Here is a 115,055-nt window from a genome sequence, read left to right on the forward strand (position 1 = left end):
AATCAGTTCATCGAAACCCAGATCAAGGCCGGCGTGTTCCAGAAACTCGACAAGTCGAAATTGCCGAACTGGCAGCACCAGGATCCGGCCCTGCTCAAATTGCTCGACGCCAACGACCCCGGCAACCAGTACGGCGTGCCATACATGTACGGCACCGTGCTGATCGGCTTCAACCCGGCCAAGGTCAAGGCCGCCCTGGGCGAAAATGCGCCGGTGGACAGTTGGGATCTGGTGTTCAAGCCCGAGAACATGGAAAAGCTCAAGGCCTGTGGCGTGGCGATGCTCGATTCGCCGTCGGAGATCCTGCCGCTGGCCCTGCATTACCTCGGCCTCGACCCGAACAGCCAGAACCCGGCGGACTATGAAAAGGCCAAGGCCTTGATGATGAAGATTCGCCCTTACGTGACCTACTTCAACTCGGCCAAGTACATGACCGACATCGCCAACGGCGACATCTGTGTGGCGATCGGTTATTCCGGCAGCTTCTACCAATTCGGCAATCGCGCCAAAGAGGCGGGCAACGGCGTGGTGGTCGACTGGCGTTTGCCGAAGGAGGGCGCGCCGATCTGGTTCGACACGTTCGCCATTCCGAAGAGCGCTAAGAACGTCGCCGAGGCCCACGAATTCCTCAACCACTTGCTAGATCCGAAAGTGATCGCACCGATCAGCGATTTCCTCGGTTACCCGAATGCCAACAAGGACTCGATGCCGCTGGTCAACAAGGACATCACCGACAACCCCAACCTGACCCCGACCAGCGAAGCGCTGAAAACCCTGTATGTGGTGCAACCGTTGCCGCAGAAAATGGAACGGGTGCGCACGCGGGTGTGGACCAGTATCAAATCCGATAAATAAGAGCATCGCACTTCAAATGTGGGAGCGAGCCTGCTCGCGAAAGCGGTGTGTCATTCAACTCCTATGTTGAATGAACCGGCGTAATCGCGAGCAGGCTCGCTCCCACAGGTGGGTTGTGTTGTGTCATTCGGTGCGGCGTTCTGCCTCGCGGCTGGTCGCCAGACTCAACAACACCGACCCCAGAATCACCGACCCGACTATTGCCAGCGACCATTCCACCGGCATGTGGAACCACGGCATCAGCACCATCTTGCCGCCAATGAACACCAGCACGATCGCCAGCCCATATTTGAGCAGATGAAAACGGTCAGCCATGTCCGCCAGCAAGAAGTACAGCGCGCGCAGGCCCATGATCGCGAAGATGTTCGAGGTGAAAACAATGAACGGGTCGGTGGTGACGGCGAAGATCGCCGGGATGCTGTCGACCGCGAACATCAGGTCGCTGGCCTCGATCAGCACCAGCACCAGGAACATCGGTGTTGCCCAGCGCACGCCGTTCTGCAGGATGAAAAACTTCTCGCCGTGAAAGCCACTGGTGATGCGCATATGCCCGCGAACCCAGCGCAATATCGGATTCTTTTCCAGATCCGGTTGATGATCAGCGAACACCAGCATCTTGATCCCGGTGATGATCAGGAACACACCGAAGGCATACAGCAGCCATTCGAACTGCGACACCAGCCACACACCGGCGAAAATCATTATCGCGCGCATGACAATCGCGCCGAGCACGCCGTACAGCAGCACTCGTCGTTGCAATTCCGGCGGCACGGCGAAGTAGCTGAAGATCATCACGAAGATGAACATGTTGTCGATCGACAGCGACTGCTCGATCAGGTAACCGGTGAGGAATTCCAGGGTTTTCTGCCGGGCGATTTCACCGCCGAATTCACCGTGCAGATACCACCAGAGCAACCCGGCGAAGCTCAGCGCCAACAGGCACCAGGCAACCACCCAGGCCGATGCTTCACGCACCGATACCCGGTGCGCCTTGCGCCCGCCGAAGACAAACAAGTCCAGGGCCAGCATGGCCAGAACGAAGACGATGAAGGCGCCCCACATCCAGGGTTCGCCGATGTTGATGTTCGTGGCAGGCATGGCACGCTCCCTGTCTTTTTATTTGCAGCAAGCGCATCCCCTGTGGGAGCGAGCCTGCTCGCGAATGCGATGGAACAGTGAAGTTGAGGTTGCTGACCCACCGCGTTCGCGAGCAGGCTCGCTCCCACAGGGATCATCTTCTCTTCTCGATCAAAGTCAGACGGGGCCATGCTAGCGACGGATCTGGAGCAAAGAAAAATCGTTTATTTCTGACTGACAGTTCGGCAAAAACGAAGTGTCAGCGGAAAAACTCTCCCGGCGTTTCGCCGAACTGCTGACGAAACGCGGCGATAAACGCCGAGGTCGAGTCGTATCCACAAGCCAGTGCAACGTCGGTCACACGCTCACCTTTCTCCAGCGGCGTTAGAGCTCCGAGCAAGCGCAGGCGCTGGCGCCAGGCGCGGAAGGTCAGGCCGGTGTCGCGCAGAAACAGGCGCGTCAGAGTCTTTTCGGTGATGCCGAATTTTTCGCTCCAGTGGCTCAGGGTGGTCTGCTGCTCCGGGTGTTGCTCAAGGCTCTGGTAGATCTGCTTCAGGCGCGCGTCTTGCGGCAGCGGCAGCATCAAGTCGATGGTCGGCGCGTCGGCCAATTGATCAAGGATTACCTGGGCCAGGCGTCCGTCAGGGCCGCTCTCGTCGTATTCCACCGGGACCTGACTGAAGGCGCGAATTAATTCCCTGAGCAGCGCGCTGACGCCGAGCACATGGCAATGCTCGGCGGCCCAACCGGTGACGCTGCTGTCGATGTACAGGCTGCGCATTTCCGTATGCGGTGCGCTGAACACCCGGTGCGGCACGCCGGCCGGAATCCACACCGCACGCTCCGGCGGCGCGACGAAACGGCCAGCGCTGGTCTGCACTTCGAGGACGCCCTGGATCGCGTAGGACAACTGCACCCACGGATGGCTATGACGGCGGGTGAGGGCGCGATTGGGCAGCGATTCGGTGCGTCCGTAAACGGGGCGCGGCAGGCTGGGCAGCCCGGGAACACTGCGGCGAACGCTCTTGGAATGTCCTTTAGGCGGCATCTGGCGGCTCTTCGGCGTTAGTCGGTAATTGCCAGTCACGTTAGAGTCGTCGGCACGCACTGGCAACCTTCGGATGAACCGCATGACTCGCCCACGTTTTCTGCCCGATAACTTCACCCTGACCTTGATCGGCGTCGTCTTGCTGGCGAGCTTCCTGCCCGCCAGCGGCCAGGTCGCAGTCGGCTTCGGCTGGCTGACCAACATCGCCATCGCCCTGCTGTTCTTCCTGCACGGCGCCAAGCTGTCGCGCGAATCGATCATCGCCGGCGCTGGCCACTGGCGTCTGCATCTGCTGGTGTTCGGGCTTACCTTCGTGCTCTTCCCGATTCTCGGTCTGGCGCTCAAACCACTGTTGTCACCGCTGATCGGTGATCAGCTGTACATGGGCATGCTCTATCTGTGCGCATTACCGGCCACCGTGCAGTCGGCGATCGCGTTCACTTCGCTGGCGCGAGGCAATATTCCGGCGGCGATCTGCAGTGCGGCGGCGTCCAGTCTGTTCGGGATTTTTCTGACGCCGCTGCTGGTGACGCTGCTGCTCAACGTTCACGGTGACGGCGGTTCGACCCTCGATGCGATCGTGAAAATCAGCGTGCAATTGCTGCTGCCGTTCATTGCCGGGCAGATCGCCCGCCGCTGGATCGGCGCGTGGGTAGGGCGCAACAAGAACTGGCTGAAATTCGTTGATCAGGGTTCGATTCTGCTGGTGGTGTACGGCGCATTCAGCGAAGCCGTCAACGAAGGCATCTGGCAGCAGATTCCGTTGTTCGAGTTGCTCGGCCTGGTGGTGGTCTGCTGCATCCTGCTGACGTTGGTTCTGGTGGCATCAATTCTGTTGAGCAAAGCCTTCGGCTTCAATCAGGAAGACCGCATCACCATCCTGTTCTGCGGCTCGAAAAAGAGCCTGGCCACCGGCGTGCCGATGGCGCAGGTGTTGTTCGCCGGCAGCACCATCGGCGTGCTGATTCTGCCGCTGATGCTGTTCCACCAGATTCAGCTGATGGTCTGCGCGGTGCTGGCGCAGCGCTATGCGAAACGGCCGGAGTCGGTGCCGGATCTGATGGCGCAGGTTGATCCATAAAAGGGTTCACAGACCCGAATACTTGACCGCCGCTGCCGCCCGCGTCGGCACGTCCAGCGTGCGCAACAACGAAGACACATGGATCCTCACCGTGAACGGCGAAATATCCAGCTCACGGGCAATTTCCTTGTTGGTCTTGCCTTGCGCGATCAACCGCAGCACGTCCTGCTGACGCGGCGTCAGCGTCGTCGCGGTTTCCAGCGGCAACAAGCCGGACGGCGCCGACTTCACCAGCACCTCGCCTTCACGGATCGCCAGAATCGCCTGGCCAATTTCATCCGGCGCAATGTTCTTGCCGATAAAACCGTCGATGCCCGCCGCCATGACTTCACTGATCAGCGTCTGATCGTCAACCATCGACACCACGATCAGCGTGGTGCGCGGCAATCGTTGGCGCAAGTCGGCGAGTTGAGTGATGCAGGTCAGTCCGGGAAAACGCAGATCGAGCATCAGCGTGTCCGGCTCGTCGCCCTGTGGCAGCAGCTTGAGCACCGCGTCGAAGTCGCCAGCCTCGCAGGTATCGGCATCGGGCAGCAAGCGCTGCACTGTGCGCAGCATCGCCTCGCGAAACAGCGGGTGATCGTCGGCTATGATGATCCGGCACGTCATGACGCGACCCTCCCTGGGTCAGGCGTGATTCAAGGCCTGCACCTTAGCACTGGACGCGAAGGTTGCCTGTAGGCTGCTTCCGAAACTGACGATTGCTGCACAAGGACGTTTACCATGAAGTTCGAAAAAAATACCGAACTCGACCAAGCCAACCTGCGCATTATCATCGCTGCAATTGCGGTGGTTTACATGGTCGTGCTGGGTTTTCTGCCGGGCCATCGCTTCGATACCTACCTGCCGGTCATCACTTACATTGTCTTGTTTCTGCTGGCTTCGATCACGTTCCGCCAAGCCATTGCGCGTTGGCCCGGGCATTATCCGGCGCGGCGGATTTTTGCCATGGTCCACGATTACACCGGCACCTGTTTTGGACTGGTGATCGGCGGCGAAGCGGCGCTGCCGTTGTATGCGGTGATGGTCTGGGTCAATCTCGGCAACGGCATGCGCTACGGCTCGCGCTATCTGGCAATCGCCACCGGCCTTGCATTGGTGGCGCTGCTGGTGGTCTATCGCCTGACGCCGCATTGGCAGGCGCAGCCGTTCATGGTGCTGATGCTGCTGATCACCAGCACGGTGATTCCGTTTTATGCGCACTTGCTGCTTGAGCGTACGCGCAAGGCGTCGGAAGAAGCGCTGGCGGCTAACCTGGAAAAGTCGCGGTTTCTGGCGCAGGCCAGTCATGACTTGCGTCAGCCGATTCATTCCATCGGTCTGTTTACCGCGTGTCTGCGAGAGTCGCGCCTGGGCGACGACGAGCGGCGGCTGGTCGATAACATCGACCGCTCGCTGCTCAACGTTTCGCAATTGTTCCGCTCGATTCTCGACCTCTACACCCTCGATAACGGTCGGATCGAAGCGAAAATGCAAACGCTGAATCTTGGTGAATGGCTTGCGGATCTGATACGCCAACACCAGGAAGCGGCCCGTTGGGCAGGCGTCGAGCTGCGGCTGCGACCGTGCAACCACTGGGTCAGAACCGACCCGGCGCTGCTCGCGACCATGGTGCAGAACGTGCTCTCCAACTGCTTCAAATACGGCGCGCAACGACCCGTGCTGATCGGCGTGCGTAGACGTGGGGCAGGGCTGGCCATCGTCATCCATGACCGTGGCAACGGCATTGCCGAAGAGCATCTGCACAAGGTCTTCGAGGAGTTTTATCGGGTACGGCAAGTGCGCGACAAAGATGTCGAGGGCGTCGGGCTGGGCCTGTCGATCATCAAGCGTCTTGGTGAACTGATCGATGTGCACGTTGCTCTGCGTTCACAGTTGGGGCGCGGCACAGCTGTGACGCTTGCGGGGTTGCCGATCGTGGCCGCGCCGCAGTCACTGGTGGTTCGCAGTGAAGCGCGGCAGATGGGTTTGTTGACCGGACTGAAGGTGTGTCTGGTCGAGGATGACCGCAACGTGTTGCTCGCGACTTCGGCGTTGCTCGAACGCTGGGGCTGTGTGGTGCAGGCCGAGTGGTCGGCTGAAGGCCTGGTCACCGACTGCGACATCATCGTCGCCGACTATGACCTCGGCACCCACGCCACTGGCATCGAATGCATTGACGAAGTGCGCAGGCGGCGCGGTTGGGCGGTGCCGGCAATGATCATCACCGGGCATGACGTCGAGAAAATTCAGGCTGCCTTGCATGACCGCCAGATTGCGATTCTGTCGAAACCTGTGCGCCCGGCCGAGTTACGCGCGACGTTGCGCGCCCTGCGTGATCGACAAGGCGCAGCGGTTGAACAGATGCTGTAAAGGCCAATGTAAACGGGCGGCTCAGGAGCTCGCCCGTTATTTCGCGGCGATTATTGTGGGCTGTTGAACTGGTCGGAATAGCTGCCGGTCATCAGCGCCGATGCCACGCGATCAGAACCGACTCCGACCCGGGAGTAGGCCACTCGGTTGACGCCGGTGCGGTCGGCCCCATCCGCTGCCAATGCTCCGGCACCGACACGATCAGCGCCATCGGCAGCCACCGCGCCTGCGCCGACACGATCAGCGCCATCGGCAGCCACTGCACCGGCGCCGACACGATCAGCACCATCGGCAGCCACCGCGCCCGCGCCGACACGATCAGCGCCATCGGCAGCCACTGCGCCCGCGCCGACACGATCAGCGCCATCGGCAGCCACTGCGCCAGCGCCGACACGATCAGCGCCATCGGCAGCCACAGCGCCGGCACCGACACGATCAGCGCCATCGGCAGCCACCGCGCCGGCACCGACACGATCAGCGCCATCGGCAGCCACCGCGCCGGCACCGACACGATCAGCGCCATCGGCAGCCACCGCGCCGGCACCGACACGATCAGCGCCATCGGCAGCCACCGCGCCGGCACCGACACGATCGGCGCCATCGGCAGCCACTGCGCCGGCGCCAACATGATCAGCCCCATCCGAAGCCAACGCCTGCGGTTGCGCCGCCAAGACATTCGGCACCACAACGCTGGCCGCTACCGCAAGAAGCACGCCTGACAACAACTTGTATTTCATGGTTTTCTCCACGACCCGTTGCCAAACAGCGATCAATCGCGCGCGATGCATACAGACGCCACGACTCACTGGCTTGGGTTCTACCTGGTTGGCGAAAGGCACGGGCACACCGAACGGCGTGCGGGTGTCGAGATAATTTTGATCGAGCCGATTGAGTATAGGATCGGCCTCGGGAACTGCCACGGCGGGGAGATCGACGGACAAAAAAGACGAAGCCCGCATCGTGCGGGCTTCGTTGTGTGGAGCTGTTTACATTTTTGCCAGCGCCTGAGCCAGGTCGGCGCGCAGGTCTTCAACGTCCTCAACCCCAACTGACAACCGCACTGATCAGAGCCTTCAGCCACGACGTAGTTGAGCAATTCGCCAATCAACCACAGGCGTTCGACTCACTGGCTCGGCTCAAGCTAATTGGTGAGTGCAGGCCGAAGGCCGGAAAAGTTTGGGATTGAAGCCCGAAAGGGTGAAACGGGCCGGCTGTTTGGCCTGGCTCAACGCGCACCGCGAAAGTCCGGCCCGCAGGGAACGTCAGATGGCAGGATCGGCAGTAAGCCATCACTGATCGCATGCGACCATTGCAACGATGGCCTCAGCGACTTGAAGCACGAAGCTTGACACCTGTTTCCGGTCCCGCTGGCCGCTGAGATTAAACGCCTTCAATCGGGTGAGTGACCTTCCATTTTTCGGCAAAAGCTTTGCCTTGCTCGATTTGTTCGGGTGTCATTTTTTTAGAATATTCTTCTAATCTTTCCCGATCATACTCTTTATCAGACTCATCATTATCTAAGCCTGCTAAAAGCAACGTAAGGCCGTAAGCCTTCACCATATCAAATGGAAAGCCATAGTAATTTGGATTACTCGCATACTCTCGAGCAAGCAAACCGATACCATTGCTGTCACCCACCTTCGCAGATTCCTCTAGCCAATATCGGGAAATTGATAGATCTCCGTTATATTCATAAATAGAGGCTGCATAGGCAATCATTGCTTTTGGATAGCCATTTTCAGCCGCTCGCTTATACCACTTGTTGATTTCCTTGCGGCGCTGCCCAAACCACCAAAAAATCCATCTCCAGCTGAATAGCTCTCGGCAAGTTGATATTGTGCGAGCGGGTAGCCTCCCTCTGCTGATTTAATCAACATATTAAAATCAGAATTTCCTACATATAATAAATATGCAGCTTTCATGTCACCGGAAGCAATTTTTTCTCGCGCAATCTTCTCAAATTCTGATTTCCACTCGCGCTGAGTTTTATCTCCCTTCGGGCAGTTCTCAACGATGGTGCATAATTTATCTCCATCATCAAGAGCCAGACGAAGCAGGGAGTTAAAATTTCCTTGATTAGCAGAATGTACGAGCCATTCGCGCGTATCTTCCACACTGTGGTTTTTTGCATAACGAAGCTCATCCTGTAGATGAAACCACTCTCCTACAACATCCGACTTGGCTACCCAATCATTTAGTTCGCCTAGTTGTTGCAAATCATTTGAGGCAAATTTCTCCATTAAAGTTTTTCTGTACTCTTGATCCCATTCACCTCGGCTTTTTCCCCTTCGGGACAAAATGCAGCAATAACACACAGCTTGACGTTGTGAGACAACTGATATAGGGAGAATAAATTGCCTTGATTAGCAGAAGCCACGAACCACTTTACAGATTCTTTCGAGTCTAGCGCTTTATTAAGTTCCAGTTGGCGAAGTTGTTGCGCCAGATAAAATTGTGCTTCTGCATCGCCAGCCTCAGCGGCAATGCGCAATTCACGCTCTGCATTTTTCTCTTGTTTATATAGTGAAATGCCGCGATCCTTGGCTGCCTGCTGTTCCTGTGAAAGCACTGCCGATGCGGTGACTGAGTTAAATAAAAAAGTAAACTTAAAATCGATTTAATTAGATTTTTATAATGATTCATTTTCTTCCCTGTGTAATTAACAAGCGAGCGCCGTATTCCATATGCTGTTTGACACCAAGAAGCGAAATGAGGTGGGCGAATGTTGCGACACTTGTGTTGTCGAGTTTGCGCAGCAGCACGGAGCTCTTCATTCGGCAGACTTAATGCCATTTTCAAAAAGACTTGTATGACAATAAAATCGAGAGATCGAAAGGCCACAGGGGGTTCCCCGTGTGGCGAGGGTATTTATCCCCGTTGGGCTGCGATGCAGCCCCTTCAAAGAGTCACATCTTAGCCAAAGCCTGCGCCAAATCTTCCCGCAGATCCTCAACATCCTCAACCCCCACCGACAACCGCACCAGCCCATCGCCAATACCAAGCTTGGCGCGCGTCTCCGGTGGAATCGTCGCGTGGGTCATGATCGCCGGATGCTCGATCAGGCTTTCCACGCCACCGAGGCTTTCGGCCAACGCAAAGATCTTCACGTTTTCCAGAAAGCGCCGCGCACCGGCCAGGTCGCTGTTCAGATCGACGGAAATCATCCCGCCAAAGCCACGCATCTGCCGCTTGGCCAGTTCGTGCTGCGGGTGCGACTCAAGGCCCGGATAGTAGACGCGCTTGACCTGCGGTTGCTGCTCGAGCCACTGCGCCAGATCAAGGGCGTTGCTGCAATGGCGTTCCATGCGCAGCGCCAAAGTCTTCACCCCGCGCAGGGTGAGGAATGCATCGAACGGCCCGGAAATCGCGCCGACGGCGTTCTGCAGGAAGCCGAGTTTTTCCGCCAGTTCGGCGTTCTGTCCGACCACGGCAATGCCGCCGATCACGTCGGAGTGGCCGTTGAGGTATTTGGTGGTCGAGTGCAGGACGATGTCGAAGCCCAACTCCAGCGGGCGCTGGATGTACGGGCTGGCAAAGGTATTGTCGGCGACGCAGATGATCCCCCGCGCGCGGCAGATGCGCGCAATGGCGGCCAGATCCGACAGGCTCAGCAGCGGGTTGGTCGGAGTTTCGACCATGACCATGCGCGTGTCGTCCTGCAGCGAGGCTTCGAACGCCGACAGATCGGTCAGGTCGACGAAGCTGAAACGGTGCCCGGCGCTGCGCTGGCGAACCTTGTCGAACAGGCGGAAGGTGCCGCCGTACAAGTCATTGCCGGAAACGATGTGCGAGCCTGCGTCGAGCAGTTCCAACACCGTGGAAATCGCCGCCAGCCCCGAGGCGAAGGCGAACGCGCGGGTGCCGCCTTCGAGGTCGGCGACGCAGCGCTCCAGCGCGAAGCGCGTCGGGTTGTGCGAGCGGCCGTAGTCGAACCCCTTGTGCACGCCGGGGCTGTCTTGCAGGTAGGTGGAGTTGGCATAGATCGGCGGCATCAGCGCGCCGGTGGTCGGGTCGGGCTCTTGTCCGGCGTGGATCACCCGGGTGGCAAAGCCTTGGGATTTATCGTCGTGCTGACTCATGCAAGGGATCTCCGTAATTGGTTGAGCATGTCGGTGCGGGTAATCAGGCCATGGAAGCCGGAACCGTCAGCGATGATCGCGACGAGGCCACGGCTGAGCACCGCTTCCAGCTCGGCCAGGGTCGCAGCCGGGGCGAGGGTTTGCAGTTTGTCGGTCATCACGCTGGACACTGACTGGCTGAAGCGCGCGGCATCTTCGTGGACGCCGAGGAGGATGTCGGACTCGTCGATCACGCCCACCAGTTGCTTGCCTTCGACCAGCACCGGCAGTTGCGAAACATCCGCCAGACGCATGCGCTGAAACGCAGTGAGCAGGGTGTCGTCAGGGCCGACGCTGATCACCCGGCCGTCCTCGAAACGCCGTGCGATCAAGTCGCGCAAGTCGCCGTAGCCTTTGCGTTGCAACAGGCCTTGATCGGTCATCCACTGGTCGTTGTAGACCTTCGACAGGTACCGCGTGCCGGTGTCGCAGACGAAGCTGACCACGCGTTTCGGCTCGGTCTGTTCGCGGCAATAACGCAGCGCGGCAGCGAACAGTGTGCCGGTCGATGAGCCGCCGAGAATGCCCTCGGCCTTGAGCAACTGGCGCGCGTGATCGAAGCTTTCCGCGTCGCTGATCGAGTAGGCGTGACGCACGCTGGAGAGGTCGGTGATCGACGGAATGAAGTCTTCGCCGATACCCTCGACCGCCCACGAACCGGGCGTCGGCAAGGTACCGTCGCGGCTGTATTGCGCCATCACCGAGCCGATCGGATCGGCGAGGACCATTTCCAGATCCGGTTGCACGCGCTTGAAGAAACGACTCAGCCCGGTCAGCGTGCCGGCCGAACCGACGCCGACGACAATGGCGTCCAGATCATGTTCGGTCTGCGCCCAGATCTCTGGCGCGGTGCTGCATTCATGGGCCAGCGGGTTGGCGGGATTGTTGAATTGGTCGGCAAAAAACGCGCCGGGAATGTCCTTGGCCAAGCGGGCGGCGACGTCCTGGTAATACTCGGGATGGCCCTTGCCGACATCGGAGCGGGTGATGTGCACTTCGGCGCCCATGGCCTTCAAGTGCAGGACTTTTTCGGTGGACATCTTGTCCGGGACCACAAGCACCACACGATAGCCTTTGGCGCGGCCGACCAGCGCCAGACCCAGACCGGTATTGCCGGCAGTGGCCTCGACAATCGTCCCGCCCGGTTGCAGGCGACCGTCACGTTCGGCAGCGTCGATCATCGCCAGACCGATACGGTCCTTGATCGAGCCGCCAGGGTTCTGCGATTCGAGTTTGAGAAACAGCGTGCACGGTCCGGTATCGAAGCGGGTGACCTGCACCAGCGGAGTATTGCCTATCAGCCCAAGCACGGCAGGGCGTGATTCCTTTGACATTTCTTCACCTCTTTATGGTGTTGATCGCGTTCCAATCGCGGGGAAAAGACTCGCGTGCAACTTAGGCGCAGACATCCTCTCTCGCAACCTCTAATCCTTGGAAAATCCAGCCATTTGGATCTAACGATAGAACGAAAACTTGCATGTTGCCCTGACGTGTTCTGATCGTTCCCACGCTCCGCGTGGGAATGCAGCCTTGGAAGCTCTGAGTCCCTACGGCCAGAAGATCCCAGCCTTCGACAGCTCCTACGGGGCGCCTGTGCATGAGTAGAACTTGTGATGATCTAGAATTTATTGAGTTTGTTTCATCAAGTCCGGTTCCCGACAATACCCGCCATCGAATAAGCATCTGGAGTTGTTTGTCATGGCACTGGCCCATTCCTTGGGATTTCCGCGCATCGGTCGCGACCGCGAACTGAAGAAAGCGCAAGAGGCGTTCTGGAAAGGAGAACTGAACGAGGCGGGCCTGCGTGACGTCGGGCGTGAGCTGCGCAAGGTCCATTGGGACTTGCAGAAAAACGCCGGCATCGACTTGCTGCCGGTTGGCGATTTCGCCTGGTACGACCAAGTGCTGACCCACTCGCTGATGTTCGGCGTGATCCCCGAGCGCTTCCGCCCCCATGACGGCAAAGCCACGCTGCAGACCCTGTTCAGCATGGCCCGTGGCGTCAGCAATACTTGCTGCGGCGAAGGCCACGCTCAGGAAATGACCAAGTGGTTCGACACCAACTATCACTACCTGGTACCGGAATTCAGCGCCGATCAGCAATTCCAGCTCGGTTGGGAGCAGTTGTTTGAGGAAACCGAAGAGGCCCGTGTGCTGGGGCACAACGTCAAACCGGTGATCATCGGTCCGCTGACCTATCTGTGGCTGGGCAAAACCAAAGGCGTCGACTTCGACAAACTCGATTTGCTTGATCGCCTGCTGCCGCTGTACGGCCAGATCTTCGCGCGGCTGGCGGCGTTGGGTGTGGAGTGGGTGCAGATCGACGAGCCGATTCTGGTGCTCGATTTGCCGCAGGACTGGAAGAATGCCTTCGAGCGCGCCTACAACCAGATCCAGCGCGATCCGCTGAAAAAACTGCTCGCCACGTACTTCGGTGGTCTGGAAGAAAACCTCGGTCTGGCGGCGAACCTGCCTGTCGATGGCTTGCACATCGATCTGGTGCGCGCGCCGGATCAGTACCCGACCATTCTGGATCGTCTGCCGGCTTATAAGGTGCTGTCGTTGGGTGTGGTCAACGGTCGGAGCGTCTGGCGCTGCGATCTGCAAAACGCGCTGGCGACGCTGCGCCATGCTCATGAGCGTCTGGGTGATCGATTGTGGGTAGCACCGTCCTGTTCATTGCTGCACAGCCCGGTTGATCTGGGCCGCGAAGACCAGCTCGATGCCGAACTGAAAAGCTGGCTGGCGTTCGCCGTGCAGAAGTGCGAAGAGGTCGCCGTGCTCGCTCAAGCGGTCAGCGAACCGGAAGCGCCGAAGGTACTGCGTGCCCTCGCGCAAAGCCGTTCGGTGCAGACCAGCCGCGCTGCCTCGCCGCGTATTCACAAACCGGCGGTGCAAGCGCGGGTCGCGGCGATCACTGCCAGGGATGCGCAACGGCAATCGCCGTTTGCCCAGCGTATTGCCAAACAGCGCGGCAAGCTCGACCTGCCGTTATTCCCGACCACCACCATTGGCTCGTTTCCGCAAACGTCGGCGATCCGTCTGGCGCGTCAGGCCTACAAGCAAGGCAAGCTCAGCGCGGCCGATTACACCGATGCGATGCACACGGAGATTCGCCACGCGGTGGAAATTCAAGAACGCCTCGGCCTGGATGTGCTGGTGCACGGTGAGGCCGAGCGCAACGACATGGTCGAATACTTCGCCGAACAGCTCGACGGCTATGCCTTCACCCGCTTTGGCTGGGTGCAGAGCTATGGTTCGCGCTGCGTCAAACCGGCGGTGATTTTCGGCGACCTCAGCCGCCCGCAGGCGATGACGGTCGAGTGGATCCGCTACGCCCAAGGCCTAACCGACAAGGTCTTGAAAGGCATGCTGACCGGCCCGGTGACCATGCTGATGTGGTCGTTCCCGCGCGAAGACGTCAGCCGCGAGGTGCAGGCTCAACAACTGGCGCTGGCCATTCGTGACGAGGTGAATGATCTGGAGGCGGCGGGAATCAAAATCGTCCAGATCGACGAAGCGGCGTTCCGTGAAGGCTTGCCGTTACGCCGGGCGCAGTGGCCGGCGTATCTGCACTGGGCGAGCGAAGCATTCCGCCTGTGCGCCTCCGGCGTGCGCGACGAAACGCAGATCCACACGCACATGTGCTACAGCGAGTTCAACGATGTGATCGAGTCGATCGCGGCGATGGACGCCGATGTCATCACCATCGAAACCTCGCGTTCGGACATGGAACTGCTCGAAGCGTTTGAAGCGTTTGCCTACCCGAACGACATCGGCCCCGGCGTGTACGACATTCACTCGCCACGGATTCCCGATGTGACGGAAATGGTCGGTTTACTGCGCAAAGCGGCGCAGCGTATTCCGGTGGAGCGGCTGTGGGTCAATCCGGATTGCGGGTTGAAGACCCGAGGCTGGCCAGAGACCGAAGCGGCGCTGGTGCACATGGTCAGCGCCGCGCGGCAACTGCGCAAAGAGTGGGCCTGATCCTCTACCGCCCGGGAATACATAACCTTTGTGGGAGCGAGCCTGCTCGCGAAAGCGGTGTGTCAATCGACATCAATGTTGGATGACCTGACGCCTTCGCGAGCAGGCTCGCTCCCACAGAATTCGCGTTCTCCCCGTCATTCACGGCAACACACAAATCCTTTGTGGGAGCGAGCCTGCTCGCGAAAGCGGTGTGTCAGCTACACATGCATCAAGCAAGGAAGCGCAATATCGGCGCACCATCGAACGGGTCCGTCAGATAGTGCGCCCTGACCCCGAAAGTCGTCTGTAACCGCTCCGGCGTCAGCACTTGCAGCGGCTCGCCAAGCGCGACCAGACGCCCGCGCTCCAGCACCGCCAGGCGATCGCACTTGAGCGCCTGATTGAGATCGTGCAGGGCGATCAGCGTAGTCACCGGCAGTGCGCGCACCACGTGCAGAATGCTCATCTGATGCTGGATGTCGAGGTGGTTGGCCGGCTCGTCGAGCAGCAGGATCTGCGGGCGCTGCGCCAGTGCGCGGGCGATGTGCACGCGTTGGCGTTCCCCGCCGGAGAGGCTGCGCCAGAGGCGGTTGCGCAGGTGCACGGCGTCGACGTCGACCAGCGCTTGCTCGACGATGGCGTCATCGGCCGGCGACCACGGTTGCAGCGCCGACAACCACGGCGTCCGCCCCAGCGCCACCGCGTCGAACACGCGAATGCCATCGTCGGTATCGGCCTGTTGCTCAACCACCGCCAGCGTCTGCGCGATGCTGCGCCGCGACATCTTGCGCAGCGTCCGACCGTCGAGCTGCACCCGACCCGCGCTCGGTTCGCGCAGGCCGGCGAGCAGTTTCAGCAGCGTGGATTTACCCGAACCGTTCGGCCCGACAATGCCCAGGGTCTCGCCGCGCTCAACGTCGAGGCTGACACCGTTGAGCAACTCGGCACCGCGCACTTTGAAGCCCACATCAGCACAACTCAAAACCGTGTTCATCGCGCCGATCTCCGGCCCACCAGAATCAGCGCGAACACCGGCGCGCCGACCAGCGCAGTGATCACGCCGACCGGGATCACCTGACCCTTGATCAGGGTGCGTGACAGCACATCGGCGGCGATCAGAAACACTGCGCCGCCCAACGCACTGGCCGGCAGCAGACGGGCATGGCCGGTGCCGAGCAACAACCGCGCGGCATGGGGAATCACCAGACCGACAAAGCCGATCGAGCCGACAATCGACACCATCACCGCCGTCACCAGCGCGGCGCAGCCAATCAACAGAATCTGCACACGTCGCACTGGAATGCCGAGAGACGCCGCCGAGTCCGCACCAAAGGTGAACGCATCCAGCGCTCGGCGATGCCACAGACAAACAACCAACCCCAACACAGCCACCGGCACCGCCAGCCACACCGACGGCCAGCGCACGCCGCCGAGATTGCCGAGCAGCCAGAACATGATCCCGCGCGCCTGTTCCGAGCTGGCCGAGCGGGTGATCAGAAAAGCGGTGAGGGCGTTGAACAGCTGCGAGCCGGCAATCCCGGCCAGAATGATCTGCCCGGTGCCGCTGGCCGAGCCGCTGACTCGCGCCAACAGGATCACCAGTGCGAAAGCGGTCACCGCGCCGGCAAAAGCACCGACCGACAATGAAATCGCCCCGGCACCGACGCCGAGCAGGGCGACCATCACCGCGCCGGTCGAGGCGCCAGCAGAAATTCCCAGCAGATACGGATCGGCCAACGGATTGCGCAGCAGCGATTGCAGGATTACGCCACAGGTCGCCAGACCGGCGCCGCAGGCCGCCGCGACCAGCGCGCGGGTCAGGCGATAGTTCCAGACAATGCCTTCGTCGATCGGGTCGAGCACATAACCGGCGCCCCACAGCTTGTTCGCCAGCACCTGCAACACCACGCTCGGCTCGATCGAAGTCTCACCAATGGCCACGCCGCCAATCAGCGCGACCGACAGCGTCAACAGCACCAGCAGCAAACGGATCAGGCGTCTGCTCATGGCGACAGGTCGTAGCCGTTGATGGCGCTGGCCAGTTGTTCGAGGCCGTCGAAGGTGCGCAGGCTGGCCTGCATGGCCATGGCGTCAAGGATGATGATGCGGTTGTGCTTGACCGCGTCCATGTTGCGCGTCACCGGATCACTGCGCAGGAAGGCGAGTTTCTTCTGATAGTCGTCCGCCGGGAAACGTCGACGATCCATGCGCGCGATCACCAGAAACGTCGGGTTGGCCTTGGCGATGGTTTCCCAGCCGACGGTTGGCCATTCTTCATCCGACTCGACGACGTTGCGCACGCCGAGGGTGCTGAGCATGAAATCGGGCACACCTTTGTGCCCGGCCACGAAAGGCTCGATGTCCATCTCGGCGCTGGAGAACCACACCAGGGCGCTGACGTCTTTGCGCTGCTGCTTTTTCGCGGTGGCGATCGACTGCGCGAGGCTGGCTTTGAGCTGCTCATTGAGCTGCTCGCCACGCGCCTGCACATCGAAAATCGCCGCCAGTTGGCTCACGCTTTTGTAGATGCTGTCGATGCGAAACGGCGCCAGCCGCGTGCCGTCCGAACCGACGAGGTTGTCCTTGGCTTCGCAATCGGAGGGCAGCAGATAGGTCGGAATCTTCAGTTCATGAAACTGCTCGCGGGTGCCGACCGCGCCTTGCGGGCCGACCATCCATTCCAGCTCGACGGCAACCAGCTCCGGGCGTTTAGCGATCACCGCTTCGAAACTCGGCTCGTTATCGGCGAGGCGCTCGATCGTGTCGTTCTGCGCTTTGTATGTGCTCAGCACGTCGTTGAACCACAGCGAAGTGCCAACGACTTTGTCGCCCAGACCCAAGGCATAGAGCATTTCCGTGCCGGCCTGGCCGATGGTCACCGTGCGCGCAGGCGCGTGCTGAAAGGTCAGGCTGCTGCCACAGTTTTCGACGGTCAGCGGATACGCAGTCGGCGCCGCTTGCGCCAGGGCGCAAAGGCTCAGAGCGGTGAGCAGGGTGGCAACGCGGGGCAGCAGCATGGGGCAGTCTCCAAGGGAACCGTACGGGAGCGGGCGGGTACGGTTTGGAAACACACCTCGGGCGCGGTCGTGGAAACTGCGCAAGGCCGGCACGGGGAAAATGCGCACGGCACGATGTCCTTCCCGGACACCCCGCCGGTTGGTCAGTCACTGTGCCGGCAGGTCTCCTGACTGATGCGTCATCGCCACGCTCCGGCCTTCCCGGGAGTCACCCAGTGGCAGTCAAGGAGCAGGCTCGGCACCTACAGTTGCGGGGGCAGTTCCGATTGATGCTGTGCAAGCATTTCGGATTCCCTATTAATTCCGTGTGGAAACCGGCGCGGGCATGGTAGTCGATCAGGCCGCTGATGGGGAGCCGATTCTGCTTCGGCAGCTCCTGCACGGGTGCGTGTTTGCGTGGCGGAGCGTTTGCAATCCGAGGGTAAGCTTGGCTAGTATACGATCCATATACATTTCGTATCGGATATAGACATGGGCATCGTAAAGATTTCAGAGGACATGCACGAGAACCTGCGTATCTCCAGCAACGCCCTCAGCCGCTCGATCAACGCGCAGGCTGAGCACTGGATGCGCATCGGCATGCTCGCCGAGCTGCATCCCAATCTCGACCACAGCGCCATTTGCCGCCTGCTGATCCGCGCCGAACAGAATGGTGGGCTGGATCTGCAACAACTGACTCAGGAAGCCGTCAGCGCATGAGAAACCAGATCAAGATCAACACCCCGGCCGACATCGAAAAATCCCGCGCCGCCGGCAAACTCGCCGCTGAAGTGCTGGCAATGCTGGTGCCGCATGTGAAGGCTGGCGTGACCACCGATGAGCTGGATCGACTGTGCAACGATTACATCGTCAATGTGCAGAAGGCGGTGCCAGCCAACGTCGGTTATCACGGCTTTCCGAAAACCGTCTGCGCGTCGGTCAACGACGTGGTGTGTCACGGCATTCCATCGGGTACGCCATTGAAGGATGGCGACATCGTCAATCTCGACATCGCCGTGATCAAGGATGGCTGGTTCGGCGATACCAGTCGCATGTATGTCGTGGGTGAGGCAAGCCCCGAGGCGCAGCACCTGATCAAGACCACTTACGATGCGATGTGCGCAGGCATCCGTGCAGTGAAGCCGGGCGCAACGCTGGGCGATATCGGTCATGCGATCCAGAGCCTGGCGGAGGCGGAGGGCTTCAGCGTGGTGCGCGAGTACTGCGGCCATGGCATCGGCAAGGTCTATCACGACGAACCGCAAATCCTGCATTACGGCTTTCCCAATCAAGGGCTGAAGCTTAAGGCCGGGATGATTTTCACCGTGGAACCGATGCTCAATGCCGGCAAACGCCATGTGAAGAACATGCCGGATGGCTGGACGGTGCTGACCAAGGATGGCTCCTTGTCGGCGCAGTGGGAGCATATGGTCGCGGTGACGGAGAGCGGGTTCGAAGTGCTGACGGCTTGGCCGGATGAGATTGAAGGGTACCGGGCCATTGGCTAATACCGTGTCGCCTGCTTGCCCTCACCCTAGCCCTCTCCCAATGGGAGAGGGGACTGACCGAGGTGTTGTTGCGAGATACGCCGACGTGCGATACCGAGTCGAACTTACATTTTGAACAGCATGAAGATCGGCTCCCTTTCCCCCTCGCCCCCCGTGGGGGAGAGGGCTGGGGTGAGGGGGTAGATCCAACTGACTCAGCGCAATCAGTGAGCCCCGGCAGCCTTGTTCAAATCGCTCTCGGTCCACTCGGTATAAACACAAGCATCCGCCGTCGCCCAGCGCACTCGTACCGGATCGCCGGCCTTGAGCGGCATGCCCGCTGCCGATAGCGCTTTCACCGTCATCGACGTCCCGCCCGCAGTCACCACGCTGCACGTCTGGCTTTCACCGAGAAACAGCACCTCCACAACGTTCGCCGACACCTCATTCCAGCCCGCTGCCAGCGGCTCATCCAGCGCCTGCTGCGTGCTCAGCGCCAAGGCCTTTTCCGGACGCACCATCAGCAGCACATCCTGATCAGTGTGCAACCCGGACGTCAGCCGAATCGACAACGACTGGCCCTCGAAACTCGCTGCTGCATTGCCTTGCGCCTTGAGCTTGAGGAAGTTCGAATTGCCCAGAAACGACGCGACAAATGCATTGGGCGGATTCTGGTAAAGGTCATAACCACTGCCCAGACCAACGATTTTGCCGTGGCTGAAAATCGCGATGCGTTGCGACAGACGCATGGCTTCTTCCTGGTCGTGGGTCACGTAGACGATGGTGATGCCCAGGCGCCGGTGCAGCTGGCGCAGTTCATCCTGCAAGTCCTCGCGCAGCTTCTTGTCCAGCGCGCCCAACGGTTCATCCATCAGCAGAATGCGCGGCTCGTAAACCAAGGCGCGAGCGATGGCAACCCGTTGTTGCTGGCCGCCAGACAGTTGCGAAGGGCGGCGATGGGCGAACTGTTCGAGCTGCACCAGTTTGAGCATCGCATCGACGCGCTTTTCGCGCTCGGCGGCAGCCAGTTTACGGATCGCCAAAGGGAAGGCGATGTTGTCGCGCACCGACAGATGCGGGAACAGCGAGTAACGCTGAAAAACCATGCCGATGTCGCGCTTGTGCGGCGGCACGTTGACCAGCGACTGGCCGTTGACGAGGATCTCGCCGCTGCTCGGTGTTTCAAAACCGGCGAGCATCGACAGCGTGGTGCTTTTGCCCGAGCCGCTGGAGCCCAGGAACGTGAGGAATTCACCGTCCTTGATGTCCAGCGAGATGTTATCGACTGCAGCAAAATCGCCGTAGTGCTTGTTCAGGTTGCGCAGGCTGACCAGGGGTTTGTCGCTCTGCTGGGATGCGTCTTTGATCACGGCACTCATGTCGTACTCCTGGGCGCTCAGGCGCTGATTTCGTTGCGCCGGCGCAGGGCGGCGGCGATCACCATGACCAACACTGACAGGCCGATCAGCAGCGTCGAAGCGACGGCGATCACCGGGGTCAGGTCCTGGCGCAGGGTGGTCCACATTTTCACGGGAAGGGTTTGCAGAGTCGGGCTTGCCATCATCACGCTGAGCACCACTTCGTCCCACGAAACGAGGAAGGCGAAGAGGGCGCCGGCGACCATGCCCGGACGAATCGCCGGGAACGTCACCTTGAACACCGCTTGCAAGCGCGAGGCACCGCAGATCACCGCCGCGTCTTCAATCGACTGATCGAACAGCTTCAGCGAGTTGATGATCGAGATGATGGTGAACGGCAGCGCGACGATCACATGGCTGACGACGAAGGCGAACATCGTCCCGGTGTAGCCGAGCTTGAGAAACAGCGCGTACACCGCCACGGCAATGATCACCAGCGGCACGATCATCGGCAGGGTGAACAGGCCGTAGAGCATCTCGCGGCCGGGGAAGCGTCCGCGCACCAGCGCAAACGCGGTCGGCAAACCGAGCGCCACAGCGCAGATGGTGGTCAGCACGGCAACTTTTAGGCTGGCGGCGGCGGCGTTCATCCAGTCGGGATTGGAGAAGAACTGGCCGTACCATTTCAGCGTCCAGCCCGGTGGCGGGAACACCAGCCACTGCGAGGAGCCGAACGACAGCAGCACGATGAACACGATCGGCAACAGCAGGAACAGACCGATCAGCCCGGTAGTGGCGTAGAGGCCGAAACGCATGCGCCGGCTCATGGCATTGGGGGTCAGGAGCATGTCGGCTTACCTCGCGTTACTGGCGCCAACCGGGGATTCCGGTTGAAGCTTCAGGTAGAAGTAGAACAGCACCAGGGTGATTGCGATCAGCAATGCGGCGCCGGCACTGGCCAGGCCCCAGTTGAGGAACGATTGCACCTGCTGAATGATGAACTCCGGCAGCATCATGTTCTGCGCCCCGCCGAGCAGCGCGGGGGTGACGTAGTAACCGAGCGACATTACGAACACCATCAAACCGCCGGACGCCAGACCCGGCCGGCACAGCGGCAGGAACACCCGGAAGAAGTTGGTCCACGGACTGGCGCCACAGATCGAGCCGGCCTGCAGGATCATCGGGTCGATGGCCTGCATGGTCGCCTGCAACGGCAGTACGATGAACGGGATCATGATGTAGCTCATGCCGATCACCACGCCGGTGAGGTTGTGCACCATCTCCAGCGGTTGATCGATGATGCCCATGGCCATCAAGGTCTTGTTGATTACGCCCGAGGCTTGCAGCAACACCAGCCACGAATAGGTGCGGGCGAGCAGGCTGGTCCACATCGACAGCAGCACGATGTTGAGGATCCAGCGCCCCCAGCCGCGCGGCACCAGGGTGATCGCCCAGGCCAGCGGAAAGCCCAAGAGCAGGCTGAACAGCGTCACCAGCCCGGCCACCGAAAAGGTGTTGAGCAGCACTCGCGCATAGGCCGAGTTGGCGAACAACTGTTCGTAGTTGCCGAGACCAGGCACAGGTTCCAGCACACCGCGCAACAGCAGGCCAATCAAAGGCGCGAGAAAGAACAGGCCGAGGAACAGCAGCGCCGGGACGAGGTTGCCGGCGCCGCGCCAGCGTTGCTTGAAGGCCGAACCGGCAGCGCCGGCGGCGCTCCCGGTGGCAGTGGAAGGACGAGGCGCAGTGGCCGCGATTTTCATTTGACCAGCCATTCGTTCCACCGTGTCGCGATAGCCGGACCGTTCTTGGCCCAGTAAGCGAAATCAAGGGTGATCTGATCCTTGGCGTAAGCCGTCGGCAGGTTGGGGGCCAGCGTCGAATCCAGACGCTCCACACTGTCGAGGTTGACCGGCGCGTAGGCGGTCAGGTTGGAGAAGTCGGCCTGGCCTTTGGCGCTGCTGGCATTGGCGAGGAACTTCATCGCCGCGTCCTTGTTTTTCGAGCCTTTGGGGATGACCAGAATGTCGGCCATGACCAGGTTCTGCTTCCAGCTCACGCCGACCGGTGCGCCGTCTTCCTGCAGGGCGTGCACCCGACCGTTCCAGAACTGGCCCATGCTCGCTTCGCCGGACGCCAGCAGTTGCTGCGACTGCGCGCCGCCGCCCCACCAGACGATGTCTTTCTTGATGGTGTCGAGTTTCTTGAAGGCGCGATCCAGATCCAGCGGGTAGAGCTTGTCAGCCGCAACGCCGTCGGCCAGCAGCGCCAGTTCGAGCACGCCGGGGCTTGGCCATTTGTACAGGGCGCGCTTGCCCGGGTAGGTCTTGGTGTCGAACAGCGCGCTCCAGTCCTGCGGCTTGTTGGCGCCGAGCTTGCCTTCGTTGTAGCCGAGGACAAAGGAGAAGAAGAACGAACCGACGCCGTGATCGCTGACAAAGCGCGGGTCGATCCTGTCGCGCTGGATCACTTTGAAATCGAGGGGTTCGAGCAGGCCTTCGGCAGCGGCGCGCAGAGCGAAGTCGGCTTCGACATCGACTACGTCCCACTGCACGTTGCCGCTTTCGACCATGGCTTTGAGTTTGCCGTAGTCGGTGGGGCCGTCCTGGACGACGGTGATGCCGCTGGCCTTGCTGAACGGATCGGCCCAGGCCTGTTTCTGCGCATCCTGGGTGCTACCGCCCCAGCTGACAAAATTCACACTTTCGGCAGCCATTGCAGCCTGGCCGGTAACGCTGAGCAGTCCCGCGAAAAAGATCGCGGTTGCAGCTTTGTTCAACACCATGTTCACGCCCTCATTGTTGTGTTTTTGAGCGGGCCTTGCGTTGTTGCCCGCCTGTCGGGAGCAGTAGCTGGACGCTTTTTCACGTCGTCCGGTCTATGGAATATCATATTATGGTATTCCAAACTTTGTGCAAGCACTTTGCCTTACCGGTTATCTGGCCGGTTGGTTTTTTTGAGCCGTTCGGCCTGAGATATTTTGTGAATGTGAGATCCAGCCCCTCACCCCAGCCCTCTCCCAAGGGGAGAGGGGGAAAGGAGCCGATCTTCATGCTGTTCAAAACCGAGCCCGATTCGCTAATGGGAAAGGAGTGGATCCGTATGCTGCTCAAAGCTGAGTTCGACTCGGTATCCCAGGTCGATGTATAGCGACCGGTCAACGCGGTCGGCTCCCTCTCCCTCTGAGAGAGGGCTGGGGTGAGGGCGGCGTCATTCAGTGAACGGAATGCTCTCAACCACCTCAAGGTCATACCCGGTCAACCCCGCATACTTCAGCGGTGGCCCGAGGTGGCGCAGCTTGCCCACCCCGAGGTTCTGCAGAATCTGCGCCCCAGTCCCGACCTCGGAATAAATCCGCGATTGCGAACGGCTGAACTGCCGTGGCGGCTGGGTCAACTGCGGCACGCGCTCGAGCAACGCCTGTGACGATTCATGATTGGCCAGCACCACCACAACCCCATGACCTTCCGCCGCGACCCGTTGCAACGCTGCCCAGAGGGTCCAGTTCGTCGGCCCGCTGTACTCGGCGCCGACCAGATCGCGCAGCGGATCGATCACATGCACGCGCACCAGCGTCGGTTCTTCACGGCGCAGATCGCCCATGACCATCGCCATGTGCACACCGCCTTCGATGCGATCCTCGAAGGTGATCAAACGGAAGGTGCCATGCACCGTCGGCAGCTCACGTTCGCCGATGCGTTCGATGGTGTGCTCGGTGCTCAGGCGATAGTGGATCAGGTCGGCGATGGTGCCGATCTTGATCCCGTGCTTGCGTGCGAACTGCTCCAGGTCCGGGCGGCGGGCCATGGTGCCGTCGTCGTTCATCACTTCGACAATCACCGAGGCGGGGGTGAACCCGGCCAGGCGCGCCAGATCGCAACCGGCCTCGGTGTGCCCGGCGCGGGTGAGCACGCCACCTTCCTTGGCGCGCAGCGGGAAGATGTGGCCGGGCTGCACCAGGTCTTCGGCGCGGGCATTTGGCGCGACGGCGGCGGCCACGGTGCACGCGCGATCTGCTGCGGAAATGCCGGTCGTCACGCCGACCGCCGCTTCGATCGACACGGTAAATGCAGTGCTGAACACACTGCCGTTGGCGGGTACCATTTGCTCCAGGCCCAGACGCTGACAATGTTCGTCGGTGAGGGTCAGGCAGATCAGCCCGCGTGCTTCGCGGGCCATGAAGCTGATAGCCTCCGGCGTGCAACGGTCGGCGGCCAGCAGCAGGTCGCCTTCGTTCTCGCGGTCTTCGTCATCGACCAGCAGGACCATTTTGCCGAGGCGATAATCTTCGATGATTTCTTCGATGCTGTTGAAGGCCATGCTGGACTCTCAGGGTTCGTTGGAAATATATTGGTATACCATAATACAAAATCAACAAAGAGGTCACTATGAAGGCGTACTGGATTGCACATGTGGATATAGCCGATGCCGAGCACTACAGCCAATACACCCAGCGCACCCCGCAGGCGATTGCCGCATTCGGCGGCAAGTTTCTCGCCAGAGGCGGGCGCAGCGAAGCGCTGGAAGGCCGGCAGACGCCACAGCGCACCGTGATCATCGAGTTCGACAGCTACGAACAGGCCGTGGCGTGCTATCGCTCGGCGGCGTATCAGGAGGCGAAGAGCTACCGCGAAGAATGGGCGAGGGCGGAGATCATCATCGTAGAAGGCATCGCCCCGAACTGAGCCACACCACCAAACTATGTGGGAGCGAGCCTGCTCGCGAATGCGTTCGATCATTCAACATTTGTATCGACTGACACGACGCCTTCGCGAGCAGGCTCGCTCCCACAGGGTATAGGTGGTGATCAGCGCATGAAATGGATTTTGCCGCTGTCATCATTACCCATGTAGATCCCGTAAACCCCAGCCTGGCGCTCTTCGATATAGCGCTCGAGAATCTGCCGGATCGCCGGGTAATAGATCTGCTCCCAAGGAATGTCTTCAGGGGCGAAGAACTTGTAATCCATGGTCTCCGGTCCGTACTGCCCGGTGATCTCCAGGGCGATGGCGCGGAAGATGATGTACACCTCGCTGATCTTCGGCACGCTGAAGATCGAATACGGCGAGACGATTTCCGCGCGCACGCCGCTTTCTTCCCAGACTTCGCGCAGCGCCGCCTGCTCGGTGGTTTCACCGCTTTCCATGAAACCGGCCGGCAGCGTCCAGGTGCCCGGGCGCGGGGGATCGCCCGTTGGCACAGGAGGTATTTGCCGTCCTGCTCAATGATGCAGCCGGCAATGATCTTCGGATTGACGTAGTGGATATAGCCGCAGCCGCGGCACATCAGGCGCTCGTGCGTATCGCCCGGCGGCGTCTGCTGACCGAGGTCAGGGCCACCGCATTTCGGGCAAAAGCTCGGGCTGAACATGTCATTGACCTATGCGGGGTTCTTTCAGCGCGATCGGCAGGGTGATCGCCGGGGTACCTTTGACGGCGACGCCGGTTTCTTCCTGTTTGCGCTTGAGGTAATCGAGGGCCACGGCAGCCGCCGCGCGGACGTGATCGACACACGCCTGATGCGCCGCCAGCGGATCGCCGCTCTTGATCGCCTCGACCATTTTTTCCATCTCGTGATTACTTGCGCCGCGTCGGTTTTCCTGGGAGACCGAGGTCGCGCGCAGATAGCTGATGCGCGCCTGCAACTGGCGCAATTGCGTGGCGGCGACATGGTTGCCCGAGCCTTCGAGCAGCACGTCGTAGAAGCCCTGCACCGAGTCGATCACCTGTTGCAGCTCGCCATCCTTGAGCGCCTTGCGGTTGTCGTCGAGGGCTTTTTCCAGCGCCTTGATGTCCTTGGCTTTGGCACGCAGGGTGAACAACTGCACGATCAAGCCTTCGAGCACGCAACGCAATTCGTAGATATCGACGGCATCGGCGAGGGTGATGATGGCCACGCGCGGGCCTTTGGCATCGGCGAATTCGACGAGACCTTCTGATTCGAGGTGACGCAAGGCTTCGCGCACCGAAGTGCGGCTGACGCCGAGGCGATCACAGAGGTCGCGTTCGACCAGGCGATCGCCTGGCATGAGCTGGAAATTCATGATCGCGCTACGCAGTTTGTCCAGCACGATTTCGCGCAGGGTAACGGGGTTGCGATTGACCTTGAAGCTGTCGTCGAGTGGCTGGCGTTTCATGGGGTCCGCTCTTGAGCTTGGCTGTCCATGCCAGACGGGCATCAAAACAGCCGAGGGTTAACTGGAGGCCTCGGCGTCGGCTTCGGCAAAGGCTTCACGGGCCAGCCGGAAACTGTCCACGGCCGCCGGAACGCCGCAATAAATGCCGACCTGAAGCAGAATTTCGCGTATTTGCTCACGACTCAGGCCGTTACGCAAGGCGCCACGCACATGCAGCTTGAGTTCATGCGGGCGGTTGAGCGCCGAGATCATCGCCAGGTTGATCATGCTGCGCTCCTTGAGCGACAGACCCTCACGCCCCCAGACATGGCCCCAGCAGTATTCGGTGACCATTTCCTGCAGCGGACGGGTGAAATCGTCGGCGTTCTCGATCGAGCGTTGCACGTAGGCTTCGCCCAATACCTGCGTACGGATCTGCAGACCTTTTTCATACTTTTCGTTACTCATCATTCCTCCAGTCACCACAGATCCCTCGTGTAGGAGCTGCCGAAGGCTGCGATCTTTTGACTTTGACTTTTGAAAACAAGATCAAAAGATCGCAGCCTTCGGCAGCTCCTACAGGGATTTGTGTGAATTCGTCAGGCCAGAGTCGGCAACGGGCCGAGCTTGCCTTTGTGATAAATCATCGGCGTCACCGGTTGCTCGGGCAGGATCAGGTTCTTCACTGCGCCGACAATGATCGCGTGATCACCACCATCGTACTCACGCCACAACTCGCACTCGATGATCGCCGTCGCCTTGGCCAGAATCGGGTTGCCCAGATCGCTCAAATGCCACTCGATGTCCTTGGCCTTGTCCTTGCCTTTACTGGCGAACGCATAGGCCTCAGCCGTCTGGTCAGCCGACAGCAAGTGAATCGCGAACTTCTTGCTGTCGCGCAGCACCGGATAAGTGTCGGAGGCGTAGTTAGGGCAGAACAGCACCAGCGCCGGGTCGATCGACAGCGCGCTGAACGCGCTGGCGGTGATACCGACGATGCCGCCGTCCGGGTCGAGGGTGGTGACCACCGTGACGCCGGACGGGAACGAGCTCATGACGTCTTTGTAAATGCCGGGTTCGATCATTTCGCAGGACTCCTAGCGCATCACAAACGGATCAGGCATTGGCGCCTGGGAGAGGTTGATCCACACCGTTTTCAGTTCGGTGTAGGCCAGCACCGAATCGATGCCGCTTTCGCGTCCATAGCCACTGTTCTTGAAGCCGCCGATCGGCGCCATCGCCGACACCGCGCGGTAAGTGTTGACCCAGATGATCCCCGAGCGCACATCGCGTGCCAGACGATGGGCGCGGCCGAGGTCACGGGTCCAGATGCCGGCGGCGAGGCCGAACTGTGAGTCATTGGCGATCGCCAGCGCTTCGGCTTCGTCTTTGAAACGAATCACCGAGGCGACCGGGCCGAAGACTTCTTCCTGCATGATCTTCATCGAATTGCGGTCGCACTCGAATAGCGTCGGCTCGTAGAACCAGCCTTCACCGAGATCCGCCGGACGCTTGCCACCGGTGCGCAAACGCGCGCCTTCGGCGATCGCATCGGCGACCAGACCTTCGACCACCGCCAGTTGCTGCGCGGTGGCCATCGGCCCCATTTCACTGTTGTCTTCCTGTGGGTTGCCGATGCGGATGCGCTGGGCGCGCTCGACCAGACGATTGACGAATTCGTCGTAGATTTCGTCCTGCACCAGCAAGCGCGAACCGGACACGCAACTCTGCCCGGACGCCGCGTAGATGCCGGCAATCGCACCGTTAATTGCACTGTCCAGATCGGCGTCGGCGAAAATGATGTTCGGCGACTTGCCGCCGAGCTCCAGTGACAGCTTGGCGAAGTTTTCGGCGCTGCTGCGCACCACATGCCGTGCCGTCGCCGCGCCGCCGGTGAAGGCGATCTTGCGGATCAGTGGATGGCGGGTGAGGGCGGCGCCAGTGCTCGGACCGTAACCGGTGACGACGTTGACCACGCCCGGCGGAATCCCGGCTTCAAGGGCCAGACGCGCCAGCTCGAGAATGGTCGCCGAAGCGTGCTCGGACGGCTTGATCACAATCGTGTTGCCGGCGGCGAGGGCCGGGGCCAGTTTGATCGCCGTCAGGTACAGCGGGCTGTTCCATGGAATGATCGCGGCAACCACACCCATGGCTTCGTGCACGGTGTAGGCAAACAGATCGGGCTTGTCCAGCGGCAGGGTGCCGCCTTCAAGCTTGTCGGCGAGGCCTGCGGTGTAGTGGAAGAACTCCGGCAGATAGCTGACCTGGCCACGGGTTTCGCGGATCAGCTTGCCGTTGTCGCGGCTTTCAAGCTGCGCCAGGTGTTCCTTGTTTTCTGCGATCAGATCACCGAGGCGGCGCAGCAGTTTGCCGCGCGCAGTGGCGGTCAGACCGCGCCACGCCGGGCTGTCAAAAGCAGTTTGCGCTGCTTGCACGGCGCGTTCGACGTCCGCTTCATCGGCGTCGGGCAGTTCCGCCCAGGCCTGCGCCGAGGCCGGGTTGAGGCTTTCGAAGGTCTTGCCGGAGAGGGCGTCGACCCAGTCTCCGCCGATGCACATCTGGAAGCGTGCGAGTGTCATGCAACGATCCCCTTTATATGGTTTTGTCGGGCGTGTGCGAATTGGAGAAATTCCAGCAGCATCTGATTGACCAGACGCGGCGACTCTACCGGCATCATATGCCGTTGCTCGGGCAGCACGGCAACCTTCGCGCCGGGGATGCGTCGGGCCAGTTGCTCGGCCATTTCCGGCGTCGAGCCAGGGTCGAGTTCGCCGGTGGCGATCAGTGTCGGCGCCTGAATGCTGCTCAGGTCTTCGGCGCGATACATGTCCTGGGTGGCGAACAATTCGTAGGTGGTCAGGTAACCCTGCGGATCGTTGTTGGCCAGGGTCTGGCGCAACGCGGCGATCTGCGCCGGGTTGGCCGCCTGATATTCACGGCTGAACCAGCGTGACAGGGCGGCTTCGGCGTTGGCGTCCGGGCCATGTTCGGCAGCCTGCGCAGTGCGCGCGATGACACCGGCACGCTGTTCTTCGCTACGGTTGAAGACGCTGTTCAACACCACCAGGCTTTGCAGGCGCTCCGGGTAGTGCAGGGCGAAGGCCCGCGCGACCAGACCGCCCATGGAGAAACCGATCACCGCTGCCTGGGGCAGATTCAGGTGATCGAGCAGCTCGAGCAACTGATCGGCGTAACCGAGCAGGTCGGTGCCGCTGGCCGGGCGCGGGCTGGCGCCGTGGCCGAGCATGTCGTAGGCGATCACCTGGTACTGGCTGGCGAGGCCGACAATCTGCCCGCCCCACATTTCTTTGTTCAGGCCCACGCCGTGGATCAAGACCACGGGCTGGCCTTGGCCGGTCGCCAGGTAACTGGTGCCAGCCGGGGTGAGTTCAGCGGTGAGCCGAATCATGGAGCGCTCCTGCAATGCCTTTCTTGTTGTGATTACTGGGCTTTTTCGGCGGCCAGTTCTTCCAGATCGATGTAGCGGTTGCCGATGCGCGGGTGCAGGCGGCCACCGTCGGCGCAACCCAGCACCACCACGATTTCGTCGGCACGCGGCGCGTCTTCAATCTGCATTTCCAGGGTGATGTAGTGCGAACGCAGGCCTTCGTCGTCCTTGTGCATCATCGGGATCTGAATCGACGTGCCCGGACCGCCGCGCTTGTTGGTGAAGCTCAGGTAGCTCTTGGCTTTCACCGCTTCGCGATAGTGGTTGCCGAAGCGCAGGGTGTGGATCACCGCGGAGGCGTGTTCGATCTCGCCATCAGCGCCGACCACCGCCGCTTTGCCATAAGCCTCGATCTTCTCGGCGCCACCAATGATGCCTACCAGACGCTCGACCATCATTGCGCCGAGGTCGGAGCAGTTGGCGCGGATCTGCGGCTTGAGGTCTTCGACAAAACCGTGGCCCACCCACGGGTTCTTCATCACCACGGCGAGGCCGACCATGGTCACCGGCTTGTCAGTAGCCTTGCCGCCTTCAATGAAGGTTTCTTCGACATAGCTGACGATCTTGCGAATTTCGAAACTCATGAGCTGCTCCGTTGGGGGATTGAGAGTGTCTGTGCGTCTGATGGTATACCATAATACCGATCCTGCAAGTCCCCTCCGCAACAATTGCGTCATCCATCCTACGAATGGCTGCGCATTCACCCTTTGTCGCAAAACCAACCATCACTACAAACCCTGTGGGAGCGAGCCTGCTCGCGAAAGCGGTGGGTCAGCCAATAAACAGGGTGACTGATACACCGCATTCGCGAGCAGGCTCGCTCCCACAGGGAAAATGATGGGTTACAGAGAGCCGCTTTCGGTTAACAAAAGATAACGCGGCGCCGATTGTCAGACATTTGCAAAGCCCGATAGGATGAGCCAGCTTCCGAAGGGGCTCTGGATTGCGGGTTTCAGGACTATGCTTCTGATCTGCCACTAGCCGAGCACCCTTGCGGCGCCCTTGAAGGCCCGATGGCCCAACAATAATAAATAGGGGAAGGTCTATGAGTCGTTGCCGCCCGCCGGCGTTACGCAACACCGCGTTGCTGGCCACAGCACTCTCGCTGCTGGGCTTTGCCACGTTATCGGCACCTGTGATTGCCGCCGAGGCCCCGGCTGACGTGGTCTATGCCACGGAATCGGCCAAGGCCGCGAAAAGCCTGATTCTTGATGTCGTCCATGCTGGCGCGCGTCTGGTCGCGGTCGGCGATCGCGGGCACATCGTCTATTCCGATGACCAGGGCAAAACCTGGACACAGGCCAAGGTGCCGACGCGGCAACTGCTCACTGCCGTGTATTTCGTCGACGACAAAAACGGCTGGGCCGTGGGCCACGACGCGCAGATTCTCGCCAGTGCAGACGGCGGTCTGACCTGGACCAAACAATTCGAAGACCTCGCACGCGAATCGCCGCTGCTCGACGTCTGGTTCAAGGACGCCAGCAGCGGCTTTGCCGTGGGCGCCTACGGCACGCTGCTGGAAACCACCGACGGCGGCAAACACTGGGAAGACGTCAGCGACCGCCTCGACAACGAAGACCAGTTCCACCTCAACGCCATCGCCGCCGTGAAAGACGCCGGGCTGTTCATCGTCGGCGAGTCCGGCAGCATGTTTCGCTCCGCCGATGACGGCCAGACCTGGGAAAAACTCGAAGGCCCATACGAAGGTTCGCTGTTCGGCGTGCTCGCTACGGCGCAGCCGCAGACCCTGCTGGCTTACGGCTTGCGCGGCAACCTTTATCGCTCCACTGATTTCGGCAGCAACTGGGAGCAGGTCGAACTCAAAGCTGCACGTGGTGCGCTGGAGTTCGGTCTGTCTGGCGGCACGCTGCTGGAAGATGGCTCGATCGTCATCGTCGGTAACGGTGGTTCGGTGATCAGCAGCAGTGACAACGGCGAAACCTTCAGCGTGTTCAACCGCCCGGATCGCATTTCGCTGTCGTCGGTCACCGCCGCTGGCAACGGCAACCTGATTCTGACGGGGCAGGGTGGTTTGCACATCACCCAGCCAAACGGTGCCGAGACCAATAACAAGAAGGCGGGGCTATGACTTCCTTGATCACTCCTCAGCAGGAAAAGGCGACGGTTCTCGAGCGCCTGATCTTCAACAACCGTCCGGCCGTGATCCTGATCTGCCTGGTGGTGAGCATTTTCCTGTTCTGGCAGGCCACGCTGATCCGGCCGTCGACCAGTTTTGAAAAAATGATCCCGCTGCAGCATCCCTTCATCGAAAAGATGATGGAGCACCGCAACGATCTGGCGAACCTTGGCAACACCGTGCGTATTTCGGTGGAAGCCACCGACGGTGACATCTTCTCCAAGGAGTACATGGAGACCCTGCGCCAGATCAACGACGAAGTGTTCTACATTTCCGGCGTCGACCGTTCCGGCCTCAAATCGCTGTGGAGCCCGAGCGTACGCTGGACCGAAGTGACCGAAGAGGGTTTCGCCGGCGGTGAAGTGATTCCGCAGAGCTACAACGGCTCCCAGGACAGCCTCGATCTGCTGCGCAACAACGTGCTCAAGTCCGGCCAGGTCGGGCGTCTGGTGGCCAACGATTTCAAGTCGAGCATCGTCGACATCCCACTGCTGGAGGCCTATCCGGACCCGCAGGACCAAGGCAAGTTGCTGGCGCTGGACTATCGCCAGTTCTCCCATGAGCTCGAAGACAAGATCCGCAACAAGTTCGAAGCGCAGAACCCCAACATCAAGATCCACATCGTCGGTTTCGCCAAGAAGGTCGGCGACCTGATCGACGGTCTGGTGATGGTGGTGCTGTTCTTCGGTGTCGCCTTCGTCATCACCCTGATCCTGCTGCTGTGGTTCACCAACTGCCTGCGCAGCACCATCGCGGTGTTGAGCACGACGCTGGTGGCGGTGGTCTGGCAGCTCGGGTTGATGCACTTCTTCGGCTTCGGGCTCGACCCGTATTCGATGCTGGTGCCGTTCCTGATTTTCGCCATCGGCATTTCCCACGGCGTGCAGAAGATCAACGGTATCGCCCTGCAATCCAGCGAGGCTGACAACGCCCTGACCGCCGCGCGGCGCACCTTCCGGCAACTGTTCCTGCCGGGGATGATCGCGATTCTGGCCGATGCGGTGGGTTTCATCACCCTGTTGATCATCGACATCGGCGTGATCCGTGAACTGGCGATCGGCGCGTCCATCGGCGTTGCGGTGATCGTGTTCACCAACCTGATCCTGCTGCCGGTGGCGATTTCCTATGTCGGCATCAGCAAGCGCGCGATTGCCAAGAGCAAGAAGGACGCCAACCGCGAGCACCCGTTCTGGCGCCTGCTCTCGAACTTCGCCAGCCCGAAAGTCGCGCCGATTTCGGTAGCGCTGGCGCTGATCGCCTTCGGCGGCGGCCTCTGGTACAGCCAGAACCTGAAGATCGGCGACCTCGACCAGGGCGCGCCGGAACTGCGTCCGGACTCGCGCTACAACAAGGACAACAACTTCATCATCAGCAACTACTCGACCAGCTCCGACGTGCTGGTGGTGATGGTCAAGACCAAAGCTGAAGGCTGCTCGCGCTACGAAGCCATGGCGCCGATCGATCAGCTGATGTGGAAGATGCAGAACACCGAGGGCGTGCAGTCGGCGATCTCGCTGGTGACCGTGTCCAAGCAGATGATCAAGGGCATGAACGAGGGCAACCTGAAATGGGAAACCCTGTCGCGCAACCCGGACGTACTGAACAACTCGATCGCCCGCGCCGATGGCCTGTACAACAACAGCTGCTCGCTGGCGCCAGTGCTGGTGTTCCTCAACGATCACAAAGCTGAGACCCTCGATCGTGCGGTCAACGCGGTGCAGGAGTTCGCCAAGGAAAACAACAAGGACGGTCTGGAATTCATCCTCGCTGCCGGTAACGCCGGGATCGAAGCGGCCACCAACGAAGTCATCAAACAGGCTGAGCTGACCATCCTGATCCTGGTGTACATCTGCGTGGCGGTGATGTGCATGATCACCTTCCGCTCATGGGCGGCAACCCTGTGCATCGTCCTGCCGCTGGTGCTGACCTCGGTACTCGGCAACGCGCTGATGGCGTTCATGGGCATCGGCGTGAAAGTCGCGACGCTGCCGGTGGTGGCGTTGGGCGTGGGGATCGGCGTGGACTACGGCATCTACATCTACAGCCGCCTGGAAAGTTTCCTGCGTGCCGGGCTGCCGTTGCAGGAAGCCTATTACCAGACGCTGAAGTCCACCGGTAAAGCGGTGCTGTTCACCGGCCTGTGCCTGGCGATCGGCGTGTGCACCTGGATCTTCTCGGCGATCAAGTTCCAGGCCGACATGGGCCTGATGCTGACCTTCATGCTGCTGTGGAACATGTTCGGCGCGCTGTGGCTGCTGCCGGCGCTGGCCAAGTTCCTGATCAAGCCGGAGAAGCTGGCGGGGCAGAAGGGCAATTCGCTGTTTGCCCACTGATCTGACAGGCTGAAACGACAAAGCCGCAACCTTGAGGGGTTGCGGCTTTTTTTGTGAATCAAGATCAAGAGCCCCTCACCCTAGCCCTCTCCCGGAGGGAGAGGGACTGACCGAGGGGTGCGGCTAGATATATCGGCCTGAGATACCGAGTCGGTTATGGATTCACAGCAGAACGTTCAAGTCGGCGTAAATCTCAAATATTCCCCAATCGGTCCCCTCTACCTCTGGGAGAGGGCTAGGGTGAGGGCAAGCGGTCTCAAGCCCTAAGAAAGCTCAGCGCCAAGCACCACACTCAACGCACTGCGCGCATCATCCAGCTGCACCAGCGTCGCATGCCGGGCGCCCAGGGCATCACGATTCTCGATCGCCGTCAGAATCGCCTTGTGTCGCGGCAACGCCAGTTCATGCAGATTCGGCCGTTGATTGGAATGCTTCAACGCCTCGGCAATCGCTACCGCCAACATATTGCACAGGTTCGCCAGCAGGTCGTTGTGCGTCGCATCGGCGATGCGGCTGTGGAAGTCCAGGTCCGGCTGCAACAGCGCTTCCGGGGTCGGCGCGGCTTCCATACGTTGGTACGCTTCGTTGATCGCGGCGATGTCGGCATCGGTTGCATGCTGAGCGGCGAGGGCGGCCGCTGCCGGCTCGATGATGCTGCGCACGCTGGTCAGCACGTTGAAGAATTCATTCTGCGGGCTGCTTTGCATCAGCCAGTGCAGCACGTCCGGGTCGAGCATGTGCCATTCGCGGCGAGCCTTGACCACGGTGCCGACGCGCGGTTTGGAATACACCAGACCCTTGGCCACCAGCACCCGCGTGGCTTCGCGCAATACCGGGCGACTGACCGCGTACTCCTCGCAAAGCAGGGCTTCGGCGGGCAGTTTGTCGTCGGGCAAAAAGCGTCCGGAGACGATCTGCATGCCCAGTTCCTGGACGATGCGCGAGTGCATGCTTTTACGGTCGGAAGGTTTGCGGTAATCCATGGGGAGTGGCGCGATCCTGAGCGATGGAGATGCCGCGCATCATAGCAGGCACGGCACAGATTTGAGGCGATACGCAAAAGCAACTGTGGGAGCGAGCCTGCTCGCGAAGGCGGCATATCAGTCAAATAGATGTCGACTGACACTCCCTCTTCGCGAGCAGGCTCGCTCCCACAGGGGAATTGCGCTGTTAGTGAGAGTGGCGCGGAACCTCGGCACCTCGGCAACCAACCAGGAAGTCAAAGTCGCAACCCTGATCCGCCTGCAGGACGTGATCGATGTACAGTTGACGATAACCGCCCACCAGCAACTGCTGCGGTGCTTGCAGATCGGCCATGCGTGCCGCCAGTTCAGCATCCGGAATGTCCAGATGCAGACGGCCGCTGGCGCAATCGAGTTCGATCCAGTCGCCTTCCTTTACTGCCGCCAAAGGCCCGCCCGCTGCCGCTTCCGGCGCGACGTGCAGAACCACCGTGCCGTAAGCGGTGCCGCTCATCCGTGCATCGGAAATGCGCACCATGTCCGTCACGCCTTGCGCCAACAGCTTGGCCGGCAGGCCCATGTTGCCGACTTCAGCCATGCCCGGATAACCCTTCGGCCCGCAGTTCTTCATCACCAGAATCGAATCCTTATCGACGTCCAGCTCCGGATCGTTGATCCGCGCCTTGTACATGTCGAAGTTCTCGAACACCACCGCGCGACCGCGATGCTGCATCAGTTCAGCGCTAGCGGCGGACGGCTTGAGTACCGCGCCCAGCGGCGCCAGATTGCCGCGCAACACGCAGATGCCACCGTCAGCGCGAATCGGATTGTCGAGGGTGCGGATCACTTGGTCTTCGCCATAGATCGGCGCGTCCTTGGTGTTCTCGCCGATGGACTTGCCGTTGACGGTCAGTGCGTTCGGGTTGGGGATCAGATTGGCTTCACCGAGGCGACGCAGTACCGCTGGCAGGCCACCGGCGTAGTAGAACTCTTCCATCAGGAAACGCCCGGACGGTTGCAGGTCGACGATGGTCGGCATGCCGCGACCGATGCGGGTCCAGTCGTCCAGGTCCAGCTCGACGCCGATGCGCCCGGCAATGGCTTTCAAGTGGATCACGGCATTGGTCGAACCACCGATGGCGGCGTTGACGCGAATGGCGTTTTCAAAGGCTTCCTTGGTGAGGATCTTCGACAGTTTCAAATCTTCGCGAACCATCTCCACCGCACGCATGCCGGACATGTGCGCCAGCACATAACGCCGTGCATCTACGGCCGGAATCGCGGCGTTGTGCGGCAGCGAAGTGCCCAGCGCTTCAGCCATGCACGCCATGGTCGACGCGGTGCCCATGGTGTTGCAGGTGCCCGCCGAACGCGACATGCCGCCCTCGGCTGCGAGGAAGTCATCGATGGTGATGGTGCCGGCCTTGACCTGTTCGCTGAGCTGCCAGACCACGGTGCCGGAGCCGATATCCTTTCCTTTGTGCTTGCCGTTGAGCATCGGCCCGCCGGTGACGACGATGGCCGGCACGTCGCAACTGGCCGCGCCCATCAGCAGTGCTGGAGTGGTTTTGTCGCAACCGGTGAGCAGCACTACGCCGTCGATCGGGTTGCCGCGAATCGCTTCTTCAACGTCCATGCTCGCCAGGTTGCGGGTGAGCATGGCGGTCGGGCGCAGGTTCGATTCGCCGTTGGAGAACACCGGAAACTCCACCGGAAAACCACCAGCCTCGATCACCCCGCGTTTGACGTGCTCCGCGATCTGGCGGAAGTGCGCGTTGCATGGGGTCAGTTCCGACCAGGTATTGCAGATGCCGATGATCGGCTTGCCGTGGAACTGATGGTCGGCGATGCCCTGATTCTTCATCCAGCTGCGGTACATGAAGCCGTTCTTGTCGGCCGTGCCAAACCATTGGGCGGAGCGCAGGGTGGGTTTCTTATCAGACATGATCGATTCTCTTATTGTAAGACTATTGTTTGCGAGCTGACGCTTAATCTAAGCTCAAAATCCGCGCTTTGGAAGTGTTGTTGGGTAATTAGTATTACTATATAGTCGTTTTCGACGGAGGGATGGCCCTGGCTGTTTTGGCGAGAGGCGTCCCCCGAGGTTCTATAAAAACAACAATCGGAGACCGATCTCATGAGCCAGGAATTGCGGCTTGTCCGGCGCATCACACTGAAACTGATTCCCTTCCTGATCCTGCTGTACCTGATCGCCTATGTGGATCGCTCCGCCGTCGGCTTTGCCAAGCTGCACATGGGCGCTGACATCGGTATCGGCGACGCCGCCTATGGCCTCGGTGCCGGGCTGTTCTTCATCGGCTATTTTCTTCTCGAGATTCCCAGCAACCTGATGCTCGAACGCTTCGGTGCGCGGCGCTGGTTCGCGCGGATCATGATCACCTGGGGCGCGATCACCATCGGCATGGCCTTCGTGCAAGGGCCGCACAGCTTTTACGTGATGCGCTTTCTGCTCGGCGCGGCCGAGGCGGGCTTCTTCCCCGGTGTGCTGTACTACATCACCCAATGGTTCCCGGTGCGCCATCGCGGCAAGATCCTCGGCCTGTTCATCCTCTCGCAACCCATCGCGATGATGATCACCGGTCCCGTGTCCGGCGGTTTGCTGGGCATGGACGGCATCCTCGGCCTGCACGGCTGGCAGTGGCTGTTCATCGTCATCGGCACCCCGGCGATCCTGCTGACCTGGCCGGTCCTGCGCTGGCTGCCGGACGGCCCGCAGCAAGTGAAGTGGATGGATCAGGCGGAGAAAGACTGGCTGACCGGCGAACTGAAAAAGGATTTGCAGGAGTACGGCCAGACCCGTCACGGCAATCCGCTGCATGCGCTGAAAGACAAACGTGTGTTGTTGCTGGCGCTGTTCTATCTGCCGGTGACCCTGAGCATTTATGGTCTGGGCCTGTGGCTGCCGACGTTGATCAAACAGTTCGGCGGCAGCGATCTGGTCACCGGTTTCGTCTCTTCGGTGCCATACATTTTCGGGATCATCGGCCTGCTGATCATTCCGCGCAGTTCCGACCGTTTGAATGATCGCTACGGCCACTTGGCGGTGCTCTATGTGCTCGGTGCGCTGGGCCTGTTCCTCAGCGCCTGGCTGTCGCTGCCGGTGGCGCAACTGGCGGCGCTGTGTCTGGTGGCGTTCGCGCTGTTCTCATGCACCGCAGTGTTCTGGACCTTGCCGGGGCGTTTCTTTGCTGGCGCGAGTGCGGCGGCGGGGATTGCCTTGATCAACTCGGTGGGCAATCTGGGCGGGTATATCGGGCCGTTCGTGATCGGCGCGTTGAAGGAATACACCGGCAATCTGGCTTCGGGGTTGTACTTCCTCTCGGGCGTGATGGTGTTCGGGCTGATTCTGACCGGCATCGTCTACCGCGTACTGGAACGCAAGCATGTGCTGCCCGTCGACCAGTTCGCCGCCAGCGCCCGTGGCGCGACCCGAACTTGACTGACCAACACTGGCCCCTGTGGGAGCGAGCCTGCTCGCGAAGAGGCCATCACATTCAACACTGTTGGTGACTGATACACCGCTTTCGCGAGCAGGCTCGCTCCCACAGGGGATAGCGGCGTTTTTGATGGAACAGGAGAAAATCATGCATCTGGTTCAATTCGAATTACCCAACGGCGAGCGCCGTGTCGGCGTGGTCGACAACGGTCAGGTCCGCGAAGTCGAGGACGCCCGCAGTGTCCGTGATCTGGCCCTGGCGGCAATCGAGGCTGGCAGCTCCCTTGAGCAGCAAGTACAAAGCCTCGGCCTCGGCGCCAGTCACGACTATGGGCAGTTGCTCAAAGACCTGCGCATCCTGCCGCCACTCGATCACCCGGACCCGGCGCACATGCTGGTCAGCGGTACCGGCCTGACCCATCTGGGCAGCGCTTCGGCCCGCGACAAAATGCACCAGCAGGCCGGCGATGAAGCGGCGATGACCGACACCATGCGCATTTTCAAATGGGGCGTGGAGGGTGGCAAACCGGCGGCGGGGCAGGCCGGCGTGCAACCAGAGTGGTTCTACAAGGGCGACGGCAGCATTGTCGTGCGTCCGGGGCAGGCGTTCCCGCTGCCGCCGTTCGCCGAAGACGCCGGCGAAGAGCCGGAGATGGCCGGCCTGTACGTCATCGGCAACGATGGCAAGCCGTATCGCCTCGGTTTCGCGGTGGGCAACGAGTTCTCCGACCACGTCATGGAGCGCAAGAATTACCTGTACCTGGCGCACTCGAAATTGCGCAGTTGCAGTTATGGCCCGGAACTTCGCACCGGTGAATTGCCTCAACACCTTGCCGGCACCAGCCGAATCCTGCGTGACGGCGAAGTGCTCTGGCAGAACGAGTTCCTCAGTGGCGAGGCCAACATGTGCCACAGCCTGGCGAACCTCGAGTACCACCACTTCAAATACAGTCAGTTCCTGCGTCCGGGCGACGTGCATATTCACTTTTTCGGCACTGCGACCCTGTCGTTTGCCGACGGCATCCGCACCCAGCCGGGCGACACGTTCGAGATCAGCCAGGCCGACTTCGGCGCACCGCTGGTCAACGGTATCGCACCGGTTCAGGCGGCTTTTGAACCGGACAGCATCGGCACCCTTTAAGGAGATCCCATGACTCAGATTCTCGGTCACAACTACATCGGCGGTCAGCGCAGCGCCGCCGGCAGCGTCAAACTGCACTCGGTCGACGCCAGCACTGGCGAGGCCTTGCCGCATGATTTCATTCAGGCCACGGCCGAAGAAGTCGACGCCGCCGCCAAGGCCGCCGCTGCGGCTTACCCGACCTATCGCAGCCTCAGCGCCGAACGTCGCGCGCAGTTCCTCGACGCAGTCGCCGATGAACTCGATGCGCTTGGCGACGATTTCGTCGCCGTGGTCTGCCGCGAAACCGCGCTGCCGGCCGGACGCATTCAGGGCGAGCGTGGTCGCACCAGCGGGCAGATGCGTCTGTTCGCCAAAGTCCTGCGTCGCGGTGATTTCTACGGCGCACGGATCGATCTGGCACTGCCGGATCGTCAGCCGCTGCCACGTCCGGATCTGCGTCAATACCGCATCGGCCTCGGCCCGGTTGCGGTGTTTGGTGCGAGCAACTTCCCGCTGGCATTCTCCACTGCCGGTGGCGATACCGCAGCAGCACTGGCCGCCGGTTGCCCGGTGGTATTCAAGGCCCACAGCGGCCACATGGCCACCGCTGAACTGGTCGCCGACGCGATCATTCGTGCCGCAGAAAAAACCGGTATGCCCGCTGGCGTGTTCAACATGATTTACGGTGGCGGCGTCGGCGAATGGCTGGTCAAGCACCCGGCGATTCAGGCCGTTGGTTTCACTGGCTCGCTGAAGGGCGGTCGCGCTTTGTGCGACATGGCTGCCGCACGTCCGCAACCGATCCCGGTGTTCGCCGAGATGTCCAGCATCAACCCGGTGATCGTCTTGCCGCAGGCCCTGGCCACGCGTGCGGAAACCGTCGCGCGCGACCTCACCGCTTCGGTAGTGCAGGGTTGCGGTCAGTTCTGCACCAACCCGGGTCTGGTCATCGGTATTCGCTCACCGCAGTTCAGCGCGTTTGTAGAGCAAGTCGCCGCTGCGATCGGTGATCAACCGGCGCAAACCATGCTCAACGCCGGCACCCTCGGCAGCTATGGCAAAGGTCTGGAAAAGCTCCTGGCGCACAGCGGCATTGATCATCTGGCCGGCAATCCGCAGCAGGGCAATCAGGCGCAGCCGCAGTTGTTCAAGGCCGATGTCAGCCTGTTGATCAGCGGCGACGAAGTGCTACAGGAAGAAGTGTTCGGTCCGACCACAGTAATCGTCGAAGTGGCCGATCAGGCACAACTGAGCGCAGCGCTGCACGGCCTGCACGGTCAACTGACCGCGACGATCATTGGTGAGCCGTCTGACTTCGAGCAATTCGCCGAACTGACGCCGCTGCTGGAACAGAAAGTCGGGCGCATCCTGCTCAATGGTTATCCGACTGGTGTCGAAGTGTGCGATTCGATGGTGCATGGCGGCCCGTACCCGGCGACGTCCGATGCGCGCGGCACGTCAGTGGGCACGCTGGCGATCGATCGCTTCCTGCGCCCGGTGTGCTTCCAGAACTACCCGGACAGCTTGCTGCCCGAACCACTGAAAAACGCCAACCCGCTGCGGATTCAGCGCTTGGTGGATGGCAAGCCATCGCGTGAGGCGATCTAAAGCCAAGCCGATGTCCCCTGTGGGAGCGAGCCTGCTCGCGAATGCATTCTTTCAGTCAGCCTTTCATGGCCTGACACACCGCATTCGCGAGCAGGCTCGCTCCCACAAGTGTTCCCATAAGGCCTCTGGATCACATTGGGCTATCATTGGCCCTTTCCCCCCAAAGAAAGACTGTTTGCCATGACTGCCCAAACCCTTCTCAACGCCCTCGAACACTGCGATATGGTCGAAATCGATGGCCTGCACGCCTTCGAATTCGCCCTCGACGAGGACGATAACCTGCACATCGAATGCATTGATGGCCGTGCAGCCAAGCACTGGGAATTCACCCCGGCTCAGGTTGCGGCTGCGACGTTCGATGAGACGCTGCAGAGCTGGCTGATCGTCGGTTACGCCAGCGACACCAAGACCACGGGCGAGCATCGTCTGGTGTGCCTCGGCGACGTAGTCAGCAGCAGCGACGATGAGGATGACAATAATGAAGATGCGTAATTTCTGGCCTTTGCTGATGGCCGGCAGCGTCGGCGCGATGGGGCTTTCCAGCGCCTCTGCCGACACCTTGCAGTTGCTGGTCGGCTCGTACACCGCCGGTTCCAGCCAGGGCATCTACCGCATGCAGTTCGACAGCGCCACCGGCCAGATCGACGCCAAGCCACTGCAAGTGGTCAAGACCGAAAACCCTTCGTGGCTGACCCTCTCGAAAGACCAGAAGCGTTTGTTCGTGGTCAACGAAAACGGCCCGGGCCAGACCGATCCGGTCGGCCGCGTCAGCAGCTTCGCCATCGACCCGAAGACCCATGCGCTGAGCCTGATCAATCAGGTGCAGAGCCTCGGTAACGAGCCGACCCATTCCAGCCTCAGCGCTGATGCCAGACACCTGTTCGTCAGCAACTACTCGGTGATGGAAGATCCGGGCGGCACCCTGGCGGTATTGCCGGTCGATGCCGACGGCCAGTTGAAACCGGTGGTGCAGATGAGCGGCCACCCGGCCAGTCGGGTCAACCCTGAGCGTCAGGCTTCCAATCATGTGCACTCGACGGTGTCGTCGCCGGACGGGCGCTATGTGTTCTCCAATGATTTGGGCGCGGACAAGGTTTTCATCTATCAGTACGACCCGAAGGCCAATCCACACCTGCCGCTGACCCCGGCAAAAACCGCCTCGGTAGCCTTGCCGGCCGGCAGTGGCCCGCGTCATCTGCTGTTCAGCGCTGACGGCAAACACGCCTGGCTGACCATGGAGATGAGTGCACAGGTCGCGGTGTTCGACTACAAGGACGGCGTACTGACCCAGACGCAACTGGTCGATCTGGCGGCGGGCCAGCCAACCTCGGACAAGGCCGGCGCGGCGCTGCATGCCTCGGCTGACGGCAAGTTTCTCTACGTGAGCAATCGCGGCACGGCCAATCAGCTCGTAGTGTTCGGCATTGATTCTGCGACCGGTCAGCTCAAAGAGCTGCAAAAGCGCTCGGTCGAGGGTGATCACCCGCGCGAGTTTGCTCTCGATCCGAGCGGTAAATTCGTCTTGATCGCCAACCAGAAGAGCAACCAGATTGTCGTCGTCGAGCGCGATGCCAAGACGGGTCTGCTCGGTAAAACCGTGCAAAAACTGCCGATGGACGCGCCAAGCGATCTGAAGTTTGTAGTGCGACAATAAGCCACAGGCCCCGGTCTGCGGGGCCTGCATCGTTGTATTAATTGCACTGATATCGGCTAATGCTACAAAAGATTTCAAGCGAGCAACCCTCGAGCGTTACGTTTGTTTCACAGCCCGCCGGGCAAACCAAGCAAACGAACACGAGGGTTACCGCCATGAATTTCAATCTCTTCTCTGTCATCGCCGCTTCCGCCATTTCTGCCACCGTGGTATTGCCAGCCGGTGCCAACGTCGAAATCGCCAGCAAAAAATCCCACACCCAGAGCTACACCCAGAAATACCTGCAACAAAGCGCCAACTTCTACGCCGCGCTGGATCACAAAACCCAAGCCTGAGCGCACCGTTCTCCTGTAGGAGCTGCCGAAGGCTGCGATCTTGATCGTTCCCATGCTCTGCGTGGGAACGATCAAACAAGAGATCGCAGCCTTCGGCAGCTCCTACGCGCGCGCGTAACCTGATCGTTCCCCCGCTCTGCGTGGGAACGCAGCCCGGGACGCTCTGCGTCCCATTGGAACGCGGAGCGTCCCTTGAGGCATTCCCACGCGGAGCGTGGGAACGATCAATCACAAGATCGCAGCCTTCGGCAGCTCCTGTGCGCGTACGCGTTCTCCACTCATAGGTTTTCTCTCGCGGGCAAATAGAGCCGCTAAATAATCAACGAAGCTGATATTCACCATTGCAAACCCTGAGTGGTTGCTTCGGCTTTTTTGATTGATTCTGTGGCCATCGAAACCTTTGCCCACGGAGAACACCATGGCCAGCGCAATCCTCACTTCCGCCAAACGCGGCGCCTACCTGGCCATCGGTCTGTACCTGGCCGTGGTGCTGTTTGTCAGCATCGGCGCGCAAATGGAACACAGCTTCGACGCCCCGATCGACGTCGCCCACCCCGGCATCCAGTTCGAACTGCGCTCGCAAAGCGCAATGGTCGACAGGGCCGAACTCGCAGGAGTCGGCGGCGCATGAAAGGCTACAGACTCTGGGTCATCGCCAGCCTCGCGCTGATGACCAACGGCGCCTCACTCTTGGGGTTTGGCCAAGGCTCGGTGGGCGGTTTGGCCCGGGCCATAGAGGCCAACCACAACATCGCGCACAACATTGAACGAGCCAACACGCTGGGCCTGATGGCCGGCAATCCACCGGTCAAGGTCGCGCTGGATTTTCTCGGGCCGTTTGAAGTGGATTGCATGGCGCTGGGCATGTGCAATGCCCTGGCCTGACGAAGATCGTTCCCACGCTCTGCGTGGGAATGCCTCAAGGGACGCTCCGCGTTCCAATGGGACGCAGAGCGTCCCCGGCTGCATTCCCACGCGGAGCGTGGGAACGATCAAGAGAGAGAGTTACTTCTTCATGATCGAGGTGAACAGTTCGGATTCGAGCAAGCGCTGCAACCAGGCTTGCAAGCGAACATAAGGCGTCTGCGCGAACCACTCTCGATCAACGTGAGCGAACTGCCGGACGAAGGGCAGCAGGGCGATGTCGGCGAGGCTCGGATGATCGGCCAGCAAGTACTCACGTCCTTCAAGCAGCTCATCCAGTTTCTGCAGAAATAACGCACCTTCAGCCCGATAAGCTTCCATCGGCTGCTCAGGGTAACGCTCGGCGTACTTGTAGCGATTCAAAGCCGATTTGAAAATCTGATCATTGCCTTCAATCAGTTTCTCCATCCACAGTGCCGCGAACGAATCACCGCCCAGCAACCAATCATCCGGATCATTCTGCGCCAACGCCCAGCGCATGATCTGCAGACTCTCATCGATCACCACGCCATCGGCATTCAGCACCGGCACGGTGCCCTTGGGCGAGAGCGCCAGCATCTGCGCCGGTTTGTCCTTGAGACTGACTTCGACAATCTCCACCGGCACGCCCGCATAACGCAGCGCCATTCGCGCACGCATGGCGTAAGGGCAGCGGCGGAAGGAATACAGCGTGTTCATTTCACCTCCAGCGTGCTCAAACCATTGCCTTGGCGCCGCACCTGAATCTGCACAGGAATCCGTTCGTGCATTTCCTGCACGTGGGAAATCACCGCCACCTTGCGTCCCTGCGCCTGCAAGCCATCGAGCGCGTCCATGGCCAGTTGCAAGGATTCCGGATCAAGGCTGCCAAAGCCTTCATCGATAAACAGCGATTCGATTTTCAGCGTGCTCGACGCCATCGAAGCCAGACCCAGCGCCAACGCCAGTGATACGAGGAACGTCTCGCCGCCGGAAAGCGAATGCACCGAGCGCAGTTCGTCGCCCATTTCCGTGTCCATCACCAGCAGGCCGAGCATGCTGCCGCCACGTTTGAGGCGATAGCGTTTGACCAGTTGGCGCAGCTGCGCGTTGGCGTGATGCACCAGCAGGTCGAGGTTGTAGGCCTGGGCGATCTTGCGGAAGGTGTCGCCGGTGGCCGAGCCAATCAAGGCACTGAGCCGCGCCCAGCGCTGGTACTCGGCATAGGCGTCGGCGATCTGCTGGGCCAGCGCCTGATTGGCGTTCTGTCGGCGCTGGTCTTCAACCTGCTCGGCGCGCAGTTCGGCGCATTGCTGCTCGCCGACGGCAAACCGGGTTTGCAGCTCGGCGAGAGCGCTGTCCAGCTGTTCGGCGTCAAGATTGCCGTCCTGCCGGGCCTGGTGATCCAGCAGACGCTGATCGCGCTCCTGCAACAGGACCTGGGCTTGTTCGATGGCTTTTTCGTTGTGCTGAAGGGTCTGGCGCAGTCCGGCGACTTGCGCGTCGTCGAAGCGCAGCAAGTCTTCCAGGCCGCTGTCATCCAGTTCCGGGTGGCTGGCGCGCCAATCGGCGATCTTGCGGGCGAGTGCCTGTTCTTCAGCCTCCAATGCTTGCAGGCGATCCTGCTGTGACTTGAGTTCGGCTGCGATCTGCACCAGCTGCGTGCGCACGCTTTGCAGCTCTTCAGCCGTACTGGTTTCGGCGACGCGCGCCTGTTCCACCGCATGTTCCAGCTGCTGCTGCCAATGCTCGGCGCTGCTGTGCTCGCCAAGTAACTGCGCGAGCTTTTCCTGACAGCTTTGCTGCTGCTCGGTCAGCGCGGTGAATTGTTGCTCGGCGCTGTGCAGTTGCTGAGTGCGCAGCTGTTGGCGATCCTGTTCTTTCTCCAACGTCTGCTGGCGTTGCTGCTGTTCGCTCAGCTCTTCCTTTTGCTGTTCGAGCTGGGCCAGACGCTCGGCGATCTGCCGATCCAACTGCATGAATGTTGCCGCCGGCTCCAGGCGCAGTGCTTCGAGGGTGTCAGCCGGCAGCAGCGGACCGAACGCGCTGAGTTCTTCTTCAAGGCGCTGACGGTCGCTGTTGAGTTCATGCTGCTGATGGCTCAGCTGTTGCGCCGCTTGCTGATACGCCACCTCGGCCTGACGCAATTGTTGCGACAAGCGCGCCGCGTCCTGTTGCAAGGTGAGCAGGGCGCTTTGCCGTTGCTCGTCTTGAGTGATGCTCTGGTTCAACTGCTCGGTCTGGCGGCTGAGCCAGGCGTCGCGTTTGTCGGCGTCCTGATTGAACAGTTGCGCGGCCAGCGGATGCGCGTCGAGGCTCGGCGCCAGGGCTTGTTGTTGCGCCGCCAGTTGTTCCTGTTGCTGGAGCAATTCTTTCTGTTGCGCGATCACGCCACCGACTTCGCCGCGCAGCTCGATCAGTTTTTCCTTGAGCTGATCGACCACTTGCTGGGCGTTGGCCTGTTCGCTTTCATCGTGACGGCCAAGGCTTTGCAACAGCGCTTCGGGCTGGTGATAGGGATGCTCGTTGCTGCCGCAGACCGGGCAGGGCTGATCGTCCTGCAACTGCGCGCGCAACTCTTCGACACTGGCACTGCGCGCCAGCCGCTGACGCTCTAGCAGCTCGCGAGTGACATTGAGGGTCTGCTCGGCGACGGTCAGTTCGGCCTTGGTTTTCACACCGTCCTGGGTCATACGTTCGCGTTGCTGCTGCGCGTCGAGCTGACGTTGTTGCAACTCGGCGCTGCGCTTGTCGAGATCCTGCTGAGTCGCCCACAAACGCGACAGGTCTTCGATTGCGCGCAGCTGTTTGCGGTTGTCCTGCAGCAAGGTGCCGAGCAGGCCGATCTGTTCGGCCACCGCATCGGGCTCGGCGCCAGCCTCTTTGAACAACACTTCCAGTTGTTGCTTGTGCGAGGCCAGTTGCTCAGCACTGCGCGCGGCGTTCTGTTCGAGGGACGCCAGTTCGCTCTGGCCTTTGTTCAAGCGGTTGCCGATCAGCATCAACTGTTGCAGACGGTCGCGATAGGCGCTCCAGGCATCGCTCAAGGGCGCCAGATGGGCGCTCTGCTCAAGGTCGGTGGCGATGCGTTGCAAGCGTGCGGCGACTTCAGCCTGTTTTTCCTGCAAGGCCTGAATCGCGCTCTGGCCATCCTTGAACGCTTGCTCGGCGGTTTGTCGGGCTTCGGCGCTGCTGGCAGTGTCCTTGATCAGACGGGCGAGGGTGCTTTGCTCTTCGAATGCCTGACGCAGCAACGGTGCGTTTTCGCTCTGGCGCTGTTGCGCTTCGCTCAGGGCGACTTTTGCTGCATCGAGGTTTTGCGCCAGTTGCGTCTGGCGCTCGCCCAACGCAGCGTGTTGTTGGGTGTGCGCGGCAATCTGCGTCGCCAGTGGCGTCAGCAGCGCATCAAGCTCGGCCTTGCGCGCGAACTGATGGCGTTGCGGGCCAAGCTGTTCCAGACGCGTCAGTTTTACCCGCTCGCCGGCCAGTGCCTGCCATTGCTGTTGCGCGGCTTGCAGTTGTTCGCTGGCGGCCTTTTGCGCGTCTTGCAACTGACGCAAATCCTTCAGCCAACCGTGTTGTTGCTCAAGCTGTTTGAGCTGCGCCTGTTGCGCCTTCATCTGTTGCTGCGCGGTGTTGAAACGCTCGTCGAGTTCGGCGCGGGCTTCCGGCGCCAAAGGCGTCACTCCGGTAGCCTGATCCTGCAGCAGCTTGTGCGCTTCGCGGGCCTCTTTGGTCTTGTCGAAGGCGCGGCGGCCGAGACGGGTGTACAGCGCGGTGTCGGTGAGTTTTTCCAGCAGTTCACTGCGGTCGTTGTCGTCGGCCTTGAGGAACGCGCTGAACTCGCTCTGCGCCAGCAGCACCGCGCGGGTGAACTGTTCAAAGTTAAGGCCCAGCGCGGCTTCCAGCTGGGTTTTGTATTCGCCTTTCTGGCTGGCGAGCAGTTGATCCTGATCGATGTCGCGCAGGCTCTGCCGACTGGCCTGGAGCTTGCCGCCAGCCTTCTCGCGAGCACGATTGGCTTCCCAGCGCGCGCGATAGCGGCGGCCATCGACGCCGACAAAATCCACTTCGGCATAGCCTTCACCCGTGCCACGCCGCAGCAAGGTGCGCGGGTCACCAGTGGCGATTTCACCGTCAGCGTCGGGGACTTTGGCATCGCGACCGGTGTTGTTCAGGCGCGGCACGGCGCCGAACAGCGCCAGACACAACGCATCAAGCAGCGTGCTCTTGCCAGCGCCGGTCGGGCCGGTGATCGCAAACAGACCAGCGCTGGCCAGCGGTTCAGCGGTGAAATCAATCTCGAAAGGACCGGCCAGCGAGGCCAGGTTCTTCAAACGAATGGCGAGAATCTTCATGGCTGCTCGCCCTCCAGTTGCACGTCCTGCAGCAGTTCGGCGAAGTCCTTGAGCGTCTGCTCGTCGACCTCGCTGCCGTAATTGTCGAGCCAGGCGCGGCTGAACAGTTCCTGCGGAGTGAGCTGGTCGAGTTCGATCAACGTGCTGCCGTCATCGCTGCCATCGGCGCCACGATTACCAGCGTATTCAGCGGCGATGCGCACCAGTCGCACGGCTTTGCCTTGCAGTGCGGTTTCCACTTGATGGCGCAGATCCGGCTGCGGCTCATCCAGACGCACGCGCACTTCGAGCCAGGGCTGGCGCTGGGTTTCGGCGAGCAGATCGATGTTCGGCAGGTCGGCCAGTTGCAGCAGAATCTCGGCCAGCGGCGCCGGGCCGATGCGTTGCAGATTGACCGAGCGCGGGATCAATTTCGGCTCGACGCCGACCAGGGTTTCACCCTCGAGGACCACATCGAGAATCTGATGCTGATAACCGATTTCGGAGAACGACAGCGGAATCGGCGAGCCGCTGTAGCGAATACGCTCCTCGCCGTTGACCTTCTGCGGCTTGTGTAAATGGCCGAGGGCGACGTAACTGATGCTTTCGCCGAACAGGCTGGCGGGTAGCGCTTCGGCATTGCCGATGATCAGGCTGCGCTCGGAATCCTCCGATACCGAGCCCCCGGCCATGTGCGCGTGGCTGATAGCGATCAACGCCTGCCCGGGCTGACGCTTGGCATTCGCCGCCGCGATCAGCCATTCATGCACCTGACCGATGCCGCGCAGATAGTTGTCACCCAGATGCGCGCCAGTGACTTCCGCCGGGCGCAAAAACGGCAGCGCCAGACACCACGCGGCGATTTCTCCCTGCGCATTCGGCAACGGCAGCAACAAACGTTCGGCGTCGAGCTGCCCGTCATCCAGCCACAGCACCCGACCCAATGCGTGAGTGCGCAAACGCCGCATCAACGGCGCCGGCAGCTCGATCCGCGAGCCGGAATCATGGTTGCCGGCGATCATCACGATGGTCAGCAACGGCTGCTGTTCGTGAGCGCTGACGATGAAGTCGTAAAGGCGTTCCTGAGCTTTGACCGGCGGATTGACCGTATCGAAGATATCGCCGGCAATCAGCAGCACATCCGGCTGCGCCAAGTGCAACTGGCGCAGCAGCCATTCGAGAAAACACGCGTGCTCGAAATCGCGCTCCTGGCCGTGCAGGTTTTGCCCAAGGTGCCAGTCGGAGGTGTGGAACAGACGCAAGGTGGACTCCGCATTTTGATCAAGAGGGTGGCCGCGAAGAAGAACGGGCGGCGAGAGGAGGGGAGTTTACTGGCAAATCACGCCCCTTGCCTTGTCGCGTGTCTGCTTGCACCGGCAGCGGCGAATATTTCGGTAATCGGCCGATGCGGGTGGCGTCTGTGCATCTGCCGCACCAGCTCGCTCATCCGCAACAACTCTTCGCTCGGCTTGGCCCATTGCTCTTTCGGCAATGGCTCGGACCATGCGCGCATGACTTCCGGCACCGCCTGCTTGCCGATTCTTTCCAGCCGACGAATTTCCCATTCGAGCAGACGGTTGGGAATCGTCCATAAGGTCATGACGTGATACAGGTACCAGTAGAACCCCGACAGCCGCGAGCGGCGGCCTTCACGGATCTGCTGATGCATCCGCGCGCGGGCATTGTGGAATGTATGCAGGCCTTCGTGGGGTGGGTCGTCCGGGCCTTGCAGATCCTGCAAATCCTGAATCGATTTGAGGTCGTTGACCTCGTACTCCATGTAGCCGCGAATCGCTTCCCAGTGGCTGATCGCGAGCTCCAGGCCGGCGCATTGGAATTCCTGGCTTATGAGGGTTTCACCTTGGTAGAAACCGATGCCCATACCGTATTGGCGATGGATCCCGAACTGGGTGGCGCCCTTGGCTTCGATGATCCACGCGCAGAGCGACTCCCACGGGACAAAAACCGGCTCGGTGGCGCCTTCGGGCATGAAGCAGACTTCGCGGCGTTGGCGGTTGAAGCGGGTTGGGATGAGGGAGAGGCGTTTTTTGTGGACGTGGTGCCAGACGCCCAGGCCGATACCCAAGGCCATAAAACCCGTTAATAACGCCAATTTGTAAAGGGCAAGAAAAACACCCTCAATAATTTCCTGAATAAAATCCCAGTTATCTCCAAACATGAGCCCAATAAAGCCTCCCACCAGTGGATATAGAAACGCGATCATGAATGTGCCACTGAACGGTCCTCCTAAAGTCATCTGCCACATAAATACCTGCGGGTTTCCCAACCCGAAGTCCATGTAAACACTGTTTAGTACCCCTATATGAGGCCGGTAGGGTGGCGTTTGTGTTGGTAATGGCAAGGGCGCGAGATAGGTAATTTTTCCACTCGGAAACGGCTCTACATCGCCCGCTTTTCTGATCACCTCACATTGCGCATCAACAAGAGGCTCATTGTGATTATTCAGCATGGTCAGCCCTTTCGAGGTATTGATTTTCAACCAGCAGAACCATCGGGTTTTCCTTGAACGAGCCGGGAGCAACAACTGCGAAATGGCCGTCACCCCGAGGGTCTCTCGCCTCGGCCAACATCAACCGAAACATCCGCATCCAACGCGGTCCTCTGTGGGAGCGAGCCTGCTCGCGAAGGCGCTCAAACAGGCAAAAACCTCCCACCCTCTGGCCACAAAACTGCTCAACATCAGCACTCAGCTCGCCTGCAAACCTCAGCGAAAATCTGCGTAATCGGCCGATGCGGCTGGCGCTTGTGCATCCGCCGCACTTGTTCACTCAGTCGCAACAACTCTTCACTGGGCTTGGCCCATTGCTCTTTCGGCAGCGGCTCGGACCAGGCACGCATGACTTCCGGCAGCGCCTGCTTGCCGATTCTTTCCAGACGGCGCACTTCCCATTCGACCAAACGGTTGGGAATCGTCCATAAAGTCATGACGTGATACAGGTACCAGAAGAACCCCGACAGCCGCGAGCGGTGGCCTTCACGGATCTGCTGATGCATCCGCGCGCGGGCATTGCGGAAAGTGTGCAGGCCTTCGTGGGGCGGGTCGTCCGGGCCTTGCAGGTCTTGCAAGTCCTGAATCGATTTGAGGTCGTTGACTTCGTACTCCATGTAACCGCGAATCGCCTCCCAATGGCTGATCGCGAGCTGCTGGCCGGCGCATTGGAATTCCTGGCTGGTGAGAGTTTCGCCGTGATGAAAACCGATGCCCATGCCGTATTGGCGATGGACGCCGAACTGGGTGACGCCCTTGGCTTCGATGATCCACGCGCTGAGCGATTCCCATGGAACGAAGACTGGTTCGGACGCCCCTTCGGGCATGAAGCAGACTTCGCGGCGTTGGCGGTTGAAGCGGGTTGGGATGAGGTAGAGGCGTTTTTTGTGGTGGTGGTGCCAGACGCCTAGACTGATTGTTAGAGTGAGAAATAAAACCTCTAAGCCAAGTATTTTGGACTCTCGAAAAATCTCTTGTACGTAGGTCCAACTTTCCCACCCGTCTCCGGATGCCAGCCCAAGAATGCCTCCTGCCACAGGTGTCAGACAGACGAACCAGAAAGCAAGACTGAAAGGACCGCCCAAGGTCATCTGCCAAGAAAATATCTGTGGTGAGCCTGTGCCAAGATCCATGTAGACCTGACTGAGTTCGCCTATATGAGGCCCATAGGGGGGATGGAAGTTGGTAATGGAAGTGGTGCGAGATAAGTGGTTTTTCCACTCGAAAATGGTTCGATGCTTCCAGCTTTTCTGGCTTGCTCACAGATCGTCGTGTTAATCGGCTTGTGGGGTTTAATCTGCATGGTCAACCCGCTCAAGAAACTGGACTTCGACCAGCAGTATTGGTGGTTTCGTTTTTATTTGCTTGGCTCCTACCACCGGAAAGTGGCCCTTTCCCCGTGGATCAAGGTGAATGACACGAGTTCGCGATATCCCCTCACCTTTTTCATTCGTTGACTCAATGCAAACTGCCAACTCAAGGGTTTCTTTCGCGGGCGTGTATTCAGAATCGAGATTGACGGGATACTTAAGACACAGCACTAATCCATCGGAATCAGACTTAGCGATACTTAGACTGGCTAAAATCTCGTCGCTGATAATTTCTCGCTCTTCCCGTGGCACTCCTCGGCTATGTAGCGGAACGGAAATACGATGCGCTCCTATACCTAAACGATGCTTGGATTTCCCGCCAAAGGGTGGCAGCAATTCACTTAGTGTCAGGCTGGGTATGACTAGATGGATATCGCCGGGTTTGGGTGTGAGCAACAGTTTTCTCAACCATGACACGTCCTGATTCGAACCGATCTGAACATAGGGAGCGTTGATCAGAAAGGCTAAATAACTTTGATAGTCGTGAAGTGTATGATCGCCACGCATCTCGGCATCTCTACCCCATGGTGTGATCCGTAACCATTTGTCATGAGCACTGATGTTGTAGCGGTTGAACAGCCAGGCCCCGCTCAACTCAAGCAAGGTGAACAACGCGCCGGCAAGATTAAACCGGAAAAAGACTGTAGAGAGACGGGTTCCGGCGGCGGCCCATGCAGCTGTTCTCGCAGCGCTGTTTGATGCAGTGAGTACCTTGTAGCTTGCAGACAAAGTTTGTCCCAGACCATAGGCATTAGCCGACGTCATTCCACTTGCGCCTAAAACTGCGAGCGCAGCGGCCCTCTGTGCCGACGGATTACCACTGCGAATTGACTGTTGCCAATTTTCGAGTTGTTTTGCGAGATTGACTGCTGAGGTTACCAACCCCAGACCGTAGGTAAGAAAGCCCAGTCCGATGTGCAACTTGCCCATTTGTATGTGTACGCTTTGCAATGCCTCGTGCTGAACCCTGGCAATCAGCGCATCGCTACGAGCCTGCAACGCAGTATTGGCGAGGCTCTGCCCTGCAGTGAATCCAGCAGCCCCCGTAGCAGCGAGCGCATTGGCGAAAGGCCCCCACACCCTTTTATTCGCTGTTTGCCTACGCAACTCATGGAAAACTGCTGCCAAATTCACCACCTGCACCAACACCACCAACAACCCCATCCCCTCCGTCCGCACCAGACTCGCCTTCGAAACCCCCGCCACCCCCGCGCGAATATTCTCCAGCAACCCTCGCAATTCCCCGTGCTGCGCCGGCGGAAACACCACCGTCACGCCCGCTTTCGCCGGGGTGGCGCCGTACAGCCGTGCCGAGCGATCCGGCAGTTCATCAATCGGGCTCAACGCCGCCGCGAGGCGGCCTTCGAACAGCGCCAATTGCGTGCGCACGCGAACGATTTGTTCCTGCAATTCCACCGCCCGGGCGGTTTTGTGGCCTTGGCGGTTTTTATTGTGGGTGAGCTGGTTGCGTTCGCGGTTGAGGGTTTTCAGGTAGTCGCGCTCGCGCAGCACTTCCTTGATCGCGGCTTGCAGCGCCGCTTGTTCCGCCGGGGTGGATACGGTGAAGGTCACGCCGCTGGTTCGCGCGGCGTCGAAGACGCGCAGGCGCAGGGCTTTGGGCAGGCGCTGGAACAGTTCGTCGAGGTCGGGGATTTTCTCGCCGGCGAGATCAAAGCCTTCCAGCGCCCGGCTCAGGCCGAGGTTCAGCGCCGGGCTGTAGGTGTCTTGCACGGCATCGGCGAGGACGCGGCTGTGTGCCGGCAGATCGTCGAGGGCTGGAAGCTGTGGCTGCTCGATGCTCTGCAATTTGGCCAGCCAGTCCGGCAGGTTGTTGAACATCGCCATGCCGGCGTTGAACAGCGTTGAATATTGCCCGGCCTGTTCGGTCTGCATGCGCAGCGGCAAGGTGTAGAACAGCGGGCGGGTCAGTTGCGGGTGTTGTTCGAGGTAACCGAGCATTTGCTCATTGGCCGCGTCGCCACGGCCGATGTCCTTGAGGCAAGCGTATTCGCTGGCGAAAGCCTGATCGATCTGCACTTGCCCGTCGAAATACCACGCCGAGCGATGGAAACGCCCGGCGCACAGCAGTTGCGCGCGGTCGGCGGTGATGCGTTCGAGCAGGCGATTCCAGCGTCCGAGGTTGTCGCGATGACTGTTCAGCACCTCGTCCATGGCCGGGCGGTCGATCAGATCGTTGATGCCGCGCTTGCCGCTGAGCAATGGGCCGTCGAGCACGTCTTTCATGCGCCGGCTCTGGTCCTTGCCGAGGTCGACCAGTGTGCTCAGATGGCGCTCGACGAAGTCGGCCGGGGCGACTTCGAGAAAATATTCACGGGTATAAAAGCGTCGATCCGCCTCGGCGGTGACGCGAGCATGTGCGGTGAAATCCGGGGCGACGCCGTCGAAACGGTTCAGCGCCAGTGACTCGTCCAGTGCCTTTTCGCGCTGTTGCTGCAGTTCAGGTCGAGCCTGGGTATCGGTCGGGACAACCTCACCACCTTTGTTCAAATACTCGAGCAGCGCCTGCCGGGTATTTTCCCGATCCGGTTCGGGCAATTGCTCAAGCTCAGCAAACAATGCCTGGGCGCGCGGATCGTCGCTGGCCTTGGCCAGGGTGTCGAAATCCTGAGCGCCGAGCTGGCTCAGCGACTCGATGTAACTGGCCAGCAGATAGTCGCGCTCGTTGTTGTCGGTGTTGCTCCACTGCTCGATCCAGCCGACTACCAGGTCCTGATAATCGGCCAGGTCGCGCATCACCCCAAGGTCGTCGTTGACCAGCAGAAACAGCGTGTCGTCCTGATAAGGTCCGCGCACCCGACCAAGAAATTCGCCGATATGCGCCTCGCGAAAACGTCGCGGGTTTTCCCACAGATAGGGTTCGCGTTCGTGCTCCGGCGCGTCGCTGACCTGCACCGTCGGCATCCGCGTGGCGTCGGCCTCGGCCAGCGGTTTCGCTGTGCAGGCCACTTCCGCCAGCCACTGTTTCGCCTGGGCCACGGTGAGCAAATGCTCGCCGCCGATCAGACAATGCACCGGGCCGAGATCGACGGCCTGCATGAAGTGCTCGCGTTCCTCCGCGCTGTCCAGCACCTGTCGGCATTTCGCCGCGCTCAACTGCACATCGGCGAAGGTCACGTAAAGGGTGCTTTTGCGCGAGAAGATCAACGCCGGACGTTCTTCGATGGCGCTGCGCTGATCCTCGCCGACGCTTTTGCCGCGATGCAGCAATGCGCTGATGACGCCTTCAAGCACGCGGTATTCGTAGAGCTCGCCGCTGAGACTTTCGACGATGTACAGCCAGCCGTCGCGCAGGCGGCGGATGCCCATGGGGCGCGTGGTCAGAGTGTACGGCAGCGTGATTTCGGTGCTGGGGTCGAAGGGTTTTTCCACCAGGCCGTAAGCGAGGGGCAGCAGTTGCACGTGGGTGTTGCGCAAGGGGCAGGCGGCGGGGCCGATGATCGGGGCTTTGGACGCTGCGGCTGCCGCGAGGTTGGCGGGGTGCATCATTGAGCACATTTCCCTGTATCTGTTTGTGACAGAGAAATGTGCGTGTATCTGGAAAACGACAGCAGTCAGATCTTTCTGTGTTTTGCGTAGGAATCGAACACTCGGGATGAAACTTACGAGGGATCGACTGAAATCTTACAGAGGTTGCTTCGGATGAATCGTGAGTAGCTCGAAATGCGTACCCGCGGTCGCCAACCGACGCAGGGCAAACAGAGCCTTTAACAGGCGCATTGCCCGAGGATACGGGCTGTACCGCTCATCGAAACCGATTGTTCAACCCATCCATTGATTGACGCCAAAATAGTGGCCACTTAATATCATGCCGGATGATGCGCCATTGTAGAGACGCCAGCGACTCTTTGCGCTCATCCGCGCCGCTGTCCGGCCGAGCATGGCACCTGATCAGATCGATTATTGCCCGTTACAGGATCTTCTACATGGACGTTCGTCGTACGTATTCCTCGCGCACCAGTCTCCTGCCCCTGTGGGCGAACTCATCAGTTCATTGGCATGCCCAAGCGCGGACAAACGTTCCTGCTGGCAAACATCATGGTCTTGCAGCCACTATGAGCGCAGGCCGATGGCCTCGTCGTTGCCAATCCCAGTATCTCGCTGGATCGTGCGGGTAATGGAGCAGAACCAGGGACAAACCAAGTTCTGATAAACAGAGATCTGTCCCCCAGGTCCCCTACGGCGGAAAATCGTGTCTGGAGCCCATGCAATGCATCTGATCAACTCTTTACCCTTCGTCATCGACACTGAACCCTATGACGCGTGGAAGCAGCAATGGGCAAATCAGGAAGGCCTGGATATTCATTCGTATATCAACGACCAATGCCACCCGGAACAGATATTGATGTTTTCCACGTTGCTGTTCCCGACGTTCATCGTGTCTGAGGGAGGCGTCTTCCTCGAGCGAAATTTTTCACACGAAGCGTTCGCGCGCTGCGTGAACCTGGCCGCTGGCGACATGGCGGAGGTTGAGCTGCTTATGAATTGTGTGAAGATTTATGATGTTTTTGGCCAATACGGAAATGGTGTATCGCCCAGAATATTTCTTCAGCTGTGCGAGATGATCGGGTTTGCCTGGCGAATGGTGCTGAAGGAGAAATTCCCGGACACATTATTCACTGTCGAGGTGTCGAACTCGGATGAGGATTACGGCCCGGTGGTTACGTTTTATCAGGTGAAACAATGATTGATCCCATTCCCAACGCTCGCTGATAAAAGATTTTTTGTCTTGATGTGCCCGTCTCAAGACCGTGTGCGAGCAGTTACTTTTCTTGAGCTGAGCCACCAATACAATGCCTAAATTTTCCTGTGTGTGCGGTCAGATAATCAATTTGTCTCATGGTACGTCCGAGTCAGAATATTCGATGGTTGCCGAGCGAAAGATAGATGAGCTGGGTGCTGCCTTGGCAGATCGTTGGTTGTCAGAGGAAGAGTTCTATCAGCAGATAGGAGCGGGTGCTACTACTGTTTATCGATGCAATAAATGCGAACGACTACATATTGATCAAGGTGGCGGTAAATTTTCTTCCTATACCAAGGAAGTACGTTAGGGCGCGCCCACATGCGTTGCGGGGAAAGAGTAGAAACTGGATTGTTCGCCAGCAAGAGGCTTCAAATGGACTTTTCAATTGCGGAACACGGATTGGTCGGCCCCCTGAATGGAAAACTGTCCAGAGCTCAAGTGCGCGAAATTCTGGGAGCCGGTTTCGAAGTGTTCTGGAAAACAGCTGACTCCTTGAATACTACGGATGCTTATTTTCAGCTCGACCTTCATGTCTACTACGACGCGCGCGATATGGTTAAAGGGGTAGAGTTTTTCGAAAGAAGCACGGTGTCCTGGAACGGCCACAAGCTGGTAGGCGAAACATCCACGGACGTGTTGGCTTTGTTTCGTCGCCATGGTATTGACCCCGTCATTGACGATGACGGATTTGAAGTCGGTGAGTTGGGGATGGGGTTTTACGTTGACGATGACGACGACTTGATCACCACTTTATATATCAATCTGCGCCGCGAAAATTCATTCAACGGCATCGTGCTCTAACAGGAGCCAGAGATGATCATCTGCCCAAGATGTCAGCAGGATTACATTGTCTGTGCCCATGTCAAGGCCACTGGGAAAGAGTTATTCATGTGCCCAGAGTGCGACGCTACCTGGTTTTCAGTTGAGGCGATCGGCGTTGCGCCTTTTCTGGACTTTGGGACTTATATGGAAAGCATAGGCTTGTCGATGCTGTGGGACGAGTTGGACATTGTTTCCGATTCAGAAGACTCAAGAAATGACAGTGTATGATCCGGCAATGAAGTGAGGTTGTTATGAAGGAGTTGTTCGGTCAGCCATACCGCCAGTCAGACCCTTATTGGATTGTCAAAGGGTATTTTGACCGGATGTATGATGATGGCCGTTTCATCGAGGCTGCGGGCTATATTGCGAGGCGTTGGGGGTTCAGTGTTGATGGAGCATACTGTAACTTTCCTGATGTAAATAGCTCATTTGAAGAGGGCCATTTCGAAGGAGTGGAGTTTTCTTATGGGTATCCCTCTAGCGATGCAGACACAATTATTATCAGTGAAGAGGTCTGCATGGAATACCTTCGGCTAGCTTGTGATAAGTACCTACAGCGTCATCCTGAATATAAGGCGAAAGTCGATGTTCTCTTGAGTGAGAGCCATGTCTGATAAGTAAAAAGTGTGCCATTTGTTCAGCGCAGCCAAAAGTTATCCGATCAAGAGAAAGTTGAAAGATGAAAGATTTCGAGTCAGTAAAGAAACTGATTATCCAATTGGTGAAAGATAAAGCCGGTGATTTTGATGGTGGCAGTTGGGAAGCTGATTACAAGCTGAACTGGGAAGACGAGTTAGCGGAAAGGCTAGCAAACGCTTTCTACAATATGTCCAGAGCGGCATCCGCCAAAGAAAATACAGATGATGTCATGTTGAAAGCCGCGTTGCTGAATTCACGAACGGACTTCATGGATCTCGCCAATTTTTTCAGGGATATTTTCGAAGATTTGGATGCACTGCTGCGCAAGCCAGTCTGGCCGGATATTCCATAAGGATTTGATTATCAGGGCTACCACCAGTGAGTTATCCATAGGTGCAGAATGCGACGACATCGGGTCTTTAGTAAGGGGCGCGGGCGTCAAGCGTGACCATCTTGGAAGGACTCGCGCATCTTTCTTGGTTCAGGAGAACCCGGAAAAGATGACAATGGTATTTAGTTTTTTAAGTCGCGGTGATCTCGGATTGATTCACGCTGGCATGTCCCGAGAAGAATCAAGGAAGGCGCTTGGTGATCGGTTTGAGGCGTTTTACAAAGCCGAATATTCGACAGTACCGACCGACGCTTACGATGATTTAGGCGTGCACGTTTACTTTGATGAGCGCTACCGGGTCTTTGGCGTTGAGTTTTTGAAATGGAGTGAGCTTGTTTGGGACAACCAGAAACTGGTCGGTGAGAATGCGCTTGTGGTTCGACAGTTTTTGGCCAAGCGAGGAGAGGTTCTGGTTTTCAATAATTCAGGCTTCAGTGTCACTGGCGTGGGTTTAAGGTTTTATGTGCCTGATTTCGGGGAAAACGACGCCATCGTTGAGGCTGTCTATGTAGAAGTTGGTGGCGCATGAGGAGAGGCGCGGGAAACAAATAGCTTATGGATTGGACATCTCAGAGGAACTCAGCTTCAGTCGCAATCTGGAGGTTTTACAGTGATTACCGAAGACATAAAGATCGTCCAAGAGATCTTTCAGGTGGTCGAAGCCGGCATCGTCCATGGCTATGACGCGTTCCGTTATGGCGTGGAGTTGGGGGAGGGCTACATCGAGACGGAGCTGTGCGTTGAGAAAGATGGCGTCGAGGACTGGAACGCTGAAACTGATATTAACGGGGCGATTATCCTTCGTTTGGTCGACCAGCTTCAGGAAAACGCAGTCAAGCGTGGCGAGCCATGGAAGTCATTCGTCCTCTCCTATCGAGAAGGCGAACAAGTCAAAACGAAATTCGAGTATTGATTCCGGACTTTCCGATCAAAAGATCGCAGCCTTCGGCAGCTCCTACACACAATCCGTAGGGATCTGCCAAAGGCTGCGATCTTTTGCTTTTCACTTCGGATAAAGCGGCGGCAATCCACTCTCACTCACCGGATCCTGCACGCGCTCGGCGGCGGGAATAGTACGAATCGCCCGCCACAAATCCTCACCCTGCCAATGCTGCCCGGTCTCGCTGTACAGCGCGCCGTTCAGCCCATCCAACGCGTCCGACAACGGCACAAACCGCGCGGCCATGTCTGCCAGCGTCTCCGGCTGCTGCCGCGCCCAGGCGTCCAGTGCCTGGCGGGTGGCGTGGGGGTCGTTGGCTTGGCTGGCGCGTTTGATGTCGTCGAGCAGGGTGCGTGGGCTAGGGCCGGTCTGGGCGGCGCGGTGGATTGCCGGTTGCCAGCGGGCGCGCCACCAGAGGCCGAAGCCGAGCAGGGTGGTGCAGGCGAGGATCAGGGTGCTGAGTTTCCACCACCACAGGGTGTCGTTGTCGGGCGTGCTCGGTTGCAGGGTGCCGGCCGGGGTGTCGATTTGCAGGCTGGGGTTGTTCGCCACTTGCAGGGTGCGCGCGGGCAGGCTGCTGTGTTCGAGGTGGTCTTCGAAGGTGTTCCACCAGACCACGTCGACGGTTGGCAGGTCGATCGCGCCGCTGCGGCTTGGCACCAGTGCTTCGCGCTCTTCGCGGCTGCCGATGATGCCGCGGTCGCTGCTCTGGTTGCTCAGCACCGGTTGGTCGGGGTAGCGGCGCAGGCCGTTGACGTCGGTGGCGGGCAGGGCTGGCAGTTGCGAGCTGGCGAGGCCTTCGACTTTCAGGGTCAGGCTGCGGGTCAGGGAATCGCCGACCTGAGTGTGATCCGGTTCCGGGCTCCAGCTTTCGCTGAGGCTGAGGTTGCGCGCCGGCAACCATGGCGCATCGACCGGGTAGGTCAGCGGTTTCGGTTTGACCGTCAGCGGAATCGACGCCGAGCTGACGCGCATCAGTTTGCCGGGTTTCGGCCCCGAGGCGTCTGCCGATGGCGCGGTATCCACCAGCGTGGCGCTGAACGTCTGCGGGGCGATCGTCAGCAGGCCGCTGTGTTGCGGATAGATCGCGTAGCGCATCTCGATCACGCCGTGGCGCAGACCGTTGATGTCTTTCTCGTAGGTGCGCGTGTCGCCGAGCTGTTCGATGCGCGCGTCTGCAATTTGCAGCGGGCTCAGGCTGCTGTCGTCGTACAGCGAAACCGAGTGATAAATGCGCAGGGTCAGGATGGCCTGGGCCTGCACGTAGACGCTGGTCTGGTCGAGGCTGGCTTCGATGAACACCGGATCGAGGCTGTTGTTGTCTTCGCGGTTGTCGCTGGCGATCACCTGCACGGTGATCGGCTGGCTCTGTGCTTCGCCCAGTTGCAGCGGCGGAATCACTACGCTGCCATTTTCTTTTGGCAGCAGGGTGATGATCCAGCGTGTGGTCGCGCGGTTGTCGCCGTTGAGGGTGTTGAGCTGGTTGACCTGGCGCGTGCCGCGCACTTCGAACAGCGTTTCTAGCGCCGACAGATCGGGCTTGCCGAACTGGGTGACGTCGTCAGTTTCGAGGGTGAGCTCGACCGTCTCGCCGGAGTTCAGGCGACTGCGATCCACGCTGGCGGTCAGCTCGGCCGCCTGAGCGGTGGCCGTGCAGATCAGCAGGGGCAGCAAGAGAGCGGTGAAGCGGGTCATCGATTGTTTTCCTGATCCTGATGTTGTTGCTGTTCGTACCAGAATTTGCGCCTGAGCAGTTCGCCCGGGTCGTCCGGGATCTTGCCCAGCCATTGCTCGAGCGCCTGACGCTGCTCGCCTTCGAGGTTGTTCTCGCTCGGGCGCAGGGTCGGCACCGTGTCGGTTTCCTCTTCCTCGTTGCTGCCGGGGATTTCATTGGGGCCTGGCAGCGGCGGGGCGGTCGGCGGCGGTTCGCTGGCCGACTCGGCCGGTTGCGCCTCGCTCTGGGTTTCGCTGCTCACCGCCGGAGGGGGCGCGGTGGTGGGCGAAGGCTCATCGCCGGGCAGACTTTGTTCGTTCGGCTGGTTGTCCGGCTCGGGCGGCGGCGGAGCGTTTTTCTGCTTCAGCAGGTTTTCCACCAGCGCCTTGTTGGTCTGCGCCGGACGCAGATCCGGTTGCAGCTCGAGCGCCTGTTCGTAGGCATCGATCGCCGCTTCCAGCTCGCCGCTTTTCGCCAAAGCGTTGCCACGATTGTAGTGGGCGCGGGCATCGCTGCCCTCGGCAAAACGCTGAGCGGCGCCACTGTAGTCGCCGGCCTCGTACAACGCCACCCCTTGCCATTGATGATCGTCAAAATGCTGCGCGGCTTCGGCCGGACGTTTCTGCTTGAGCAGGTGCAAACCCTGTTGATCGGGGCGCAGCCACAAGTCTTCGAAGTCGAAAGCGTAGCTCGGTTGCGGCAGGCACCACAGCAGCGGCAGGCAGAAGAGCCAGCCGCGACGCCCGGCACAGGCGGCGAGCAACAGCAGCGGCAACAGCAGCCAGTAACCCTGATCGGCCCACGTGTCGAGGCGCACGGTCTGGCCATCGTCGCGCAGGCTGCGCGGGCCGTTGAGCAGGCCAAGTGCGCCAAGATCAGCCTCGTCGAGTCGCGCCGGGTGATACTCACCGCCCACGCTGTTGAGGAAAGTCGCCAGGCCCGGGCTGTCGAGTTGCGGCACGCGGATCGCGCCTTGCTCGTCCTTGAGGAAACTGCCGTCTTCCTGGGCAATCGGCGCACCTTCGGCGGTGCCGATGCCGAGCATCAGCAGTTGCGTCGACTCGCCATTCAGAGCACGACGAATGCCTCGCCGTTCTTCTTCATTGAGCGACGAACCGATCAGCAGAATCCGCCCCTGTCCCAGCGCACCTTGCTTGAGCAAGGCCAATGCTTTGCCCACGGCCAGATCGGCGCGGTGGCCGGCTTCCGGCATCAGCGACGGCTTCAGCGCGTCGAGCAGATTGCGACTGGTGGCCAGATCATCCGACAGCGGCACCAGCGTGTGCGCGCTGCCGGCATAAACGACGATGGCGGTCTGCGCATCGCTGCGCGCCTGCAACAGGTCGAACAGCTTGCGCCGCGCCTGTTCCAGACGCGTCGGTGGAGAGTCGGTGGCGAGCATCTCCGGGGTCAGTTCGAGCACGACTACCAGCGGGTCGGCGGGTTTCTGGCTGGTCTGTTCGACGCGCTCCCAGCTCGGCCCGAGCAAGGCCAGAATGGTCAGCAACCACGCCACGCCTAGGGCGATCCACGGCAGTTTGCTCTGGCGACCGCTGCCGCCACTGAGCAGCACAGCGTGAAATGCCGGCGGCAGAATCATCTGCCAGCGACCGGCGCGTTTCTGTCGGTGCCAGAGTTGCCAGAGCAGCCAGCCGAGCAGCGGCAACAGCAACAGCCACCAAGGGCGGAACCAGTGCGGCCAGAGCGCGATCATCGGCGCCTCCGCAGGCGCAAACGCTGCAAGCGCTCACGCCAGTCCGGCAGCGGACTTTGCAAATACAGTTGCTTGGTAAACAGGCGTTGCAGCGGATTGTCCGGCCACAGTTCGCGGACGACCAGCAACAGACTCAACCACAGCGCCAACGCCAGCGGCCAGTGATACAAGGCTTGCGCCGGACGTGCCTGAGTCGGTTGCTGAGTCACCGGTTCGAGCTGATCGAGGGTGTCCTTGATCGCTTGCAGCTCCAAGCCGTCATGGGCGCGGAAATACTGGCCGCCGGTGATTTCGGCGATGGCCTTGAGCGCCGGTTCGTCCAGATCAAGGCTCGGATTGACCCCGAGCAGGCCGGTCGAGCCGCTGTCCTCGGGATTGGCGCCGATGCCGATTGGATAGATTCTGACGCCTTCGCTGGCGGCCAGTTTTGCGGCGGTCAGCGGATTGATTTCGCCGCCGTTGTTGGCGCCGTCGGTGACCAGAATCAGCACGCGACTTTGCGCCGGGCGCAGGCGCAGGCGTTTCAGGGCCAGACCGATGGCATCGCCGATCGCGGTGTTTTTGCCAGCGATACCGATCCGCGCTTCGTCGAGCCAGATGCGAACGGTGCGCCGGTCAAAGGTCAGTGGTGCTTGCAGGTAGGCCTGGCTGCCGAACAGGATCAGACCGACGCGATCGCCGTCGCGGCTTTCGAGGAAATCGCCGAGCAAGTGCTGCACCAGCGACAGGCGACTGACTTCTTCGTCCTGCCACTGCATGTCGGGAAAATCCATCGAACCGGACACGTCCACCGCCACCAGCAGATCACGGCCACTGGCGGCAATTGGCAGTGGCTCGCCAAGCCATTGCGGGCGCGCGGCGGCGATCAGCAAGATCAGCCACAGCAAGATAAACGGCGCCTGCTGCCGCCACGCCGGCAAGTTGGCGCGGGCGCGGCGGCGGGCGAGGCCTTCGAGGTCGGCGAGGAAACTGACTTTCAATGCCGGCTCGCCGCTGTCGGCCACCGGCAGGATCAGACGCATCAGCCACGGCAGCGGCAACAGCACAAAGATCCAAGGCCAGGCGAACTCAAACATGTTTGCGAATCCACGTGTCGACCGCTTGGGTCAGGCCGGCGATGGCTTTGTCGTCGAGTTTGCATTCCGGTTTGTACGCGCCTTCAACCAGCACCATCCAGCGCGTCAGGCCGGCAGCGGGGCAGCGGTTATCGAGGAAGGCCAGCCATTTGCGCCCGTTGAGGGTGTGGCTCTGGCTGTACGGATAGTGGTTGCGGCACAGGCGTTTGAGCAGGCCGTTGAGTTGTTGCAGCCAAGCGCCGGCCGGAGCGCCGTCGTAAGGCTTGGGCATTTGCGCCAGTTCGGCGAGCGCGGCGATGCGTACCGGGTCCAGCGGCTGCTCGGCGCGCACCACCGGGCGTTTCTTCATCGGAATGAAACGTCGCAACTTCCACACGGCAAAACCCAGCAGCGGCAACAGCAGAAGCAGCAGCCACCAGCCCGGCGCCGGCGGCCAGAAGGCGATCGGCGGCGGTGAGATCAGCGGCTGCAGTTGGTCGAGGCCGTTCATCGACCTTTCCCCGGACGCTGCGGGTTCAGGAACTCGCGCATCTGCTCGACCATTTCACTTTGCGTGCTCAACGGCATCAGCAGCACCCGCAGCTTTTGTGCGAGCAATTCCCAGCGAGCGATGCGCGCTTCGGCCTGGGCGCGGTAGGTCTGGCGCAGGTCGAAGTTCAGCGTGTCGATTTCCAGCTGCGCGCCACGCTCGGCAAAGCGCAGCAGGCCGGCGGCGGGCAGAGCATGATCCAGCGGATCGGACAGCGGCAACATCAGCAGATCACAATGCCGCGCCAGCAAACTCAGTTGTTGTTCGGCGCTGTCGGACAACGCGCGTTCGTCGCAAATGACGATGGCCAGACTGCCCGGCCGCAGCACTTCCCGCGCGCGGCGAAGGGCCACGCCGAAGGCATCGCGATCCGGCTCGCGCTCGCTGTGCAGCGACTGATTGACCTTGACCAGCCGGTTGAGCAATTGCAGCAGGCTCTGCTTGCTCCGGCGAGGCTTGATTTCGTAGTGCTCGTTGTCGCCGAACACCAATCCGCCGACGCGGTCGTTGTGCCCCAGCGCGGCCCAGCCGATCAACGCCGCGACCTGCGCCGCCAGCACCGACTTGAACATCAGCCCCGAGCCGAAAAACAACCGCGTGCTTTGCTCGACCATGATGAAAATCGGTCGCTCGCGCTCTTCGTGGAACAGCTTGGTATGCGGCTCCTGCGTGCGCGCGGTGACGCGCCAGTCGATGGTGCGCACGTCGTCACCGGCCTGATAGACCCGCACCTGATCGAAGTCGACGCCACGGCCACGGAATTTCGAATGATGCAGGCCGATCAGCGGGCTGCGCTGACTCGGCGTAGAAAACAGTTGCACCTCGCGCACGCGGTGACGCATCTCGATCAGCTCGGCGAGGCTGATGCGGATACCGGGTTCGGAGGGCAGGGCGGCGTTCATGGGGGTCAAGCGACGGCGACGACGTCGAGAATCCGCTGCACCACGCGATCCTGATCAATGCCAGCGGCTTCGGCTTCGAACGACAGAATGATGCGGTGGCGCAACACGTCGAACAGCACGGCCTGAATGTCTTCCGGGCTGACGAAGTCGCGACCGGCCAGCCAAGCGTGGGCGCGGGCGCAGCGATCGAGGGCAATCGAACCGCGCGGACTGGCGCCATAGGCGATCCACTCGGCCATTTCCGGGTCGAACTTGGCCGGGTTACGCGTGGCCATGACCAGTTGCACCAGGTATTCCTCCACGGCGTCGGCCATGTACAAACCGAGGATTTCCTTGCGCGCGGCGAAGATCGCCTGCTGGCTGACCCGACGCTCGGGCTTGGTCTCGCCGTTCAACGCCTCGCCGCGCGCCTGTTGCAGGATGCGCCGTTCGACGGCGGCGTCAGGGAAGCCGATCTTGACGTGCATGAGGAAACGGTCGAGCTGGGCTTCCGGCAGCGGATAGGTGCCTTCCTGTTCGATCGGGTTCTGCGTGGCCATTACCAGAAACAGCGGCGACAGCTCATAGGTGCTGCGCCCGACGCTGACCTGACGCTCGGCCATCGCTTCGAGCAAAGCCGATTGCACCTTGGCCGGCGCACGGTTGATTTCGTCCGCCAGCACAAGGTTGTGAAAGATCGGCCCTTGCTGGAACACGAAGCTGCCGGTTTCCGGACGGTAGATTTCGGTGCCGGTGATGTCAGCCGGCAGCAGGTCGGGGGTGAACTGAATACGATGGAACTGGGCTTCGATGCCCTCGGCGAGTTCTTTGATCGCTTTGGTCTTGGCCAGACCGGGAGCGCCCTCGACCAGCATATGGCCGTCGGCGAGCAGGGCGATGAGCAAGCGCTCGATGAGTTTTTCCTGGCCGAGAATCTGCGTTGAAAGAAAGGTTCGCAGCGCCAGCAGCGCTTCACGATGTTCCATCGGTGACTGTTCCTGGAAAGGGGTGGCCGGGGCGTTCGGATAACGCCGGGGCTGGGGGCGTTACTTTAATCCATCGTGGGGGGCGGCGACTAACGGCATTTGCGCGATTTGTCAGTATCGGCCCTCGTTTGCACTGCGTGGGGCCGTTTCTGGACGTTTTTGCGATTCAGGTCTGCGTGTGCAAGCTGTGCAATATGACCTTGATGGCGGGGCGCTCAAGTAGTTCGAACCATTTGCCTTCATCAACGATGGCGCCTTGCTGCATGACGAGCACGCGGTCAAAACGATGGAGATGTTCAACATCATGGGTGACACATATAAGGCCCTGTCCAGCGAATGTCTTGAATAGCAAATCCCACACTGGTGTAGCGAGTTTCGGTTCAATCGAAGCACTCGGCTCATCAAACAGATTGAATTTGCCCGGTCGATTCAGAAGTCGCAGCAACGAAAGCCGCTTCGCTTCACCTCCGGAGATATTGGTGGCGTTTTCAGCGATGTGACCTCGGCCAATGATTTCATCAAGCTGGAGGCATTGAATTGCCTCGTTCAATGTTTTCGACTGCTCAACACCGAAAAGTACGGACTGTTCAAAACTTCCTTCCAGGAACTGCGGAGACTGGGGGCTGTAACGCACCGTTTCCAGATGAACGCGAGCATTTAAGCGATCTATGCACAGCTCGTCGATGAACAGCCGGGGCCGCACCGAAAAATCCAGTCCTGCCAGCGCTTCGAGTAACGTCGATTTGCCAGCGCCGCTGGGCCCGATGATCGCAAAGGATTGGCCCTGTCGGAAGCTGATCTGGCTGGCAATTGATAGCTGCGCAACACCGTTATGGGTGATCTCGCAGGGCTCGAGGCGTAATGTTGATAGGTTATGCAACGCATCAGAGTCATTGCGGCGATCGTTGTCGAAGTCAGCAGTTGCAAGTAATTCTTTGAGTCGCCGTTGATCAGCCGAAAATTGATCCAGCACCCGATAGCCTTCGGTCAGCGCCGATACATTCAACAGGAACGTACCAGCAATAGAGGAAATGGCCACCAACTGACCGACGCTGATACTTGCTTGTCCGGACGTCTGATCCATGACTCCCCAAGCCAACAAACCGCCGGTGGACAGGCTGATAAACAAAATCTTCGCCGCGCTCAACAGTCCGCCCGAGCCTGCTACGGTTACAGCAGCGTTGGCGTAGCGCTCAAACGCTCGGTTCAAGGGTTGCAGGGCCGTGCGTTCGGCGCGTTCCAGTTTTATCGATTTACCAGCTCTCAAAGTATTGACCAAGGTTGCACTTAGCTCATCCTCCTGGTCATTAACAGCATCGATGTGTTTTCGGCGCCATCGAATGATCCGGTGAGTTGCGTAGAGATAACAGCCACCGAGGCCAGCTAGCGCGCAGAAAACCCAGGCTCCGCCCATATACCAGAATGCGCCGGCCACAATAAGAAATTCCAGGCACAGGGGAAAACCCGTAGTGACGAAGAACATCAGCAACTGTTCGTGGGCAGTGATTCCGCGCTCGACCGACTTGATGAAGTGTCCTACTCGCCACGTGCCAAACTGGGAAAAATCCTTGCCCATCAACCGCGCCATCCAATTGATGGAAGTATCCATGACAATTCGCTGGACGAGCTTTGAGAGCAGCAGCGTTTGCAGGGGGTGGTCATCGACTGAATGCAACCGGCCAGCGTAAAAGCTGCGGTGAAAAAAGCAGCGTACGCAGCGTTGTGTGATCGGCATCGTTTAGTGAATCGACGATCTTGCCCAATAACAAAGGAGGGGCCAGGGCCAGGATTTTCAGGGTGATGGTCGCGCCTATTGTCATCACCAGCAGGAGTCGATGTTTCTCGCAGGCTGTTCTTATAAATGTCTGCATGAGTATGGGCCTGTGGTCGTTTTGGATCACGCCGTTGGCGTGCTCCTGGTGCCGAGCAAAATGTGCTGAGGAGCTACGGGTTGGCCATTTCTGATTATGTTGAATCGGTCGAGACCCGGGATATAAGTCTGGGTAACTACGTTGGTCCCCGGGTACTCCATGACTGTTCTGGAAAATAGGACTTTGTTCATACCGCTCAGGTTTTTTCGGAGCAAGGCAAGTTGTTCAGGAACAGAGAGTGCAAGCAGGCTTTTTGGCGGCGCCAGGGTATTGAGTTTCAAGTTTTTAACGGGTGCAAAGTCTATCAGCTGTTTCAGTTTCTCGGATTGACAAAGCACATCAAGTACCTTTCGGTCCGCGATTTCATCGTTGGCGTCGTATAAGGCGTTTGATTGGAATTGCTCCGTTACCGCTCTTTGGATGGCGATAAATATGTCCAAAGAACAGCCGGAGCCGATTGCGGATATATGTCGGTCGCCGGGGCCGGTTCGTGGGAATGCAACCGCCAGATAAACTTCTGACTCGTCTTTGATAATGATGATCTGCAAAGCTTCGGCAGCCCGTAGCGCGTATGAGTTGTTGAACAGGGCTTGCGCAAGCAGGGGCGCCGACGGTGAGTAGAGATCTATCGCAGGTATCAGTCTGCAGATGGCCATGAAAAACCGGGACAACAGGTGTCGCTCAATCAGTTCTAGGGTACCGTGCAGCAGTGCTTCTGATTTCGTGCAGCCGAAAGCAGTTCCTGAGTTAGAGGCGTAGCGATTTAAAAAGCGCGTCGGTTGACTCGTTGTTTTACGTTCATCTTTGACCGGATACAGCAGGGCGCATGGCACAAAAAGCCCGGCGCAGCCGTCGAGTGCTGCAAGCTGCAGACACTGTAGAGGCTCGATGTTTTTTCGCAGACTTGTGAAAATGCCGTCCGACTCGACCCCGTTCTGCGAAGCGATGTCACTGCAACCAAGCGTTGTGCAAAATGGCGGCTCGGCGTGAAACATCGCGTAGTGCTCAAGGCTTTCAGCAAGTGCACCTACAAGCGCGTCGGGACCTTTGCCTGCGCCTGATTCAATCAGCGTGTCGTATTCGTTATAGAGTTCGGCAGTAGCGACCAGATTACCGTCATCGACATAGCGCACTCGCGCTTTCAAACCCAGTGTCTGAATAACATTGTTTATTCGGACAAACGCTTCGCTGGATGAAATCTCACGCTCTGACATGGTGAGCCTCGTAGGCTTGAATGCCGAAAGATCGACTTTCGGCATTTTCAGGATTGGCTGATCGGGAGGCCGAGTCAGCGGGTCAGTGAGGCGAAGAAGTCCAGTTCCGTCGCCAGGAAACCTTCAAAGTGGCCCGAGCCATAAGGCAAATCCTCGAAGGTGTTTATTTCAGAACTTTTTCTACCCATTACATATGACTCCATTGAATATCACGTTGTCGGCACTTTTTTGTGCGCCGAGCTTGCATGTTTTTTTGCAAGCGCAACGAGTAATAACAAGGGAGGGGTGGGCCCGCAATCAGACGGCTTCCGATGATTGCGTAGGGCACTTCTTGAGGAGTAGTAGGATCGAGCTCCGTGCTGTTAAACACAGCGGCGTTCTATGCGGAAAATTAGCGCGAATTATGGTTTTCAGGTGTTTAGAGCTTGTAGAGGTATCGATCAGCGTGGAATTAATGACGATGGCATAAGGGCGATCAAATGCCGTCGTCATTTATCTTGTCATGCGAGCCGAACTGGTTATTCCAGATTAATTACAAAAGTTCCTGTCCCATCGAGAATATTCTTCAAAGTCTCAACCACCTCATCCATATCCACCATATCCGGATTGAAACTGATCTCCAGCACATCATCCCCATTCAACGCATCGGCATCCGCCGCAGCAATCTCGATCTTCAGCAGTTCCGACGTCAGCGTGACCTTCACGCCGTCAAGCGTCGAAGGCTCGCCATCCAGGGTGATCTCCAGCTCATCCTCATCCGGATAACGGCTCATCAGGAACATCTCGCCCTTGTCGCTGTGGCAGCAGAGCATGGCCATGTTGTCTTCTTCGTCGTCGCACGGGTTGACGATCAGTAGGGCGGTGGTCATTTGCATGGGGAAATCCTGGGCAGTGGCGGCGGTGAATCTGTTCGAAGGCGCGATTTTGCCAGTCTCTGCTCGTTCGCGCTGCCTGCATCGGCAAAAAGTCGCAAAGCAGGACATTTCCGTCGCCCGGTTCCGAGTAGCGAGAAGGGAAAATCCGACGCCAGCGTAAGGCAATTACCGGATGCGCAGAATCCACCCGAAATTGCGATATTTCGCTTGTGATCGCCACCGTTTTGCCGTTAGTTTCGCCGCTCTTGCGCAACGGAGTGCGTTACCAAAACCCCAAAAAAGGACCTTTGCCATGACCCAATATTTCGAACGCGCCGAAGAAATTCGCCACCTGTCTGACGAACAGATCGAGGAGATCTACAAGCGCTATCTGGAAGGTGAGAAAACTTCGCAGCTGATGGAGCAATTCCAGATTCCTTCCAGGGTGCGCAGTCTGCTCAAGGTTCTGCCACCGATTGTCAGTGCAGACCTTACCTGTCCTTACTGTGAACTTCCGATGTGGGTGCGCCGATACGCCAGAGGTACTCCGCTCTCACTGCGGGGTCAGTTCAAATGCGTACGCTGTGAACACCAGCACAGTGTCCCCGGCGCCAATGGCCGCCACACAGCGTGCAACTGCACAGAATGTTTCAAGGTTCGCCAGCAGCAACTGGCCGCCCGGGCAGCGCGGGACCGTCTGGAGTTGCAGGCCAGATATGGCGCGCAACTCCCTGCAGTGCCTTACGCCAATCTGGGCTTTGTGCAAAAGTTGACGTTGCTCGCCTTGCTTGATGATGGCTACGGCGCAAACGTTGAATGGATTGCGCCGTTGAACGCGCCATCCCGAGAAGAGCTGCTTGCCCTGACGTTCGAGGCGCGGGAAGAGTTGCTCAAAAGCCTGCACGAAGCCGGGGTGCTGGCGGTTTCCACCGATTCCGACATCAACGCCTTCGATCGCAGCGAGGGCTGCAATATCCGCGAGTACAGCGCGGTGCGCTGGCTGCCCAGCGTCACGCTCGACGGCGTAACGCGCTGTGCCCGCGAGAATTTGTATCAGGTGCTGTATCAGGAGTTGTCGGGCAGCGTCAAAGCCGCCTGGAAGAGCGAAATCTATTCGCTGGTCTTCAGTCTCGCCCGCGAAGAGTCGCTTCAATACATTCGTGTGCTGGCCAGTGAGGTGGATTTCGCCTTCACGGCCGAGGCCCGTGCCGAGGAGGTGGTCGGGCAGTTGCTGCAGGACTTCTCGGTCAGTCAGCTGTATTACTTTGCCCGGCTGGCCGTGAGAAACGCCGCGCATTTCTATGCCACCGGCAATTCCAAGGGGCGCAGTCACGCCTCCAACACCATTCCGCGCAACATGCTGGGCACGGCGCAGGACGCGCTCGCCCGTAACTGGCGCAAGAACGGCCATCGCGATTCGCGAGTACCGCAAACGGCCTTGCAGCGCTTGCTCTACGACGTGGTGCTCAAGGACAGCGGCGCCGGATTCTCCAAATCGCCGGGCATGTACTGGCGCGACGAACTGGTTCCGCAATTCTTCAGCGCCGTAGCGTTCGACAGCGACTTGCTGGGCAATCTGCGCCTGTTCTGCCGCGAATGCGATTCGAGCAACATTGACGCCAGCATGGACAAGCAGATCCTGCAGACGATGTGCTACGACTGCGCCACGGTGAGCAAATTCAGAGCCTTTGAGGAACTGCCGGACTGATCCGCGTCAACCGCCAGCGCTGAACCGGATCCCACGCTCAGGGTCGATAACAGGGCCTTGGGCGTTTTCGTTTCCGGATATGTAATGTCCTCGGCGACCGACCTGGCACGAAAGTCCCGTGAAACCGGGGTTTCGAACCTGCATTTCGGCGCACGCCTGCTAGTGTTGAAGCAGGCGAAACCCTGCATTTACGTGCCAATGACCGAATATGTCGCAGCACCGCAAGCAGACACATTGTCGCACCCATTAAGCTGCGCAACGGATGAGCACCCGTAAAGGCATTGTCGGCAGTGCTGGCAGTCGCTTTTGCAGATGCTCATTCATGGAAGGTGAATGTGACCTGAGTGTCCCGTCCAGCTTCACCCACCTGTCTCCCTGTTTCCTCTGCCCGAGAATCAGGAACAGGGCGACACCAGCCCCGAAAGGGGTGTTGCACGCGACGCTTTCCATCAATAACAAGCTTAAGCGGAGTACCACAGATGGCGTTCTTCACCGCAGCCAGCAAAGCCGACTTCCAGCACCAACTGCAAGCGGCACTGGCGCAGCACATCAGTGAACAGGCACTGCCACAAGTGGCGCTGTTCGCTGAACAATTCTTCGGCATCATTTCCCTGGACGAGCTGACTCAACGTCGTCTCTCCGACCTCGCTGGCTGTACTCTCTCTGCGTGGCGCCTGCTTGAGCGCTTCGATCACGCGCAACCGCAAGTGCGTGTCTACAATCCCGATTACGAACGCCACGGCTGGCAGTCGACCCACACCGCGGTCGAAGTGCTGCATCACGACCTGCCATTTCTGGTCGACTCGGTGCGTACCGAGCTGAACCGTCGCGGCTACAGCATTCACACCCTGCAGACCACCGTGCTCAGCGTGCGTCGTGGCAGCAAGGGCGAATTGCTGGAAGTCCTGCCAAAAGGCAGCACCGGCGAAGGCGTGCTGCACGAATCGCTGATGTACCTGGAAATCGACCGTTGCGCCAACGCGGCCGAGCTGAACGTGCTGAGCAAAGAGCTTGAGCAGGTGCTCGGTGAAGTGCGCGTCGCCGTCGCTGACTTCGAGCCGATGAAAGCCAAGGTGCAGGACATCCTCACCCAGCTCGACAACAGCGCCTATCCGGTCGATGCCGACGAAAAGAACGAAATCAAGAGCTTCCTGGAATGGCTGGTGGGCAACCACTTCACCTTCCTCGGCTACGAAGAGTTCGTGGTCACCGATCAGGCCGATGGCGGCCACATCGAGTACGACCAGAGCTCCTTCCTCGGCCTGACCAAACTGCTGCGCACCGGCCTGACCTACGAAGACCTGCGCATCGAAGACTACGCCGTGTCCTACCTGCGCGAACCGACCCTGCTGTCGTTCGCCAAGGCTGCGCACCCGAGCCGCGTACACCGTCCGGCTTACCCGGACTACGTGTCGATCCGCGAAATCGACGCCGATGGCAAAGTCATCAAGGAACACCGCTTCATGGGCCTGTACACCTCGTCGGTGTACGGCGAGAGCGTGCGGGTCATCCCGTTCATCCGCCGCAAGGTCGAAGAAATCGAGCGCCGCTCCGGCTTCCAGTCCAAGGCTCACCTGGGCAAGGAACTGGCACAGGTCCTCGAAGTGCTACCGCGTGACGACCTGTTCCAGACCCCGGTCGACGAACTGTTCACCACCGTGATGTCGATCGTGCAGATCCAGGAACGCAACAAGATCCGCGTGTTCCTGCGCAAAGACCCGTACGGTCGCTTCTGCTACTGCCTGGCCTACGTGCCGCGCGACATCTATTCCACCGAAGTGCGCCAGAAGATCCAGCAAGTGCTGATGGAGCGCCTGAAGGCGTCCGATTGCGAATTCTGGACCTTCTTCTCGGAATCCGTGCTGGCCCGTGTGCAGCTGATCCTGCGCGTCGATCCGAAGAACCGTCTCGACATCGACCCGCTGCTGCTGGAAAAAGAAGTGGTTCAGGCCTGCCGCAGCTGGCAGGACGATTACGCCGCACTGACCGTCGAAAGCTTCGGCGAAGCCCACGGCACCAACGTGCTGGCCGACTTCCCGAAAGGCTTTCCGGCCGGTTACCGCGAGCGTTTTGCCGCGCATTCGGCCGTGGTCGACATGCAGCACCTGCTGAGCCTCAACGAAAAAAATCCGCTGGTGATGAGCTTCTATCAGCCGCTCGGTCAGGTCTCCGGCCAGCGCGAGCTGCATTGCAAGCTGTATCACGCCGACACGCCGCTGGCGCTGTCCGACGTCCTGCCGATTCTGGAAAACCTCGGCCTGCGCGTACTGGGTGAATTCCCGTATCGCCTGCGCCACACCAACGGCCGCGAATTCTGGATTCACGATTTCGCCTTCACCGCCGCTGAAGGTCTGGACCTCGACATCCAGCAACTCAACGACACGCTGCAGGACGCGTTCGTGCACATCGTGCGCGGCGATGCCGAGAACGATGCGTTCAACCGTCTGGTGCTGACCGCCGGTCTGCCATGGCGCGACGTGGCGCTGCTGCGTGCTTACGCCCGTTACCTGAAGCAGATTCGTCTGGGCTTCGACCTGGGTTACATCGCCAGCACCCTGAACAACCACACCGACATCGCTCGCGAGCTGACCCGGTTGTTCAAGACCCGTTTCTACCTGGCACGCAAGCTCGGCAGCGACGATCTGGAAGACAAGCAACTGCGTCTGGAACAAGCGATTCTGACTGCACTGGACGATGTTCAGGTGCTCAACGAAGACCGCATCCTGCGTCGTTACCTCGACCTGATCAAAGCCACCCTGCGCACCAACTTCTATCAGACTGACGCCAACGGCCAGAACAAGTCGTACTTCAGCTTCAAGTTCAACCCGCATGCGATCCCTGAGCTGCCCAAGCCAGTGCCGAAGTTTGAAATCTTCGTCTACTCGCCACGCGTCGAAGGCGTGCACCTGCGCTTCGGCAACGTTGCTCGTGGTGGCCTGCGCTGGTCCGACCGTGAAGAAGACTTCCGTACCGAAGTGCTCGGCCTGGTAAAAGCCCAGCAAGTGAAGAACTCGGTCATCGTGCCAGTGGGCGCGAAGGGCGGCTTCCTGCCGCGTCGCCTGCCACTGGGCGGCAGCCGAGACGAAATCGCGGCCGAGGGCATCGCCTGCTACCGCATCTTCATTTCCGGTCTGTTGGACATCACCGACAACCTGAAGGACGGCGCCCTGGTGCCGCCGGTCAACGTCGTGCGTCATGACGATGATGACCCGTACCTGGTGGTCGCGGCGGACAAGGGCACTGCAACCTTCTCCGACATCGCCAACGGCATCGCCATCGACTACGGCTTCTGGCTGGGTGACGCGTTCGCCTCCGGTGGTTCGGCCGGTTACGACCACAAGAAAATGGGCATCACCGCCAAGGGCGCGTGGGTCGGCGTACAGCGCCACTTCCGCGAGCGCGGCATCAATGTCCAGGAAGACAGCATCACCGTGGTTGGTGTCGGCGACATGGCCGGCGACGTGTTCGGTAACGGCCTGTTGATGTCCGACAAGCTGCAACTGGTCGCTGCGTTCAACCACATGCACATCTTCATCGACCCTAACCCGAACCCGGCGACCAGTTTCGTCGAGCGTCAGCGTCTGTTCGACCTGCCGCGTTCGGCCTGGACCGACTACGACACCAGCATCATGTCCGAAGGTGGCGGTATCTTCTCGCGCAGCGCGAAGAGCATCGCGATCTCGCCGCAGATGAAAGAACGCTTCGACATCCAGGCTGACAAGCTGACCCCGACCGAACTGCTCAATGCCTTGCTCAAGGCGCCGGTGGATCTGTTGTGGAACGGCGGTATCGGCACCTACGTCAAGGCCAGCACCGAAAGCCACGCCGATGTCGGCGACAAGGCCAACGATGCACTGCGCGTCAACGGCAACGAGCTGCGCTGCAAAGTCGTGGGCGAGGGCGGTAACCTCGGCATGACCCAACTGGGTCGTGTGGAATTCGGTCTCAATGGCGGCGGTTCCAACACCGACTTCATCGACAACGCCGGTGGCGTGGACTGCTCCGACCACGAAGTGAACATCAAGATCCTGCTGAACGAAGTGGTTCAGGCCGGTGACATGACCGACAAGCAACGCAACCAGTTGCTGGCGAGCATGACCGACGAAGTCGGCAATCTGGTGCTGGGCAACAACTACAAGCAGACTCAGGCCCTGTCCCTGGCGGCGCGCCGTGCTTACGCGCGCATCGCTGAGTACAAGCGTCTGATGAGCGATCTGGAAGGCCGTGGCAAGCTGGACCGTGCCATCGAGTTCCTGCCGACCGAAGAGCAACTGACCGAGCGCGTCGCTGAGGGCCACGGCCTGACCCGTCCTGAGCTGTCGGTGCTGATTTCCTACAGCAAGATCGACCTGAAAGAGCAACTGCTGGGCTCGCTGGTGCCGGACGACGACTACCTGACCCGCGACATGGAAACGGCGTTCCCGCCGACCCTGGTCAGCAAGTTCTCCGAAGCCATGCGTCGCCACCGTCTGAAGCGCGAGATCGTCAGCACCCAGATCGCCAACGATCTGGTCAACCACATGGGCATCACTTTCGTGCAGCGACTCAAAGAGTCGACCGGCATGAGCCCGGCAAACGTGGCTGGCGCTTATGTGATCGTGCGCGACATCTTCCACCTCCCGCACTGGTTCCGTCAGATCGAAGCGCTGGACTACCAGGTTTCCGCTGACGTGCAGCTGGAGCTGATGGACGAGCTGATGCGTCTGGGCCGTCGCGCCACGCGCTGGTTCCTGCGTGCCCGCCGCAACGAGCAGAACGCTGCCCGTGACGTCGCGCATTTCGGTCCGCACCTGAAAGAACTGGGCCTGAAACTCGACGAACTGCTCAGCGGCGAAATCCGCGAGAACTGGCAGTCGCGCTATCAGGCGTACGTCGAAGCCGGTGTGCCGGAATTGCTGGCGCGTATGGTTGCGGGTACTTCGCACCTGTACACGCTGCTGCCGATCATCGAAGCCGCAGACGTCACCGGGCAGAACCCGGCCGAAGTGGCCAAGGCCTACTTCGCCGTCGGCTCTGCACTGGACATCACCTGGTACCTGCAACAGATCAGCGCGCTGCCGGTGGAAAACAACTGGCAGGCTCTGGCCCGTGAAGCGTTCCGTGATGACGTCGACTGGCAGCAACGGGCGATCACCATCTCCGTCCTGCAACAGGGCGACGGCTCCCAGGACGTTGAAGCACGCCTGGCGCTGTGGATGGCCCAGCACGAAAGCATGATCGAACGCTGGCGCGCCATGCTGGTGGAAATCCGTGCTGCGAGCGGTACGGACTACGCCATGTACGCGGTGGCCAACCGTGAACTGCTGGATCTGGCGTTGAGCGGGCAAGCAATCGTGCCTGCGGTGACTGCGAATGCCGAGCTTGAACTGGCGTAAGTAGTGGCTGAATGAAGAAGCCCCGCTCTCGAAAGAGGCGGGGCTTTTTCTTGTCTGTCATTCAGAACGTATCGGCGCAGCGAAAGGCGAAGCTACCGACGCCGTCCGTACGGGGCAGGGATGTTCCGGCTACGACAATCTGATTGTCCTGAATGGCAAGGCCTCCCGCCATGTCGAGCACGCCGGTCAGATTGATGACCAGCACACCGTCGTCGGCAAAATCGCGATCTGGATAGCCGTCCGATTTGAACTGGGCAATGACGATTTCCGAGTCTTGTTCGCCGTGGGTGCTGGAAAGCACGACGATGTGTCCGTCCCTCAGCGTGCCAGCAGTCCATTGGATGCCGAAAAGGGCTTTTGGATAGGACGTCAGGACTGGCCTCCCTTCATTGAAGTCGATGGCGTATTTCCCGTTCCTGTCGACACAAATCAGGACGCCCTGGTGAACAAAATCCTTCGAGGTGGCGCTACCGATGCCAAGGATGTTGCCACCAGGCATTTCGACCAGTTGGTTGATCTGACTGAGCTTGTCCAGGCGGTCGAACAGGGCAAAACCGTTATCGCCAAAGCTGCTGACAGGCTTACCTGTGGCGTCGAAGAGGGCGATCATTGCGCGGTAGCGGTTTTCACGTGAAACGTAACCTGCGATGGCGAATTTGCCGTCCTGGAGCCGGATCAGTGAGCCAGCCCACGTGAAGTTGGCCAGGTATCGAATCACGACGTAACCCTTTCCCTGGCCAAACGCAGTGTCCAGAGCCCCGTTGCTTTGCAGTCTGATCAAAAGACCGCATTGGTCATTGGGGGAATATCGATGGTTGCTCAACACCATCAGTTTTCCGTCGTCCAGTTCAATGGCATGGCCACTGTAATCGGATGCCGTAGTGCGTTTTTGCCCAAGTTCGATGTCGGACGACGTGAGGGCGGGCGACGGAATCGGATCAACGAAGACTACGCCGTTGACGCCAAATGCGGTCTCGGGCGTTCCGTCATTGCGAAACATTGCCAGGCAGCGTTGTGGCTGTGCGTATTCGTGTAGATAAAAGGCACCCTGAAGCAACAGATTTCCGTTCTTGAGGATGCTGATGATGCCACCCGTGGATTTATAGCCCGGAGCGAAAACCCCGCTGGCTACGCCATCCCGGGCAAACGAAGTGTCCTGTGTGCCATCAGGCTTCAATCGCACAATGGCGAACTTGTTGCCCGGACTTGCGGCGATCAGCAGCTTGCCGTCCGCCGCGACGGCAACTGCGTTGGCGAAGCCGTTTTCCTGATCGGGATATTTAAACCAGGTGAGGCCATTTTTATCGGGGCCGAAAGTGGGGTCCAGATTATGCACAGCGGTGTCTTTTACTTCAGTCATGGTCTGCTCCTCGAATACGCTGTTTTTGCGTAAAGCGATCAGTCGATAGGGACCGGCAAATCAACGCAGTGCTGGTATTTGGGGAGCTTTCGGTCGCGCTGTCCACTGTCAGACCTGACAGTGGACAGCGGCGGATGATTGTGGATTTGGAAGACGGGATGGCCTGTCTTGCCGGGGATTTAATGTCTGAGGGATTTTGTGGTCTCTGGTCTGGCGCCTTCGCGAGCAGGCTCGCTCCCACGGTTGATCGCATTCCAAATGTGATCAGGCAGCCATCAGTTTTCCAGCGGGATCAGCACCTGCTCGTTCGGGGCCATCACCATGAACACCAGCAACCTGGCAGGCTTGGTTGAGCTGGCGTTTTTCGACACCAGATGCTCGGAGCCGGCCGGCTCGTACCAGAACTGGCCCTTTTTGTAAGTGATCGCCTGTTCGCCCTTGACTTGGGAAATCACTTCGCCGTCGAGCACGTAAGCCATCGCCGTGCCTTCGTGTTTATGGGCGATCGAGGATTGCCCCGGCTGGTAGTCGACTTCGATCATCATGGCTTTCTTGCCGGGGGCGTTTTTCAGCAGTTGTTCCTGCAGGACGGTGATTTTTTCGGATGGATCGTGGGCCATTGCCGAAGCGGAGAAGGTGAAGGCGAGGGCTGCGGCGACGAGGTGCAGGGCTTTCATGGCGGGTTACCTGTGATGGTGGGGGTGTGCTCACAGTAGGCCGCAATGTGGCCGGTTCAAACGGCCAATATTCGCGAAGATCAGGTGACCAATTCTGGTTCAAAAGCAAAGATCGCAGCCTTCGGCAGCTCCTACAGGGGAGCGCATTCCAGAGTAGGAGCTGCCGAAGGCTGCGATCTTTTGATCTTGCTTTTAGACGATAGGGAAGCTGTTGAAATCGACGCTATTGGCCAGGCGGCTATCGATCAGGTCGATAAACCCCTGTGCCTCGGGCCGGTTGAAATGCGCCTGCATCGCCGCTTCCGACTGCCAGCGCGCGCTGACCGTCCAGCGGTGGCTGTCCTCGGGGCAGCGGTCGACCAGGTAGGAATCGCAGCCCGGAGTTTCGCGCAGGGTGTCGACGATCTTCTGCAATTGCTTGCCGAGCTCTTCCGAGCGGCCCGCAACAGCCTTCACTTCAACCGTGTTGATCACTTCGTTGGACATTGCTCACACTCCTGAATCAGGCCGGACGAATCCTGCTCACTGAGGGATAACGCCTGTGCAGAATAGGCCTGCCGCCGTGAATCACCAATAACCAATCGGCGGTAAAAGCCTTATACCAACGGCTCATGACAGCTGTTCGAGGATGTCGCGCAGGCGATCGAGGGCGATGTCGATGTCCAGGGTTTCGATGGCGCCGAAGCCGAAATACAGGCCTTCTTTCGCCGGCTGCTGGTAGTAGAAACCACTGATCGCATACAGGCCGACCTCGACCTTTTTTGCCAGCTCGATGACCAACGGCAAATCGATCGGCACCTTGCAGAACACCGCCATGTGAAACCCGGCACTGGCCGGCACGGCTTGCAACCATGGCGCAAGGTCGGTCGCCATGCGCGCCAGGATCCGTTCGCGGCGTTGCGCGTAGATCGTGTGGCAGCGGCGGATGTGCTTGAGCAGGCAACCTTCGGCGATGAACTTGGCCAGCGCCCATTGTGGCAGAGTCGAGGCGTGCAGATCGGTAAGCTGTTTGGCGCGGATCACCGCCTCGATGATCGACGGCGGCAGGATCGCGTAGCCCAGGCGCAACTCCGGCAACAGGGTTTTCGAGAACGTGCCGACGTAGGCGACGATGCCACGCTGATCGAGGTTGTACAGCGAATCGGTGGGTCGGCCCTCGTAGCGGAATTCGCTGTCGTAGTCGTCCTCAATGATGATCGCGCCGAGCTCGTGGGCACGGGCGAGCAGGGCCTCGCGGCGCGCCTGACTCATCGCCATGCCCAGCGGAAACTGATGCGATGGCGTCACATAGATGAGCCGGGTGCCATCGGGAATGTGCTCGACCTGAATGCCCTCGGCATCCACCGGCACCCCGACCACTTCGGCGCCGTGCGTACCAAACAGCAAGCGCGCGGGCGGGTAGCCGGGATCCTCCATAGCCACCGTCCTGCCAGGACGGGTCAATACGCGGGCAATCAGGTCCAGCGCCTGCTGCGCGCCGTTGCACACGACGATGTCCTCGTCCTGACAGTTGATGCCACGGGAAAACGCGATGTGCCGGGCGATCGCATTGCGCAGCGCCGGCAAGCCTTCGGCGACGCTGTAGAAACCTTTCGACTGCGCCATCTGCCGCATCGCGTGGGCGACGCAGCGGCGCCAGTCGTCGTGGGGGAACTGGCCTTTGCTGGTGGCGCCACCGATAAAGTCGTAGCGCAGCGAACCTTGCAGCGTCGGGTGACGGAGGAACACCGGCAGATTGCGCCAGCTCTCGATCACCTCGGCACTGGCCAGCTCGGTGTGGCTCTGCTTGCGCTGCACCTGCGCCGGGCGGGCGTTGACGTAGGTGCCTTTGCCGATCACGCCGGTGAGGAAGTTTTCGTAGGTCAGCTGCGCATAAGTGTCGGAAATGGTCTTGCGCGAAATGCCCAATTGCTCGGCCAGCAAGCGGCTCGGCGGTAACTGCGTACCCGCCGCCAACCGCCCGGATTCAATCGCCGCGCGCAGCTGCTGATACAACTGACCGGCAAGATCCTTGCGGCCGTTGATCACGACATGAAGTTCCATACCGACGAGGCTCCCGGGTGTTGAGTGAAGTGTCGGTCAGATTAGCGTTGTTGGGCTTTTGGCAGTAGTTGCGTGGAGTAAAAACCGCAAATTGGCGCAAGTCCCTGTGGGAGCGAGCCTGCTCGCGAAGGCGGTGTGTCATTGAACAGATTCGTTGTCTGACACTCCGCTATCGCTGGCAAGCCAGCTCCCACAAGTTTTTGCGGCGTGCACAAATCTTGTGAACGACGTTAAACCTTGTGGGAGCTGGCTTGCCAGCGATGGCGGTGGTGCAGTGGATGAATATTTGTCTGGGAAACCGCTTTCGCGAGCAGGCTCGCTCCCACAGGTATTGCGTTTGGCCGAGGTTCATTGGTGTAGCCGGAATTCATGGAATTGGGGCTGTAACACAGCCCGCACAGCCCTTACCGTGAAACTCATCATTCCGCCTGCCGAGAGCCGCGCCATGTCCCTGCGTCTGGATTACTACAACGCTTCGCCCAAGGCGATGAAAGCGATGCTTGCCATGGAGGCGCTGACCAGCAACCTGAGTATCGAAGCGCCGCTGCTGCAACTGATCAGAATCCGCGCTTCGCAACTCAACGGCTGCGCCTTCTGCACTGACATGCATTCGGTGGACGCGCGGCGGGCCGGGGAGAGCGATCGGCGCCTGTATGCGGTCGCGGTGTGGCGCGACAGCAACTTCTTCAACCCTCGCGAACGGGCGGCGCTGGCCTGGGCCGAGGCGGTGACGCTGTTGGCCGAAAGCCACGTGCCGGATAACGTCTACCAGCAGGCGCGCGAGCAGTTCGATGAAGGCGAACTGGTGGACCTGACCGTAGCGGTGAGCACCATCAACAGCTGGAATCGTTTGGCTGTCAGCTTCCGTCAGACCCCGAGTGACTGAAGATCAAAAGATCGCAGCCTTCGGCAGCTCCTACATGGAAACGCGCATCTGATCGTTCCCACGCTCCGCGTGGGAATGCAGCCCGGGAGGCTCTGCGTCCCATTGGAACGCGGAGCGTCCCTTGAGGCATTCCCACGCGGAGCGTGGGAACGATCGAAAGATCTTGCCTAATTCGCCGGCCGCTGCGGTTTCACTGATGTGCCAAAGGTGTTACCCATCCGCGTACTGGTCGCCGCCGGTGTCGCCAGCCCGACCTGATTCGGCGCGCGCTTGTGCACCGGCACATTCAACGCTTCCATATTCTTCTGCGCCGCCGCCGCGCCGTCGGGATTGTTGCCCATCTGCTGGCTCAGGCAATCGTAATTCGGCGCCTTGTAACCGCCGACCGTGACCTCGACACAGCCCAGCGGCTCTTCCGCCTGCGCCGCGCCCACTGTCATCAGCAAGACCCACATCCACCGCGTTTTCATGTCCGCCTCCTGGCCCGCCCGAATGGGCCGCTCTGGGGTTTGAGTCTAGTGCAAGCGCGGCGCAAAACCCGTGATGGTTTTTTGCACCGCCCGTCATACCAGAGTCATAAATGCCCCGCAGGATAGCGATTTTCAGGGGTGCGCCAGTCGTGCAGCGAGGCAGTTCGCGGATCAGTCTTCAGCGCTCGGCGACGCTTGTGCGCCGCGCGGGTCTGGGGTGGCTGCTCGGTCTGCTGGCCAACGCGGCCAATGCAGATCCAGCAGCGGCGGATATGCGCCTGACCTTGCACATCCCGGCGCAGGAACTCGCTCGGGCGCTGGATCAATACAGCCGCGCCACGGGCGTCGCGGTGCTGGTCGACAGCCAGTTGAGCCGGGGCCGCCGCTCCCTCGCCGTGGATGGCGAATTCACCGCCGCCGATGCCTTGCGCCATTTGCTCGGCGGCACCGGGTTGATGGCGCGCTATGCCCGCGCCGACGCGTTCACCTTGCAAGTGGCGCAGGTGGAAGATCTGCCGGTGCCGACGGACAAACCCACGCCGGCCGCTGTCGCGGTCAACCGCAGTTACGCGACGGCGGTACAAGCGGCGATCGAGCGCAAGCTGTGCCGCTCGCCGCTGACACGGCCGGGCAGTTATCGCGCGGTGTTGCATGTGTGGGTCGGGCGCGACGGCGTGGTGCAGCACAACCGGTTGGTCACTTCGACCGGCGATGTACGGCGCGATAACGCGCTGGTGGAAAGTTTTCGCAACCTCACAATCGATCGGCCGACGCCCAGCGCCTTGCGCCAGCCGGTCACGTTGCTGTTGTTACCGGAGTCGTCAGGGAAGCGCATGGAATGCACGAGATGGGAAGGAGTTTCCGGGGGATGAAAGACGCCGGACAAAGCGTGATGGGCCAGCTGTTCCTCAGCTCCTACGAGGATTTTCGCGTGCGCCTGCGCCGCCGCCTCGGCTCCGAGGACCTGGCCAATGACGTGCTGCACGAGACCTGGCTGCGGGTCGATCGCATGGAGACCCCGCCGAACCTGCTCAAGCCCAACGCCTACCTGTATCGCATGGCCCTGAACATCGCCGCCGACCGCCGTCAGGCCGATGCGCGCCTGCTCACCGGCACCGAAGTCGAGGAACTGCTGCAACTGGGCGACGAAGCCCTCGACCCGGAGCGGGTGGTCGGTGGGCAAAAGGAGATGCAGGCCCTGCTTAGCGCCTTGTACGAACTGCCCGCACGGCGTCGGCGGATCTTCATCGCCGCGCGGCTGGAAGAGGCGCCACACCTGGAAATCTCCCAGCGTTTCGGCATTTCCACGCGCATGGTCGAGAAGGAAATCAAAGCCGCGCTGGGCTTCTGCGCAGCAAAACTGGAAAGAAAAGTGTTTCAGCGGTTCGGTCGCGGGGCCGGAAAACCGTCTAGCGAATAGTGACCCGATTAATCCGTTGAGAATTTGCGCGTTTGAACATCTTTCGACTGAAACCCGCCGAGCCTTCGGCCACCGAGTTGCTGCACAGCGAAGCCCGCGACTGGCTGATCCTGCTGACCTCGGGCCGCGCCACCGTCGCCGACGCCCGCGCCCTGCGCGAATGGTGCGCGCAGAGTGGCGAACACGCCCGGGTCTTCGAAGAGGCCAAGCGGCTGTGGCATCACCTGCAACCGGCCGCCGAAGCCGTGCAGGGCCGACGCAGCTTCGGTCGACGGGCATTTCTCGGTGGCGCGATTGCCGCATCCGCCGCATTCCTGCTGGTGCGCGGGACGATTCCCGGCGGCTTCGAAGGCTTGGGCGCCGACTACATCACCGAAGTCGGCCAACAGCGCCGAGTCGAACCGGCACAAGGTGTCAGCCTCGAGCTCAACACCCAGACCCGCATCAACCAGCGCAGCGTCGAAAACGGCGTGCAGGGCTTTGAACTGGTCAGCGGCGAAGTCGAAGTACAAACCGCACGCCTGCCACTGGCGATGCAGGCCGGAGCAGGGTGGTTACGCGCCAGCCAGGCCCGCTTCAACCTGCGCAACACCGACCAGCAAGTCTGCGTGACCTGCCTCGACGGCGCGGTCGACGTCGCCATCGACGGCCGCAACCTGCGCCTCGAAGCGGGCCAGCAAGTCACCTACGACGCACGGCAAATCGGCAACGTACAAACCGTCGACACCGCCGCCGTGATGAACTGGCGCCAACAAGTGCTGGTGTTCAACGGCGCGACCCTCAGCCAGATGATCGACGAAATCAACCGCTACCGCCCCGGCATGCTCCTGCTACTCAACCGCGAACTCGGCCAACGCCGCGTCCAGGCCCGCTTCAACCTCGACCAACTCGCCGGCGTCGCCTTGCTGATCCGTGATGCGTACGGCGTCAAATGCACCGAACTGCCCGGCGGCGTGGTCGTCCTCAGCTGACTGCCTGCCACACACAGATCCCCTGTGGGAGCGAGCCTGCTCGCGAAAGCGGTGTACCACCCAACCCACTCTAACTGCCTAAATCCAGTCCCATTGTAGGAGTGAGCCTGCTCGCGATGACGGCCTAACAGCCAACCAACCTGCAACTGACCGCCCCCGATTCAATTGTGGGAGCGAGCCTGCTCGCGAAAGCGGTCTACCAGCTGACCAATATCTTCCGGTCGCACTCGAACCCTGTGGGAGCTGGCTTGCCAGCGATGACGGCCTAACAGCCAACCAAGCTAAACCTGACTGCCCCTAATTCAATTGTGGGAGCGAGCCTGCTCGCGAAAGCGGTCTACCAGTGGCAACAACATTGACTGACCCACCGCAATCGCGAGCAGGCTCACTCCTACAAAAAAGCCGCGGTGATCCCGGCTATTGCAACAACCCAATCACCTGCCGATACCGCTCAACCCCCTGCGCCGTCTGCCGACTCAAACTAATCTCCAACCCCAACGGGTCCTCCCGCCGATTCCCGCTCAACTGCCGCCACCCCTTATCCACCTCCCAAACCCGCACTTGCACATCACTCACCTCGTTCAACACCGCCACCCCATTCCCAGGCGCCGGCAACGGATAGCGACTGCGCGCTTCAGCCACCGCCCGATACAACGTATCCCCCTTGACCCACCACCGAACCCGCTGCAACGCCCCCGGCTGATCCGCCGCGCTACGAACAATGTCCAGCCGAAACCCCTTGCTGTCACTACTGCGCACCGTCACCGCCGGCGGCGCGGTCGGCGCCTCATCCTCAGCCCCAACCTTGCGCGGCTCGCTCAACTCCACCCCCGCGCGCAGGTCCACATCCCGCTGCAACTGATTCAACACCCGCAACAACCCATCGCTCTGCTCACTGCTCGCCTGCAAATGACTGTCCGCCCGCGTGACACTGTCCAGCCCGCGCCAGGCAATCAGACTCACCACCGCCATCAGCAGAATCGCGACCATCACCTCAATCAGAGTGAACCCTTGCTGAGTCTTCATTGAATACTGATCCGCCCACTGCCATCGCGCAGCACACTCAGCCGATTGGCCCCATCCGACAAAATCAGCCGCAACGGCGGATTGATCCACTCGGCATTCAGCACCACCGTCTGCCGAGGCTCCACACGCACCTCCACCTTCGGGCTCTGCCATGCACGCGGGCGCAACTGCGCATCCTCCTTGAACGACTCAAATCCCACGCCATCATTCCCACGCCGCCCAAAGCGAAACCCCTTGGCATCGGCGACCCACACAATCGGCCGCCCATCCGCGCGAGCCTCGGCCTGCGCCACCTGCAACAACTGCGCAACCCGCTCGGCATCCTTGCGCAACAACTGCAACGGATCAGGCCTGATACTCAAACTGATCGCCGCACTGGCAATGCCAATAATCACCAGCACCACCATCAACTCGATCAACGTAAAACCCTGCTGCCTGCTCATCACCCACGCGCTCCTTGGCGTCCCACCCCATCGTGCCGGGTGAACATGTAAGGCATGTGAAATAAAACGGAGAGAATTGCCGCGTAGGCTGGCAACAGGGACAACAAGGAGCGACAACCCATGAAATTCACCGCACGGATTACCCCAGCGCAAACCGTCCAGGCCCTGGCACTGCTCGCCGCCCTGGTGGGCGTCGCGACATGGTCGTCGCTGCTGCTGACCACGGCGGAATCCCACACACCCGCAGCCACCCCGCAAGTGCTCGCGGCGAGGAGCGATAGCCCGGCGTTGCAGTGGTTTTCCAATGAGATCGCACCGGTGGATATCAAAGTGAGCGGGGTGATCGCGGGCGGGAGTGGGACGGTGGCGATATTGAGTTTGAATGATGGCGCGCCGAGGAGTTTTTTGGTGGGGGAGAAGGTTGGGGTAGGGGTGAAGTTGGTGGGGGTTGAGGGGGATGGGGTGGTGATTGAGCGGGGTGGGGAGAGCGTGCGGTTGGGGGTTGAGAGGTTGGGGGAGGGGGTGGAGATGCCGAGGCTGATCCGGCCTTAACTGTAGGGAAGGAGAAGAATGGAGAATGAAGCCGCCAGCGAACAATCAGGCTAAGAAAGCTAGCGGAATTCACGCTATGAGCTATTGTCTGTGCCAGCATATTGGAATCATGATCTGAAGCGCAGATTGATTCCAATCCAACAAGGACGAGCTGCGGTGTTTCAAAAAGCTGATGGCTCGGCACAACCGCTGCTTAGTTATTGCTCGGGCAAGCAGCTACAACTGGAAGGTTCACGACATGTCTAGATGCACAGCACCGGTACACGGTCATCGTTCGGCAAGTGCAAGAGCAGCGTGTCCCGCATGTGGCAGCGGATATAGCGGATATAGTGGATACGGATCGCGATCGTATTCATCCTCTTCCTATTCATCCCCGTCAAATGGCGGGAGTGGTGGCAGTAGTGGCGGTTCATCCAGCAGCCCAAGGCCACGCTGGTCTAAACCCGGATCCTCTGTCGCCTACACCAACGCCGAGGTAAGGACGCTGACACCGGTACGCGAAAATTTCGAGAGGCGCGCGACAGTACCTGATCTACGTGACGTCTTTCTTTGTCACGCCTGGGACGATCGGAAAGGATCCGCGAAGGAGTTGCATGATGTGCTGGAGTCGCTCGGTGTCTCCGTCTGGTTCAGCGAGAAAGATGTCCTGTTAGGCTCTTCCCTATTGCGCGAAATTGATAAAGGCTTGGCAAAATCTCGAGTAGGAATTGTGCTGGTGACTCCGGCCTTGCTTCGGCGCCTGGCAGCCGAAGGCATCGCCGACAAAGAGCTATCCGCTCTCCTCGCAAGGGATCTGCTGGTTCCGATCATTCACGACACCACCTACGAATCGCTGCGCGAAGTCAGTCCTCTACTCGGTTCGAGAAGCGGCTTGAGCACTACTGAAGACACATTTGCCGATATCGCGGCCAAGCTGGCCGAGTTGGTCGCCCCGTAGCTTCACTGTCCATTCGTGCAACACTGCTTACAGACACGTTATCAATCGAAGGAATTAAACAAATGAGTATTAAACCAGGCCCCAAACCGATCGCTGAATCCACCGGCAAAAAAGACCAGCGCCGTCGCGTTACTGAGGAAAACAAACCCAAGCATCCTGATCTGGAAGTACACAAACACAAAAAGGGTGACTGATCATAAAAATGGTGGGAGCAGGGTGATCATGTAGGTTAGACCCGTTCTGGTCTTATTCCGCCTATCGGGTCCGACTGAAAACAGCCCAAAGTTCGCGCTAGCGACAGGCATAATCCGGCAAATGCAGTCACTCGACATTCCTTTGGCGGTCGGCAGTTGATGCACAACACTACTTGCAGCCTCGAATGCCTTACCCACCTTGCGGGCCAACCAGGTAGAACAATGGGTCCTCGCGAAAGGATGACAGGCGGAGATTCGGTTTTCACGTCTTCGATGTATGATCTTTTTCGGGGGGTAGCCGACCACCGCAAGCCCCGCACCTTATGGGGTTGCGACCCTATTCGCGACGACTCTGACCAGCCATGTCGATGGGTGCACGGTCTTAGTTGGTGTATAAGTGAATCTCCGATGTCCAGTACCCCCATCCGGTCGATAGCACTCGTTCACAATCCCATGAAAATCACGTTCTCAGGTCCGTTTGCGCCAAGTATAAAACTCAAAATCGGTACTTCTAAAAGTAAATGATCAGACTGATAGTCTATGCTCAGGTTTGAGTTTATGATATTGGTTCGATCACGCAGCTGATAATAAATACTTAGAAAACTCGACAGCAAGGGTAACAAGGATGACTCAAAGCAATGATGTTTCTAATGCGCCCGTTATAGCAGTCCTGAATATGAAGGGAGGGGTGGGAAAAACCACTATCAGCGCTCACCTATTTAGACATATGTTGGAAGTCTTACGGAAATCTATTCTCATTATAGATTTTGATCCGCAATTTAACTTAACGCAAACCTTGATGACTCAAGCTGAATATCAAACTTTCCAAAAAAATAACAAAACTATATTTTCTGTCATGGAGCCGCCCTCAGCTCCTACGTTATTCAAGATTGCGAAAAATTTGGGGCCCCCGCCCTTAGTTAGCGAAGTAACCAAGCAGCTTCGATATTGGACTGCAACTAAGAAAACGGCATTAGGACTTGTGCCTGGTGACTTCAGGATGACCAAGTACACGCTAGTAGATGACCCTAAGTCCTTGCAGCCAGTCCAAAAAAGATTTATGGAGTTTGTGGAGAATGCAAGAAAAGAATATGATTTAATAGTGATAGACTGTAATCCGAGTAGCTCCTTTATGAGTCTTTGTGCACTAACTGCTTCAAGTCATTTACTGATTCCCGTGAGGTCGGACTTGTACTCGATTTTAGGTTTGGAATTGTTGGATGAGTTTGTGAGCGGTCTGCCAGCGATCGTTAATAAGCCAAAACAAATTGTTCTAATAAATGGCGGGCCTGGAAGTGCTGTAAATGCCGAATTTGAAAGCACTTTGCGAGCAAACTCAAAATTTGGCCCTATAACGCTTCCTACCATCCTCAAATCATCCACCTTGCTGAGTGCAAAAGAGGGGAGAGTTGGTTGCGCAACGGATAAAAAACTTCCTCATGTAAATGCGCTTAAGCGAAATCTTACAAAAATCGTGAATGAGTTAAAAGTACCTCTAGGGTGGGGATTATGAATGCAGACATTAAAAAACTGTGCATGCTTCTTGCGGCAGCAGGATTTGATCGATATGGTGCTGAAGATGTCATTCAGGCCATAAAAAGTGCCGATACGAAAAAAATTCTATCGGAGTTTGATCGTTTTAATAGAGTGCTATTGGCTGGCGGGGAAGTTAGAGAGAAAACATTTAATAAGAAATATCAGGATGATTATTATAAGGATCGTAGTGTTGCTGAAAAAGTATATGATTTGTTGGTTGTGGAATCTAGGCTATCTGCGAAACAATCGTTTGCTGCGCTTGAGGGGATGCTTCAGGAGACTTATCCCAACAGAATGGTAATCGCACCAAACCCTAAAAGTGGTTTTACTGCTTGGGTTCGCTTATTGAGCAAAGACTTTAGTGATTCAGAATTGCTGCATGTTGCGAGTCGAATTCGCAATCAAATAGTACACGGACTAAACGAGAAAGATGACTGGGTTCTGAAGGAGTAAAAAATGCCGGCTCGAAAGCAACTAGTCGATCTTCTAAGTGCTGTTCACCAGTTTTCAGAAGTAAGTGGCGTTGATGTGATTACTGAAATTGACCGTCAATCGAAATTGTTCCTTGAGTGGGTGCCCTTTCTTAATAGTCTAAAAACCGGTGTTGCAGATGAACTACTTGATGGGGCGGTATCGTCTCTGAGAGAAGTGGCTGCTTGTTCTGGTCTAGGATTAGTAAGGCCGGCTTTGCTGGCGATGCGCACCGAAATTGATTTAATCCTTAGCTGGCTATACTTCAAAGATCATTCTGTGGAATGGGACTTTGTAAATGCTACAGGGGACGGCTTTAAGCTGAAAAAAGAAATTCTCGATTACTTAGGTAAATATTGTGCCGAATTTGGCTCTAGATATGGGATCTTGAAAGATACTATGACTCGTACAGAAGTGGATCCATATCGGCTTCTGTCAGCGCATATTCACTCCCAAAGTTTAAGCACCTTACCAATGATTGACGAGTTGAAAGATGTCGTGAGAGGAGGTGATTTTGTGAGTGATTTACCCAAGCTTGCGCATGAAGTAGATGAATATATCAGTGATACTCTTTTTTCGCTATTCGCATCCGGCTGGACACAAATTCCGGCAGCATTGATCTCAACACTCGATTCGCGCTTTAAATCAAAAGTTCAAAAGAAAACGTTCTTTAATGGTAAATAACTTCTTGATATTTTAAACGTCTGTAGATATTGGTAGCTGTCAGCGATTACAGAACAATTTGGGACGATTGCAGCCACTGGCTATCGCTTGGTACACGACGGGCAAATCATTTTGTTTTAGGCAATGAGGAGCGCTGCCGTTGAGTGCTTGATCCTAGAAACATAGAACCAGATAGACTCAAACGTATCAGGCGGCGGATCTCGTTAGAGCTACGTGACACAGGGGGAATCGATAGACATACATGTTCAAAAAAATATCTCGAGTCATGTTCCCAGGCTATCCTTTGGCCTTTGCCTACAGCGACGCCAAAATCTGCCGGCTTGTGCGCCTTAGGAGCGGGTTCTATTGTGGCGCTGTTGCTGACGAATCAGCGATCGGATTTGACCGTCCGCCCTCTATCAAGGCGCGCCAGCGTTCTGCACCTAATCAGGCATTGTCTGAAATTCTGTTGCGGTTGCTGTGCGTGGGACACCTTCAGGTGTGCCTGATTCCTTGATGTCCGGTCGGTCAACCCGCGTACAGCTGCCACCCTGTTTGTTTGACTGCGAACGGTGGCGGCTCCAATAATCAAGAAGCTTCACCATGATCAAACCAGCACCCAACCCACCCGGAACCGATCCTACGTCTCTCTACGAATTCCTCGATTCGAACAAAATTCACTAAGCTACTAACAGCGCGTTCGGTCATTCGAAGTCTGCAAAAGCCAAATTAAAGCAACGTCGCCACCCGGTTGGCCGAAGGGTAACAATGGTCTGACAGATCGAAGGTACACTTTTGGCTGATTTAAGCCGCGCGTCATAGGCAAGAGTGACTGAGGACGGAAATGCAGCGAGCGACGGCTGCGTACGCAACCGTGGCTAGATAGTCAGTCTGCTCGATAATTTTGGTGTCTTCGAACTCTATATTTACTTTGGTTCGTAAAAGATAGCGTCCAACATGGCCGCCCTTGCCTTCCAAGCCTTGAGATCTTTGCCTGATTTCGGCGGAGCTGAGTTCCACCAAGGGGCATGCATGATTCTCTCAATAACTTCTTCCCAGTAGCGCTCGTAGTCAAGCTGTGTGGAACTGTTCATACCAACGTCTTTAGCAAGCTTTTTGAGGTTCGCGCTGTCGACACAAAGGAACTGGTCTGGGCGCCTCATGCTCAGCAACCTCGTCGCAGTCCCTATGCCATCGCGGCCATTTGGGAATGCTTTCAAGTATTCGGCAATGAAGCGTTGGTACTGATCTTTAGTGACTGTACCAGCGGATGGTATTTGGTCTAGAGCACTTGATAAAAACTCAGGATTTTCAATTACTATGTTTTTGAAGGCACCAGCACCCTGCATGGAGCCAAACCAAGCTGCATGCTTCATTATCTTGTTTGGTATCCCAGCAATCGCTCGCCGAGTTTGAGCATCGACGTCCTTGAAGTGAGGTACGCTTGCAAATACCTTTTGGATCTTATCCAAGAGGTCCAGACGTTCATCGAAGCCGTGCAATTTGTCCTTCTTTAGCTCAGCAAGGAACGTTTTCCAATCCATGCTCATCACTTCTGATTCGATAGCTGACTTTGTCGGAGGCTTATCGCCGTAGTGATCTATGAGCTTGCGAAGCTCAGGTTGCTTGGTCTTCCAAATTCTGCGGTAGTTAACAGCTTCGGTTGGCGTTATAGATTTGGCTCGCTCCGCATAGCCTTCTATAACGGCTTGCAGGCCTTGAAAATGGTCGCCATCCTCATGAGAAAGAAGAGTGCAAAGTTCAGTGTTTTCTCGCAGTGCGCCGGCAGTGAAGTTGGCGCTGCCGATGATTGCTTCCCAATGATGGTTGCTCCAAAAGAGATATACCTTTGGATGAAATACGCCCTTGGGTTGTAGTACAAATTTGACGGTGTTGGATTGTAGGAAGTCGTCCAACACGTCAGGATGGGTCTGATAGAAATGGGTTCCAATCACTCCAATGCGAATTTTATCCTTATGCTGCAAGAGAAGCTCGTAGGGTTTCGTTGAGGCCGAAGCCCATGCGACCCCAATAGATATATTTGAGTAGCTCTTGATAAGCCGTTGGAGATTTTTTCTAAGTCTACAGCCGTGGTGATGAGCTTCATTTTCACTTCCGATTTAACGTCGACATTCAAGCAAACCACCGCTGACTTGCTTACTAATGGATCTTACTGAAGATTGGTATCTTTTTGCCATCATTTCTCTCAGGCAGACGCTACGCATGCAAAAGGTTGAGCACAGATTCGTGTGTGAATAAACCTCAAATATGTTCACTGCATTGATTCGCTTTTAACGACTACTTTTTGCCAAGGGCGGCTGCTGATTACCAGGGTTAAAAGGCAGCTCAGTAAGTTAGCGAGGGCACAAACCCTTTTGGTGGGCGTAGTTCAATGAGGCCTCGATAAGCGCCAACGTTTAAAAAGACATCTCCAGTCACGCTCCGAGGCTACATATCCTTGCGCCTTTGCCTACAGCTACGCCAGAATCCGCCGGCTTGTGCGCCTAGGGGCGGGGTTCTATTGTGGTGCGGTCGCTGACGAATCAGCGACCGGGTTTCGCAGCCCGGATCAATCAAGGCGCACAGCGCTCCAGTTCGTTGTCATTTTTGGCAATGGTGCTTTATGGCGGCTGTGCGCGGGATACCTTCGGGTATGCCGGGTTCCTTGATTCCCGGTCTGCGAACCTGCGTACAGCTGCCACCTCTCTTCGTTTCGCAGCGAAACGTGGCGGCTCCGATAATCAAGGAGCTTCACCATGATCAAACAAACACCCAACCCGCCCGAAATCGATCCCACGTCTCCCTACGAATCCCTCGATTCAAACAAGCTCCACGAAGCCGCTGACCGCGCGCTCGATCATTACCTGTCGCCAAACAATCTCCTGCCTCCGCCACGTAAGGCGCGTGGGATGTATGCGGTGACGGCGGATACCAAGAATGAAGAACTGTTGGCTGATGCGAGTGAAACGCTTGCTTCGGCGAAGACGATTGCTCAGGACATTTCCAGTCTGTTGCCGGCACCGCAGCGGCGGGCGTTGTTGGGGGTTGCTCAACTGATCATGCTGGGGGAGCTGGCGGTGAATCGGGTGATGGATAATTTGGAGGTGGCGGGGTGATGTCGTTGGCCTTGATCCGGCGCAGGGCCTTGGGATTTTAGGTGCGGCAGAAAAGCCCCTCACCCCAGCCCTCTCCCGGAGGGAGAGGGAGCCGACCGAGGTGTCTTGCGTTGTGCATCGACCTGGACGAGCCTGTTGATTATGGATTTTTGATGCTTATGCACCGCGGCAGAAGAGCCCCTCACCCCAGCCCTCTCCCGGAGGGAGAGGGGCCGACCGAGGTCTTTTGCGTTATACATCGACCTGGAAGACCTTAGCGGCTATGGCTTTGCTGGGCTTCAGCGGTGCTGGATTCAGAGCGATACGTTCAGGTCGGCGTGTGTCACGAATTTCCCCGAATCGGTTCCCTCTCCCTCGGGAGAGGGCTAGGGTGAGGGGCTTCCTGGCCGTGACAACAGGGTCTCCAGTCTGGCCAATGGCGGCGCATCTTGGTTGCGGTCGAATACCTGAATGCCAACCTTGAGCAGTCGCCCATTCTCTGCGCTGGCGATCACCTGTTCGCAGCGCAACATAAGCCGTCCTTGATCACATTCAACAGCCTTCATCCCATTCGGCAACCGGCCCTCCAGACGCAGCTCAGCCATCCGGCTCTGCGCAGCAATCATCGCCACCGACCGATCCCTTAAAACCCCGCTGCTCTGCGTCATCAACCCCGCGACACGCACGGCGGCTGACATGGCCACGGCAATAATCGCCAGTGCCACCAGCACTTCAATCAGGGTGAATCCTTCCTCTCGCGAACGCGCGCGCATACATGGCCCAAAACCAAAACCCAGCCCTCGACGCTAACCCGCGTCCTTGACGGCTTGACGACGGAAACACCCGAGGATTTTCAACATCCCTGACATATCTTCTTGCAACACTGCGCGTCGAATTCGGATCAAGCCAGGGAATGTCGAGATGGATATCGCACCTTTGAACACGCTCAGTCAGTCGCCGCGCATGCCGCGTGGGCAGCAGGGTTTTACCTTGATTGAGATCATGGTGGTGGTGGTGATTCTGGGGATTCTGGCGGCGATGGTGGTGCCCAAGGTGCTCGACCGGCCGGATCAGGCGCGGGCGACGGCGGCGAAGCAGGATATTGGCGGGTTGATGCAGGCGTTGAAGTTGTATCGCCTCGATCACGGCACGTATCCGAGCATGAATCAGGGGTTGAAGGTGTTGGTCGAGCGGCCGGCGGATGCGAAGAACAGTAACTGGCGTTCGTACCTGGAGCGTTTGCCGAATGACCCGTGGGGCCGGCCTTATCAGTACCTCAACCCGGGCGCGAATGGTGAGGTCGATATCTTTTCCCTCGGCGCCGATGGCCAGCCTGACGGCGATGGCGTGAATGCCGATATCGGTTCCTGGCAGTTGTAAGGCCGGCCGTGAACACAGGTTCGCTCAACGGGGCGAAGCAACGGGGCATGGCGATTATCAGTGCGTTGTTGATCGCGGCGGTGGTGGCGGTGATTGCGGCGGGTATGTTGACGCGCCAGAGCGTGGCGACCCGGGCGCTGGAGGCCGATCAGCAGCGGGTGCAGGGGCGTTGGCTGGCGCAGGGTGGCCTGGAGATCAGCCGGCAGTTGCTGTGGGATGCGCGGCTGCGTGATCCGTTGACCCGGCGTGATCAGCCTTGGGCGCAGCCGTTGCTGGCGTCGGGTTTTGCCGGGCGGCTGGAGGACGAGCAGGGCAAGTTCAACCTGCGCAATCTGGTCGCCAATGAGCGCATCGATGAGGCGCAGGTGCAGGCGTTCGAGCGCTTGTGTGAACTGATCGGTGTGAGTGCCGTTGTCAGCCAGCGCATCCGTCAGCGGGTGATTGCCGGTTATCCGCATTTGCTCAATGCGCAAATTGGTGCGACTGGCAAAGCCGGTTTCGACAGTGGCCGCGCGACTTCGCCCGATGCCGATCACAAACCGCAACCGCCGAAGGTGCCGATGCTGCGCACGCTGGATGATTTGCGCAGCGTCGAAGGCGTGACCGATGCGCTGATCGGCCAACTCGCGCCGTATGTGACGGTGATTCCGGCGACGACGTGGATCAACGGCAACACCGCGACGGCGCAGGTGCTGGCGGCGTATGTGCCGGGGCTTTCGCTGGAGCGGGCGACGGCGTTGATTGCCGAGCGTGACGCCGGGCGCTGGTTTATCAATCGCGGCGATTTCGTGAACCGCTTGCGCATGCCGCAGCTGGAAATGAGCAGCGTCAAGGTCGGTATCACCAGTGACTGGTTTCGTTTGCGCGGTGAAGCGCGGCGTGATCAGCGCCGGGTCAGCCTCGACGCGTTGCTGCATCGCAGTGAGGATCGGCTGCCGCAGGTGATCTGGTCGCGGGTGGGCGCATGAGTCAGTTGCGCGTCGCGTTGCCGCCGCTGGCGGAGCTGGAGTTGCACAGCGAAGTGAGTTGCGCCTGGCTGGATCGTCAGGGGCAGGTCAGTCGTGAGGAACGGCTCACTTTGAGTCAGTTGGGGCAACGGCCGAAGCAACCACCGCTGCTGTGTTTTCTGCATCCGGCCGACAGCCTGCTCGCCAGCATTGATCTGCCGCCGCTGCCCGCGAACAAAACGGCGGCCGCTGTGCAGTGTGCGGCGCAGGCGTTGATGCTCGGTGACAGCAGCCAAATGCATATCGGCCACAGCCCTCGTGATGCGAGTGGGCAGGTGCAAATCGCCTGGGTGGCGCGGCAGCACTTGCAGCGTCTGGCTGCGGTACTCAAGCAGGCGGGGTTGACGCTGCGCGGTTTGTATCCGGCGCCGTACAGCCTGCCAGTGCTGCCGGGGGTTGTCGCTTGTGTGGCGGACGGGCATTTGCTCCGGCGCGAGAGTTTGAACAGTGCGCAGGTTGAGCCGTTGCTCGGTGACGAAGTTGATGAGGCATCGTTCGCAGCTGAAGCGACGCAACGCTGGATCGGCCCCTTGCCCGGTTGGGGTTTGCACGGTGGTCTGCAACAAACCGGCGGCGAGCAACGTGGCTGGGGGCGCGCTGTCGGGTGTGTGGCTTTGGCCGTGGCCGTTTGGGTGATTGGCCTGAATCTTTATGCCGCCCGCGAAGCGCGGCAGGGCCAGCAGCTCAAGGCGCAGATGAGTCAGCGGGTGAAGCAGGCCTTCCCCGAATTGCCGGTGATTCTCAACCCGCTGCAACAGGCGCGTCAGCAACTGGAGCAGCGGCAAAAAGTCGCGGTCGATGACCCGGCGCAAAATTTCAATCGACTGGTGTTGCAGGCCGGCACTGGCATGCCGTTCATGGCTGGCAGTGTCGAGCGTCTGACCTATCGCGACGGCGTCTTGCAGTTGGCGCTGCTCAGCGATGCAAACCGTGGCGGCAACGACAAAGACTGGCAAAGCACGTTGGCCCAGGCCGGCATCAGCGTCACTGCCGATGACGCAGGCTGGACGCTGCGCCCGAGCGATGAATCCAGCGCCAACACCAACGAAGACGACGACAGCGGAGCAGACGATGAGTAGGGCGACGCTGGCGATTTACCGTGCGCGCTGGCAGCGCTTGCGCAGCCAGTTGCAGGCGCGTTGGCAGCCGTTGGCGTTGCGTGAAAAACGCATGGTCGCCGGCATGGCGCTGGTGCTTGTCGGTCTGCTGATCTGGCTGACGCTGGTCAAACCACCATTGGCCAGGATCACTTTTTGGCAGAGCGAAACGCCCAAGTTGCGCGCGCAAACCGAGGCGCTGGAAGTGCTGTTGCGTAGCGTCAATGTGCGGCCGCAGGGGCAGAGCGTTGACCAGTCGCTGGAGCAAAGTCTGCAAGCGGCGGGGCTCACCGGGCATTATCAATTACAAGCGGCGGAGGGCGGTGCGTGGCAGTTGAATGTCGACGCCGCGCCGGCCGATGCGCTGCTCGACTGGCTGCTCAGCCAGCCATCACAACTTTCTCTGCAGGTGGTCGAGGCGCAGTTGCAACGCGCAAACGAAACCTCGACCGATGTCACCGCCGGCACTTTGTCAGGCACCGTTCGCATGGATCAGGCGCAGGGCGCTAAGGAAGCTTCATGAAGGAGTCACGCTGCAAACCGGCACGTCTGGCGCTGCCGTTGTTGCTGATGGCATTGAGCGCGTGCAACAGCACCACGGCGCCGCAGAATCAGCCGCCGCTGTTGGTCGACAGCGAACTCGGGCGGCCGCTGGCCAATACCCAGCGCAGCGGCGATGCGGTGGCCGATCGCGAACGGGCGCAGGCTCAGGCGCGACCGGTGCCGAAGCAGTTGCATAACATCAGCCAGCGTGGGCGCAGTGGTGGTGCTGCGCCGAGCAATGCGATCCCGCGCAATCCGTTGGGCGAGCAACCGGTGACGCTGAATTTCGTCGAGGCCGATATTCAGGCGGTGGTGCGGGCGCTGTCGCGGGCCACCGGGCAGCAGTTTCTCGTCGATCCACGGGTCAAGGGCAATCTGACGTTGGTCTCGGAAGGTCAGGTGCCGGCCCGTCAGGCCTTTGACATGTTGCTCGCGGCGTTGCGCATGCAAGGCTTCAGCGTGGTCGATGTCGGCGGCGTGGCGCAGGTGGTTCCCGAGGCCGACGCGAAACTGCTCGGCGGGCCGATCTACAGCGCTGACAAACCGGCCGGCAACGGCATGCTCACGCGCACGTTTCGCCTGCAATACGAAAACGCGGTGAACCTGATCCCGGTGCTGCGCCCGATTGTCTCGCCGAACAATCCGATCAATGCCTACCCCGGCAATAACACGGTGGTGATCACCGATTACGCCGAGAACCTCACCCGCGTCGCGCAGTTGATCGAGAGCATCGACACGCCGAGCGCGATCGACACCGATGTGGTGCAGATCCAGAACGGCATCGCTGCCGACATCGCGCCGATGGTGGCCGACTTGCTCGACGCGCCGGGCAATGATCCGACGCAGAAAATCGCCGTGATCGGCGACCCACGTTCCAACACCATCATCATCCGCGCCGGCAGCCCCGAGCGCACCGAGCTGGCGCGCAACCTGATCTACAAACTCGACAACGCGCAGAGCAATCCGAGCAATCTGCACGTGGTTTATCTGCGCAACGCCCAAGCGGCGAAACTGGCGCAGGCGTTGCGCGGTTTGCTCACTGGAGAGAGTGACAGCGGCAGCAGCGACGCGGCGCGTTCGGTGCTCAGCGCGATGGGCAGCAGCACCGGCGGCAATGCCGGGCAGAACGGCCAGAGCAGCACGCCGAGCACTGGCACTTCAACGACGACTGGCAGCGGCGCAACCGGCGGCAGCTATGCGCAGGGCAGTGGCGGCGCGGCGAGCAATGGCGGTACGCAGAGTAGCGAACAGGACGTGGCTTTCAGCGCTGGTGGCGTGACGATTCAGGCTGACGCCACCACCAACACGCTGCTGATTTCTGCGCCGGAACCGCTGTATCGCAACCTGCGTGAGGTTATCGATTTGCTCGACCAGCGCCGTGCGCAAGTGGTGATCGAAAGCCTGATCGTCGAGGTTGGCGAGGACGATGCCAGCGAATTCGGTGTTCAATGGCAGACCGGCAATCTTGGCGGCAAGGGCGTGATCGGTGGCGCCAATCTGGGTGGCGCGGGTCTCAACACGGGTGCCAAGAACAGCATCGACGTACTGCCGCAGGGTTTGAACCTCGGCTATGTCAACGGCACGGTCGACATCCCCGGCATCGGCAAGATTCTCGACCTGAAAGTGCTGGCGCGGGCGCTGAAGAGCAAGGGCGGCACCAACGTGCTGTCGACGCCGAACCTGCTGACCCTGGACAACGAAGCGGCGAGCATTTTTGTCGGCCAGACCATCCCGTTTGTCAGTGGCAGCTACGTCACCGGCGGCGGGGGCACCAGCAACAACCCGTTCCAGACCGTGACCCGCGAAGAGGTCGGCCTCAAGCTCAACGTACGCCCGCAGATCTCCGAGGGCGGCACGGTGAAGCTGGATATCTATCAGGAGGTCAGCAGCATCGATGAGCGCGCGTCCAACAGCGTGACTGCGGCGGGCATCGTCACCAACAAACGGGCGATCGACACCAGCATTCTGCTCGACGATGGGCAGATCATGGTCCTCGGCGGGTTGCTTCAGGACGGCTACAGCCAGAGCAATGATGCGGTGCCGTGGCTGGGCAGCCTGCCGGGCATCGGCGCGCTGTTTCGCAACGAACGCCGGGCGATCACCAAGACCAACCTGATGGTGTTCCTGCGCCCGTACATCATCCGCGACAGCGAAGCGGGGCGCAGCATCACCCTCAACCGCTACGACTTCATGCGCCGCGCCCAGGGCGGCTTGCAGCCGGAACGCAGCTGGGCGATGCCCGACATGCAGGCGCCGCAATTGCCGAGCGCTGCGCAAGGCGTGCCAGCGCCGGGGCCGACATCAGGCCCACGCGCCACGATCAAAGCCGTACCGATTGAAGGGAGCACCCGGTTTTGACTGAGATGATGACTGTGGCGAGGGGATTCATCCCCGCTCGGCTGCGCAGCAGTCGTAAAACCGGTACACGCGATTTGCCTGTAGAAACCGGTTCTCAAGGTTTGGGTCTGCTTCGCAGCCCAACGGGGATAAATCCCCTCGCCACAGGGGATCGCATTGCCCCAGAGAATCTCATTGCCACAGGGAATTCCACTGCCACGGTACCGATTGAAGGGGAGCACCCGGTTTTGACTGAGATGATGACTGTGGAGAGGGGATTTATCCCCGCTCGGCTGCGCAGCAGTCGTAAAACCGGTGCTCGCGATTTGTCTGTAGAAACCGGTTCTCAAGGTTTGGGTCTGCTGCGCAGCCCAACGGGGATAAATCCCCTCGCCACGGGGGATCGCATTGCCACAGGGGATCGCATTGCCCCAGAGGATCCCATTGCCACGGTCTCGATTGAAGGGAGCACCCGGTTTTGACTGAGATGATGACTGTGGCGAGGGGATTTATCCCCGCTCGGCTGCGCAGCAGTCGTAAACCGGGCACACGCGATTTGCCTGGAGAAACTGGTTCTCAGGTTTTGGGTCTGCTTCGCAGCCCAGCGGGGATAAATCCCCTCGCCACAGGGGGGCTCATTGCCCCAGAGGATCCCATTGCCACGGTCTCGATCGAAGGGAGCACCCGGTTTTGACTGAGATGATGACTGTGGCGAGGGGATTCATCCCCGCTCGGCTGCGCAGCAGTCGTAAAACCGGTACACGCGATTTTCCTGGAGAAATCGGTTCTCAGGTTTTGGGTCTGCTTCGCAGCCCAGCGGGGATAAATCCCCTCGCCACAGGGGATCGCATTGCCCCAGAGGATCCCATTGCCACGGTACCGATTGAAGGGAGCACCCGGTTTTGACTGAGATGATGACTGTGGCGAGGGGATTCATCCCCGCTCGGCTGCGCAGCAGTCGTAAAACCGGTACACGCGATTTGCCTGTAGAAACTGGTTTTCAAGTTTTGGGTCTGCTTCGCAGCCCAACGGGGATAAATCCCCTCGCCACAGGGATCTCATTGCCACAGAGGATCGCATTGCCCCAGAGGATCCCATTGCCACGGTACCGATTGAAGGGAGCACGCGGTTTTGACTGAGATGATGACTGTGGTGAGGGGATTTATCCCCGCTCGGCTGCGCAGCAGTCGTAAACCGGGCACACGCGATTTTCCTGGAGAAATCGGTTCTCAGGTTTTGGGTCTGCTTCGCAGCCCAGCGGGGATAAATCCCCTCGCCACAGGGGATCGCATTGCCCCAGAGGATCCCATTGCCACAAGGGATCCCATTGCCACGGTTTCGATTGAAGGGAGCACCCGGTTTTGACTGAGATGATGACTGTGGCGAGGGGATTCATCCCCGCTCGGCTGCGCAGCAGTCGTAAACCGGGCACATGCGATTTGCCTGGAGAAACCGGTTCTCAAGTTTTGGGTCTGCTTCGCAGCCCAACGGGGATAAATCCCCTCGCCACAGGGATCTCATTGCCACAGAGGATCGCATTGCCCCAGAGGATCCCATTGCCACGGTACCGATTGAAGGGAGCACGCGGTTTTGACTGAGATGATGACTGTGGTGAGGGGATTTATCCCCGCTCGGCTGCGCAGCAGTCGTAAACCGGGCACACGCGATTTTCCTGGAGAAATCGGTTCTCAGGTTTTGGGTCTGCTTCGCAGCCCAGCGGGGATAAATCCCCTCGCCACAGGGGATCGCATTGCCCCAGAGGATCCCATTGCCACAAGGGATCCCATTGCCACGGTTTCGATTGAAGGGAGCACCCGGTTTTGACTGAGATGATGACTGTGGCGAGGGGATTCATCCCCGCTCGGCTGCGCAGCAGTCGTAAACCGGGCACATGCGATTTGCCTGGAGAAACCGGTTCTCAAGTTTTGGGTCTGCTTCGCAGCCCAACGGGGATAAATCCCCTCGCCACAGGGGATCGCATTGCCCCAGAGGATCTCATTGCCACAGGGGATCCCATTGCCACGGTACCGATTGAAGGGAGCACGCGGTTTTGACTGAGATGATGAATGTGGCGAGGGATTTATCCCCGCTCGGCTGCGCAGCAGTCGTAAACCGGGCACACGCGATTTTCCTGGAGAAATCGGTTCTCAGGTTTTGGGTCTGCTTCGCAGCCCAGCGGGGATGAATCCCCTCGCCACAGGGGATCGCATTGCCCCAGAGGATCTCATTGCCACAGGGGATCCCATTGCCACGGTACCGATTGAAGGGAGCACCCGGTTTTGACTGAGATGATGATTGTGGTGAGGGGATTCATCCCCGCTCGGCTGCGCAGCAGTCGTAAACCGGGCACATGCGATTTTCCTGGAGAAACCGGTTCTCAAGTTTTGGGTCTGCTTCGCAGCCCAACGGGGATAAATCCCCTCGCCACAGAGGTTCCCATTGCCACAGGGGATCTCATTGCCACAGAGGATCGCATTGCCCCAGAGGATCCCATTGCCACAAGGGATCCCATTGCCACGGTTTCGATTGAAGGGAGCACCCGGTTTTGACTGAGATGATGATTGTGGCGAGGGGATTCATCCCCGCTCGGCTGCGCAGCAGTCGTAACACCGGTACACGCGATTTGCCTGTAGAAACTGGTTTTCAAGTTTTGGGTCTGCTTCGCAGCCCAACGGGGATAAATCCCCTCGCCACAGAGGATCGCATTGCCACAGAGGATCGCATTGCCACAGGGGATCTCATTGCCACGGTGGATTGTGGGGAGGAAGGGCGATGAGTGTATTGCCGTACGCCTGGGCCAAGGCGCAGCGCATTCTTTTGCGCGATGGCGTGCTGACGGTGTGCCCGTCAACGCCGGGCTGGTCGATCAGCGAAGTGCGTCGGCAGTTCGGCGCGACGCAGGTCGAGCGGGTGCGTGATGACGAGCTCGACGGTTTGCTCGCCAGCGCTTACGCCGATACCGGCAGTGCGGCGGCGGTGGTGGGTGCTGCGGAAAACGAAGTCGATCTCGATCGGCTGATGCAGGACATGCCGGAGATCACCGACCTGCTCGACACCCAGGACGGCGCGCCGGTGATTCGCATGATCAACGCCTTGCTCACCCAGGCCGCGCGCGATGAAGCCAGCGACATTCATATCGAACCGTTCGAAACCCATTCGGTGGTGCGCTACCGCGTCGACGGCACTCTGCGCGACGTGGTCTCGCCGCGCAAGGCGTTGCACGGTGCGCTGGTGTCGCGGATCAAGATCATGGCTCAGCTCGACATCGCCGAAAAACGCTTGCCGCAGGACGGTCGCATTGCCTTGCGCGTAGCGGGGCGGCCGATCGATATTCGGGTGTCGACGGTGCCCACCGGCCACGGCGAGCGCGTGGTGATGCGCCTGCTCGACAAACAGGCCGGGCGCCTGCATCTGGAAACTTTGGGCATGGATGCGCAGGTGCTGGCCAAACTCGATCATTTGATCCGCCAGCCCCACGGCATCGTCCTGGTCACCGGGCCGACCGGCAGCGGCAAGACCACCAGCCTCTACGCGGCGCTGGCGCGGCTGGATGCGAGCACCAGCAACATCCTCACCGTGGAAGATCCGGTGGAATACGATTTGCCGGGGATCAGCCAGATTCAGGTCAACGCCAAGATCGACATGACCTTTGCCCTCGCGCTGCGGGCGATTCTGCGCCAGGACCCGGACATCATCATGATCGGCGAGATCCGCGATCTCGAGACCGCGCAAATCGCCGTGCAGGCCTCGCTCACCGGGCATCTGGTGCTGGCGACGCTGCACACCAACGACGCGGTGTCGGCGGTCAATCGCCTGATCGATATGGGTGTTGAGCCGTTCTTGCTCGCGTCATCCATGCTCGGCGTGCTTGCGCAGCGCCTGGTGCGACGCCTGTGCAATCAGTGCAAACAGGAAGACCCGGCGACGCCCGGCACCTGGCGGCCGGTCGGTTGCGCGGCGTGCAATCACACCGGTTACAGCGGCCGCACCGGCATCCACGAATTGTTCTGCATCGACGACAACATCCGCACGCTGATTCACCAAGGAGCAGGGGAGCAGGCCCTGCGCGCGGCGGCGTCGAAAGCGGGGATGTTCAGCCTGCGTGAGGACGGTGAGCGCTGGATTCGCAGCGGTGCCACCGCGCCGGAAGAAATCCTTCGTGTGACACGGGACGCCTGATGAATCGCTATCGCTTTGAAGCGGCGGATACCACCGGGAAAATCGAGTCCGGGCACCTTGAGGCGGACAGCCAGAGCGCGGCGTTCAGTGCCTTGCGCGGGCGTGGCCTGACGGCGCTGTCGGTGCACGAGGAAAGCAACGTCGCCCGACACGGCGGCGGCGGTTTGTTCAGCGCCAGACTCTCCGACAACGACCTCGCCTGGGCCACCCGGCAACTGGCGAGCCTGCTCGGCGCCAGTCTGCCATTGGAAGCAGCGCTGAGCGCCACGGTCGAGCAGGCCGAGAAAAAGCACATCGCCCACACCCTCAGCGCCGTGCGCGCCGATGTGCGCAGCGGCATGCGTCTGGCGGAATCGCTGGCGTCGCGGCCACGGGATTTCCCCGAGATTTACCGCGCGCTGATTGCCGCTGGCGAAGAGTCCGGCGATCTGGCGCAGGTGATGGAACGGCTGGCCGATTACATCGAGGAACGCAACAACCTGCGCGGCAAGATTCTTACCGCGTTCATCTATCCGGGCGTGGTCGGGCTGGTGTCGATCGGCATTGTGATTTTCCTGCTCAGCTACGTGGTGCCGCAGGTGGTCAGCGCGTTTTCCCAGGCGCGGCAGGATTTGCCCGGGTTGACCCTGGCGATGCTCACCGCCAGTGATTTCATTCGCGCCTGGGGTTGGTTGTGTGCGGCGCTCATGGCCGGGGCGTTCTGGAGCTGGCGTCTATATTTGCGCAATCCGGCGGCGCGTTTGAGCTGGCATCACCGGGTGCTGAAGCTGCCGCTGTTCGGGCGTTTCATTCTCGGCCTGAACACCGCGCGCTTCGCCTCCACGCTGGCAATTCTCGGCGGTGCCGGCGTGCCGTTGTTGCGTGCGCTGGAAGCAGCGCGGCAGACCTTGTCCAACGACCGCTTGAGCCTGAGCGTCAGCGAGGCCACGGCGAAGGTGCGCGAAGGCGTCAACCTCGCCGCCGCGCTGCGCGTGGAGAATGTCTTCCCGCCGGTGCTGATTCACTTGATCGCCAGCGGCGAGAAAACCGGTTCGCTGCCGCCGATGCTCGAGCGCGCGGCGCAGACGCTTTCCCGGGACATTGAACGACGGGCGATGGGCATGACCGCGCTGCTCGAGCCGCTGATGATTGTGGTGATGGGCGGGGTGGTTCTGGTGATTGTGATGGCGGTGTTGTTGCCGATTATTGAGATCAATCAGTTGGTGCAGTAGCCGCTTTTGATGTTGGCCGGGCCGGCCTCATCGCTGGCAAGCCAGCTCCCACAGGTATTTGTGTTGTACCCCAGATTGCATTAACAACACTGCACCCCTGTGGGAGCTGGCTTGCCAGCGATGAGGCCGGTCAGGGCAATAAATCATTCAGTTTTTTTCACCACTCTCATCACCACCCGAGCCCCAATCCGCCCGTCCTCGGGTTCTCCATTCTGTCATCTGCAACCATCCGCCAACGGCTCCAGCCCGATTCAGCCAAACCCCCGATCCAGACATGCCGCGACGCCGCGCAAACACCCGAGAAATCCGCGCAAAAAACGCCCCGCAGCTCCCGAGGTTTTTCCTTTATCTGTCACCGGAAGCTGCGAATTTCTCCCTGCGGCTCCACTGCGGTGGACCCTCCCGGTGTCATGCAAGCCTTCCGAAACCTGTGTTCCAAACCAAGTTGAAAAGGAGATTCTTCATGTTCAAGCGCACTCTGATCGCCGCCTCACTGACCGTCGCCGCTCTGGCTTCCGCCCAGGCCATGGCCGTAACCGGTGGTGGCGCCTCGCTGCCTGCCGCGCTGTACAAAGGTTCTGCCAACAGCATCCTGCCTGCCAACTTCAGCTACGCCGTGACCGGTAGCGGCATTGGCAAAAGCGCTTTCCTGACCAACAACGCCGCCCAGTTCAGCACCACCGGTACTGTGCACTTTGCCGCTAGCGACTCGATCCTCAGCGCTTCGGAACTCAGCACCTACACCACCAACTTCGGTGCTTCGTACGGCCCGCTGATCCAGCTGCCATCGGTGGCCACTTCGGTTGCCATTCCGTACAAAAAATCCGGTCAGACCGCGCTCAACCTGACCAGCGCTCAACTGTGCGATGCGCTCTCGGGCACCGCCACCACTTGGGGCGCTCTGCTGGGTAACGCCGACAGCACGCCGATCCGTGTGGTTTACCGCAGCGTGTCCAGTGGCACCACTGAAATCCTCAGTCGCCACCTGAACGCCGTTTGCCCAGGCAAATTCGCCGTCAACTCCACCTTCACCAACGCTCGTCTGCCGGCCGGTTCCGCGCTGCCATCGACTTGGGTCGGCGTAGCCAACACCGCTGATGTGGCCACTGCGGTGAACGCCGTGGACGGTTCGATCGGCTATGTGGGTCCAGACGGCGTGAACGCCACCAGCAACGCTGTGGTTGCCCGCGTCAATGGCGTCCAGCCAACCAACGCTAACGTGACGCTGGCGCTGAGCACTGCACCGGTGCCAAGCGCACCTGCCAACCCGGCTGGCTGGGCCCCGGTCGTGCCTAACCCGGCAAGCGGTTACCCGATTGTGGCTTACACCAACTTCATCTTCGGCCAGTGCTACAAAGATGCAGCCGTGGCCACCGCCGTGCGCAACTTCCTGACCACCCACTACAGCAACCCGGGCAACAACGTCGCCACCGTCGCCCACAGCTTCACGCCGGTTCCCAACAACTGGAAAACCGCTGTGACCGCCAACTTCATCACCAACACCTCGGGCAATAACCTGGACATCAACAACGCCAACGCCTGCAACGGCATTGGTCGTCCTTTGTAAGCCTTGTCTAAACTGCAATGAAACGGCAGCAGCCTTCGGGCTGCTGTTTTTTTGCCGATTTACTCCTCGAACATGAAGTTTGTGTGACATCCGTTCGGTCGTGAGGCTCGCCAACTGCCTATGTCGTAACAGCAGGGCTGATCCGACCTGCCACCCAAAAGGACCTGTAGTGATGCTTGCTCGCACCTCCCGTCACAGTAACCGTATTCGGCCGATCAAACGTGGCGCGGGCGATCCCGCACAGTGGCTGCTCAAGCCATTGGCGCAAGCCGTCGCCTTGTGTCTGGTGGCGGGCAGTGCCGAGGCGGCGACAGCGTTCAGTTCCACCTGGTTTGCCGCGAAGGGCTCAGCGCAGCAGGCTTCGGCGTCGCGTCCGGGTGGTAGCGGTCTGCCGGGGATGACCCCACCGCTGGCACAGCAGCAACGGGCCAGCCAGCAGTTGCAGCGCTCTTTGCAGACACTCAATAACACCGTGGCAGCGATTGCCGCTCAGCAGGCCGCACAAGCCGCTGGACGTGCCGCCGCATTGGGCAGTGTGCAAGTGGTTCCGGACGGATTGGGCGAGGGCGGCCTGAAGGTCGATAACAGCCTGAGCCAGGGCTGGATGAACGCCAAAGGCCCGCAACAAACCCAGGCCGACGGCAAGACCACGGTGAAGATCGAGCAGACCGCCGACAAGGCGATTCTCAATTGGGAAACGTTCAACGTCGGCCGCAATACCACAGTGGAATTTGCCCAGCAGGCCAACTGGGCGGTGCTCAATCGCGTCAACGATCCGAGCGCACGGGCCAGCCAGATTCAGGGGCAGATCAAAGCGGACGGCACGGTGATGCTGATCAACCGCAACGGCATCGTCTTCAGCGGTGGCAGCCAGGTCAATGTGCGAAATCTGGTAGCGGCAGCCGCGAACATGACCGATGCACAATTTCGCGATCGGGGTCTGTATTTCGACAGCACCGGCAGTCAGCCAACCTTTACCGACGCTGCTGGCAAAGTCCTGGTGGAGCGTGGCGCAGCCATACAAACGCATCAACCTGCGCTCTCCACCGACGCCGGCGGCTATTCCTTGCTGCTCGGCCAGGACGTGCAGAACGACGGCTCGATCAGTACGGCCAAGGGTCAGACGGTGCTGGGTGCGGGGGACCGTTTCTATATCCGCAAGGGTTCGGGCACCGACGGCAATGGTTATTCAACCACCTTCGGCAGTGAGGTCATTCCCGGTTTCAAGGCTGACAGCTCGGGCAAAGTCAGCAACACCGGCCTGATCCAGGCATCCACCGGCGACATCACCCTGACCGGCCGCGATGTTGTGCAAAACGGTGTGCTGCTGGCGAGCACTTCGGTGGCGACGCGCGGCACCGTGCATTTGCTCAATCCGGCCAGCGATGCCCAAGGCCGTGTGACCCTGGGCGAAAATGGCGTCAGTGCGATTCTGCTCGACAGCAGTGATCTCACCGCCCTGGACAGCCAGCGCGAGGCGGCGCTGACCGGCGTCAATGCCAACAACCGGATCCGCAGCGATCAGTCACGCATCGACATCGGCAGCGGCGGCACCGTCGAATTCAAAAGCGGCTCGATCACCCTTGCCACCGGTGGGCAGGTGGCGGTTGCCGCCGGACAGCGCAGTCTATTGCGCGAGGGGGCGGTGATCGACGTGTCCGGCGCCCTCGGCGTCAAAGTGGCGATGGCAAACAACAACATCAAGATCAACGTCCAGGGCAACGAGCAGCGTGATGCGCCGGTCAATCGCGAGAACGGCGCGCTCAACAGTAACGACATCTGGGTCGATGTCCGTGAGCTGGTATTCGTGCCGGCGGGCACCAACGGTTACGCCACCGACCGCTGGTACACCGCCGGTGGGTTGTTGGAGGTCGGCGGATACCTCGGCACTCAGGGCCATGGCGTTGGTGAATGGATGGCGCAGGGCGGTGAGGTGCGGTTTTCCGGAAAGGACGTGATCAGCGAAAAAGGTTCGCTGATCAATGTGTCCGGCGGCACGCTTGATGTGCAGGGCGGCGAGATTCGCCAGAGCTGGCTGCGCGGTGCGGACGGGCGCTTATACGAAGTGTCGCGTGCGCCGGGCGATATTCTCTACAACGGTCTTTACAAAGGTTACGAAAGTCACAGCGAGCGCTGGGGCCAGACGGATTATTTCTATAGCCCGCTGATCGCGCCGACGCGTCGCCAGGAGGCGGGGTACACCGTTGGACGGGATGCCGGCCAGTTGGTGATCGCCACGGGCAACGCCGTGCTGGAAGGCCAGCTGTTGGGTGAGGTGTTTCAGGGCGAACGGCAAATCCAGGCACCGCGGGCAGGTCTGGACGGCTATGCCCAGACCCAGACCGCCCGGGCGCGGCGAGGGCAGTTGGTGGTTGGCAGTTACGATGCTGCTTATGTCGCTGCCAGTGCTGGCCTGCTCTATCAACTCGACCCGTTGCTCGATCAGGTGCAAGTGGGGGGCGCGCATGCCAGCGTAGCGAACGCAGGGCTGACCGACGCGGTCGCGGCAGAACGCGCAGGCAAACTGTTCCTCAATGCCGGGCTGCTCAATGGTTTCGCGCTGGGCGCGCTGAAGATCTCGGCAAAAAACACGATTGAAGTCAATGAAGGCGTGACGGTGGATCACGGTGGCAACATCACCCTGTTCAGCCCTGACGTGCAGGTCAATGCCGATCTGATTGCGCAAGGCGGCAGCCTGCAATTGGGCAACGTTTTGAACCAGCTCGCCACCGATCGGCGTGATGACACCAGTCTCCAGGTATCAGCAGGCAAGCAAGCGCGAGTGACGGTTGCGCAGGGTGTGCAGCTGCAGACACGCGGTCTGTGGCGCAACCTGTCGAGTAACCCGGACGACGTGGGCGGCCTGGCGTACCTCAATGGCGGGACGGTGTCGATCCGCAGTACCGGCGACATTCTGCTGGCCAGTGGCAGTCTGGTCGATGTTTCGTCGGGCGGTGCGGTATTGGCCAACGGCAAGACGCGTGGCGGCAAGGGTGGCGACGTGACGCTTGAATCCAGCGCCAACAGTGCGCCAGGCCTGTCGCGCATGGTGCTCGATGGCGAGGTGCAGGGCTATGGCGTGAACGGCGGCGGCACCTTGACCGTGCAGGCCAGCAAGGTGCGGATCGGCGCTTCCGGCGAAGTGTCCGAAGAACAGACCCTGCGCCTGACGCCGGAGCTGTTCCGCACGGGGTTCAGCGCCTACAACATCATCGGTCTGAAGGGGCTGGAGGTCGCCGCGCAAAGCGCGATCGATGTGCAGATGCCGGTCTATCGATTTGGCGAATCCGCCTCGACCATTGTCTCCGGTATGTCGCCGCGCGCTGCGCTGGAGCTATGGACGCCCGCGTTATTTCAGGAAGACCCGCTCAAGGGCGTCTTGACGCAAAGGGCCGGCGCTTCTGTCGCATTGCAGGCCGGCGCGACGCTTGCTGGCTTGATTGATCCCGCCAGCAGTCCGTTGTCGATTGGCGAAGGCTCACGGATCAGTGTCGATCCCGGCCAGCGCATCGGTTTGCGCGGGGCAGGCCAGATCACGCTTGATGGTGAACTCAACGCCTGGGGCGGTATTGTCGATATCCGTCAACAGCAGTTCGGCGCGATTGATGTGGCGACGTCCTTGCAAGAGGCCGATCCGACCCCGCACAACCGTTCGATCTGGATCGGTGAACATGCCTTGATCGATGTTGCCGGTCGGGCAGCGACCGCTGTCGATGCGCTGGGCCGCGTCTACGGCCAGGTTGGCAAGGGTGGCTCGATCATTGTCGGTGGCGAGATTGATGTGAAGAAAATCACGGCGACCGCTGCCGACGCTTACGTCATCATCCGCCAAGGTGCGCGACTGGAAGCGTCCGGTGCGCAAGCCGTGCTCGATAGCGGTGGGCAAGGCCCCGCTCGTGTGGCCACCGATGGCGGACGGATCACCCTGAGTTCCTACAACGGTCTGTTCATCGAGGGCAGTCTGCAGGCCAATGCTGGCGGTGCAGGTGCGGCGGGCGGGCGTCTGGAGATCGCTCTGGATACACCGGCGTACGGTCCCGCGAACTTGAGCAATGCGGTGCGCGTGCCACGTGAAATGATCATTGCCCAAGGGCCAGCGCCGGCACTGCCGCAGCCGCTGCGAGCCGGTGAGGCTTCGCCACTTTTACGCTACGGGCGTACACGCTTGAGTGCCGATCAGCTGATGAGCGGTGGCTTCGACAGCGTGAGTCTGCTGAGCAACGGTCTGATGACGTTCGACGGCGATGTCGACCTGCATATGGGGCAGGGCCTGAGCCTGTTCGCCGGTTCTCTTTCATTGGCCGAGTCGGCGAGTGACAGCGCCCGGGTCAACCTCAGCGCACCTTACCTGCGCCTGTCAGGGCTGGGCACCTATTTGAGCTCGGAAGTCAAAGTGCGTCCGCGGGTGATGAGCAATCCGACAGCGCAGTTGTCCGGCGCGCAATTCACCGCCAGCGCGAACCTGCTGGACGTGGGCAACTCGCTTTCATTCGGCACCGAAGGGACTCTCGTGCAATCGGCCGCACCGGCGCTGGCGGTCAGCCGCCGTGGCTTTGGTCTGGTCACGCTCGACAGCCAGGGCGACCTGCGCTTCCTCGCGCCAACCGATGAACAGCAGCGCAGCCGTCTGTGGACTGCGGGTGACATGCACATGCGGGCTGCGCAGGTCTACCCGGCCAGTGGCGTCTCGGCTGAGGTGCGAGTGGGCTATCAAAGTATGGCCGGATCGGTGCCGGAGCATACGTTGCGTATCGGCAATCACGGGGCGGCGCCGACCGCTTTGCCTTACTCGGTGTTCGGCAGCCTGACACTCAGTGCGGGACAGATCGAGCAGGGCGGCGTCATTCGTGCGCCCTTGGGGCTGATATCCCTGGGTGATGACGTCATTGTCAAAACCCGTGAACTTCACCTTCTGCCGGGCAGCGTGACTTCAGTCAGCGCCGCCGGACTGGTCATGCCCTATGGAGGAACCACCGACGGTATCGACTATCGGTACAACGGTAAGTCGGTGATGTTGAATGGCATTGCCGGAGCGACCTCCGGGGTCATCCTTGATGCGCAATACACCAATGTGCAGGCCGGGGCGGTGATCGACCTTTCGGGCGGCGGCGATTTGCGCGGTGCCGGTTTTGTCTCCGGACGAGGTGGCTCCACCGACGCGCGTTTCAATCCGCTGGTACGCAATGCCACCGATGGCACCTTCAGTTTGCCGGGGCTGGCCAATAACCCCGTGTATGCAATCGTGGCCGGTGACCAGAGCCGCTATGCGCCGATGCTGGCCGAGGCCGGCGCGGTCGACCCGCGTATCGGCCAGCAGATCACCCTCGGGACCGGCGTTGCCGGACTGGCACCCGGCACCTACACCTTGTTGCCATCGACCTTTGCCTTGTTACCGGGCGCCTTCCGGGTCGAAATCAATGGTCAAGCGATTGCGGGGCCGATGGACAGTGCGTTGAAGTTGCACAATGGCTCGTGGACCACGGCCGGACAGCTGTCGATTGCCAACACCGGTATCCGCGACAGTTTGCCCAGCCAGGTCATCGTGACGTCTGCCGATGTGCTGCGGCGCTATTCACAGTACAACGAAACCGGGTTCAGCCAATTTGTGCTCAACGATGCTGCCCGCCGGGGTCTGCCGCGCGCCCGCACACCGCTGGACGGCAACACGCTGCACCTGCGCATGGTCAGTGGCGGCGAGCACGACTCAGCCCTGGATTTCAACGGGCAGGTGCTGTTCAAACCTGCCAGCGGCGGGGTCATCGGTACGGCGGTCGTTCAGGGCGGTTATACCGGCGCAGAGTTTGAAATTCTCGGTGCCGGGCATACGCGAACACCAGGGTTCGACGGTGTATCGCTGTACGCCGACACCCTCAACCGCTTGAATGCCGGACGTTTGACCATCGGTGGCACCCCAACCGTGTATTACGGTTCGGAGGGCGGCTCGATCAAGGTGATCGGCAATACCTCGGCGATTCGTCTGCGCGAAGGCGCGATCCTCTCGGCGCCAGAGGTTGTGTTGAGCAGTAACAGCGCCAATGGCGGCATCACCATCGATGCGGGAGCGGGCGTCAATACCTTGGGGCGAGGTAACGTCCCGTATGATGCCGCAGCCGGTTTCGTCTACGAACCGGGGCGCTCCAGCCTGCTGGTGGTGTCCAACGGCTGGACGCCGGTGCTTGCGCCCACCGATGGCGGGGGCGGGAGCATTCGTATCGGCAACTGTCCGACGGCCGATTGCACCGCTGCGGCGTTGCTGTACTCCAACGGCAGCATCATCGCCGCCACTGACAAAGACTTCGAACTGGGCGAAAGCGTGCGCTTTGGCACTCGCCAACTCGGGCTTTCGGTCGGTGTGGTCAATGCCGGCAGTCCGCAAGCACTGGCCGCAGCCAGCGGCCGCACACCCGCGGGCCTGACGCTTAACCAGAACGTGCTGGATCGCCTGTTGCAGGGCGACACGCAATCTGGCGCCCCCGCGCTGGAAACCCTGAGTCTGGTGGCCCGCGATGCGTTCAACTTTTTCGGCAGCGTGACCCTCGACACCATTGATCCGCAGACCGGCCAGAGCCGTTTGCAGAATCTGGTGTTGGGTAGCCCGGCTATCTACGGCTCGGGCGCTGCCACCGATGTCGCGACGATCCGCACCCGCAATCTGATCTGGAACGGGGCGACTCAGGCCCCGGGTACGGTGGTCAAGGACGGCGCCGGCAACGGGCACGGCACGCTGGATATTCAGGCGCAGCGGATCGAATTGGGTTATGGCCCGAACCCGCAGCCCAATGGCCTGGATCGCAATAACCGACTGGCCCTGGGATTTGCCAACGTCAATTTCAACGCCAGCGAGCGCATCACCGCCAACCACAAGGGCAGTCTGGCGGTGTACGAATCCCAAGGAGCTTATGA

General features: G+C 59.7%; 98 protein-coding genes, 1 pseudogene and 1 riboswitch (2 of these 100 only partly in view). Of the genes and pseudogenes, 47 read left to right on the forward strand and 52 right to left on the reverse strand.

Annotated elements, in window-relative coordinates; all coding sequences use genetic code 11:
* Positions 1-855: the 3' portion of a polyamine ABC transporter substrate-binding protein gene (locus tag ACZZ0K_RS08735; protein WP_041480044.1), read on the forward strand. 246 nt of this gene lie to the left of the window's left edge; only the last 855 of its 1,101 coding nucleotides appear in the window; its start codon lies beyond the left edge, outside the window; it ends in the stop codon at positions 853-855.
* Positions 856-978: 123 nt separating this feature from the next.
* Here ACZZ0K_RS08735 and ACZZ0K_RS08740 read toward each other — a convergent pair whose 3' ends face one another.
* Positions 979-1,953: a TerC family protein gene (locus ACZZ0K_RS08740; protein ID WP_258706820.1), complete on the reverse strand. Its 975-nt coding sequence runs from the start codon at positions 1,951-1,953 to the stop codon at positions 979-981.
* Positions 1,954-2,191: 238 nt separating this feature from the next.
* Entirely contained in the window at positions 2,192-2,980 is a 789-nt protein-coding gene (locus ACZZ0K_RS08745; protein WP_258706819.1) for an AraC family transcriptional regulator, read from the reverse strand.
* Positions 2,981-3,062: 82 nt separating this feature from the next.
* Between ACZZ0K_RS08745 and ACZZ0K_RS08750 the strand changes: the two genes are divergently transcribed.
* A complete protein-coding gene (locus ACZZ0K_RS08750) occupies positions 3,063-4,061 on the forward strand; it encodes a bile acid:sodium symporter family protein (RefSeq protein WP_041480047.1) in 999 nt (332 codons plus the stop codon).
* A gap of 6 nt (positions 4,062-4,067) precedes the next feature.
* On the opposite strand, the gene ACZZ0K_RS08755 is transcribed toward ACZZ0K_RS08750, so the two are convergent.
* Entirely contained in the window at positions 4,068-4,670 is a 603-nt protein-coding gene (locus ACZZ0K_RS08755) for a LuxR C-terminal-related transcriptional regulator (RefSeq protein WP_252867757.1), read from the reverse strand.
* A 114-nt stretch (positions 4,671-4,784) separates the two neighbouring features.
* Here ACZZ0K_RS08755 and ACZZ0K_RS08760 point away from each other — a divergent pair, with 114 nt between their 5' ends.
* Positions 4,785-6,413: an ATP-binding response regulator gene (locus ACZZ0K_RS08760; protein WP_258706818.1), complete on the forward strand. Its 1,629-nt coding sequence runs from the start codon at positions 4,785-4,787 to the stop codon at positions 6,411-6,413.
* A 50-nt stretch (positions 6,414-6,463) separates the two neighbouring features.
* Here ACZZ0K_RS08760 and ACZZ0K_RS08765 read toward each other — a convergent pair whose 3' ends face one another.
* The 6 genes from ACZZ0K_RS08765 to ACZZ0K_RS08790 all read right to left on the reverse strand — a co-directional run bounded on the left by ACZZ0K_RS08765 (position 6,464) and on the right by ACZZ0K_RS08790 (position 11,865).
* Positions 6,464-7,150 (reverse strand): hypothetical protein, encoded by a 687-nt coding sequence (locus ACZZ0K_RS08765; RefSeq protein WP_252867755.1) that lies wholly within the window; start codon positions 7,148-7,150, stop codon positions 6,464-6,466.
* 643 nt (positions 7,151-7,793) lie between these two features.
* Complete coding sequence (locus ACZZ0K_RS08770; RefSeq protein WP_463559055.1) at positions 7,794-8,132, reverse strand: hypothetical protein; 339 nt, start codon at positions 8,130-8,132, stop codon at positions 7,794-7,796.
* The gene (locus tag ACZZ0K_RS08775) at positions 8,129-8,653 is read right to left on the reverse strand and encodes a hypothetical protein (protein WP_463559056.1); all 525 of its coding nucleotides are present in this window, start codon (positions 8,651-8,653) and stop codon (positions 8,129-8,131) included. Before ACZZ0K_RS08775 ends, ACZZ0K_RS08770 begins: the two co-directional genes overlap by 4 nt.
* The gene (locus ACZZ0K_RS08780; protein ID WP_463559057.1) at positions 8,653-8,982 is read right to left on the reverse strand and encodes a hypothetical protein; all 330 of its coding nucleotides are present in this window, start codon (positions 8,980-8,982) and stop codon (positions 8,653-8,655) included. Before ACZZ0K_RS08780 ends, ACZZ0K_RS08775 begins: the two co-directional genes overlap by 1 nt.
* 337 nt (positions 8,983-9,319) lie before the next feature.
* Entirely contained in the window at positions 9,320-10,492 is a 1,173-nt protein-coding gene (locus ACZZ0K_RS08785; RefSeq protein ID WP_160769445.1) for a cystathionine gamma-synthase, read from the reverse strand.
* Positions 10,489-11,865, reverse strand: coding sequence for a pyridoxal-phosphate dependent enzyme (locus ACZZ0K_RS08790; protein WP_252882179.1), 1,377 nt, complete (start codon positions 11,863-11,865; stop codon positions 10,489-10,491). Before ACZZ0K_RS08790 ends, ACZZ0K_RS08785 begins: the two co-directional genes overlap by 4 nt.
* A 364-nt stretch (positions 11,866-12,229) precedes the next feature.
* Between ACZZ0K_RS08790 and metE the strand changes: the two genes are divergently transcribed.
* Entirely contained in the window at positions 12,230-14,518 is a 2,289-nt protein-coding gene (gene metE, locus ACZZ0K_RS08795) for a 5-methyltetrahydropteroyltriglutamate--homocysteine S-methyltransferase (protein ID WP_258706816.1), read from the forward strand.
* 211 nt (positions 14,519-14,729) lie between these two features.
* Here the strand turns inward: metE and ACZZ0K_RS08800 are convergent, their stop codons facing one another.
* From ACZZ0K_RS08800 to ACZZ0K_RS08810, 3 genes are read right to left on the reverse strand one after another with little or no spacing between them, the layout of a single operon-like run.
* Positions 14,730-15,494 (reverse strand): ABC transporter ATP-binding protein, encoded by a 765-nt coding sequence (locus ACZZ0K_RS08800; protein WP_252884361.1) that lies wholly within the window; start codon positions 15,492-15,494, stop codon positions 14,730-14,732.
* The gene (locus ACZZ0K_RS08805; RefSeq protein ID WP_041480056.1) at positions 15,491-16,507 is read right to left on the reverse strand and encodes a FecCD family ABC transporter permease; all 1,017 of its coding nucleotides are present in this window, start codon (positions 16,505-16,507) and stop codon (positions 15,491-15,493) included. Before ACZZ0K_RS08805 ends, ACZZ0K_RS08800 begins: the two co-directional genes overlap by 4 nt.
* Complete coding sequence (locus tag ACZZ0K_RS08810; RefSeq protein WP_252884360.1) at positions 16,504-17,517, reverse strand: ABC transporter substrate-binding protein; 1,014 nt, start codon at positions 17,515-17,517, stop codon at positions 16,504-16,506. Before ACZZ0K_RS08810 ends, ACZZ0K_RS08805 begins: the two co-directional genes overlap by 4 nt.
* 140 nt (positions 17,518-17,657) lie before the next feature.
* Positions 17,658-17,851, reverse strand: a riboswitch (cobalamin riboswitch).
* Positions 17,852-17,988: 137 nt separating this feature from the next.
* Here ACZZ0K_RS08810 and ACZZ0K_RS08815 point away from each other — a divergent pair.
* A complete protein-coding gene (locus ACZZ0K_RS08815; RefSeq protein ID WP_007918027.1) occupies positions 17,989-18,216 on the forward strand; it encodes a ParD-like family protein in 228 nt (75 codons plus the stop codon).
* Positions 18,213-19,004: a type I methionyl aminopeptidase gene (gene map / locus ACZZ0K_RS08820; RefSeq protein ID WP_024013195.1), complete on the forward strand. Its 792-nt coding sequence runs from the start codon at positions 18,213-18,215 to the stop codon at positions 19,002-19,004. Before ACZZ0K_RS08815 ends, map begins: the two co-directional genes overlap by 4 nt.
* 203 nt (positions 19,005-19,207) lie before the next feature.
* On the opposite strand, the gene ACZZ0K_RS08825 is transcribed toward map, so the two are convergent.
* From ACZZ0K_RS08825 to ribBA, 5 genes are all read right to left on the reverse strand, one after another.
* Positions 19,208-20,362, reverse strand: coding sequence for an ABC transporter ATP-binding protein (locus ACZZ0K_RS08825; protein WP_016775021.1), 1,155 nt, complete (start codon positions 20,360-20,362; stop codon positions 19,208-19,210).
* 17 nt (positions 20,363-20,379) lie between these two features.
* A complete protein-coding gene (locus ACZZ0K_RS08830; RefSeq protein ID WP_007918021.1) occupies positions 20,380-21,189 on the reverse strand; it encodes an ABC transporter permease in 810 nt (269 codons plus the stop codon).
* A 6-nt stretch (positions 21,190-21,195) separates the two neighbouring features.
* Entirely contained in the window at positions 21,196-22,104 is a 909-nt protein-coding gene (locus tag ACZZ0K_RS08835; RefSeq protein ID WP_056789380.1) for an ABC transporter permease, read from the reverse strand.
* Positions 22,101-23,126, reverse strand: a complete 1,026-nt coding sequence (locus tag ACZZ0K_RS08840) for an ABC transporter substrate-binding protein (protein WP_016775018.1) — start codon at positions 23,124-23,126, stop codon at positions 22,101-22,103. Before ACZZ0K_RS08840 ends, ACZZ0K_RS08835 begins: the two co-directional genes overlap by 4 nt.
* A 425-nt stretch (positions 23,127-23,551) precedes the next feature.
* Positions 23,552-24,661 (reverse strand): bifunctional 3,4-dihydroxy-2-butanone-4-phosphate synthase/GTP cyclohydrolase II, encoded by a 1,110-nt coding sequence (ribBA, locus tag ACZZ0K_RS08845; protein ID WP_016775017.1) that lies wholly within the window; start codon positions 24,659-24,661, stop codon positions 23,552-23,554.
* 68 nt (positions 24,662-24,729) lie between these two features.
* Between ribBA and ACZZ0K_RS08850 the strand changes: the two genes are divergently transcribed.
* A complete protein-coding gene (locus ACZZ0K_RS08850; RefSeq protein WP_236169613.1) occupies positions 24,730-25,026 on the forward strand; it encodes a DUF1330 domain-containing protein in 297 nt (98 codons plus the stop codon).
* 122 nt (positions 25,027-25,148) lie between these two features.
* Here the strand turns inward: ACZZ0K_RS08850 and ACZZ0K_RS08855 are convergent.
* The 7 genes and pseudogenes from ACZZ0K_RS08855 to ACZZ0K_RS08885 form a co-directional block, all read right to left on the reverse strand.
* Positions 25,149-25,711 (reverse strand): annotated as a pseudogene (locus ACZZ0K_RS08855) (NUDIX hydrolase).
* A gap of 1 nt (position 25,712) precedes the next feature.
* Complete coding sequence (locus ACZZ0K_RS08860; protein WP_042606770.1) at positions 25,713-26,477, reverse strand: GntR family transcriptional regulator; 765 nt, start codon at positions 26,475-26,477, stop codon at positions 25,713-25,715.
* A 57-nt stretch (positions 26,478-26,534) separates the two neighbouring features.
* Positions 26,535-26,924, reverse strand: coding sequence for a carboxymuconolactone decarboxylase family protein (locus tag ACZZ0K_RS08865; RefSeq protein ID WP_024013190.1), 390 nt, complete (start codon positions 26,922-26,924; stop codon positions 26,535-26,537).
* 131 nt (positions 26,925-27,055) lie between these two features.
* Entirely contained in the window at positions 27,056-27,541 is a 486-nt protein-coding gene (locus ACZZ0K_RS08870) for a flavin reductase family protein (RefSeq protein ID WP_041480064.1), read from the reverse strand.
* A gap of 12 nt (positions 27,542-27,553) precedes the next feature.
* Entirely contained in the window at positions 27,554-29,035 is a 1,482-nt protein-coding gene (locus tag ACZZ0K_RS08875; protein WP_125927343.1) for an aldehyde dehydrogenase, read from the reverse strand.
* Positions 29,032-29,865: an alpha/beta fold hydrolase gene (locus ACZZ0K_RS08880; protein ID WP_258706815.1), complete on the reverse strand. Its 834-nt coding sequence runs from the start codon at positions 29,863-29,865 to the stop codon at positions 29,032-29,034. Before ACZZ0K_RS08880 ends, ACZZ0K_RS08875 begins: the two co-directional genes overlap by 4 nt.
* A gap of 32 nt (positions 29,866-29,897) precedes the next feature.
* Positions 29,898-30,488, reverse strand: a complete 591-nt coding sequence (locus ACZZ0K_RS08885) for an amino acid synthesis family protein (RefSeq protein ID WP_463559058.1) — start codon at positions 30,486-30,488, stop codon at positions 29,898-29,900.
* Positions 30,489-30,949: 461 nt separating this feature from the next.
* On the opposite strand from ACZZ0K_RS08885, the gene ACZZ0K_RS08890 reads away from it, so the two are divergent.
* Together ACZZ0K_RS08890 and ACZZ0K_RS08895 are read left to right on the forward strand one after the other, a co-directional pair.
* Positions 30,950-31,993, forward strand: coding sequence for a WD40/YVTN/BNR-like repeat-containing protein (locus ACZZ0K_RS08890; protein ID WP_258706813.1), 1,044 nt, complete (start codon positions 30,950-30,952; stop codon positions 31,991-31,993).
* Complete coding sequence (locus ACZZ0K_RS08895; protein ID WP_024013186.1) at positions 31,990-34,374, forward strand: efflux RND transporter permease subunit; 2,385 nt, start codon at positions 31,990-31,992, stop codon at positions 34,372-34,374. The genes ACZZ0K_RS08890 and ACZZ0K_RS08895 overlap by 4 nt, the downstream gene beginning before the upstream one ends.
* A 263-nt stretch (positions 34,375-34,637) precedes the next feature.
* On the opposite strand, the gene ACZZ0K_RS08900 is transcribed toward ACZZ0K_RS08895, so the two are convergent.
* Both ACZZ0K_RS08900 and ACZZ0K_RS08905 read right to left on the reverse strand, forming a co-directional pair.
* On the reverse strand, positions 34,638-35,357 hold the full coding sequence (locus ACZZ0K_RS08900) for a FadR/GntR family transcriptional regulator (RefSeq protein ID WP_024013185.1): 720 nt from the start codon (positions 35,355-35,357) through the stop codon (positions 34,638-34,640).
* A gap of 187 nt (positions 35,358-35,544) precedes the next feature.
* Positions 35,545-37,281, reverse strand: a complete 1,737-nt coding sequence (locus ACZZ0K_RS08905) for an IlvD/Edd family dehydratase (protein ID WP_041480068.1) — start codon at positions 37,279-37,281, stop codon at positions 35,545-35,547.
* 192 nt (positions 37,282-37,473) lie between these two features.
* On the opposite strand from ACZZ0K_RS08905, the gene ACZZ0K_RS08910 reads away from it, so the two are divergent.
* The 6 genes from ACZZ0K_RS08910 to ACZZ0K_RS08935 all read left to right on the forward strand — a co-directional run bounded on the left by ACZZ0K_RS08910 (position 37,474) and on the right by ACZZ0K_RS08935 (position 43,513).
* Positions 37,474-38,796 carry an MFS transporter gene (locus ACZZ0K_RS08910; protein WP_024013183.1) on the forward strand — a complete coding sequence of 441 codons (1,323 nt, stop codon included), beginning with the start codon at positions 37,474-37,476 and terminating at the stop codon, positions 38,794-38,796.
* Positions 38,797-38,941: 145 nt separating this feature from the next.
* Positions 38,942-39,934, forward strand: a complete 993-nt coding sequence (gene araD1 / locus ACZZ0K_RS08915) for an AraD1 family protein (protein ID WP_252878345.1) — start codon at positions 38,942-38,944, stop codon at positions 39,932-39,934.
* 9 nt (positions 39,935-39,943) lie between these two features.
* Positions 39,944-41,524: an aldehyde dehydrogenase (NADP(+)) gene (locus ACZZ0K_RS08920; protein WP_258706811.1), complete on the forward strand. Its 1,581-nt coding sequence runs from the start codon at positions 39,944-39,946 to the stop codon at positions 41,522-41,524.
* A gap of 180 nt (positions 41,525-41,704) precedes the next feature.
* The gene (locus tag ACZZ0K_RS08925) at positions 41,705-42,016 is read left to right on the forward strand and encodes a DUF5629 family protein (RefSeq protein WP_252886339.1); all 312 of its coding nucleotides are present in this window, start codon (positions 41,705-41,707) and stop codon (positions 42,014-42,016) included.
* Positions 42,003-43,178 carry a lactonase family protein gene (locus tag ACZZ0K_RS08930; RefSeq protein ID WP_258706810.1) on the forward strand — a complete coding sequence of 392 codons (1,176 nt, stop codon included), beginning with the start codon at positions 42,003-42,005 and terminating at the stop codon, positions 43,176-43,178. The genes ACZZ0K_RS08925 and ACZZ0K_RS08930 overlap by 14 nt, the downstream gene beginning before the upstream one ends.
* Positions 43,179-43,333: 155 nt before the next feature.
* Positions 43,334-43,513, forward strand: coding sequence for a hypothetical protein (locus ACZZ0K_RS08935; protein WP_016775003.1), 180 nt, complete (start codon positions 43,334-43,336; stop codon positions 43,511-43,513).
* A 228-nt stretch (positions 43,514-43,741) separates the two neighbouring features.
* Here ACZZ0K_RS08935 and ACZZ0K_RS08940 read toward each other — a convergent pair whose 3' ends face one another.
* Positions 43,742-43,933, reverse strand: a complete 192-nt coding sequence (locus ACZZ0K_RS08940) for a hypothetical protein (RefSeq protein WP_258706809.1) — start codon at positions 43,931-43,933, stop codon at positions 43,742-43,744.
* Here ACZZ0K_RS08940 and ACZZ0K_RS08945 point away from each other — a divergent pair.
* The gene (locus tag ACZZ0K_RS08945) at positions 43,932-44,144 is read left to right on the forward strand and encodes a hypothetical protein (RefSeq protein ID WP_039763920.1); all 213 of its coding nucleotides are present in this window, start codon (positions 43,932-43,934) and stop codon (positions 44,142-44,144) included. The two genes, ACZZ0K_RS08940 and ACZZ0K_RS08945, sit on opposite strands and share 2 nt — an antisense overlap.
* On the forward strand, positions 44,141-44,398 hold the full coding sequence (locus ACZZ0K_RS08950; RefSeq protein ID WP_150740997.1) for a hypothetical protein: 258 nt from the start codon (positions 44,141-44,143) through the stop codon (positions 44,396-44,398). Before ACZZ0K_RS08945 ends, ACZZ0K_RS08950 begins: the two co-directional genes overlap by 4 nt.
* Positions 44,399-44,518: 120 nt before the next feature.
* Here ACZZ0K_RS08950 and ACZZ0K_RS08955 read toward each other — a convergent pair whose 3' ends face one another.
* The 6 genes from ACZZ0K_RS08955 to ACZZ0K_RS08980 all read right to left on the reverse strand — a co-directional run bounded on the left by ACZZ0K_RS08955 (position 44,519) and on the right by ACZZ0K_RS08980 (position 56,118).
* Entirely contained in the window at positions 44,519-45,115 is a 597-nt protein-coding gene (locus tag ACZZ0K_RS08955) for a glutathione S-transferase (RefSeq protein ID WP_236169621.1), read from the reverse strand.
* Entirely contained in the window at positions 45,112-48,753 is a 3,642-nt protein-coding gene (locus ACZZ0K_RS08960; protein WP_463559059.1) for an AAA family ATPase, read from the reverse strand. The genes ACZZ0K_RS08955 and ACZZ0K_RS08960 overlap by 4 nt, the downstream gene beginning before the upstream one ends.
* Positions 48,750-49,994 carry an exonuclease SbcCD subunit D C-terminal domain-containing protein gene (locus tag ACZZ0K_RS08965; RefSeq protein WP_073471116.1) on the reverse strand — a complete coding sequence of 415 codons (1,245 nt, stop codon included), beginning with the start codon at positions 49,992-49,994 and terminating at the stop codon, positions 48,750-48,752. Before ACZZ0K_RS08965 ends, ACZZ0K_RS08960 begins: the two co-directional genes overlap by 4 nt.
* Positions 49,995-50,071: 77 nt before the next feature.
* Positions 50,072-51,232 carry a hypothetical protein gene (locus tag ACZZ0K_RS08970; RefSeq protein ID WP_463559060.1) on the reverse strand — a complete coding sequence of 387 codons (1,161 nt, stop codon included), beginning with the start codon at positions 51,230-51,232 and terminating at the stop codon, positions 50,072-50,074.
* 200 nt (positions 51,233-51,432) lie between these two features.
* Positions 51,433-52,068 (reverse strand): hypothetical protein, encoded by a 636-nt coding sequence (locus tag ACZZ0K_RS08975; RefSeq protein ID WP_224789866.1) that lies wholly within the window; start codon positions 52,066-52,068, stop codon positions 51,433-51,435.
* 465 nt (positions 52,069-52,533) lie between these two features.
* A complete protein-coding gene (locus ACZZ0K_RS08980; RefSeq protein ID WP_463559061.1) occupies positions 52,534-56,118 on the reverse strand; it encodes a toxin VasX in 3,585 nt (1,194 codons plus the stop codon).
* Positions 56,119-56,839: 721 nt separating this feature from the next.
* Between ACZZ0K_RS08980 and ACZZ0K_RS08985 the strand changes: the two genes are divergently transcribed.
* The 7 genes from ACZZ0K_RS08985 to ACZZ0K_RS09015 all read left to right on the forward strand — a co-directional run bounded on the left by ACZZ0K_RS08985 (position 56,840) and on the right by ACZZ0K_RS09015 (position 60,138).
* Entirely contained in the window at positions 56,840-57,316 is a 477-nt protein-coding gene (locus tag ACZZ0K_RS08985; RefSeq protein WP_252878338.1) for a hypothetical protein, read from the forward strand.
* Positions 57,317-57,745: 429 nt separating this feature from the next.
* Positions 57,746-58,174, forward strand: coding sequence for a hypothetical protein (locus ACZZ0K_RS08990; protein ID WP_258706805.1), 429 nt, complete (start codon positions 57,746-57,748; stop codon positions 58,172-58,174).
* A 12-nt stretch (positions 58,175-58,186) separates the two neighbouring features.
* The gene (locus tag ACZZ0K_RS08995; RefSeq protein WP_071172685.1) at positions 58,187-58,423 is read left to right on the forward strand and encodes a hypothetical protein; all 237 of its coding nucleotides are present in this window, start codon (positions 58,187-58,189) and stop codon (positions 58,421-58,423) included.
* A gap of 23 nt (positions 58,424-58,446) precedes the next feature.
* Entirely contained in the window at positions 58,447-58,809 is a 363-nt protein-coding gene (gene cdiI / locus ACZZ0K_RS09000; protein WP_258706804.1) for a ribonuclease toxin immunity protein CdiI, read from the forward strand.
* A gap of 65 nt (positions 58,810-58,874) precedes the next feature.
* Positions 58,875-59,186: a hypothetical protein gene (locus ACZZ0K_RS09005; protein ID WP_056789445.1), complete on the forward strand. Its 312-nt coding sequence runs from the start codon at positions 58,875-58,877 to the stop codon at positions 59,184-59,186.
* 148 nt (positions 59,187-59,334) lie between these two features.
* Positions 59,335-59,754 (forward strand): hypothetical protein, encoded by a 420-nt coding sequence (locus ACZZ0K_RS09010; RefSeq protein ID WP_236169867.1) that lies wholly within the window; start codon positions 59,335-59,337, stop codon positions 59,752-59,754.
* A gap of 81 nt (positions 59,755-59,835) precedes the next feature.
* Positions 59,836-60,138 carry a hypothetical protein gene (locus ACZZ0K_RS09015; RefSeq protein WP_122087874.1) on the forward strand — a complete coding sequence of 101 codons (303 nt, stop codon included), beginning with the start codon at positions 59,836-59,838 and terminating at the stop codon, positions 60,136-60,138.
* A 90-nt stretch (positions 60,139-60,228) separates the two neighbouring features.
* Here ACZZ0K_RS09015 and ACZZ0K_RS09020 read toward each other — a convergent pair whose 3' ends face one another.
* The 10 genes from ACZZ0K_RS09020 to ACZZ0K_RS09065 all read right to left on the reverse strand — a co-directional run bounded on the left by ACZZ0K_RS09020 (position 60,229) and on the right by ACZZ0K_RS09065 (position 71,025).
* A complete protein-coding gene (locus ACZZ0K_RS09020; RefSeq protein ID WP_258706803.1) occupies positions 60,229-61,860 on the reverse strand; it encodes a BatD family protein in 1,632 nt (543 codons plus the stop codon).
* Positions 61,857-63,593, reverse strand: coding sequence for a tetratricopeptide repeat protein (locus ACZZ0K_RS09025; protein ID WP_258706802.1), 1,737 nt, complete (start codon positions 63,591-63,593; stop codon positions 61,857-61,859). Before ACZZ0K_RS09025 ends, ACZZ0K_RS09020 begins: the two co-directional genes overlap by 4 nt.
* Positions 63,590-64,669: a vWA domain-containing protein gene (locus ACZZ0K_RS09030; RefSeq protein WP_071172680.1), complete on the reverse strand. Its 1,080-nt coding sequence runs from the start codon at positions 64,667-64,669 to the stop codon at positions 63,590-63,592. The genes ACZZ0K_RS09025 and ACZZ0K_RS09030 overlap by 4 nt, the downstream gene beginning before the upstream one ends.
* Complete coding sequence (locus ACZZ0K_RS09035) at positions 64,662-65,159, reverse strand: DUF4381 domain-containing protein (RefSeq protein ID WP_110645661.1); 498 nt, start codon at positions 65,157-65,159, stop codon at positions 64,662-64,664. Before ACZZ0K_RS09035 ends, ACZZ0K_RS09030 begins: the two co-directional genes overlap by 8 nt.
* The gene (locus tag ACZZ0K_RS09040) at positions 65,156-66,100 is read right to left on the reverse strand and encodes a DUF58 domain-containing protein (protein WP_016774988.1); all 945 of its coding nucleotides are present in this window, start codon (positions 66,098-66,100) and stop codon (positions 65,156-65,158) included. Before ACZZ0K_RS09040 ends, ACZZ0K_RS09035 begins: the two co-directional genes overlap by 4 nt.
* Positions 66,101-66,105: 5 nt before the next feature.
* Positions 66,106-67,065 (reverse strand): AAA family ATPase, encoded by a 960-nt coding sequence (locus ACZZ0K_RS09045; RefSeq protein ID WP_007913915.1) that lies wholly within the window; start codon positions 67,063-67,065, stop codon positions 66,106-66,108.
* 166 nt (positions 67,066-67,231) lie between these two features.
* Positions 67,232-68,674, reverse strand: a complete 1,443-nt coding sequence (locus ACZZ0K_RS09050; RefSeq protein ID WP_463559062.1) for an ATP-binding cassette domain-containing protein — start codon at positions 68,672-68,674, stop codon at positions 67,232-67,234.
* A 49-nt stretch (positions 68,675-68,723) separates the two neighbouring features.
* Positions 68,724-68,966, reverse strand: coding sequence for a hypothetical protein (locus ACZZ0K_RS09055; RefSeq protein ID WP_460061646.1), 243 nt, complete (start codon positions 68,964-68,966; stop codon positions 68,724-68,726).
* Positions 68,963-70,150 carry a YcaO-like family protein gene (locus ACZZ0K_RS09060; RefSeq protein ID WP_258706800.1) on the reverse strand — a complete coding sequence of 396 codons (1,188 nt, stop codon included), beginning with the start codon at positions 70,148-70,150 and terminating at the stop codon, positions 68,963-68,965. The genes ACZZ0K_RS09055 and ACZZ0K_RS09060 overlap by 4 nt, the downstream gene beginning before the upstream one ends.
* A 518-nt stretch (positions 70,151-70,668) precedes the next feature.
* Positions 70,669-71,025 (reverse strand): hypothetical protein, encoded by a 357-nt coding sequence (locus ACZZ0K_RS09065; RefSeq protein ID WP_258706799.1) that lies wholly within the window; start codon positions 71,023-71,025, stop codon positions 70,669-70,671.
* A gap of 292 nt (positions 71,026-71,317) precedes the next feature.
* On the opposite strand from ACZZ0K_RS09065, the gene ACZZ0K_RS09070 reads away from it, so the two are divergent.
* Together ACZZ0K_RS09070 and ACZZ0K_RS09075 are read left to right on the forward strand one after the other, a co-directional pair.
* Positions 71,318-72,712, forward strand: a complete 1,395-nt coding sequence (locus ACZZ0K_RS09070; protein WP_252878333.1) for a hypothetical protein — start codon at positions 71,318-71,320, stop codon at positions 72,710-72,712.
* A gap of 479 nt (positions 72,713-73,191) precedes the next feature.
* Positions 73,192-78,087, forward strand: coding sequence for an NAD-glutamate dehydrogenase (locus ACZZ0K_RS09075; protein ID WP_258706798.1), 4,896 nt, complete (start codon positions 73,192-73,194; stop codon positions 78,085-78,087).
* Between the two features lie 61 nt (positions 78,088-78,148).
* On the opposite strand, the gene ACZZ0K_RS09080 is transcribed toward ACZZ0K_RS09075, so the two are convergent.
* The 4 genes from ACZZ0K_RS09080 to pdxR all read right to left on the reverse strand — a co-directional run bounded on the left by ACZZ0K_RS09080 (position 78,149) and on the right by pdxR (position 82,167).
* Positions 78,149-79,447 carry an NHL repeat-containing protein gene (locus ACZZ0K_RS09080; RefSeq protein WP_258706797.1) on the reverse strand — a complete coding sequence of 433 codons (1,299 nt, stop codon included), beginning with the start codon at positions 79,445-79,447 and terminating at the stop codon, positions 78,149-78,151.
* A 275-nt stretch (positions 79,448-79,722) separates the two neighbouring features.
* Positions 79,723-80,124 (reverse strand): cupin domain-containing protein, encoded by a 402-nt coding sequence (locus tag ACZZ0K_RS09085; protein ID WP_095180181.1) that lies wholly within the window; start codon positions 80,122-80,124, stop codon positions 79,723-79,725.
* A 192-nt stretch (positions 80,125-80,316) separates the two neighbouring features.
* Positions 80,317-80,610 (reverse strand): putative quinol monooxygenase, encoded by a 294-nt coding sequence (locus ACZZ0K_RS09090; protein ID WP_016774982.1) that lies wholly within the window; start codon positions 80,608-80,610, stop codon positions 80,317-80,319.
* A gap of 123 nt (positions 80,611-80,733) precedes the next feature.
* Positions 80,734-82,167, reverse strand: a complete 1,434-nt coding sequence (gene pdxR, locus ACZZ0K_RS09095) for a MocR-like pyridoxine biosynthesis transcription factor PdxR (protein WP_258706796.1) — start codon at positions 82,165-82,167, stop codon at positions 80,734-80,736.
* A gap of 445 nt (positions 82,168-82,612) precedes the next feature.
* Here pdxR and ACZZ0K_RS09100 point away from each other — a divergent pair, with 445 nt between their 5' ends.
* On the forward strand, positions 82,613-83,053 hold the full coding sequence (locus tag ACZZ0K_RS09100; RefSeq protein WP_258706795.1) for a carboxymuconolactone decarboxylase family protein: 441 nt from the start codon (positions 82,613-82,615) through the stop codon (positions 83,051-83,053).
* A gap of 167 nt (positions 83,054-83,220) precedes the next feature.
* Here ACZZ0K_RS09100 and ACZZ0K_RS09105 read toward each other — a convergent pair whose 3' ends face one another.
* Positions 83,221-83,523: a hypothetical protein gene (locus ACZZ0K_RS09105; protein ID WP_041480100.1), complete on the reverse strand. Its 303-nt coding sequence runs from the start codon at positions 83,521-83,523 to the stop codon at positions 83,221-83,223.
* A 149-nt stretch (positions 83,524-83,672) separates the two neighbouring features.
* Between ACZZ0K_RS09105 and ACZZ0K_RS09110 the strand changes: the two genes are divergently transcribed.
* The 3 genes from ACZZ0K_RS09110 to ACZZ0K_RS09120 are packed head-to-tail and all read left to right on the forward strand — an operon-like array spanning position 83,673 to position 85,914.
* Entirely contained in the window at positions 83,673-84,395 is a 723-nt protein-coding gene (locus ACZZ0K_RS09110) for an STN domain-containing protein (RefSeq protein WP_463559063.1), read from the forward strand.
* Positions 84,392-84,943 (forward strand): RNA polymerase sigma factor, encoded by a 552-nt coding sequence (locus ACZZ0K_RS09115; RefSeq protein WP_256810106.1) that lies wholly within the window; start codon positions 84,392-84,394, stop codon positions 84,941-84,943. Before ACZZ0K_RS09110 ends, ACZZ0K_RS09115 begins: the two co-directional genes overlap by 4 nt.
* A 32-nt stretch (positions 84,944-84,975) precedes the next feature.
* On the forward strand, positions 84,976-85,914 hold the full coding sequence (locus tag ACZZ0K_RS09120) for a FecR family protein (protein ID WP_463559064.1): 939 nt from the start codon (positions 84,976-84,978) through the stop codon (positions 85,912-85,914).
* A gap of 417 nt (positions 85,915-86,331) precedes the next feature.
* Here ACZZ0K_RS09120 and ACZZ0K_RS09125 read toward each other — a convergent pair whose 3' ends face one another.
* Positions 86,332-86,940, reverse strand: coding sequence for a prepilin-type N-terminal cleavage/methylation domain-containing protein (locus ACZZ0K_RS09125; RefSeq protein WP_463559065.1), 609 nt, complete (start codon positions 86,938-86,940; stop codon positions 86,332-86,334).
* On the reverse strand, positions 86,937-87,383 hold the full coding sequence (locus ACZZ0K_RS09130) for a GspH/FimT family pseudopilin (RefSeq protein WP_339101463.1): 447 nt from the start codon (positions 87,381-87,383) through the stop codon (positions 86,937-86,939). Before ACZZ0K_RS09130 ends, ACZZ0K_RS09125 begins: the two co-directional genes overlap by 4 nt.
* Before the next feature lie 120 nt (positions 87,384-87,503).
* Here ACZZ0K_RS09130 and ACZZ0K_RS09135 point away from each other — a divergent pair, with 120 nt between their 5' ends.
* The 6 genes from ACZZ0K_RS09135 to ACZZ0K_RS09160 all read left to right on the forward strand — a co-directional run bounded on the left by ACZZ0K_RS09135 (position 87,504) and on the right by ACZZ0K_RS09160 (position 91,757).
* On the forward strand, positions 87,504-87,935 hold the full coding sequence (locus ACZZ0K_RS09135) for a type II secretion system protein N (RefSeq protein WP_463559066.1): 432 nt from the start codon (positions 87,504-87,506) through the stop codon (positions 87,933-87,935).
* Between the two features lie 238 nt (positions 87,936-88,173).
* Entirely contained in the window at positions 88,174-88,872 is a 699-nt protein-coding gene (locus ACZZ0K_RS09140) for a toll/interleukin-1 receptor domain-containing protein (RefSeq protein WP_463559067.1), read from the forward strand.
* Positions 88,873-88,934: 62 nt separating this feature from the next.
* Positions 88,935-89,066: a hypothetical protein gene (locus tag ACZZ0K_RS09145; RefSeq protein WP_017337405.1), complete on the forward strand. Its 132-nt coding sequence runs from the start codon at positions 88,935-88,937 to the stop codon at positions 89,064-89,066.
* A gap of 625 nt (positions 89,067-89,691) precedes the next feature.
* A complete protein-coding gene (locus ACZZ0K_RS09150; RefSeq protein WP_463559068.1) occupies positions 89,692-90,579 on the forward strand; it encodes a ParA family protein in 888 nt (295 codons plus the stop codon).
* Complete coding sequence (locus ACZZ0K_RS09155) at positions 90,576-91,055, forward strand: hypothetical protein (RefSeq protein WP_463559069.1); 480 nt, start codon at positions 90,576-90,578, stop codon at positions 91,053-91,055. Before ACZZ0K_RS09150 ends, ACZZ0K_RS09155 begins: the two co-directional genes overlap by 4 nt.
* A gap of 3 nt (positions 91,056-91,058) precedes the next feature.
* Complete coding sequence (locus ACZZ0K_RS09160) at positions 91,059-91,757, forward strand: hypothetical protein (protein WP_463559070.1); 699 nt, start codon at positions 91,059-91,061, stop codon at positions 91,755-91,757.
* A 905-nt stretch (positions 91,758-92,662) separates the two neighbouring features.
* Here ACZZ0K_RS09160 and ACZZ0K_RS09165 read toward each other — a convergent pair.
* Positions 92,663-93,721: a phospholipase D family protein gene (locus ACZZ0K_RS09165; RefSeq protein ID WP_463559071.1), complete on the reverse strand. Its 1,059-nt coding sequence runs from the start codon at positions 93,719-93,721 to the stop codon at positions 92,663-92,665.
* 771 nt (positions 93,722-94,492) lie between these two features.
* Between ACZZ0K_RS09165 and ACZZ0K_RS09170 the strand changes: the two genes are divergently transcribed.
* Positions 94,493-94,852: a DUF6124 family protein gene (locus tag ACZZ0K_RS09170; RefSeq protein WP_463559072.1), complete on the forward strand. Its 360-nt coding sequence runs from the start codon at positions 94,493-94,495 to the stop codon at positions 94,850-94,852.
* 365 nt (positions 94,853-95,217) lie between these two features.
* Here ACZZ0K_RS09170 and gspI read toward each other — a convergent pair whose 3' ends face one another.
* Positions 95,218-95,604: a type II secretion system minor pseudopilin GspI gene (gene gspI, locus ACZZ0K_RS09175; RefSeq protein WP_463559073.1), complete on the reverse strand. Its 387-nt coding sequence runs from the start codon at positions 95,602-95,604 to the stop codon at positions 95,218-95,220.
* Between the two features lie 148 nt (positions 95,605-95,752).
* On the opposite strand from gspI, the gene gspG reads away from it, so the two are divergent.
* From gspG to ACZZ0K_RS09225, 10 genes are all read left to right on the forward strand, one after another.
* A complete protein-coding gene (gene gspG, locus ACZZ0K_RS09180) occupies positions 95,753-96,211 on the forward strand; it encodes a type II secretion system major pseudopilin GspG (protein ID WP_076562599.1) in 459 nt (152 codons plus the stop codon).
* A gap of 47 nt (positions 96,212-96,258) precedes the next feature.
* Positions 96,259-97,179 carry a type II secretion system minor pseudopilin GspK gene (gspK, locus tag ACZZ0K_RS09185; RefSeq protein ID WP_463559074.1) on the forward strand — a complete coding sequence of 307 codons (921 nt, stop codon included), beginning with the start codon at positions 96,259-96,261 and terminating at the stop codon, positions 97,177-97,179.
* Positions 97,176-98,297 carry a type II secretion system protein GspL gene (gene gspL, locus ACZZ0K_RS09190; RefSeq protein ID WP_463559075.1) on the forward strand — a complete coding sequence of 374 codons (1,122 nt, stop codon included), beginning with the start codon at positions 97,176-97,178 and terminating at the stop codon, positions 98,295-98,297. The genes gspK and gspL overlap by 4 nt, the downstream gene beginning before the upstream one ends.
* Complete coding sequence (gene gspM, locus ACZZ0K_RS09195; RefSeq protein ID WP_463559076.1) at positions 98,290-98,838, forward strand: type II secretion system protein GspM; 549 nt, start codon at positions 98,290-98,292, stop codon at positions 98,836-98,838. The genes gspL and gspM overlap by 8 nt, the downstream gene beginning before the upstream one ends.
* The gene (gspD, locus tag ACZZ0K_RS09200; RefSeq protein WP_463559077.1) at positions 98,835-101,216 is read left to right on the forward strand and encodes a type II secretion system secretin GspD; all 2,382 of its coding nucleotides are present in this window, start codon (positions 98,835-98,837) and stop codon (positions 101,214-101,216) included. Before gspM ends, gspD begins: the two co-directional genes overlap by 4 nt.
* Positions 101,213-101,677 (forward strand): hypothetical protein, encoded by a 465-nt coding sequence (locus tag ACZZ0K_RS09205; RefSeq protein WP_258706787.1) that lies wholly within the window; start codon positions 101,213-101,215, stop codon positions 101,675-101,677. The genes gspD and ACZZ0K_RS09205 overlap by 4 nt, the downstream gene beginning before the upstream one ends.
* Positions 101,678-103,967: 2,290 nt before the next feature.
* Positions 103,968-105,374, forward strand: a complete 1,407-nt coding sequence (gene gspE, locus ACZZ0K_RS09210) for a type II secretion system ATPase GspE (RefSeq protein ID WP_252876416.1) — start codon at positions 103,968-103,970, stop codon at positions 105,372-105,374.
* Positions 105,374-106,585 (forward strand): type II secretion system inner membrane protein GspF, encoded by a 1,212-nt coding sequence (gene gspF / locus ACZZ0K_RS09215; protein ID WP_258706786.1) that lies wholly within the window; start codon positions 105,374-105,376, stop codon positions 106,583-106,585. The genes gspE and gspF overlap by 1 nt, the downstream gene beginning before the upstream one ends.
* 463 nt (positions 106,586-107,048) lie before the next feature.
* Complete coding sequence (locus ACZZ0K_RS09220) at positions 107,049-108,152, forward strand: substrate-binding domain-containing protein (RefSeq protein ID WP_217878331.1); 1,104 nt, start codon at positions 107,049-107,051, stop codon at positions 108,150-108,152.
* A 172-nt stretch (positions 108,153-108,324) separates the two neighbouring features.
* Positions 108,325-115,055, forward strand: partial view of a filamentous haemagglutinin family protein gene (locus tag ACZZ0K_RS09225; RefSeq protein WP_258706785.1) — the 5' portion only. It continues 5,755 nt past the right edge of the window; 6,731 of the gene's 12,486 nt are visible here — the first part of the coding sequence; it begins with the start codon at positions 108,325-108,327; its stop codon lies beyond the right edge, outside the window.

The organism is Pseudomonas sp. AC255 (assembly GCF_979258175.1).

Excerpts from the sequence above, each read along its gene's own strand:
- ACZZ0K_RS08740 (WP_258706820.1), bottom strand. The coding sequence starts at position 1,953 with ATGCCTGCCACGAACATCAACATCGGCGAACCCTGGATGTGGGGCGCC.
- ACZZ0K_RS08745 (WP_258706819.1), bottom strand. The coding sequence starts at position 2,980 with ATGCCGCCTAAAGGACATTCCAAGAGCGTTCGCCGCAGTGTTCCCGGG.
- ACZZ0K_RS08750 (WP_041480047.1), top strand. The coding sequence starts at position 3,063 with ATGACTCGCCCACGTTTTCTGCCCGATAACTTCACCCTGACCTTGATC.
- ACZZ0K_RS08755 (WP_252867757.1), bottom strand. The coding sequence starts at position 4,670 with ATGACGTGCCGGATCATCATAGCCGACGATCACCCGCTGTTTCGCGAG.
- ACZZ0K_RS08760 (WP_258706818.1), top strand. The coding sequence starts at position 4,785 with ATGAAGTTCGAAAAAAATACCGAACTCGACCAAGCCAACCTGCGCATT.
- ACZZ0K_RS08765 (WP_252867755.1), bottom strand. The coding sequence starts at position 7,150 with ATGAAATACAAGTTGTTGTCAGGCGTGCTTCTTGCGGTAGCGGCCAGC.
- ACZZ0K_RS08770 (WP_463559055.1), bottom strand. The coding sequence starts at position 8,132 with ATGATTGCCTATGCAGCCTCTATTTATGAATATAACGGAGATCTATCA.
- ACZZ0K_RS08775 (WP_463559056.1), bottom strand. The coding sequence starts at position 8,653 with ATGGAGAAATTTGCCTCAAATGATTTGCAACAACTAGGCGAACTAAAT.
- ACZZ0K_RS08785 (WP_160769445.1), bottom strand. The coding sequence starts at position 10,492 with ATGAGTCAGCACGACGATAAATCCCAAGGCTTTGCCACCCGGGTGATC.
- ACZZ0K_RS08790 (WP_252882179.1), bottom strand. The coding sequence starts at position 11,865 with ATGTCAAAGGAATCACGCCCTGCCGTGCTTGGGCTGATAGGCAATACT.
- metE (WP_258706816.1), top strand. The coding sequence starts at position 12,230 with ATGGCACTGGCCCATTCCTTGGGATTTCCGCGCATCGGTCGCGACCGC.
- ACZZ0K_RS08800 (WP_252884361.1), bottom strand. The coding sequence starts at position 15,494 with ATGAACACGGTTTTGAGTTGTGCTGATGTGGGCTTCAAAGTGCGCGGT.
- ACZZ0K_RS08805 (WP_041480056.1), bottom strand. The coding sequence starts at position 16,507 with ATGAGCAGACGCCTGATCCGTTTGCTGCTGGTGCTGTTGACGCTGTCG.
- ACZZ0K_RS08810 (WP_252884360.1), bottom strand. The coding sequence starts at position 17,517 with ATGCTGCTGCCCCGCGTTGCCACCCTGCTCACCGCTCTGAGCCTTTGC.
- ACZZ0K_RS08815 (WP_007918027.1), top strand. The coding sequence starts at position 17,989 with ATGGGCATCGTAAAGATTTCAGAGGACATGCACGAGAACCTGCGTATC.
- map (WP_024013195.1), top strand. The coding sequence starts at position 18,213 with ATGAGAAACCAGATCAAGATCAACACCCCGGCCGACATCGAAAAATCC.
- ACZZ0K_RS08825 (WP_016775021.1), bottom strand. The coding sequence starts at position 20,362 with ATGAGTGCCGTGATCAAAGACGCATCCCAGCAGAGCGACAAACCCCTG.
- ACZZ0K_RS08830 (WP_007918021.1), bottom strand. The coding sequence starts at position 21,189 with ATGCTCCTGACCCCCAATGCCATGAGCCGGCGCATGCGTTTCGGCCTC.
- ACZZ0K_RS08835 (WP_056789380.1), bottom strand. The coding sequence starts at position 22,104 with ATGAAAATCGCGGCCACTGCGCCTCGTCCTTCCACTGCCACCGGGAGC.
- ACZZ0K_RS08840 (WP_016775018.1), bottom strand. The coding sequence starts at position 23,126 with ATGGTGTTGAACAAAGCTGCAACCGCGATCTTTTTCGCGGGACTGCTC.
- ribBA (WP_016775017.1), bottom strand. The coding sequence starts at position 24,661 with ATGGCCTTCAACAGCATCGAAGAAATCATCGAAGATTATCGCCTCGGC.
- ACZZ0K_RS08850 (WP_236169613.1), top strand. The coding sequence starts at position 24,730 with ATGAAGGCGTACTGGATTGCACATGTGGATATAGCCGATGCCGAGCAC.
- ACZZ0K_RS08860 (WP_042606770.1), bottom strand. The coding sequence starts at position 26,477 with ATGAAACGCCAGCCACTCGACGACAGCTTCAAGGTCAATCGCAACCCC.
- ACZZ0K_RS08865 (WP_024013190.1), bottom strand. The coding sequence starts at position 26,924 with ATGAGTAACGAAAAGTATGAAAAAGGTCTGCAGATCCGTACGCAGGTA.
- ACZZ0K_RS08870 (WP_041480064.1), bottom strand. The coding sequence starts at position 27,541 with ATGATCGAACCCGGCATTTACAAAGACGTCATGAGCTCGTTCCCGTCC.
- ACZZ0K_RS08875 (WP_125927343.1), bottom strand. The coding sequence starts at position 29,035 with ATGACACTCGCACGCTTCCAGATGTGCATCGGCGGAGACTGGGTCGAC.
- ACZZ0K_RS08880 (WP_258706815.1), bottom strand. The coding sequence starts at position 29,865 with ATGATTCGGCTCACCGCTGAACTCACCCCGGCTGGCACCAGTTACCTG.
- ACZZ0K_RS08885 (WP_463559058.1), bottom strand. The coding sequence starts at position 30,488 with ATGAGTTTCGAAATTCGCAAGATCGTCAGCTATGTCGAAGAAACCTTC.
- ACZZ0K_RS08890 (WP_258706813.1), top strand. The coding sequence starts at position 30,950 with ATGAGTCGTTGCCGCCCGCCGGCGTTACGCAACACCGCGTTGCTGGCC.
- ACZZ0K_RS08895 (WP_024013186.1), top strand. The coding sequence starts at position 31,990 with ATGACTTCCTTGATCACTCCTCAGCAGGAAAAGGCGACGGTTCTCGAG.
- ACZZ0K_RS08900 (WP_024013185.1), bottom strand. The coding sequence starts at position 35,357 with ATGGATTACCGCAAACCTTCCGACCGTAAAAGCATGCACTCGCGCATC.
- ACZZ0K_RS08905 (WP_041480068.1), bottom strand. The coding sequence starts at position 37,281 with ATGTCTGATAAGAAACCCACCCTGCGCTCCGCCCAATGGTTTGGCACG.
- ACZZ0K_RS08910 (WP_024013183.1), top strand. The coding sequence starts at position 37,474 with ATGAGCCAGGAATTGCGGCTTGTCCGGCGCATCACACTGAAACTGATT.
- araD1 (WP_252878345.1), top strand. The coding sequence starts at position 38,942 with ATGCATCTGGTTCAATTCGAATTACCCAACGGCGAGCGCCGTGTCGGC.
- ACZZ0K_RS08920 (WP_258706811.1), top strand. The coding sequence starts at position 39,944 with ATGACTCAGATTCTCGGTCACAACTACATCGGCGGTCAGCGCAGCGCC.
- ACZZ0K_RS08925 (WP_252886339.1), top strand. The coding sequence starts at position 41,705 with ATGACTGCCCAAACCCTTCTCAACGCCCTCGAACACTGCGATATGGTC.
- ACZZ0K_RS08930 (WP_258706810.1), top strand. The coding sequence starts at position 42,003 with ATGAAGATGCGTAATTTCTGGCCTTTGCTGATGGCCGGCAGCGTCGGC.
- ACZZ0K_RS08935 (WP_016775003.1), top strand. The coding sequence starts at position 43,334 with ATGAATTTCAATCTCTTCTCTGTCATCGCCGCTTCCGCCATTTCTGCC.
- ACZZ0K_RS08945 (WP_039763920.1), top strand. The coding sequence starts at position 43,932 with ATGGCCAGCGCAATCCTCACTTCCGCCAAACGCGGCGCCTACCTGGCC.
- ACZZ0K_RS08940 (WP_258706809.1), bottom strand. The coding sequence starts at position 43,933 with ATGGTGTTCTCCGTGGGCAAAGGTTTCGATGGCCACAGAATCAATCAA.
- ACZZ0K_RS08950 (WP_150740997.1), top strand. The coding sequence starts at position 44,141 with ATGAAAGGCTACAGACTCTGGGTCATCGCCAGCCTCGCGCTGATGACC.
- ACZZ0K_RS08955 (WP_236169621.1), bottom strand. The coding sequence starts at position 45,115 with ATGAACACGCTGTATTCCTTCCGCCGCTGCCCTTACGCCATGCGTGCG.
- ACZZ0K_RS08960 (WP_463559059.1), bottom strand. The coding sequence starts at position 48,753 with ATGAAGATTCTCGCCATTCGTTTGAAGAACCTGGCCTCGCTGGCCGGT.
- ACZZ0K_RS08975 (WP_224789866.1), bottom strand. The coding sequence starts at position 52,068 with ATGCCCGAAGGGGCGTCCGAACCAGTCTTCGTTCCATGGGAATCGCTC.
- ACZZ0K_RS08980 (WP_463559061.1), bottom strand. The coding sequence starts at position 56,118 with ATGATGCACCCCGCCAACCTCGCGGCAGCCGCAGCGTCCAAAGCCCCG.
- ACZZ0K_RS08985 (WP_252878338.1), top strand. The coding sequence starts at position 56,840 with ATGCATCTGATCAACTCTTTACCCTTCGTCATCGACACTGAACCCTAT.
- ACZZ0K_RS08990 (WP_258706805.1), top strand. The coding sequence starts at position 57,746 with ATGGACTTTTCAATTGCGGAACACGGATTGGTCGGCCCCCTGAATGGA.
- ACZZ0K_RS08995 (WP_071172685.1), top strand. The coding sequence starts at position 58,187 with ATGATCATCTGCCCAAGATGTCAGCAGGATTACATTGTCTGTGCCCAT.
- cdiI (WP_258706804.1), top strand. The coding sequence starts at position 58,447 with ATGAAGGAGTTGTTCGGTCAGCCATACCGCCAGTCAGACCCTTATTGG.
- ACZZ0K_RS09005 (WP_056789445.1), top strand. The coding sequence starts at position 58,875 with ATGAAAGATTTCGAGTCAGTAAAGAAACTGATTATCCAATTGGTGAAA.
- ACZZ0K_RS09010 (WP_236169867.1), top strand. The coding sequence starts at position 59,335 with ATGACAATGGTATTTAGTTTTTTAAGTCGCGGTGATCTCGGATTGATT.
- ACZZ0K_RS09020 (WP_258706803.1), bottom strand. The coding sequence starts at position 61,860 with ATGACCCGCTTCACCGCTCTCTTGCTGCCCCTGCTGATCTGCACGGCC.
- ACZZ0K_RS09025 (WP_258706802.1), bottom strand. The coding sequence starts at position 63,593 with ATGATCGCGCTCTGGCCGCACTGGTTCCGCCCTTGGTGGCTGTTGCTG.
- ACZZ0K_RS09030 (WP_071172680.1), bottom strand. The coding sequence starts at position 64,669 with ATGTTTGAGTTCGCCTGGCCTTGGATCTTTGTGCTGTTGCCGCTGCCG.
- ACZZ0K_RS09035 (WP_110645661.1), bottom strand. The coding sequence starts at position 65,159 with ATGAACGGCCTCGACCAACTGCAGCCGCTGATCTCACCGCCGCCGATC.
- ACZZ0K_RS09040 (WP_016774988.1), bottom strand. The coding sequence starts at position 66,100 with ATGAACGCCGCCCTGCCCTCCGAACCCGGTATCCGCATCAGCCTCGCC.
- ACZZ0K_RS09045 (WP_007913915.1), bottom strand. The coding sequence starts at position 67,065 with ATGGAACATCGTGAAGCGCTGCTGGCGCTGCGAACCTTTCTTTCAACG.
- ACZZ0K_RS09050 (WP_463559062.1), bottom strand. The coding sequence starts at position 68,674 with ATGGATACTTCCATCAATTGGATGGCGCGGTTGATGGGCAAGGATTTT.
- ACZZ0K_RS09060 (WP_258706800.1), bottom strand. The coding sequence starts at position 70,150 with ATGTCAGAGCGTGAGATTTCATCCAGCGAAGCGTTTGTCCGAATAAAC.
- ACZZ0K_RS09065 (WP_258706799.1), bottom strand. The coding sequence starts at position 71,025 with ATGCAAATGACCACCGCCCTACTGATCGTCAACCCGTGCGACGACGAA.
- ACZZ0K_RS09070 (WP_252878333.1), top strand. The coding sequence starts at position 71,318 with ATGACCCAATATTTCGAACGCGCCGAAGAAATTCGCCACCTGTCTGAC.
- ACZZ0K_RS09075 (WP_258706798.1), top strand. The coding sequence starts at position 73,192 with ATGGCGTTCTTCACCGCAGCCAGCAAAGCCGACTTCCAGCACCAACTG.
- ACZZ0K_RS09080 (WP_258706797.1), bottom strand. The coding sequence starts at position 79,447 with ATGACTGAAGTAAAAGACACCGCTGTGCATAATCTGGACCCCACTTTC.
- ACZZ0K_RS09085 (WP_095180181.1), bottom strand. The coding sequence starts at position 80,124 with ATGAAAGCCCTGCACCTCGTCGCCGCAGCCCTCGCCTTCACCTTCTCC.
- ACZZ0K_RS09090 (WP_016774982.1), bottom strand. The coding sequence starts at position 80,610 with ATGTCCAACGAAGTGATCAACACGGTTGAAGTGAAGGCTGTTGCGGGC.
- pdxR (WP_258706796.1), bottom strand. The coding sequence starts at position 82,167 with ATGGAACTTCATGTCGTGATCAACGGCCGCAAGGATCTTGCCGGTCAG.
- ACZZ0K_RS09100 (WP_258706795.1), top strand. The coding sequence starts at position 82,613 with ATGTCCCTGCGTCTGGATTACTACAACGCTTCGCCCAAGGCGATGAAA.
- ACZZ0K_RS09105 (WP_041480100.1), bottom strand. The coding sequence starts at position 83,523 with ATGAAAACGCGGTGGATGTGGGTCTTGCTGATGACAGTGGGCGCGGCG.
- ACZZ0K_RS09115 (WP_256810106.1), top strand. The coding sequence starts at position 84,392 with ATGAAAGACGCCGGACAAAGCGTGATGGGCCAGCTGTTCCTCAGCTCC.
- ACZZ0K_RS09125 (WP_463559065.1), bottom strand. The coding sequence starts at position 86,940 with ATGAAGACTCAGCAAGGGTTCACTCTGATTGAGGTGATGGTCGCGATT.
- ACZZ0K_RS09130 (WP_339101463.1), bottom strand. The coding sequence starts at position 87,383 with ATGAGCAGGCAGCAGGGTTTTACGTTGATCGAGTTGATGGTGGTGCTG.
- ACZZ0K_RS09135 (WP_463559066.1), top strand. The coding sequence starts at position 87,504 with ATGAAATTCACCGCACGGATTACCCCAGCGCAAACCGTCCAGGCCCTG.
- ACZZ0K_RS09140 (WP_463559067.1), top strand. The coding sequence starts at position 88,174 with ATGTCTAGATGCACAGCACCGGTACACGGTCATCGTTCGGCAAGTGCA.
- ACZZ0K_RS09145 (WP_017337405.1), top strand. The coding sequence starts at position 88,935 with ATGAGTATTAAACCAGGCCCCAAACCGATCGCTGAATCCACCGGCAAA.
- ACZZ0K_RS09150 (WP_463559068.1), top strand. The coding sequence starts at position 89,692 with ATGACTCAAAGCAATGATGTTTCTAATGCGCCCGTTATAGCAGTCCTG.
- ACZZ0K_RS09155 (WP_463559069.1), top strand. The coding sequence starts at position 90,576 with ATGAATGCAGACATTAAAAAACTGTGCATGCTTCTTGCGGCAGCAGGA.
- ACZZ0K_RS09160 (WP_463559070.1), top strand. The coding sequence starts at position 91,059 with ATGCCGGCTCGAAAGCAACTAGTCGATCTTCTAAGTGCTGTTCACCAG.
- ACZZ0K_RS09170 (WP_463559072.1), top strand. The coding sequence starts at position 94,493 with ATGATCAAACAAACACCCAACCCGCCCGAAATCGATCCCACGTCTCCC.
- gspI (WP_463559073.1), bottom strand. The coding sequence starts at position 95,604 with ATGCGCGCGCGTTCGCGAGAGGAAGGATTCACCCTGATTGAAGTGCTG.
- gspG (WP_076562599.1), top strand. The coding sequence starts at position 95,753 with ATGGATATCGCACCTTTGAACACGCTCAGTCAGTCGCCGCGCATGCCG.
- gspK (WP_463559074.1), top strand. The coding sequence starts at position 96,259 with ATGGCGATTATCAGTGCGTTGTTGATCGCGGCGGTGGTGGCGGTGATT.
- gspL (WP_463559075.1), top strand. The coding sequence starts at position 97,176 with ATGAGTCAGTTGCGCGTCGCGTTGCCGCCGCTGGCGGAGCTGGAGTTG.
- gspM (WP_463559076.1), top strand. The coding sequence starts at position 98,290 with ATGAGTAGGGCGACGCTGGCGATTTACCGTGCGCGCTGGCAGCGCTTG.
- gspD (WP_463559077.1), top strand. The coding sequence starts at position 98,835 with ATGAAGGAGTCACGCTGCAAACCGGCACGTCTGGCGCTGCCGTTGTTG.
- gspE (WP_252876416.1), top strand. The coding sequence starts at position 103,968 with ATGAGTGTATTGCCGTACGCCTGGGCCAAGGCGCAGCGCATTCTTTTG.
- gspF (WP_258706786.1), top strand. The coding sequence starts at position 105,374 with ATGAATCGCTATCGCTTTGAAGCGGCGGATACCACCGGGAAAATCGAG.
- ACZZ0K_RS09220 (WP_217878331.1), top strand. The coding sequence starts at position 107,049 with ATGTTCAAGCGCACTCTGATCGCCGCCTCACTGACCGTCGCCGCTCTG.